Raw genomic sequence first — 89502 nt, 5'->3', positions numbered from 1 at the left:
TTTGCTTTGCGCGACGGATTCGGGCGAGCAATTTATACTTCCGCGATCCATGACCTGCGCTTGCTTCAAAAGTACACTTGTTGATGTGATTCTCTCTCCGGTTCAATTATTGTCTTCTGCAGCCTGCGCACCTGCAGGTGGTAGTAAAGTGATTTTGATCGCTCAGCAGGTTGTCATCCGGTTTTCCGACTGCTGAAATTTTAAGCAACAAAGCTTTTGAATCGCCTTACAAGACATGTTTTACGCAACAGTTAAATACTATTTTTTGATAGAATAGTCGGCTTCGCTGATGTAGCTCAGTTGGTAGAGCAACTGATTCGTAATCAGTAGGTCGGAGGTTCGATTCCTCTCATCAGCACCAGTATCAGGGCGGTTCACAGTAATGTGAGCCGCTTTTTTTTATCCCTCACTAACGTTATCCATCGCTGCACTCTTGATTCCGACCCACCGAAAACGAGCGCAAATCGCCCAGGTTCTTACCTCCCTTTAGGAGTGCCAGATCGAGTTGCGATGGTAGCTTTCTTCCCGCCTTCCTCGTACAAACTGCAACTCCACAAATTTCTTGGTGTGTATTTTCAATTCCGAGAGATATCTGCCGACAACGACTTTGTCTTCTTGATTAAATTGATCTGCAGTTAAGAATCGGTGATGAGGACATGGGAAGAAAAAATACGCTGATGCAAGATAGTTTGTGTGGTGGTGTAACTATACAAACGATCACCAATGTAGCCGGTGCGAGCAGTGTCATTGTTTGCCTTGAGCGGAAGCGGGAATCATGATCCCGCACTTGTACCTGTGTTGGGGCGCGCTGGATCTGTTCTATGTGGTTCGTTACGTCTGGCTGAACGTCGAAGGAGGTCGCGTGCCACTTTACAACGACATCGTGGCATACGCGCATATTGTGGAACCTGGAATTGCAGCGTCCATACTTTTCGGGTGTTCGCTTGTACTTACTGTATCAATCGCGATTTCTGCTTATTTGTTCCTGATAGGTAGCAGTTACGCAAAACCGGTGGCTTACGCACAAGTACCGCTGAGACTGATTCTGGGGGTGCCGTCGTTGTCATTCCTTCCCTGGCTTCTGCAGCTGACCGGAGCGCCTGCTCTGCTGCTGAATCTCGGTCTACTTCTCCTCTCGGAGCTTTTGAAGGTCACCACTCTATACCGTAGCCGTGCTTAGCCTGAGAAACTAACAGACGGCGATATTTAAGACTAAAACCAGTTTTTCGATAATACTGGTCGATAATCGTGTCCATCTATGCCATCCGTAGCCTCTGTGTAAATGGCCAAGTTGTACAAACGCATGGGTGTTGCGCACCGCTATTCATCTTTGCCTTGACCGCTGCTTGCGTTTGTAACCGGAGCCGGTGCAAGCCATGCGAATATCCCGGCCAAACAGCCTGCCTATATTCAAAATTTCCCCCGAAACCTCATCCAAAAATATGCAATATGCTTTGGAACTGCTACGGCAAATCAAAAATAAGCCAATATATTCAAAGCCTTATATAAATCTCATGTTTCCGTTATATTGTATTTAACGAAATCTTTATATTTCCATTGACAGTGGGTATCCGCTGGCCTATGTTGAAGCTAAGTAGTCGCCCTTAAAGGGGAGTAGCTTTACTGCAGAAGCCGTCATTACGGGATTTCCCCGGCCTGCAGGCAACGGCAACGTTGTAGCGAGACCTTTACCGATAGCAGGTAAAGGTTTTTTTTCGCGCAAATCTTTTCTGCATGCCGGCGGGCGAAGTAAGTCGGTCGCTTGCGAGGAGGAGACATGGATATGTTCTCGGCGGAATTCTTCTCGGCCTTGCTCGCGATCATCATCATCGATTTGGTACTGGCTGGTGATAACGCGATAGTGATCGCCCTGGTTGCGCGCAAGCTGCCGCAACATTTGCAACGCATCACCATCATCGGCGGTACGGTAGGTGCGGTTACAGTGCGTATCGCCATGACGGTCGCGATAGTCTGGTTGCTGAATGTGCCTGGTCTGTTGCTGATAGGTGGCGTGTTACTGGTCTGGATAGCCTACAAATTGCTGGCGCCGGTCCAGGCGGAAAAGAAACATGGTGAGTTGTCGGGTTCGCGCGTTGGTTTGTGGGCTGCGATCCGCACCATCATCGTGGCAGATGCTGTGATGGGTATGGATAACGTATTGGGCGTGGCCGGTGCAGCACACGGTGACTTCCTGCTGGTGGTGCTGGGCTTGCTGATCAGTGTGCCGATTATGGTGTTGGGCAGTACGCTGATTTTGAAATGGGTCGAGCGCTATCCGGTCATTATTTATATAGGCGCTGGTGTGCTGGCGTGGACAGCGGCAACGATGATTTCGAACGAGGCGGTCGTGCAAGCGTACTTGCTGGAGAACAGAGTAGTGGAATGGCTGCTGTATGGCCTGATTGTAGGCGGGGTCGTACTGAGTGGTTTGCTGAGGAATGCGCCTATTAAACCGACACGCGGGGAGGCAACACCAAGACATCCATAAGAACACAGTTCACAACAACCGTTAACGTTTATACATTGCGAGGAAAGTATCATGCTAAACATTCTCATACCCGTAGATGGTTCGCGGAATGCACTGCGTGCAGTGGAATACGTTATTCAATATCGTGCCATGCATGACGAATTGATCAACGTGAAACTGGCGAATGTCCAACCGCGTCTGTCGAGATACATCACACGTTTTGTGCCTTCGGGTAACGTGCGTTTGCTGCAAGAAGAACGTGCTGAGCAAGCATTGCAAGGTGCTGTTGATCTGCTGAATAAAGCGGGGGTCGAGCACTCGGTTCATATACGCAAAGGTGATGCCGCTGAAGGTATAGTCGCTTGCGCGCAAGAAACCGCAGCGCAAAAAATCGTGATGGGCACAACACGCAAGAATGCCTTGTCGCGCTTCTTCGAAGGTTCGGTAGTCAACAAAGTGATGGCGATGACTGAACTGCCTGTGGAAGTGATTGCAAAAGAAAACGGCAGCAAGCTGGAACGCTTCGGCATACCGGTCGGTGTCGGCCTGGCATTTTTATGGTTGGCCATCGAATGAGGGACGCATTCCCGAATTCAATCAATCTCAAGTTGTACCCAAGCCGGCGATGAAGCCGGCTTTTTTTATGCGCGCATATATCCGCATTAGCTTATTCAATTTTTACAGGCATTGATGCCGTCAGCATTTGGTGGCGTTGGCATCTATCTTTCTCGCTCCCCGCAAAGCAAGGCGCAGCAACGTTCCTGCACCTTCCATCGAATTTCATAAGCCATCTCGCTCCTCCTCTATCTATACGCATTTAATGTTGCGTCAATTTCAGAAAGTGGAATTTAGATATGAGGGAAAGCGGATATAGAAGTGAAATTTTGTTGGTATTGAATCGGAAAACACGATGCTATTCTGGCCTCGCTGGGGATACGGCAGTCTCTGCTTTTATCAGAACAAGCAGGCGATCACGGAGTAAAAACGCTATGCCACAGCATACCAGTCCAGGCCATGAACGCAGTTTGTGGCACAAGCCGGTATATGGGTGACACGTGATGCGTGCACATATCCTCAAACATTCATCGTAGAAATTTCAGTAATGAAAACAGCGCGTTGAACGAACAGATGTTCGCAGCGTATGGAGAAATAAAATGGATTTCGCCTTAGACAGACAGCAGCAGTACTCGAACAAATCTATTGCCAGCATAGGTGTGACGATCTTATTGCACTTGCTCATCGGTTATGCATTGGTGACCGGCCTCGCACGCGATGTCATCAACGTCATCAGCAAGCCGATAGAAACCCGCATTATCGAAGAAGTCAAATTGCCGCCACCGCCGCCGCAAGTCAAAACACCCCCGCCACCAAAATTCGTAAAACCACCTCCGGCATATGTGCCGCCGCCTGAAGTCCAGGTGAATGTACAGCCGCAGCCTAATGTGATTGCAACCGTTAGCAGCGCACCGCCTGAGCCATATGTACCTCCTGCACCGACCCCTGCAGTAGCAAAAGTCGGTCTGGCTTGCCCGGACTCAACCCGTATCCGTCAATCGCTGGAATACCCGCGTCAGGCATTGCAAAACAATATCTCCGGCAATGTGCTGGTGCAGTTTGTAGTTGGTACCAATGGCCAGTCGCGTGATTTCAGTCTGATCCGTTCCGCCCATCCTCTGTTGAATCGCGCCGCACTGGATGCCGCACAACGTTTCAACTGCGTTGGTCAGGGACGTGAAGTAGTGGTGCAAGTGCCTTTCGAATTCAAAGTTGAATAACGGCGGCCAGGAGTAACCGAATATTGGTAGCAGAGCGAGCCATCTATCCTCAATTGCTATCAAGCTTTATCTTCAGCTTTGTGCTGTGCATTTTTTAATTGGAGAAATCATGTTTAGCCGTAATCGTTTATCCGCAGTTGCCGTCTTCCTGGCAATTTTCTTTAGTGCTCCTGCTTACTCCGCTGGCAATACAGCAGCACCTGCTGTCGCCGCGACGCCGGCAATAGTTGCCGCCCAAGCTGCATCCGGCAGTGCTGCAGCACAGGCTGCAGAGCATGGCAAGGAAGTGAATCCTTATGGTATTTCTGCACTGTGGAATGGCAGTGATTTCGTCGCCAAAGGTACCTTGCTGATCCTGTTGTTGTTCTCTATCGGCAGCTGGTACATCATCGTCGCCAAGCTGCTGGCACAACGTAAGTTGCACAAACAGGCGCGTGATACTGAACGCACCTTCTGGGATGCCGGTACCGTACGTCAGGGCCTGGATACTTTGGAAAGCGGCACGCCTTTTCATTTCATCGGCACGCTGGCACTGAAGGCAACAGAACATCACAGCGGTTTGCTGGCGCATGTGGATTTCAATACCTGGGTAGTGCAGTCCCTGCATAGCTCGGTCGATACTGTGAAGAACCGATTGCAGGATGGTCTGGCATTTCTGGCGACGGTCGGCTCTACTGCGCCATTCGTCGGTCTGTTTGGCACGGTATGGGGTATTTACCATGCGTTGACAGCGATCGGTCTGTCCGGTCAGGCATCGATTGACAAGGTAGCTGGTCCGGTTGGCGAAGCGCTCATCATGACCGCGATCGGTCTGGCAGTTGCTGTGCCTGCAGTACTAGGCTACAACTTGCTGGTGCGTCGTAACAAAGCCGCGCTGGAAAAAGTACAGGATTTCAGTTCCACCTTGCACGCTGTATTGCTCAGCTCCGCGCCAACCAAAGCGAGCTAAATCATGGCGCTTACCTTTGGCAATGGCGGGGAAGAAGATAGCGTGGTGTCAGAGATCAACACCACGCCGCTGGTCGACGTGATGCTGGTGCTGCTGATTATCTTCCTGATCACGATCCCGGTCGTCACCAATACGATAGCGGTGAATCTGCCGCACGAAGAAAACCATGTGCGCGAAACCAAGCCGGAAAACATCAATCTTTCGGTTGATAAAAACGGCAAGATTTACTGGGATCAGGAATCGATAGCGGGTGCCGAAGCATTAACTACACGCCTCAAAACGGTAGCGGTGCAACAGCCGCAACCAGAGATCCAGATCCGCGGTGATGGTGATGCGAAGTACGAAGCGATCGGTCGCGTGATCTTTGCCTGCCAGCGTGCCGGCATCGTCAAGATCGGTTTCATTACCGAACCTGCACCACGTGGCGCATAAACTCAAGTAAAGGATAAATTATGGGCATGAGCGTAGGTTCCGGCAGCGGCTCTGGCGAGCCGGAAGTAATGTCGGAAATGAATACCACGCCGCTGATCGATGTGATGCTGGTTTTACTCATCATGCTGATCATCACGATACCGATCCAGCTGCATAATGTAGAACTCAATTTGCCGGCGGGTAATCCACCGCCACAAACGGTGATCCCGGAAGTGGTGCAGGTCGATATCAATGCGGCCGGAGTGGTAAGCTGGAACGGCGAGACCATCGCGGACCGCGAAGTGCTGGATAGCAAGTTGTCCGGTGCTGCAGCGCAGGACGTGCAACCTGAGTTGCACCTGCGTGCAGATCGCAATGCGCCATACAAGGCGGTGGCAGCGGTACTGGCATCGGCACAGCGATTGGGCGCGAACAAACTGGGTCTGGTTGGCAACGAACAGTTTGCCCAATAGACTCTGGAACTATCCTGGGAAGAAAGCACGATAACAATGGCTGAAGTACTGAGTTTCAACAAGCTGGGCGGCAAGGCAGATATTTATGCGGAGTTGTTGCCGCAGATAGAAGCATTGCTGGTAGCGGAGTCAGACCTGATTGCCAATCAGGCCAACATCGCAGCCGTCCTGCATCAGGCATTCGGCTTTCACTGGGTGGGCTTTTATCGTGTGCAAAAAGACGAGGTGGTGCTTGGACCTTTTCAGGGTCCGCTCGCCTGCACCCGCATCGCCAAAGGCAAGGGTGTGTGCGGTAGCGCCTGGCAGCAGTCGGCAACCATCGTGGTGCCGGATGTAGATCAGTTCCCTGGCCATATCGCATGCAGTTCCTTGTCCCGTTCCGAAATCGTTGTTCCTTACTTCGACCGTAACGGAGAGGTCGCGGGCGTACTGGATGTTGATAGTGAATATCCGGATGCGTTCTCCGCTATCGACCAGTTGTGGCTGGAGAAAATCGCCGCCTTACTCACCTAGCATTCATCCATAAACAGGGCGCGTAGCTTTTATTCGCGCCCACACCATACCTCGCATTCCGCAGTGCATACCGGAGCGCATACATGCGCATCCGGCTACGCCTTGCGCGCATGCTTTTAATTCAGAAAGATTTTTATTCATGGGACTGAAAGACTATCGTAACTTCGGACGCACCGGCGTCAAGATATCACCACTGACCTTGGGCTGCATGATGTTCGGCAACAAGACCGAGTTGGACGACACCGTGCGTATTATTGATCGCGCCATAGATGCCGGTATCAATATCATCGATACCGCCAATGTCTATGCGCGTGGCCGCAGTGAAGAGTTCACAGGCGAAGCACTCAAGCGCAATGGCAAACGCAAGGACATCTTCCTCGCATCCAAAGTCCATCTGCCCATGCATGACACGGATGGCAATCTGCGCGGCAGCTCGCGTCGCCACATCATCCAGCAAGTGGAAGACAGCCTGCGTCGCCTGCAAACAGATTATCTCGATCTCTATCAAATACACAGACCGGAACCGACCACCGCGATAGATGAAACACTGCGTGCACTGGACGACCTGGTGAAGTCGGGCAAGGTACGCTATATCGGTTCGACGACATTCGCCGGCTGGCAGGTGGTGGAAGCACTATGGGCCAGCAAGGAGCTGGGTCTGAATCGCTTCGTGTCGGAGCAGCCGCCGTACAACCTGCTGGATAGACGCATAGAACGCGAACTACTGCCTGTGGCAGAAACCTTTGGACTGGCGGTGATTCCATGGAGCCCGATCGGTGGCGGCCTGTTGTCAGGCAAGTATCGCAAGGGCCAGCCTTTGCCGCTGGACTCGCGTTACACCAATCCGAATCCTATGCAAGCGCGTCGTTTTGTCGACCGGGTGTTTGATGTGATTGAACCCTTGTCCGAGCTGGCGGCAGAAAAAGGTTTGCCCTTGTCGCAGCTGGCACTGGCCTGGGTTGCGCAGCAGCGCGGTGTCACCAGCGCAATTACCGGACCACGCACGCTGGAGCAACTGGAAGATGCATTGACGGCGATAGAAGTAACACTGACGCCAGAAGACCTGCAACGTATCGATGCCATCATTCCGCCGGGTACGCATGTAGGTCCGTTCTATGAAGCCAATTTTGGCGCAAGTGCTTATCGCTGGTAACGCATAATCAATGCGGCGCATGCAGCCAGCCTGTATGCACCGCTTGATACTCCATTCGTCCTATCCACTTATACAGCTAAGCATTGCACCAGACGAGTTTGAACTCCGAATCCAGGCGGAATATTGAAATGAAATTTGCTTGGTTCTTTAGCGCGCAATGAATTGATATTGTTCTCTGGTCGGACTGCTTAAACCTCGCTATCACCAGCGATCCCGCTGCCTGATCGACGACAGAGTAACCATCCCAGAAGCCCTTTGCCGGTTTGCCGTGTGTATCACGGTGCGCCGCTGCTATGGGTTTTCGCGCGCTAACAATTGTTGTACCCATCAGAGAATCCGGAATCAAGTATGAGCAAGAAGATACGCCTGAATGCTTTCAATATGAATTGTGTAGGCCATATACATCATGGCCTGTGGAAGCACCCACGCGATAACTCCAGCGACTACACCAAGCCGGAGTACTGGACGGAGCTGGCCAAACTGCTGGAGCGTGGACTATTTGATGGTGTCTTCCTGGCTGATATCGTCGGTGTCTACGACGTGCTGGGTGACGGCATAGAAGCGACCGCACGTGAAGCGGTGCAGTTGCCGGTTAACGATCCGCTGTATGTCGTACCGCTGATGGCGCAGGCGACCAAACACCTGGGCTTTGGCGTGACTTGCAATCTTACGTATGAGCAGCCGTATCTGTTCGCGCGCCGTCTCGCTACGCTGGATCATCTCAGTAATGGTCGTGTCGGCTGGAATATTGTTACCGGTTACCTCGATAGCGCGGCACGGGCGATGGGCCTGAAGCAGCAGATAGACCATGATGACCGCTACGAGCGTGGTGATGACTTCATGGAAGTGTTCTACAAGTTGTTGGAAGGCAGCTGGGAAGATGATGCCGTCGTACGCGACAAAGTCGGCGGCGTGTATGCCGATCCGAAGAAGATACATCGCATCCATCATGACGGCCCTTACTACAAGGTCGATGGCGTCTATAACCTGACCGAGCCTTCACTGCAGCGCACACCAGTGCTATACCAGGCGGGTGCTTCACAGCGTGGCAATGAGTTTGCCGCCAGGCATGCGGAGTGCGTCTTCACCGGTGCGCCGAGTCGTGAGCTGCTGGCCAAAGGGATAGCGAATATACGTCGCCTGGCAGTGGACGCTGGTCGGCAGCCGAATGACATCCTGGTTTTCTCCGGTCTCACCGTCGTGGTTGATAGCAATGAAAAAGCCGCGCGTGAAAAGTACGAAGACTACAAACAATACGCCAGTGCGGAAGGTTCGCTCGCACATATGGCCAGCGGCCAGAGCATAGACCTCGAAAAATTCGAGCTGGATGAAGAGATCACGCCAGAGAAACTGGAGGCGCTGTATCCCGGACGTCTGAAGCGGGTAGGCAGCGCGCGTGGTCGCAACTTTCTGGAAGGAACCACCCGCCGCAAGCTGCTGCAAAGTCGCGGCTTCGGTGCGCAGAACTCGGCGATAGTCGGTACGCCTTCGCAAGTTGCAGACGAGATTGCCAAATACGTGGAAGAAACCGATGTTGACGGCTTCAACCTGACACGTACCGTCGCGCCGGAAACCTATCGCGACTTCATCGACCTGGTTATACCTGAATTGCAGAACCGTGGTCTGTACAAGGAAGCATATGAAGAAGGCAGCCTGCGTCAAAAGCTGTTTGGCCGTGGTGCCAAGCTGCCGGATAGCCATATCGCCGCACAGTATCGGACATGGAAATAACAAGAAGATAAGCACAGGCGATTGAGCGCCATTCTTAGCACCACAAGGAGTATCGTATGAGTACATCAAACACATTGCAGTACACCGACCACGGTGTAGTCCAGCTGATACGCAGCGATGAAGAAGCGCTGGCGACAGCGCAGGTACTCGCTGATGAATTCGCGCAGGAAGCATCGCTGCGCGATCGTGAACGTCGCCTGCCGTTTGCCGAGCTGAAGAAAATCACGCAAAGCGGACTGTGGGCCATTACGGTACCGAAGGAGTACGGCGGTGCCGGTGTGTCCTACGTCACGCTGGCGCAGATCTTCGCCATCTTTTCGAAGGCCGATGGCTCTATCGGGCAGATTCCGCAGAATCACTACTTCGTGATTGAGTTGATACGTGAGCACGGTACCGACGAACAAAAGAAATTTTTCTTTGAGCGCATACTGGCCGGGGATCACTTCGGTAATGCGCTGGTAGAGCTGAACGTGAAGAAGCCGGAAGACCGCAAAGTCAGCCTGTTTGCAGATGGTGACGAACACTACCGCGCCACCGTGCGTAAATACTATGCAACCGGCTCGCTGTATGCAGACTGGATACCGACCGCGCTGAATAGTGAAGACAAGGAAGAGCATCACCTCGCCTTTTTCTCGCGTCACGCAGACGGTTTGACGATTATTGATGACTGGGCCGGGCTCGGACAACGTACCACCGCCAGCGGCAGTGTGATCCTGGACAATGCACGCATAGCGAAGAATCTGGTCGTATCGCACCGTGAGAAGAAAGAACACGTATCGCCGGTCGGACCTGCCGGGCAGATCATGCATGCAGCCATCGATACCGGTATAGCACGCGCTGCATTCGAAGCAACGATCGCATTTATCCGCGGGCGTAATCCGAAGAAAGCGGATGCAGCACCGGATACAGCATGGGAAGAAGATCAATTAACCATACGTGAGATTGGTGACTTGTCAGTCGCACTGCATGGCGCAGAAGCCTTGCTCGAACGTGCTGGCAGGATTATCGATCATGCGTATGTGACCGGTTTGCAGACGGACTGGACCAAGGCATCTATCGCGGTATCCGAGGTGCGTGCCGCCAGCACCCATGCAGCATTGCTGATTACTAATAAACTGTTTGAATTCTCCGGTACGCAAGCGACCGCCAGCAAGCACAACCTGGATCGCTACTGGCGCGACGCACGTACGCATACCTTGCACGATCCGGTGCGCTGGCGTTTATATGATGTAGGCAACTATTATCTGAACGACAAAGTGCCGCTGCGTCGACGCTTTAACCAGATAGAGAAAAAGGCCGAAGAGAAAGCGGCAGATGCCGTTGCTGATGCGAATGCGGCGGCGGCAAAGAATGACGCACTGGCCAGTGCCTGATGGTTGAGCAAGACATCAGGCACTGGTTCTTACCAACCTGATGGAAAACAAATAAAGAGGTGTGAGATGCAATACGAAAATTTAGGGAAAAGCGGTCTGAAAGTATCGCGCCTGTGTCTGGGCACCATGATGTTTGGTGGTGCCAGCGATGAACCAACCTCGCATCAGATTATTCAGCATGCGCATGAGCACGGTATCAATTTCATCGATACGGCAGACATCTACACTGGCGGTGAGTCGGAGCGCGTGGTTGGTCGGGGGATCGCTGCGCAACGCGATAAGTGGGTGCTGGCAACCAAGGTCGGCAATGGTTCCGATAAATGGCCGAATGAAAAAGGCTTGTCGCGCCGCCGCATCATCCAGGCGGTAGAGCAAAGTTTGCAGCGCCTGGGTACCGATTACATCGATATCTACTACCTGCACAGACCCGATCCGGCCACGCCTTTGCATGAAACAGTACGCGCACTCGGTGATCTGATCGCACAGGGCAAGATCCGCTACTTCGGCCTGTCCAACTTCAGTGCGTGGCAACTGGCTGAAGTCGTGCATCTGACGAAGGAGCTGGGCGTAACGCCGCCTATCGTCTCGCAACCGTATTACAACGCTGCGAATCGCATGCCGGAAGTAGAGCATCTGCCCGCCTGCAATTTCCACGGCCTGGGCGTGGTGTCATACAGCCCGCTGGCACGTGGCGTACTGACCGGTAAATATCTGCCTGGCAATGAACCGGATCAAAACAGCCGGGTCGGGCGTGGCGACAAACGTGCGCTGCAAACCGAGTGGCGTCCGGAATCCATCGCACTGGCGCAAGCGCTGCAAGAGCATGCGCAAGCACATGGCACGACTAACGTTGAACTGGCGCTAGCCTGGGTACTTAATAATCGTCTGGTGACGTCTGTCATCGGTGGTCCGCGTACCTTTGAGCAGTGGCAAGCCTACCTGGATGCCTTGAACTATCGCTACACGGCGGAAGACGAAGCCTTGTTTGATCGCCTGGTGCCACCTGGTCATCCGAGCACACCCGGCTACACCGACCCTGAGTATCCGGTCATTGGTCGTGTCCCCCGCAATGCACTTTGATCTTTCCTGAAACGGAAGTATCAGCAGAATTCGCGGCAGGATTGCATAGCAGTAGCACCAGGCAGTTAATTTTTTGAATCACACTATTTTGTGGATAGCCGTTCTATGAGTATTTCCTCCGCCCCTTCTGCTGACGACAGTGACGCCGTCGCCCAGCCCGCAAACATTGCAACAAACAAGGCAAAGAAACCGCGACCTAAAGTCCTGCCACATCACTCGGAAGAGATCGATGTACAGGCCATGCCGCAAGTACTGGGCCGCTTGACCAGGTTGGCGATCCGTTATCCGTGGCATTGCACCTTCGCCATCCTGGCGGCGCTGGGTGCCGCCGTTTTCAACTTGCTGATGCCGCTGTTGCTTGGGCATGCGGTGGATCAGGCTGGTCACTTGTTGGTAAATGCCCAGCTGGGCGCAGATGTCGTGCGCAAGGCCTTGCTGGTTACCGGTGGCCTGATCGTACTGGTCTGTGCCGTGCGCGGCATACTCACCGGACTGCAAGGTTATCTGGGCGAGACATTGGCGCAAAAAGTCGGCTACGACCTGCGCATGGCTTTCTATGAAAAGCTGCAACGACTTAGCTTCAGCTATCACGACAAGATACATACTGGTGACCTGATCGCACGCGGCATGCTGGATCTGGAAGGCGTGCGCGCTTTCCTGGAGTTCGGCGTGCTGCGAGTGATTACCCTGGCATTGCTGTTGGGGGTCGGCTCATGGCGCTTGCTGAGCATAGATGTCACGCTGGGTTTGCTGGCCTTGAGCTTTGTACCGTTCGTCGCGTGGAATGCGGCACGTACCGGCTTGCGTTTGCGTGTGAGCTGGCAACGACTGCAAAAGATGATGTCCGAGATGACGCTGAACATGGAAGAGAATTTGCAAGGCGTGCGCGTCGTACGCGCTTTCACTTCGCGCCTGCACGAGATGGCCAAGTTCGACAAAATCTCTGACGTCGCACTGCGTTTGTCGAATCAACGCATCACCGAACGCATGGGCAATATGAGTGCGATGGTACTGGCGTACTACACATCTATGGCATTGGTGCTGTGGGTAGGTGGTCAGCGTGTCGCCAGCGGTGCATTGACGGTCGGCTCACTGACAGAGTTCCTGACCTTCATCACCATCCTGCAACAACCATTGCGCCAGATCGGCATGATCGTCAATGCCAGTGCCCGTGCGACTGGTTCCGGTGCGCGTCTGTTTGAAGTGCTGGATACCGATCCGGAAATCAAGGACGCGCCGCACGCACATGAGTTGCAACTCGATCAAGGTTTGCTGCGCTTCGACTCGGTCAGCTTTGCATACGGACATGGGCCGAATGACAGGGCGATACTGCACGACATCAGCTTCGAAGTGAAGAAAGGCGAAGTGCTGGGCATAGTCGGTGCGCCGGGCAGCGGCAAGTCCACGCTGGCGCATTTGATCCCGCGTTTCTATGAAGTGAGCTCGGGCAGCATCACCATCGATGGCCAGGACTTGCGCGCGCTCAAGCTTGCTTCACTGCGCAGTGCAGTCAGCCTGGTGCAACAGGAAAACTTCCTCTTCGATACTTCGGTGCATAACAACGTCGCTTACTCCGAACCACAAGCAGGTGAAGAGCGCGTGATTGCCGCGGCATCGGTAGCGCAGATACATGAGCATGTAGAGCAACTGCCCAAGGGTTACACCACGCGTGTCGGTGAACGCGGTGTGGCTTTGTCCGGCGGGCAGCGTCAACGCATGACCATCGCGCGCGGCTTGCTGGATCAACCCGCCATCCTGGTACTGGATGATTCGACCGCAGCGATAGACCCGGCAACCGAGCAACGCGTACGTGCTGCCTTGCAATCGTCGCTGAAGAATACGGCCACCATCATTATTGCGCACAGACTGAGTTCGCTTAAACATGCCGATCAGATCATCGTGCTGGATGAAAGCCGCATCGTGGAACGTGGCACACATGCTGAGCTGGCTGTTGCAGGCGGACGCTATGCCGAACTGTGGAATCTGCAGAATCGTGGTGTGCAGAATGAGGCAGATACAACAACGAATACGGCGACCGTTGGCGTAAGTAAAAACAATAGCAATGTGGAGTTTGCATCATGAGTACAACGCAGGCCAAGAAAGCCATAGATCTAAATGCAGAAGTACGCGGTGAAGATATCTTTGCACGCTACGACAGTCGTGTCGTCAGCAGGCTGTGGGCTTATATACGCCCGCATCGCTGGGCACTGGTGGCGGTAGTTGTTACCGTTGCCTTGTTCACCATCGTGCAGGTATTGATCCCGGTGACGGTGCGTTACGCGGTGGACAGTGCAGTCGGGAATGCGCAATTTGCATTCAATACCATCCTGGCGGTATTCGTCTCGCTGATTATCCTGAACGCGGTATCCAACTTTTTTCAGGAATGGGTGGCGGCGCGCCTGGCGCAAAGAGTGATCTTTGATTTGCGCCGTGCGATGTTCAATCACCTGCAACATGTATCCCTGTCCATCCTTGACCGGACCCAGGTAGGGCGATTGATGTCGCGCCTGCAGGGTGATGTCAACTCCTTGCAGGAATTCATGGAGACATCGGTATCCGCAGTCGGTGATTTCTTCCTGCTGATAGGTATAGTCGCCGTCTTGCTGCTGATGGACGTCAAACTTGGTTTGCTGACCTTGTGCGTGCTACCTATGATGTTCCTGGTACGGAAGATATGGTTGCCCTGGGCGCGCAAGGCATTCACGCGCGCACGTGAAGCATCGTCTAGTGTGAACGCTGCGCTGGCAGAAAATATTAACGGTATACGAACCGTACAGGAGAATCGTCGTGAGATCGTCAACTTCGAGCGCTACGATGTGCGTGCGATAGAAAATTTGCAGGCGCAAATCGGTTCGTCGCGCGCATCGCAAGTCATGATGCCAACGGTAGATACATTGACTGGTCTGGCGATGGCGATCGTGGTGGTGGTTGGTGGTTCATCCGTCGTATCGGGACAACTGGATGTTGGCGTCATGGTTGCCTTCATCTTCTGTGTACAACGCTTCTTTGATCCTATCCGTACGTTGACGATGCAGTACACGGTGATGCAACGTGCGATGGCATCCGGCCACCGTATCTTTGAAGTGCTGGATGTTGAAGTCACGCTAAGCGACAAAAAGGATGCGCAGGTCCTGCCGGATGTGCCGCCAGCGATCGAGTTCAATCATGTGACTTTCGGCTATCGCCCGAATCAACCGGTGCTGCATGATCTTAATCTGCATATCCAGCCCTACCAGACAGTGGCGCTGGTCGGGCCTACCGGTTCCGGCAAGACCAGTATCGCGGCCCTGATACACCGCTTCTATGATGTGTGGGACGGCGAAGTCAAAGTCGGTGGACAGGATGTACGTGACCTGACGCTGGATTCGCTGGGGCAGTGCGTCGGCATGGTGTTGCAGGAACCCTTCCTCTTCAGCGGCACAATCGCTGACAACATGCGTTACGGCTTGCAGTGGGCGACGCGTGCACAAGTGATAGAAGCGGCAAAAGCCGTACGTGCACATGATTTCATCATGCGTTTGCCAGATGGCTACGACACCATGCTGGGGCAGCGCGGTCGCAATCTCTCTATCGGCCAACGTCAGCTGCTCAGCTTTGCCCGCGCCTTGCTGGCGAAACCTAAGATCCTGATCCTGGATGAAGCGACCGCGAACATCGACAGCTTCACCGAACTGGAAATCCAGCGCGCTCTGAATGTACTGCGCAAGGGACGCACCACCATCATCATTGCCCACCGCCTGGCGACGATACGTGATGCAGATGTGATCGTGGTCCTGCAGAAAGGTCGCATCGTCGAAAAAGGTTCGCACGATGAATTGCTGTTGAACAAAGGCTTGTATGCGAAGCTACATGCCAGCAGCAATGAGTCGTTTGATGATTTTGCTGAAGCTGAAGGCGAGCGGGTGCCGAATAGTTGATGTGGAATGAGCAAAGATGCGCTGGTTTAATTCCAGCGCATTTTCACTCTTACCTGCCATCCTATCCACAGCCCGCCGAACAGGAAGAACGCAAAGATCCAGCCTGATGTAGCGCCGGCCATGATGCCGGACAACAAGGTGCCGACCGTGCAACCCAGCGCAACCATGGAACCCCAACCCATCAGGATGCCACCGGCAAATGCTCGGCCGATTTCGGGTAGCTTGGGCCGACGCGGTTTAAAGTCACCGGCAGAGATGGCCGCAGCCAGTGATCCCAGAATCAGGCTGATGACGAATACACCGTTTTGCGACCATAGGGTTTCCTTGATGACGGTCGCACAACCGGAGAAGGTATCAATACCTTCCAGGCGTGCAGGCAACCATGACAGGCTGTTCGCTGCAGTGCGTGCAATGCTGCCGAGCTCAGCCGTCACGCCCAGGGGCCCGATGCGGAAGTAAGAAAGGACTGCGACGAATGCGATCAGCAAACCGCCCACATAAGCAGGCCAGCGTCGCTCCCATCGGTTGCCCGTACTTGCTTCCTGCGCTTTGTGTCCGCGCCAGAGCCAGATCGCGAGTGCGGTCAATACAGAGAGTTGTAATACGACAGATCCGGCGTAACCGAAATGATGTGGCAGCCAGACCACAGGTGCTTCCTGTATGCCGGACAGATACAATTTGTTCCAGCTGAGGAAGCCCAGGACAAAACCAAACAGTGTGCCGAGCAACGCAAAGGGCGAAACCGTCGAGCCTTCGCCCAGGCGATACAAATGTGCGCTGATGCATGAACCCGAGAGTGCCATGCCGATGCCGAAGCTGAGTGCGCCTGCAGCCAGTACCCAGCTCACCGGGCCGATATGTGCCTGCGGTGGCAAGCGACCGAGGGTGGGGATGGGCATGAATGCGCCGAAGACGAGGTGGTAACCGAGTATGCCGACGACCAGTGCCACGATGATGCCGAGCAGGCCGCGTGCATCGCGTCGTTCTATGAAATCACGACTGACGCAAAAGAAACAGAAGCGCGAACGCTGTAGAAAAATGCCAAATGCAAGACCTAACAAGGCAGACAGTGCCAGTTCACGGCCACCCGCAGCGATGCTGCCGAGAGTATGTGAGAACCAGACTGCTGCCGTCAGGATAATGACAGAAGGCAAAAGCCGCCGTAGCGGCGGCAATGCCAGATCAGCCAATTATTTTCCGCCCCATACTGTGCCAGCCAGGTTGGTAACCGGTACGCCGACTGCGTTACCGTATTCAGTCCAGGAACCGTCGTAGTTGCGGACGTCGTAGCCCAGCAGTTTTTTCAGTGCGAACCAGGTATGGCTGGAACGTTCGCCGATACGGCAGTAGGTGATGACTGGTTTGCTGCCATCGATGCCGGCTGCAGCATAGATTTTCTTCAGTTCATCGACCGATTTGAAAGTGCCGTCAGCAGCAACTGCCTGACCCCAAGGTACATTGGCGGCGCCAGGGATGTGACCGGCACGAATAGCCAGTTCCTGTACGCCGGCAGGTGCGAACACTTTGCCACTGTATTCATCCGCCGAACGGATATCTACCAGCGCGACATTGCTTTTCTTTTCAGCGGCTGCAACCACGTCACTCAAACGTGCGCGCAGTGCAGGATTGGCCGCGCTGATTTTGATATTGCCGGCAGCAGGGATTTTGCTCACAGCAACCAATGGACGGTTTTCTGTTTCCCATTTTTTACGGCCGCCATCCAGCAGCTTGACGTCCTTGACGCCGTAGATGTCGAATACCCATGCGCCCCATGCCGCGAACCAGTTGTTGGTGTCACCGTAGAGGACAATGGTGCTGTCGCTGTTGACGCCTGCATTGCGCAGCAGTTTTTCAAAGTTTTGCTGGCTGGCGATGTCGCGACGTACCGTATCAACCAGGTCGGTATGCCATGAAAAATTCACCGCGCCAGGAATGTGTGCGCGCTCGAATACGCCCGGGTTGACGCTGACTTCAATCAGACGCAATTTAGGGTTGTTGATGTTTTTTTCCAGCCAGTCGGTGCTGACCAGGAAGTCGCTTGGTGCCGCATGCGCGCTACCAAGCAACAGGCTGCCTGCGATCAGCAGGGACTTGATGATTTTCATTTTGATTCTCCTCGGTTTGTTAAGAAAGCGTTACGTACTCACATTACCGAAGAGATTGCTGACGAACAACGAAGCTTTTTCAATATCGATATTCAGAAAATGCATGTGAAGAAACAGGTGTTAAATCTGGTTCGTTGGAAGTTTGATGGGGGTTTTCTTCGTGGAGAAGTGGGTTGCCGGGAGTGGCCCGGCGGCCACTCACTTATCTTGCTTCGCCAAGAAAAGTAAGCAAAAGAAGGCGACCACGGCGCCGCTGCCCCTGCGGGGGGCCTGTTTGTGCAAGACAAAAATGGGAAGTGGACGAAACTCGCTGCCCTTGCAGGGCGCATATCCGCTTGCAAGCGGATACCGTTACGCAGGCGCGGACAGTGTTCCGCGAATTCCCTGCTACACCTCAAACAACGTCCACTTCTTTTTCCATTTTCTGTCCCGCACAAACGGCATCTTCACAGTGGATAACATCCACCGCCTTTAAGGGCGAACGTAGTCGCGCTTTAAGCGCTTTTCAGGTCTTCCAGTCGAAGATTAGGAGCAAACGTTTCGAGGAAGCGATAAGCAAACGAGGGCAGGAACGTACCGTTGCGTACCGCAACCAAGGTGGTGCAGGAACCAAACAATGTGCCTTCTGTTTCCAGTACAGTCAGGCCGCTTTTCTCTATCCCATCGAGCGCCATTTCGGCCACGATGCCGACACCGAGACCGCGTTCGACGTAGGTCTTGATGACATCGGCATCCATCGCTGTCAGGCGGAAGTCCGGTACCAGCCCGGCCTGGCTGAATGCCGCGTCCACGCACTTGCGTCCGGTGAACTGCGGGTTGTAGGTGATGAGCGGATATTCGGCAATGTCTTGCAGCGTCACTGGCGCTTTCTTCACCAGCGGATGATCCTGCGGCACGATGACCTGATGATTCCAGGAGAAGCATGGGTAAGCCAGGATGTCCGGCGACTGGTCGAGTACTTCGCTGGCGATGCCGATGTCGGCTTCACCATTGCTGATCATGGCGGCAACCTGGTTGGGCGTACCCTGATGCAGTTCCAGTTTGACCTTAGGGAATTCGTTGTTGAATTGCTCGACTACGCGCGGCAGCGTGTAGCGGGCCTGGGTATGGGTGGCGGCGATGATGAGCTGGCCAGTATCCACGCCTGAATACTGGCTGGCATAGCGACGCAGGTTTTCTGTTTCCAGCAGGATGCGCTTGACGATTTCCACTGCACCGTCACCGGCACGGGTAACCGATGTGAGTCGCTTGCCGGAGCGTACGAAGAGGTCTATACCCAGTTCATCTTCCAGATCCTTGATCTGTTTGCTCACACCTGATTGCGATGTATACAGGACGGCAGCAACCTCAGTGAGATTGAGATTGTTGCGTATCGCTTCGCGTACGAATCGTAATTGCTGAAAATTCATGGACTCTTTCCCTTTTAATACTGATGGCTGTCCCTGCCCGGACTGAGTCTGGTGCAAGGATGCGCTTTTTATTTTGTGCTGCTGTTATCGATAATCTATTTGCGGCTGACAAGTAAGGCATGCCTGAATTTTTAGCATAACGAGCTGTGCCTGATATATGAACCAATTAAAAATGATTTGAATATTTTTTCCTGCGTTAAGGATATGCAGTATTCGCATGTGCCTGGCTAATGCACGGGTGTCATGCTCGCGGTAGGTGCTGCTATGGATTGCTGTCAGCTTGTGCTAATCATAGAAATAGCAGGCTGCGTGTGGCAACGAATTTGTCCGTATATGGATATCTGAAGTTTGATATGCCTGTATCGCATTTGTAAGCACGAAATGCTTCGTTGGCCAGGTGAAAATTGCCGCTTAAGATGCAGACGCATCCTCCTCCAATACCTCTCAAGATTGGACTTAACCCGCGCCGCAAGGTTAGCGGGTTTCTTTTTGTCCGCCGTCAGTAAACGTGCTTGCAGATGTGTTCCGGATATCAAACGATATATCCAAACTTCTGCTAAAGATCGAATTTTTTATTGTTTGTGACGACGCATTGAAGGCGGTAACTTCTCAAAAAAATTAATCGTCTGTGCAGTTCGTATATCGCCAGACAGAGTATCGATAAGGAATGGAAATGGCATCGCCACCGCGTCAAATGAGCATAGGTATGAACATCCTCGGGCTGGGGGGGCACGGGGCTGCCTGGCGTTTGGCCGAAGTGCCCAGCAGTTCCCTGCTCGGTGTTGAGTACTTTCAAAACATTGCACGTATCTCGGAACGCGGCACGCTGGACGCGATCTTTCTGGCAGATGGCCCGGCACTGAACGGTAACGTTGCCAACAATCCGGTCGGAGGCCTCGAACCTACCGTGCTGCTGACGGCCGTTGCTCTGGCGACAAAGTACATAGGCGTGATTGCTACCGCTTCGACGACATATAACGATCCCTACAATCTGGCGCGTCGTATTGCATCGCTTGATCACATCAGCGGCGGTCGTGCAGCGTGGAATGTCGTGACTACTGCAGGTGACATTGCAGCGCAGAATTTCGGACTCACTGGCGCACCTTTGCATCATGACCGCTATGGTCGTGCAGCGGAGTTTCTCGATATCGCCATCAAGTTATGGGATAGCTGGGAAGACGATGCCGTCATCAATGACTGGAAGAACGGTGTATTCGCTGATGCGAAGAAGGTACACACGATAGATCACGCAGGCGAGCACTTCTCGGTACGCGGTCCGCTGAATGTAAGGCGTACGCCGCAAGGGCGTCCGGTACTGGTGCAAGCCGGTTCCTCGGAGGGCGGAAAGTCCGTCGGCTCACGTTATGCCGATGCGATCTTCACGACTCAAACTACATTGGAAGATGGGCAAGCCTTTTATGCAGAGATGCGTAATCGCGCACGTGCATGGGGCCGCGATCCGGATTCATTGAAGATCATGCCCGGCTTGTCTACCGTGATTGGCAGCACTGAAGCAGAAGCACATGCACGTTGCGATGAGCTCGATAGCTATCAGGGGGAGCTCGGTCTGGCTGGTCAAATCGCGGCACGTATCGGCATTGCTGTCTCTGATCTCGATCTTGATGCGCCGTTGCCGTGGGATCGCATCATTGATGTGCGCGCAACACAACGGGATGCGAATACCCGTGCACTGGGTGGTGGTTCACATGGTTTCTTCGAAGCGCAAATCAATCTGGCCCGACGCGAAAACCTGACCGTACGCCAATTATCCAAACGCATACGCAGCGGCCATCGCCTCGCGGTTGGTACGCCGGAACAAATCGCTGACACGCTGGAAGAATGGTTCAAATCCGGTGCGGCAGATGGCTTCAACATCATGCCGGATATGTTTCCTTCCGGCGCTGAAATTTTTGTCGATGAAGTAGTACCCCTCTTGCGTCGACGCGGCATCTTCCGTACCGAATACACCGGTACTACCTTGCGCCACCACCTCGGCCTGTCGCGCCCGAAAAGCCAGTACGAAGAGGAAGAAGACTGTGAGCGCTTGCTCGCCGTCTGACCTTTTTGTCGCATGCAAGTGCATGCAAGCCCCCCTGATTACTTACCGCAATTTAATACAGCCATCGAGGTTTACCTGCAATGACTACTGGATCAACCGTTCAACTGGAAGCGCCTGATTTCGGCGCTACGCTGGCGCCATCGGTCGCGCACAGCTCCCGATTCCCACTGCGCCTGGGTGACTGGCGCAAGTTGCGTCCGGGTCTGGTGCTGGCTGCATTGTTTGTATTGTTTCTGGTGGTGGCGGCACTGCATCCGGCGTTGCTGACATCGAATGATCCGCTGGCCGCTTCTGCACGCGAAGCCTTCCGTGCTCCGAGCGCTGTGCACTGGCTGGGTACCGATGAAAACGGACGTGATGTCTGGACGCGCCTGATCTATGGCGTGCAACCTTCATTGCTTATGGGTTTGGCTGCGACGGCAATTGGCTTGAGCATCGGTATCGCGGTCGGGCTGTTTGCCGGCCTGGGTCATCGCATCGTCGATAATTTTCTGATGCGTCTGATTGATGTATTGCTGGCTTTCCCGGATTTGTTGCTGGCGCTGGTCATTATCACTTTCTGGGGCCAGGGCCTGGTCAATGCTGTGATCGCGGTTGGTGTCGCGAGCGTGCCGCGTTATGCCCGTATGGTGCGTGCCCAGACGCATATCGTACGTAATGCGCAGTATGTGGAAGCGGCTGTGACGCTGGGTTTGCGTCGCTCCACCGTGATCATCCGTCACGTATTGCCGAATGCAATCAAACCCATCCTGATCCTGGCAACCATAGGCATAGGCGGCAAGATTGCTGCCGGTGCTGCATTGAGCTTCCTCGGTTTCGGTGCGCCGCCGCCTTCGCCTGAGTGGGGCTCCATGCTGTCAGTCGGCCGTAATTTTCTGTCGAACGCGTGGTGGCTGGTAGCCGCGCCCGGCGTTGCTGTCACCCTGACGGTGGTTTCGATCACTGCACTGGGCCGTGAATTATTGCTGCGCAGCGAAGGCAAGCGCGCATGACCAGCCAGCTGGAAAACGGGCGCCGGCCTTTGGTTGAAGTTGAGAACCTGCATGTCCATTTTGGTCATGGCGGTCCCGCTATCATCAAAGGTATTTCATTTGCCTTGCACCGTGGCGAATGCCTGGCCCTGGTCGGTGAATCCGGCTCCGGCAAAAGCGTTACTTCGCGTACGCTGGTCGGCCTGACCGGACATCGCAGCACCTTGCAGGCAGATCGCCTGAGTTTTGACGGTGATGATTTACGCAAGTTTAACGAACGTACCTGGCGCGATATACGTGGCCGTCGTATCGGCTTCGTGATGCAGGATGCACTGGGTTCTTTGGATCCGTTACGTACGGTTGGCGCTGAAGTGGCTGAACCACTCAAGCTGCACGGCAAATGGACCAAACAGGAGCGTGATGAAAAAGTAATCGCCTTGTTGCGCTCTGTTGGCATCCCTGAACCTGAAACCCGTTTGCTGCAATATCCGCATCAACTCTCTGGCGGCTTGCGCCAGCGCGCACTGATTGCTTCTGCGATTGCGTGCAATCCTGAACTCCTGATTGCGGATGAGCCAACCACGGCACTGGATGCCGCGGTGCAGGCGCAGGTACTGGATTTGCTCGAATCCTTGCGTACCCCTGACAAGGCCATGCTGGTGGTAAGCCATGATTTTGCTGTCGTGTCGCGCCTGGCTGACCGGGTTGCCGTGATGTGGCATGGCGAGATTGTCGAGCAGGGGCCGCTGGATGCAATTCTGCATGATCCGCAACATCCATATACAAAATCCCTGTTGTCGGCCGTGTCATCAGTACAGAAGCGTGGCCCGGTGCGCCAAAAAATTGCGGTGACCGATGATGGCCATCTCGCTGCTTTGCCGACCGAGCTGCCGCCGGGTGTGATCAATACCAATCCGATTGCGGTAGAGGTGAACAACCTGACCAAGGTTTTCTTCGCGCCGGATGGATCACGTCGCGTGGCGGTATCGGAAGTGTCGTTTGCATTACGCAAGGGCGAAACCGTTGGCATTGTTGGTGAATCCGGGTCCGGCAAGACGACGCTGACGCGCATGGTGCTGGGACTCGAAACACCGAACGTCGGCAACGTCCGTTTGCGTGATCAGGTCTGGAGTGAACTCAGCGATGCGCAGCAACGCGCAGAGCGCAAACGCATACAGGTCGTATTCCAGGATCCGCTCAGTTCATTCGATCCGCGCTATACGGTGGAGCGGGTGCTATTCGAGGCACTGGGCGTCGCTGGTTATACCAACGCCACGGAAAAGCGTGCACGCGCGATTGAATTGTTGCATCTGGTGCGACTGGATCAGAGCTTCCTGCAACGCCGTCCTATCGAATTATCCGGCGGTCAACGCCAGCGCATAGCCATCGCGCGTGCACTGGCACCGGAACCGGAAGTGCTGATTTGCGATGAACCGGTCTCTGCACTCGACGTATCGGTGCAGGCACAAATTCTTGATCTGCTGATCGACCTGAAAGATCGCCTCGGCCTGTCCTGTCTTTTTATCTCACATGACCTCGGCGTCATCTACCGCGTCAGCGACCGGATTCTGGTGATGAAGGACGGCATCGTGGTCGAGTCAGGTGGGGTCCGTGAGGTATTTGAAAATCCGCAGCACGTATATACGCAAGCGTTGCTGAGTGCCATTCCGCAGCTGGGAAAAAGAAAGCGCGTAGTTGAGTCAACTGATATCGGGAGTAGGGAAAGTGAAAAAGAAGGTGAGCTGGATGCAGCGTAATGCACTGCAAATGAACGCGACAACGACTACCCGTGCAGCCTTGCTGCGCACGCTCGGCGTCGGTGCTGCATTATGCCTGTCCGGTGGCATCGCTGGCGCGCAGGAAGCTGCACCGCAGGTAGAGGAAACCGTAGTCATCAAAGCCAAAGCATTGAAGGATGCAGAGAAGGCGAAAGAACGACTGAAGAATGTTGCCGGCACCGCAAGTGTGGTGAACAACGCCGATGTGGAGCGTGGTCGTGCACAGAATGCCGAAGATGTGCTGGCGTATCAGCCGGGCGTGTTTGCAGCGGCGACCAGTGGCACAGGTGCGAATAAGATTTCGATACGCGGCTCCGGCCTGAACGCTTTTTATCAGGGCTACTCGCTAGGTATTAAGTATCTGTTTGATGGTTTGCCGATCACCGGACCGGGCGGGACGCAGGAAGATTTTCTGACGCTGTCCGGCGTTGATTACACCGAGATTCTGAATGGCTCCAATGCATTCGCATACTCGGCCTTGTCATTGGGTGGTGCGATTAATTTTGTCACCCATACCGGACGTAGTTCGCCAGGTAATGTGGTGAGTGTGGAAGCCGGCAGTTTTGGTTATCGCAAATATCAGGCCAGCACCGGTGGTGTATCGGCTTCTGGTGATACCGATTATTTCCTGCAATATGCGCACAATCAGCGCGACGGCTTCCAGCGTAATAGCCCGAATACCGGCGAAGATTACATTTTTAATCTGGGACATAAATTCAGTGATCGTCTGGAGACGCGTCTGATAATCCGTCACCGTGGCGAAGAATTAAGAAACGGCAGCACACTGACCCTGGCACAACTGAGGGCTGATCCACGCAACAGCACTTCCATTGCGTCGGCTCGACGCAAGGGTGGTACCACTTTTGTCACCAGCAAGACCACACTCACGCTGGATGACAAGTCAAAGTTTGAACTCGGCTTTGCTTACAACGACTACCCGCTGGATAACGGCTGGATATATTCCGATCAGCCTGGCATCTGGCGTTCCAAGGACTTCACCACGTCGCTGAGATATTTACGTACCGGCGATACCTTGTTTGGAAAACTGAGCGATACCACCGTCAGTTTTAGTGACACCCGTCTGCTGGATGGCGACGTGACGGGCTACAACCAGGTGAATGGTGTACACACCAGCGAGCGGCAGTACACCAAGTACAGTGGTTCGCGCGACACCGTATTGTCTGTCAGTAATGCGCTGCATTTAAGCGATCAGTTCACGCTATCCAGCGGACTCTCGCTGATTGAGGTCGGACGTAATGTGCGTATTGAACGTTCGACTTTGCCTGCCAGCGCGTTGCCATTTCCGCGTGCCGTGGATTACACCGATCGCTCCCTGGCGCCGCGCCTGGGCTTCCTGTTTCAGGCTACGCCGACCGTGCAATTGTTCGGTAACGTATCGCGCTCAATTGATCCGCCGGTTACCTGGCAGATGGCAAGTACCGGTGTTTCTTACGTAAGACCACTGCGACCACAAAAGGCGAATACGGCAGAAATCGGTTTGCGTGCCGCTAACGAAAAACACGAAGGAAGCGTAACCCTCTACCGTTCTTATGTCAGTGATGAGTTGCTGACTTCGATAGCCAGTCCGGCAGTGGGCGCTACCCCGGCATTGATTGCCAATACCAATGCCAGCAAAACTATTCACCAGGGTATAGAGGCAGCACTCACGTCGAAACTGTGGCGTAACAATAATGGGGATCGCCTGAGCTATCGTCAGGCTTATACCTTCAATGATTTTTACTATCGCAACGATCAGCGCTACGGCACAAATGAATTACCTAGTTTGCCGCGCCATGTATATCAAGGCGAGTTGCTGTTCCAGCAAGCCGGCGGCTTCTACTCAGGTGTGAACGCCCGTGCCATGTCCGGTTACTACGTCGATTACGCGAATACCCTCAAAGCGCCATCTGCAGTGATCTGGGGCGCCAAGTTTGGCTATGAAGAGCCAGGGAAAAAATGGAAAGCGTATCTCGACTTCCGCAATCTCGGCGATAAACATTACGCTGCTGCCGCCAATACAACAGACAACGCCAGAGGACTTGATTCAGCCAACTTCTATCCAGGCGATGGCTTCTCGATATACAGCGGAGTGACAGTCCGATTCTAAGTTCTGCAATAAAAAATATTTGATGAATGGTGTGGTTCCCCGGGCTGTGCTTCATACAAGCGAGGCGGGTCGGATTGCCATACCCGGTTTTAACAACGGGTAGTAAATCTGATTATTGGGAGTAAAGAAAGTGAACAGGAAAGTGAAGCAGTCACCGCAGCGAGGGCGCATAGCCCGGCCAGCTACACATCGTGCCTTGCGCGCATTGAGCGCGAGCGCTGTGTTGTGCATGGCGAGTGGTGCCATCTATGCGCAGGATGCCGCGCCGCAAGTGGAAGATACCGTGGTCGTCAAAGGCAAGGCTTTGTCTGGTGAAGACAAGGCCAAACTGAAACTGAAAGAAGTGTCGGGTGCGACCAACTTTATCAATAGCGACGATGCAGAACGCCGCAGCGTACGTACAGCGCAAGACATTCTGGCCTATCAGCCTGGCGTCTTTGCGCAGGCCGCTTCGGGTGGTGGTGACGGCATCAAGATCTCGATCCGCGGTTCCGCAATCAACCGCGGCGGTGGCAACTCTTTCCGTACCGGTACTTACTTCCTGTTCGATGGATTGCCCGTCAGCGGCCCTGGCGGCACACCGTATGAATTATTTGAACCACTCGGCCTGGAGTACACCGAAGTACTGCGCGGCGCGAATGCTTTTGACTATGGCGCCAACACACTGGGTGGTGCCATCAACTACGTCACCAAAACCGGACGTACGGCAGATCCGTTTGCCGTGCATGTCGAAGGCGGCAGCTTCGGTTATCACAAGGTACAAATCAGCGGCGGCAAAGTCATCGGGCCACTGGATTACTACTTCAGCATTACCGAAGCTTCACGTGACGGCTTTCAGGCGCAGTCGCGCAGCAGCAGCAACGGTATTGCGGCGAACATCGGCTATCAAATCAATCCTGATGTGCAGACACGTTTCTATCTGCGCTATCGCGAAACCAAGAATCAATCGCCGGGTAACCTGACGCGTGCGCAGATCGACGCCGATCCGCGCCAGGCCAATGCGCTGGCGATCGCACAGAATGCCTTGCGTGACCAGCCTGGTTCGACCTGGCTGGCGAACAAGACCACGATCAGGCTGGATGGCAGCTCACAACTGGATCTGGGATTGGTGTACCACAACTATCCTATCGATTCGCGCCCGAGCAATGCGGTAGCAACCAACGCGACTTTGCAGGATTGGGGTTTTGAAGACGTATCCGCAAGTGCGCAGTACTCGCGCAGCGATACCTGGGGCGGCAAGGTCAGCAATACCAAAATCGGTTTCGTCGTGACCAAGCATCTGGATGCGTATCGTGATTCGTATGTACACCGTTCATCACCGGGTTATCCGGCTGGTTCACTGGTGCACAAGGTTGAGTATGGCGGCTCTGATCTGGTGATCCATGCCAGCAACGATCTGGAGCTGGCGTCGTCGCTGTGGCTGACGACGGGCTTGTCCGCAATCAATACCAAGCGCGACACCATCGTGACCTATCCGGTCACCAACCAGCCGTATAGCACCTCACGCTGGGATTTCGCCCCGCGCGTCGGCTTACGTTACAACTTCACACCCGATCTGCAAGTCTTCGGCAATATCGGCCGTTCGGTTGAACCGCCTAATTCATGGGCATTCCTGACCACGCCGCCGTCGTTCGGGACCTTGTACGGTGCAACCGGGCCACTCGCGAGCTTCGCAGTGCGCGGCTATGACCTGAGAAATCAAAAGGCCACGACCGCCGAAGTCGGAACACGCGGCACGCTCAACGGCGGACAGTGGAGCGTCGCACTCTATCGTTCCGAGTTGAAGAATGAATTGCAAACGGTAGAGACCTTCCCGGGTTCCGGCGTCACGCTCGAATCGAACGCCAGCCCGACGGTACATCAAGGGCTGGAAGCAGGAGCTGATTTGCCGCTGTGGGAAGCGAGTGGCCAGAAGTTGTCACTGCGCCAGGCTTACACCTATAGCGATTTCCATTACAAGAACGATGCCCGCTTTGGCAGCAATCAGTTGCCTGGCATACCACCGCATTACTACCAGGCTGAACTGTTGTATGTACATCCAAGCGGCTTCTATGCAGGCGTGAATGCGCAAGTGGCATCCAAAACAAAAGTTGATTACGCCAACACCTTCGCTGTGAAGGGTTACACCGTGTTTGACGCATCGGCCGGTTACGTCCATCCGACGAACGGCTGGAAAGTATTCCTTGATCTGCGCAATCTTGGTGACAAGCGTTATGCAGCCAGCGTCAGCCCGACCGTCAATGCCAAAGGTGTCGATACGGCGAGTTCTGTTCCGGGTGATGGCTTTGGCGCTGTTGCCGGTATTTCCTACGCATTCAAGTAATAGGCAGTTAGTTCATTCCATAAAAAACATACGCCGGCATGTCCTTTACAGATTGTGTCGGCACTTGGTCCTGACTTTTGTCAGGCATTAATTAAGGGGTTATTTTGAAACACGCACTTCCTCCATCTCGGATTACTTCGCGCCTGGTGGCTTCCGTCTTCCCACGCGCACAACGTTCCAAACTATTGCAGGCGACCGTCCTGTTCTGGTTCGCCAGCGGCCTGGTATATGCGCAAGAAGCGACGACACAAGTTGAAGACACTGTCGTCATCAAAGGTAAGGCGCTGTCCACGACCGAAAAAGCCAAAGTGAAGCTGGAGAACGTAACCGGCAATGTCAGCGTGGTGAAAAACGCGGATGTGGAAAAAGGCCGTTCCTCGACACTGGAAGACGTACTGGCCTTCGAGCCTGGCGTGTTCGCGCAAGCCACCGGCGGTAACGACGCGGTCAAGATTTCGATACGTGGCTCCGGTATTGCTACTGCTGCGGGCGTATTCCGTGAAGGTACGGCATTCCTGTTTGACGGCCTGGCACTGACCGGGTCCGGCGGTACGCCATACGAATTGCTCGAAATGTCGGGCATCGATTACACCGAAGTGCTGCGCGGTGCGAATGCATTCCAGTATGGCGCTTTGGCTTTGGGTGGCGCGCTGAATCTGGCGACGCATACCGGACGCACTTCGCCTGGCGTGTATGGACGATTTGAAGCGGGTAGTTTCGGCTGGCGCAAGCAACAGTTGAGCGTGGGTGGCGTAACTGAATCAGGCGATACCGATTACTACGTCAGCGTGACTAACTCCGAGCGTCGTGGTTATCAAAAATGGACCAACGTCGAAGCCAAGGGCATCGTCGGTAACTTTGGCTTCCGCCTGACACCTCAACTGGAAACACGTCTTTACCTGCGCTATCGCGAAGAGTATCACCAGACGCCTGCACTGCTCACGCTGGCCCAGCTGAGAGCGGATAGTAGCCAGACTACAGCGGCTACCGTGAATGGTCGTCAGGACGGCACCAAGCCTGGTTCGACTTACATCGGCAGTAAGACGACTTACACCATAGATGACGTATCCAAAATTGAATTCGGTCTGGCGTATCACGACTATCCGCAGATCCTGAACATCAATAGCACCGCCACACCTAACTTCTGGACCTGGCGCGATATCAATGCTTCATTGCGCTATCTGCGTAGTGAACAATTGTTTGGCTTGCAAAGTGATACCACCGTCAGCTTCACCCGCACCCAGGCCATTAACTCTGGCGTAAAAACATACAACGGTACCACTCGCGCATTGAAGAAGGATGCAACGTATAACGGCTCGTCCGACACGGTACTGGCAGTCGGCAACGAGTTGCAACTGAATCCGCGTACCTGGTTGTCATCGGGTTTGTCGCTGGTGAATATACGTCGTGATGTGCGTACGCTGTACGGTGATATCCCGGTCAATAACGCGGCGACTACCTACAACCATCAGGACCTGGCTCCGCGCCTTGGCTTGCGCTATGAACTGGCACCGAAAGTGGTGGCCTTCGCCAACGTCAGCCGTTCCATCGATCCGCCTGTGACCTGGGGCTTCACCGGTTCCGGTACCACTGCGACGCAGATAGGCGTGAAGAAGCTGACCGAGCAAAAAGCGAATACCGTGGAGATCGGTGTGCGCGGCAGCAATGACACCTTCACCGGTAGCGTCGCGCTGTATCGCTCCGAAGTCCGTAATGAACTGCTGACCGCGCAAATTCCTGGCGGTGGCCCGACAGATCAGGAGAAACGTAACGCCACGCCGACCGTACACCAGGGCCTGGAAGCAGGTCTGGATGCGCGTGTGTGGAAAGGCAAGGGCGGCGACAACGTCGTCTTGCGCCAGGCCTATACCTATAACGATTTCCACTACAAAAAAGATCCGGTCTACGGTGCGAACGAATTGCCTGGCCTGCCTAAGCATGTCTACACGGCAGAGCTGCAATACCAGCATCCGAGCGGTTTCTACGTCGGTGTAAACGCGCGTTACTCATCGAAAACCTGGCTGGACTATGCGAACTCGCTGGCCGCGCCTAGCTACACCATCTTTGGTGCCAAGGTCGGATATGAACAGCCTGGCGGCAAGTGGAGCCTGTTCCTCGATTTGCGCAACCTGACCGACAAAGCGTATGCGTCGGCGATCAGCCCGCAATACAACCTGCGCGGCGTGGATAACACCGGTGCTGTGTATGTAGGTGACGGCTTCGGTGCCTTCGCAGGTGCGTCTTACCGTTTTTAATTGATATTTGAATGTAATAAATGAAGGGCTGGTGAATATGATACGGATTGCCAAAGGCAATGAAACAGGATCTTTGCTGTATGCGCTTTTACGTATCAGCTTGTTGGCAGGCGCTTGCATTTTGAGCGCCTGCTCATCAGGTGATAGTGAAAAAACTGCGGGTCAGGGAGCAGCTGATGCGACCGGCAGTGCGATAGTGCGTGACGGTCAGCTGAGTTATGCAGCGTCTGACTATTACCAGCAGAGTGCAGGAAAACCGGGCGGCACCTTGCGTGCGACGGTGGCCCTGGATACCTCAACCTTCGACGTCCATGCCATCTCGCACGGCAACGTGCAGTGGCTGGGACGCATCCTGTATGACGGCCTGGTGTACCAGGACGAGCAAGGGAATATCTCGCCGTGGCTGGCCAAGTCATGGGACATTTCGCCGGATGGCAAGACCTATACCTTCCATTTGCGCGATGACGTAACCTTTAGCGACGGCGTACGCTTCAATGCGGAAGCAGTGCTGGTGAACCTCGAGCATATGCGTGACCCGGCGACCAAGTCGCCGTTGGCTGCGGCATATATTCGTCCTTATCAGCGTGGTCGCATCGTGGATGAGTATACGTTTGAAGCAACACTGAGCGAACCATATTCACCTTTCCTCGATGTGCTGGCGCAATCCTGGCTGAGTATGATTTCGCCGAAACAGATTAAGGAAAATCCAAAGTCGATTGCTGAGCATCCTATCGGTTCGGGCCCGTTCGTACTGGAAAGCTATGTGCGCGCGCAAGGTGCAAACTTCGTCAAGCGCGCCGATTACAACTGGGCACCGCCTGTGGTCAGGCATCAGGGGCCGGCCTATCTGGATCGCATAGAACTGACTTTCGTGCCGGAAGCGATGATCCGCTACTCGTCGTTGCAAAGCGGGCAATCCGATTTCACGCTGGATGCGCCGGCGCAGAATGCCAAGGCGATACGTGCTGATCCGAATTTGCGTTTTCATAGCCGGGTGCGTAAAGGTAATCCATTCCGCAGCCTGACATTGAATGTGGAGAAAGCGCCATTCAATGATGTGCAGATACGCAAGGCGTTGGCACTGGCCATCGACCGTGAAGGCGTCGCCTGGATTACCGGCTTTGGTGAATATGCACCCAAGGGCGACTTCCTGGCAGCGAATTCACGTTACTACGATCCGTCGTTCAAGGATGCGCTGGCTTATAACGTCGCAGAGTCGAATCGCCTGTTCGACCAGGCGGGCTGGACCGCGCGGGATGACAAAGGTTACCGCGTCAAGGACGGCAAGCGCCTGTCAGCTACCTTGCTGATCACCGAAAATCCGGCCTTTCCGAACAGTGTGGCCGTTGCGATCCAGGCTGATGCACGCAAGGTAGGTTTCGAGCTGAATATCGATGTGGTGCCGATCGCAGTTGCAACGGACAAGCGTTATGCCGGTGATTACCAGGCGCTTGGCGGTGGCTACTGGCATACGAATACGCCGGATGGTTTGTACATCCTGTATCACAGCAATTCGATTGCCAGCGAGAAACTGATCGGACAAAACAGTTCACGCCTGCGTGATCCCGAACTGGACGACGCACTGGAACGTGCACGTAAATCCAATGATCCGCTTGAGTTGAAAGCGCTGTATAGCCAGGCGCAACGACGTCTGACTGAACTGGTTCCTGCCGTTCCTTCATATGAAAGCATTCATATGATCGCCTATCGCAGCAATGTGAAAGGCGTGATCTTTGATACCTCGCACAACACGCCATTGTTCATTGGTGTCTGGCTCGACAAGGAGGGATCATGATCTCGCTCAAACGCATACTGTGGCGTTTGCTGGCCGGTCTCGGCGTGTTGTGGGGGGCGGCAACACTGACCTTTGTGGCGATCAATCTCACCGCCGGCGATACCGCGCTGGCGATAGTCGGCGGGCCGGATGCGATGCCAACGGCTGAAGTGCTGGCGCAAGTGCGGCGTGAGTACGGGCTGGATGATCCGCTGCTGACGCAGTACGGCAATTACATAGGTCGTCTCGCCAAGGGCGACCTCGGTGAATCTTATCGCTTGCGCATACCGGTGCTGAAAGCGGTGACGCAGCAACTGGGCGCGACTGTGCAACTGGCCTTGTGCGCCGGTGTGCTGTCCATCGTGTTGTCGGTACTCATTGCTTTGCTGACGGCAAGACGCGCGCCGTGGATACGGTCTGTTGTCTCCGGTGCGGAACTGACGATTACATCTGCGCCTTCGTTTGTGATCGGCATACTCTTATTGCTGCTGTTCTCTTTTTACTTCCACTGGTTCCCGCCTTCCGGTTCGCAAGGCTGGCGTTCGCTGGTGTTACCGACGATTGCACTGGCCTTGCCGGTAGTCGGCGTATTGACGCAAGTCTTGCGGCAAGAACTGGAAGATGTGCTGGAACAACCCTTCATCCTGACGGCGCGTGCACGCGGCATGTCGGATGCCGGTGTGCGTTTGCGTCATGCGCTACGCCATGCACTGGTACCGCTGGTCACCTTGTCTGGCTTTGTTTTTGCCAGTCTGCTGGGCGGCGCGGTGGTGGTTGAGCTGCTGTTCGCACGACAAGGCGTCGGACGTCTGATGCTGGACGCTGCAAACAGCAAGGATGTTCCTATCGTACTGGGCATCACCCTGTTGGCTGCTCTCATCTATGTGATCGTCAACATCGTGGTCGACATTCTCTACAGTCTGATCGATCCGCGCGTACGCGCAACTTAAGAAAAACAGACATTTGATTGCCGTGTGCAAACACCGCCCCACCATTTTTAATAGAAGCAAATATCATGACTAATACTGCTACCGCCACCATTCATCATCTGGAAACCAAAGTTGCCGCCAGCCCGACCTACGAAGAACTGGCGGAACGCTTCCGGCCTGTGTTCGCACGTATCGCGGAAGATGCCGTGCGACGTGAACAGGAACGTGAACTGCCGTATGAGGCAGTGCGCTGGTTGCGTGAAGCCGGCTTTGGCCGCGTCCGCATCCCGCTCAAATACGGTGGCTTCGGTGCGACGATTTCGCAATTCTTCCGCTTGCTGGTGGAGCTGGCAGAAGCCGATTCCAACGTCTCGCATTTATTGCGCGGTCACTTTGCTTTCCTCGAAAGTCGTATCAATCACACCGATGAATCGGTGCGTGAATTCTGGTTCCCTAAAATCGTCGAAGGCGCACTCATCGGTTATGCGATGGCCGAGCTGACTGAAGTGACAGGTACCAGCGCCACCATCAAGCAGGAAGATGGCAAGTGGTTCCTCAACGGCAAGAAGTACTACAGCACCGGGACTATCTATGCCGACTGGATCGTTGCATCAGTGGTCGATGGTGAGGAACGTGTCAGCGTATCGTTGCCAGCAACGTCGCCGGGCGTGACACGCATCGATGACTGGGATGGTTTCGGTCAGCGCATGACAGGTAGCGGTACGACCATCTTTGAACAAGTCGAGATTCTGCCTGAGCATATCAACCGTCGCTTAAGCGGCAAGGATAGCTATGCACAGTCGTATCAAAAGGCTTTCCTGCAATTGATTTTGCTGGCGTCGATTGCCGGAGTCGGCCGGGCGGTCAAACGGGATGCCATCGCTTTCGTGCAGCGCAAGACGCGTGCGTTCGGCGTGCCGGGGGCATCCAGTCCGCGTGAAGATCCATTGGTGCAACGTGTGGTTGGGCGTCTGGCCAGTTTGTCGTTTGCAGCGGATACGATCGTCGAAGGTATCGCGCGTACGCTGGATGAAGTGCATCTGGCGCGCCTCGCTGATACCGCCGATGAAGCGCTGTATGTTGATACTGAAATCAAGGCTTTCCAGGCGCAGCAAATTGTCATCGATCTGGTATTGCAAGCCAGCACTTTGCTGTTTGAAGTCGGCGGTGCATCGGCCACCAGTGAAACACGTCGCCTCGACCGTCACTGGCGCAATGCGCGTACTGCGGCTTCGCATAATCCGGCGATCTTCCGTGAACGTGCGATTGGTGACTACTACCTGAACGGTACGGTGCCCGACGCTGCATGGATAGCGGCAGAAAAAGAACAGCAAGAGGCACGGGAAAAAGCGGAAGCGGCCGGGGTAAAGCAGTGATACGCAAGGCGACAGTAGCGGACGCGGAGGCGATAGCGACTATCCATGTGCGCACATGGCAAACCGCGTATGCCGAAATTTTCCCTGCCGAGTTTCTCGCCAACCTGTCGCTGGAGAGGCGCATCGCTGCATGGCGTGAGCAACTGGAAAATAATCCCGGCCTGACTTTTATCGCGGAAGAGAGCGGACTGGTGACGGGCTGGGTTTCGGGTGGCCTCAGCATAGATGCGGATGCTGCCGGTGTATCCGAAGTGCAGGCGATTTATGTTCTGCCCGAGTATTGGGATAAAGGCGTGGGTGCGGAGCTGATGCAAACGATAGAGCAGGCTTTGCCACCGTCACACACGACCACGCTGTGGGTCTTGCGCGATAACCAGCGCGCGCTGCGCTTTTATGAAAAGCTCGGCTATACGGCGGATGGCGTGGAGGAAGAACTGGAACGCGGCGGCGTCAAGCGCTGGAAGATACGTTTGCGTAAAAGGCTGGCAGTCGCTGCTTAAGACCCGGCCTTTAGCTTTCCCACGCCTGCGCACGTTCTACTGCGCGATGCCAGGTGTGTCGACGATGTTCCCGTTCATCAGCAGACATGCCGGGTTCAAAGCGCTTATCCATCTTCCATTGCACGCTGATTTCTTCCTGTGAGTCCCAGTATCCGACAGCCAGCCCGGCCAGGTAGGCTGCCCCCAGCGCGGTAGTTTCGGTCACAACAGGGCGCACGACCGGGACATTCAAAATGTCGGCCTGGAATTGCATCAGTAAATCATTGCGCGACGCACCGCCATCGACACGCAATTCCTGCAAGGCCAGTTGCGCATCCTTTTGCATTGCATCCAGCAAGTCACCATTTTGGTAAGCGATGCTCTCCAGTGCCGCGCGCGCGATGTGCGCTTTGTTGCTGCCGCGTGTCATGCCGAGTATGGTGCCGCGTGCATAGGAATCCCAGTACGGGGCACCGAGTCCGCTGAACGCCGGAACGAAGACCACGCCGCCGTTATCCGGCACGCTGGTGGCCAGGGCCTCGACATCGGCCGAGCGCTGGATGATGCCGAGTTCGTCGCGCAGCCATTGCACGATAGCGCCACCCATGAAGACACTGCCTTCCAGCATGTAGTTAGTGTGTCGCGCGTTTTTCTCTCCCAGTGTCCAGCCTATGGTGGTGAGCAAATGATTCTGTGAACGGATTGCTTGCGTACCTGTATTGAGCAACATGAAGCAACCGGTGCCGTAAGTGTTCTTCGCCATCCCTGCTTGGTGACAGGCCTGACCGAAGGTTGCGGCCTGCTGATCGCCTGCGATACCGGCTATGGCGATGGGCGCACCGAACAATTCGGCATGCGTATGACCGACCACGCCGCTACTGGCGACGACTTCGGGCAGCAGAGAGGCAGGGATGCCGAGTATGGTCAGTAATTCTTCATCCCATGTTTGCGTATGGATGTTGAACAGCAGCGTGCGCGAGGCATTGCTGCTGTCAGTCAGGTGGGCACCGGATAATTTGAAAATCAGCCAGCTATCTATCGTGCCGAAAGCCAGTTCGCCGCGTTCTGCCTTCGCGCGCGCACCGGGAATATGATCGAGCAGCCATTTCACTTTAGTGCCGGAGAAGTAAGAGTCCAGCACCAGTCCGGTTTTTTGCAGAAATAAATCCGCTTTTCCTTCAGCACGTAACTGATCGCAATAGGCAGCAGTACGTCTGTCCTGCCAGACAATGGCATTCGCAATCGGTACACCGGTTTTACGATCCCAGATCACTGTGGTCTCGCGCTGATTGGTGATGCCGAGCGCAGCAATGTCGGTCGCTTTGAGCTTGTGCTCTTGCATCACCTGCTGGGCAACCGCCAGCTGGCTGCTCCAGATGACTTGCGCGTCATGTTCGACCCAACCTGGTTCCGGAAAAATTTGCGCATACTCTTGCTGCGCCAGACCATGTATGTGGCCTTCGTGATTGAACAGAATGGCACGTGAGCTGGTGGTGCCCTGATCGATTGCGAGTATGAATTGGCTCATCGTTAGCGGGTGTAATGCCGGTTAGGCAAGGTAGACATGTTCGGGCAGGCCAGCGACATCTACGCGCACACTGAGCAGGTTGCCGGATAAGGGATGTTGTTCCAGTTCTGCTGCCGGACGGTTCTTGCTGACGCTGGTGATGTAGAGCGTGCGCAAGTCATCACCGCCGAATGCCATCATGGTCGGGCAGCGCACCGGCAGTGCGATTTCAGACAGGATGTCGCCCTGCGGTGACAGGCGCAGCAGGCGTCCGCCTTCATACATCGCGCACCAGTAATTACCTTCACTATCTACCGCTGCGCCGTCAGGACGACCGCCATAGTTATTTTGCTTGTCGGTGGAGAATTGATGCAGCACGCGACTGGCGCCCAATGCAGCACTGCGTACATCGTAATCGCAGGCAAAGATGCGGTGCGTGGTGGTGTCGGCGTGATACAGGGTTTTGTTATCGGGACTGAAGGCGACGCCGTTGGAGACGGTGGCGCGCTTGCCGCTGTCGCTGATTGCGTCACGCTCTATGCAATACAGTGCGGCATGCGCATGATCGCGTGGTTCATAAATCGAGCCGACCCACAGGCGTCCGGCTGCATCGCAGCGGCCATCGTTGAAACGGGTGGTACGCTGATCATATGGCGCGTCGGCGACAGGCGTCATTTCGCCGTTGCGGGTGTTGAGCACGATCAGGCCGGAGCGCAGCGCGACCAGCAAGCCGCCTGCGGCACGGATCGCGATACAGCCCGGTTCGGACGGCATGTCCCAGTGCTGGTGCGCGCCAGTTGCCGGGATGTGGCGATGCACGGCGCGACCGTCTATATCTATCCAGTACAAGGCGGCTTCTGCAGCATGCCATAACGGACATTCCCCCAATTGCATACGGATGGGCAGGACAGGCTGGATATTGTAGGTGGACATGGCAGTTGCTTTTTAGGTGGTGTATGCGCCATTATGCAGTGAAAATCTTGTGCATAAAGGAGTTTGAATTGAAGCAATCTGCATCGAAACCGGTCATCGCTTTCCTCGGCATCGGCCTGATGGGAAAACCGATGGCGACCCGCCTGCTGCAGGCAGGGTATCAACTGACTGCATGGAACCGTACCCGCAGCAAGGCCGATGAGCTGGCGCCGGTGGGGGCCAAAGTGGCGGAGCAGGTGGCGGATGCAGTCATGGGGGCGGATATCATCATCACCATGCTGGAAGCCGGCCCTATCGTCGCGCAAGTTGTGGATGCGGCTATCCCGGGCCTGAAGCGCGGTGCGCTGGTGGTGGATATGAGCTCGACGCGTCAGTCCGAAGCACAGGAAGTGCATGCCAGACTGGCGGCGCAAGGCGTACGTTTTATTGATGCGCCGGTTTCAGGCGGTGTAGTCGGGGCGGAAGCCGGCTCGCTCGCCATCATGGCAGGCGGTAGTGCGGATGATTTCGCCGAGGCGCAAGCGGTGTTGACCGTGATGGGACGTCCGACCCTGGTCGGGCCTGCCGGTTGTGGCCAGATCGCTAAGCTGTGCAATCAATTGATCGTCGGCGGTACGCTGAATATCGTGGCCGAAGCCTTGTTGCTGGCGCAAGCGGGCGGCGCTGATCCGACCGCGGTACGCGCGGCCATTCGTGGCGGCTTCGCTGAAAGTCGCATTCTTGAGGTGCATGGCCAGCGTATGCTGGACCGCAACTTCATGCCAGGTGGTCAGGTCAAGAGTCAGTTCAAGGATCTGGAAAACGTGTTGATCGCGGCGAACAATGCCGGTTTGCGTTTGCCGGTGGCGGAACTGGTGACACAAAATTATCAGCAGGTACTGAAAGACGCACCACAGGCGGATCAGTCTGCCGTGTTGCTGGCACTGGAACAGGAAAATCCGGGCTTGCGTCTGGGGCAGCAGGCAGATCAGTTGCCAGGCTGAGCCGGCACCAGTTTTTCTGCATAAGTATTTTTGAACATGCCAGGGTTTGTCCGGTCTATGCAATATCGGGCAAACCTGCCGCTGTTGATGTTGTCAGCTCGTTTTTAACCTCGCGCTTTTAACCAAGCTCACTCATGCCTAAACAACGTATAGACTGGCGCGCCGTCTGGCAACTCATCAAGCCATACTGGGTTTCGGAAGAAAAATGGAAGGCGCGCGGTTTACTGTTCGTCATCGTGGCGCTGGCATTGGCGGCGGTGTATCTCGAAGTGCTGTTCAATACCTGGAACCGCGAGTTTTACAACGCGCTGGAAACCAAGAACTACCAAGTCTTTACCGAACAGTTATGGCGTTTTAGTTATCTCGCCTTTATCTTCATCGCAGTCGCGATTTATCGTATTTACCTGACACAGTCATTGCAGATGCGCTGGCGCATGTGGATGACGCGGCAATACATGGCGCGCTGGCTGCAGCATCAGTCCTATTACAGGATAGAGCAGACCGGCACCGCAGATAACCCGGATCAGCGTATCGCCGAAGATTTGAATTTGTTGACTGCCGCCACACTGTCGCTGAGTCTGGGTTTGCTCTCCAGTGTGGTGACGCTGGTTTCTTTCATCGGCATCCTGTGGTCGGTCAGCGGCCCGATCTCCTTCATGCTGGCGTCACAGGAAATCACGATCCCCGGTTATATGGTGTGGTTTGCGATTGCTTACGCTGGCGTCGGCTCGCTGGTAGTGGGCTGGGTCGGCTGGCCGCTGGTTTCCAAGAATTATTTCCGCCAGCGCTTCGAGGCGGATTTCCGTTTCGGCCTGATACGGGTACGCGAAAATGCTGAAGCAGTGGCCCTGTACCGTGGCGAAACTGAAGAAGCGGTACAACTGAATGGCCGCTTCCAGCGCATACGTGATAACTGGTGGGGCATCATGCGCACCACCAAGAGTCTGAACCTGGTGTCCACTTTCTATTCGCAGTTTGCGAATATCTTCCCTTTCCTGATGGCGGCGCCGCGTTACTTTTCGGGGGCGATTACGCTGGGCGGCCTGATGCAAATCAGCTCCGCTTTCGGCCAGGTACAGGGGGCACTGTCATGGTTTATCTCGGCGTTCAGTGATCTCGCCGAATGGAAGGCGAGCGTCAATCGTCTGGCTGGCTTCCATGCGGCAGTCGATGCTGCGCATGAAGAAAGGGAAGGTGTGCTGGTCACCGCGAATAATGTCGGTGCGATCCTGATAGACCGTTTGATATTGAATGTGCCGAACGGTCCGGTACTGACTAAAGAGCAGACTGCCGATATCCAGGCCGGACAACGCATCCTGGTGGCAGGTCCTTCCGGTTGCGGCAAATCGACGCTGATCCGCGCGATCGCCGGCGTCTGGCCGTATGGCGCCGGTAGCATAGAAGTACCGCAGCAGTGGAAGCTCCTGTTCCTGCCGCAGAAAAGTTATTTGCCGATAGGAACGCTGCGGGCAGCGGTTGCTTATCCCGCCAGTGAAAATAGTTATACCGATCTGGCGATCCGGCATTACTTCGACTTGTGCAAATTGTCACACATGAAAAAGTTTCTTGATCACAGTGACAACTGGAGTCAACGCCTGTCACCCGGTGAGCAACAGCGTCTCGCCTTTGTGCGCGCCTTGCTGACGCGGCCTGATGCCTTGTTCCTGGATGAGGCCAGCAGTGCACTGGATACGGAAACAGAAGAACTTGTTTATCAATTGATATTGCAAGAATTGCCAAACGCCGTCATTGTCAGTGTCGCGCATCGCGAAAGTGTCGCGAAATATCATAAAATGCGCTGGCAGTTTGTCGCAGACGGCACCGCGCCTGTTGAGGTGGATGCTGATGATGATAGTGCGCGCAGCATCTATACGATACAACACATGAAACCCGGCAAAGCTTAAGCGGTCGGGATTTTCCAGAGCGGCTTACACGTACTTGCCATGCATCGCAAGGTGCATGGTCTTGACCATATGCATATGAAATTACTTGCCACACTTGTTTTGCTGTCCCTGCTCACTGCATGTGCGCAATTGCCGAAGAGCGATGATGCAGATGCTTTTGCTGCGGGAAAAATATTGCCGTTCTCGGCGAATTTCGGCAGCGGCTTGCCTGCGCATTGGGAGCCGATGATTATCAATCGCACCAAGAAGCTGACTGAATACAATCTGGTGGAAGATGAGGGCAAGACCGTGTTGCACGCGCGTGCGGTTGCCGCAGCTTCCGGCCTGATGCAAAAGGTGGAGATCGACCCTTTGCCGGTATCGCATTTGAGCTGGCGCTGGCGCATTAGCGGTCTGGTGCAGACGGCGAATAATTTTGATCGCGGCCTGGAAGATTCACCGGCACGCATCATCCTCGGTTTCGACGGCGACAAGGACAGTCTGCCCTTCGCTGACCAGATCATGTTTGAAACCGCGCGCCTGATGACCGGCAGGGATGTGCCGTATGCGACCCTGATGTATATCTGGGGACGCAAGGCAGCGGTCGATACCATCATTACCAATACCCGCAGCAATCGCGTGAAGATGGTGGTTGCCGAAACCGGTGCATCCGGTGTCGGTGACTGGCATAGCTTCTCGCGCAACATTGTTGCCGATTATGAAAAAGCATTTGGTGAAAAACCAGGCAAGCTGATCGCAGTCGGTGTGCTGACCGATACCGACAACACGGGAGAGACCGTAGAAGCGTGGTACGGCGACATCAAACTGACGACCGATGAAAAACGCGATGCAAATTCTGTTGTAGAATAAGCGCGGGCCTGACAGGAGGCCCGCTCTCGCAAAAGCCGATGCACCTGTCGTTTGTCATTGTCCGTTTCGGATAAATCACAAGTTAACACTGACGTTAAACCTTGATGTCGTAGCGAGAAACGACAATATGAAAGGAACGTTATGTGGTCTACATCCCTTGCCGTCGGCGTCACTGCTGCCGATGGCTTCAATAATAATCTCAGTAACAGTGATTTCCTGCGCAGGTATGCGCGTCGTTTGTTGCGTCATGCACGAGCGGATGAACCTGTTAAAACCCTGCCGGTACTGCGTCGCATTATTGCGATGCAAGTCATGCCGGAATTACGTGTGACTGATTTGTACGCCGTCCGCACATCCATCCAGCTGAAACACGTATTACATATGCTGGCGCGGGAGCTGGAGTTCTCTGCATGGGAAGTGTGCAAGCACAGCATAGACCGCTTGCCTGCAGCAGTGCTGGACAGGTATCGGCTGGAGCTGGGTATGTTTGGCGATTATCGGAAGAACTGGTTTCCGGATATTGTCACGGCGCGTGCCTGGCAGCAGCAGAACGGCGGTTATCTGGTTAGCTATGGCCGGCAGGTTGTGGCTTTGCTGGCCTAGTTGATTGAATGTGGTCGCGCAATCTGATGTTGCGCGACCAATTCATGACCTTAGTTCTTGAGGAAGTTTTCCGCCAGACGTACCCAGTAGGTCGCGCCTATCGGCAGCAAATCATCATTGAAGTCATAGCTGGGGTTGTGCAGATTGCATGGCCCCAGTCCGTGTCCGGCTGAGCGGTGATCGCCTTCGCCATTGCCGATGAAGACGTAGCAGCCGGGTTTGCCCTGCAGCATGAACGCAAAATCTTCGGCGCCCATAGTGGGCTCTACCTGTGCATCCACATGCTCGGCACCGACGATGCCTTGCAATACCTCGACCGCAAAAGCAGTTTCTTTCGCATGATTAATCAGCGGCGGATAGTTGCGCTTGAAGTGGAAGCTGACCCTGGCATCGAATGCTTCCGCCGTATGCTCGGCGATTGCACGCATGCGGCTTTCTATCAAATCCAGTACTTTCAGATCAAAGGTGCGTACCGTACCAACCAGCGTCGCGTCATCCGGGATGACATTGGTGGTGCTGCCGGCATGGATCTGCGTGATCGATAGTGCTGCGGCGTCGATAGGGCTCTTGTTGCGCGTGATGATGGTTTGCCAGCTTTGCGCGATCTGCACCGCCACCATGATCGGATCTATGCCTTTGTGCGGCTGGGCTGCATGCGCGCCTTTGCCGGTGACCACGACTTCGAATTCATTGCTGGATGCCATCATCGGGCCAGGGGTCACGCCGAAGTGGCCGACCGGAATGCCCGGCCAGTTATGCATGCCGAACACGGCTTCCATCGGGAATTTTTCGAACAGACCTTCATCCATCATGCGTTTGGCACCACCGCCGCCTTCTTCCGCAGGCTGGAAGATCAGGTAAATCGTGCCGTCGAAGTTTTTATTTTGAGACAAATAATGTGCAGCCCCCAGCAGCATGGCGGTATGGCCATCGTGACCGCAGGCGTGCATCTTGCCCTTGTTTTTTGATGCGTGCGCGAAAGTGTTGAGTTCCAGTATCGGCAGTGCATCCATATCGGCACGCAAGCCAATCGCGCGTTGGCTGTTGCCGTTTTTCAGGATGCCGACCACGCCGGTGACGCCGAGGCCACGGACGACGGGTATGCCCCATTCGGTCAGCTTCTTCGCGACCAGTTCGGCGGTATCGTGTTCTTCAAAGCAAAGCTCGGGATGAGCATGGATTTCACGACGTATCGCTTGGATTTCGTTGTGAAACTGAATGATGGGGTCGATCAACTTCATGGCGTCTCCACTTTCCTGCGCGCTAGTGCTGCAGTGGTTTTATCTTGCAACAAGGATAGATTTCCTGCCGCAAGAGAGCCCTATCTTACGCCAACTAGCGTGCCGGCGTAATGGGGCAGCAGGCGTAATAGAATAGATGCAGCAAAAAAATCCGGCGCAGCTGGCTGCATATGCGATTTTGTAAGAACGAATAGGAAAAATGAATATATCCCGCACATCGCTTGCTGCTCCCCGGTCACGCTGGCGCGCGGGCCTGCTGCTGTGTGCATTGCTGCTGGGCGGATGTGCACAGCTGAACTACTACGCGCAGGCGACACACGGCCAATCATCTTTGATGGCAGCGGCGCAGCCGATAGATGATTTATTGCTGGATCCTGAGCTGGCCCCGAAGCTGCGGCAACGTCTGATACTGGCGAATCAAATCCGCCAGTTCGCAGTCGATGAGCTGGCCTTGCCAGATAACGGCACCTATCAAAAGTATGCCGACCTGAAGCGGCCTTACGCTTTGTGGAATGTGGTGGCGACGCCTGAGTTATCGATGCAGCCTTTGCAATGGTGCTTTCCTATCGCTGGCTGCGTCAGCTATCGCGGTTACTACAGTGAAGCCGATGCACAGGCTTTTGCCGCTGAATTGCGAGCTTCCGGTCATGACGTGCAGGTGATGGGTGTGCCAGCCTATTCGACGCTGGGCTGGTACAAGGATCCGGTGCTGTCTAGCTTTATCAACTATCCGGACGCCGAGGTGGCGCGCCTGATGATTCATGAACTGGCACACCAGGTGGTGTATGTGCAGGGCGATACGCAATTCAATGAATCGTTTGCGACGGCGGTAGAGGAGGTGGGTGTGGATCGCTGGCTTGCACGCCATGGTGATGAAAAGGCGCGGCAGGCCTATCTGACGACACAGGCGCGCAAGCAGCAATTCCTCGCGCTCCTGATTCAGTATCGGCAAAAGCTGGTCGAGAACTATGCGTCGGATCGCACGGACGCAGCCAAGCGCAAGACCAAGCAGGAGATATTTGCTGCATTGCGGGACGATTATCAACAACTGAAAGCAAGCTGGCATGGTTATGCCGCCTATGATCGCTGGTTTGCGCAGGGCCTGACGAACGCGCATCTGGTATCGGTCGCGACCTATAACGGCCAGGTACCGGCTTTCCGCGCCTTGCTGCAAGAGCAGCAGGATTTCACTGGCTTTTACCATGCCGTGATTGCCCTGGCGCAGCAGGACAAGATACAGCGTGACCAGCGCCTGGCCAGCCTGGCTGCGGCTTTGCCGCAGGTGTCGCATAAAGAGGCAGGCGCACGCTGATAGCGGCCTGGTCTGATCCGTCATCAAAATGCTTGCACATCCTCGTTCTGCCCGATAGCATCAAGCTATCTGGGCAGCATAGTGAGCAGTGGCCTTAAATGGGTTCATGTGCAACACCTAAAGCAGCATGCAAGCAAAATCAGCGGGCAATCACTCTAACCACAAAAAAGAATAGAGGTGGAGATGGACAAGTTTTGGCTCAAGTCATATCCAGAAGGCATACCGGCAGAAATCGATCCTGCACGTTACAGTTCCCTGGTTGAATTACTGGATGAATCATTCCAGAAATATGCGGATCGCCATGCTTGCGTGTGCATGGATAAATTCCTTACCTATCGTGAGGTGGATCATCTTTCCGCCGAAGTCGGTGCCTGGCTGCAAAGCCTGGGTTTGCAAAAAGGTGCGCGCATCGCACTGATGATGCCCAACGTGTTGCAATATCCGATCGCCATCGCCGCAGTCTTGCGCGCCGGTTACGTGATCGTCAATGTGAATCCTTTATATAAGCCGCGTGAACTTGAGCATCAGCTGACCGACTCCGGTGCGGAAGCCATCATCATTCTGGAAAACTTTGCAGCTACGCTCGAGAAGGTAATTGCCAGCACGCAGGTCAAGCATGTGATCGTCGCGACCATGGGCGATTTGTTTGGCGGGCTGAAAGGTGGCATCGTCAATTTCGTGGTGCGCCATGTGAAGAAAATGGTGCCGGCCTACTCGCTGCCGCAAGCGGTGCAGTTCAAGGAAGTGTTGCGCCAGGCTGCAGGCATGACCCTGCAGCGCCCGACGCTGACACATCAGGACCTCGCTTTCCTGCAATACACCGGAGGCACCACAGGAACAGCCAAAGGTGCGATGCTCACGCATCGCAATATCATCGCTAATGTATTGCAGAACGAAGCGTGGATTTCACCGGTGCTGGGTACCTTGCCCAAGGATAAACAGCTGATTTTTGTCTGCGCCTTGCCGCTGTATCACATCTTCGCGCTGACGACTTGCGGCATGCTGGGGACGCACCTGGGCGTGATGAATCTGCTGATCCCGAATCCGCGTGACATTCCCGGCTTCATCAAGGAGTTGATGAAGTATAAGGTGCACTTCTTGCCAGCCGTGAACACCCTGTACAACGGCTTGCTGAACAATCCGGATTTCGCCAAGGTCGATTTCTCGGAGCTAAAGTTGTGTAATGGCGGCGGCATGGCAGTGCAACAAGTCGTTAACGACAAATGGAAAAAGGTAACCGGTTGCGCGATTTGCGAAGGTTATGGCTTGTCCGAAACCTCGCCGACAGCGACCGCCAATCCGCCTACTACCAATGAGTTCACCGGCACCATCGGTTTGCCGGTTTCGTCGACCGAGCTGAAGATCATAGACAGTAACGAAAACGAAGTGCCGCATGGCAGCGCCGGCGAGATTGCGATACGCGGTCCGCAAGTGATGGCCGGTTACTGGAACAATCCGAATGAGACTGCCCAGTCGATGACGGCGGATGGCTTCTTCAAGACTGGTGATATCGGCATCATGGATGAGCGCGGCTTCACCAAGATCGTTGATCGCAAGAAAGACATGATCCTGGTCTCGGGCTTCAATGTCTATCCGAGCGAGATCGAAGGCGTGGTGGCCGCACATCCAGGCGTACTGGAGTGTGCCTGCATAGGCGTGCCGGATGAGCATACCGGCGAGGCGGTCAAACTCTTCGTCGTGCGGCGTGATCCGGCACTGACTGAAGCCGAGCTGATGGCGTATTGCAAGGAACAATTCACCGGTTACAAAAAACCGAAGTCTATCGAGTTCCGTACTGAATTGCCGAAGTCCAACGTCGGCAAGATTCTGCGTCGTGAATTACGCGACGAGATAAAAACGAGTTGATTAAAAAATATGCGCCATGTCCGCGCTGACGGACATGGCGTATGATGTTTTTTTGGCTACTTGCGCTACTTGCTTATGATAGTGCCAGCTTGCATCAATTTTATTTATGCGGCGGGATCGCTGGTGGCAGATGACGCGGCTTGCGATCATCGTTAGTCGCAACATAGGTCAGCGTCGCTTCCGTTACTTTCACGATTTCCACTTCCAGGCGATTGCGTTCCGCATAGCATTCCACATTCACGGTAATCGACGTGTTGCCGACCTTGACGATCTCGGCATAGATAGACAGCAGGTCGCCGACGAATACCGGGTGCTTGAATAAAAATGAGTTCACCGCAATGGTGACGACGCGGCCATTGGCGCGGCGTGTGGCACAGACTGCTCCTGCCAGATCGACCTGCGACATGATCCAGCCGCCGAATACGTCGCCGTGCATATTGGCGTCGTTCGGCATGGGGACTACCCGCATCTGTGGAATTTTGCCTGCGGGCAGGTCTGTGTGGTGTTCGCTTGCCATGTTGTCTCCTGTGAATGATCTCTATCGTTAAGTTCTGTAGCTAAGTCCTGTCGTTATTTTTATTAGCGGCTACAATCCGGAACCCGAAGCATAAACTATCTGAGCAAACCTTACCTATGCGCCGCCATTCCGTCCCATCCGAGCCTGTTTCATCTGTCAGCAATCGCAGTGACTGGAGCACACTGAAGACCCTGATTCCGTATTTGTGGACTTACAAATGGCGGGTCGGACTGGCGCTCGCATTCCTGATCGGTGCAAAGATGGCCAACGTCGGCGTGCCGCTGGTATTGAAGCGCCTGATCGATAGCCTGACGATTACACCGGGCTCGACGCAAGCGATGCTGGTATTGCCGCTTGGTATATTGCTGGCGTATGGCGCGTTACGCTTGTCGACGACTTTGTTTACCGAGTTGCGTGAATATACTTTTGCTAAAGTGACGCAACGCGCAGTGCGCACCATCGCGCTGAAAGTATTTCGTCATCTGCATGCGCTGTCGTTGCGCTTCCACCTGAATCGCCAGACCGGCGGCATGACGCGTGATATAGAACGCGGCACCAAGGGTATCTCTTCGCTGATCTCTTATACGCTGTTCAGTATCTTGCCGACGCTGATAGAAATCTTGCTGGTGCTTGGCTATCTGGTGCTGCATTACGATATCTGGTTCACCGTTATCACCGGTGTGGCGCTGGTCAGCTATATCGCATTTACGGTCATTGTCACTGAGTGGCGAACTCACTTCCGTCGCACCATGAATGAGCTGGATTCCAAGGCGAATACCAAGGCCATCGATTCACTGATTAATTACGAGACGGTTAAGTATTTCGGTAATGAAGATTACGAAGCGCAACGTTACGATGAAGGCCTGAAGCGTTACGAAACCGCGGCCGTCAAATCGCAGACTTCGCTGTCGCTGCTGAACACAGGGCAGTCCAGCATCATCGCCATCGCGGTTACGCTCATCCTGTGGCGTGCGACGCAAGGCGTGATCGCAGGCACCATGACGCTGGGTGATCTGGTGCTGGTGAATGCCTTCATGATCCAGCTGTACATCCCGTTGAATTTCCTTGGCGTGATTTATCGTGAGATCAAGCAAAGCCTGGCCGATATGGAACGCCTGTTTTCCTTGCTGGACCAAAACAAGGAAATCGCGGATAAACCGGGTACCCAGGCATTGCTAACCCAGGGGGCGGAAGTATGTTTCTCGCATGTTGATTTCAGCTATGAAGAAAAGCGCCAGATCCTGTTCGATGTGGACTTTACAATCGCCGCGGGTACTACCACTGCGGTGGTCGGGCATAGCGGTTCCGGCAAGTCCACGCTGTCGCGTTTGCTGTTCCGCTTTTATGACGTGAACCAGGGCGCGATCCTGATAGACGGGCAGGATGTGCGCGATGTGACGCAGGCTTCATTGCGTCAGGCGATAGGTATAGTGCCGCAGGATACCGTGCTGTTTAACGACACTATCGCCTACAACATTGCCTATGGCAAACCGGGTGCGAGCCATGACGATATCGTGGCTGCTGCGCGTTCCGCTTATATCCATGAGTTTATTGAATCGTTGCCGGATGGTTACAACACGATGGTCGGTGAACGTGGCCTGAAATTGTCCGGTGGTGAAAAGCAACGGGTGGCGATTGCCCGTACCTTGCTCAAGCATCCGGCCATCCTGATCTTTGATGAAGCGACCTCGGCGCTGGATTCCAAGTCTGAGCAGGCGATCCAGGCACAGCTGAAGGAAATCGCGCAAAACCGTACTACACTAATCATCGCGCATCGCTTGTCAACGATTGCTGACGCCGCGCAGATACTGGTGCTGGATCGTGGCCGTATCATCGAACGCGGCACGCATATGCAGTTGTTGGCGGCAGACGGTGCGTACGCTCAGATGTGGATGCGCCAGCAGGCCAGGCCGGATGACGCTTTGGCTTCGCCGCAGGATGGGGCGGAAGGTGAGCCGGGCGAGGGCCCTGACAAGGGCGGAGCGGCCAAGCTGCCCTTTGACCTGTACTGAGATTCTGCGGCCAGGACGGAACTCCGTGGGAGAGCCGCGCTCTATAAGAAAGATTCAGTTCAGATCATTACTCATGCAGGCGATAAGAGATTAGAATAAATTGCCTGCATAATCCTGTAACTTGCTTGTAGCTTGCCTGCATTAGCCTTGTATGCATCCGCAAGTTTCGCTGTCCTGCTTGTGTCCTGTTTCTGATGCTTGTCGCCATGACGTATGGCACTGCTTGGTAAATATAGGAGCGCCCGCATGTCCAGTCCGCACGAAGTACCGTCGTATCTGACACCGCCCGGCATAGGTGCGTGGGGTGTTTATCTGGAGCAAATCGACCGCGTCACGCCCTACCTCGGCACACTGGCGCGCTGGGTCGAAACCATGAAGCGCCCCAAGCGCATCCTCATCGTCGATGTACCTATCGAGCGTGACGACGGCACGGTTGCCCACTTTGAAGGTTATCGCGTACAGCACAATACCTCGCGCGGACCCGGCAAGGGCGGTGTGCGTTTTCACCAGGATGTGAGCCTGGCTGAAGTCATGGCGCTGTCGGCCTGGATGACGATCAAGAATGCAGCTGTCAACGTGCCGTATGGCGGTGCCAAGGGCGGCATACGCGTCAACCCGAAAACACTCTCCAAAGCCGAGCTGGAACGCATGACGCGACGCTATACCAGTGAAATCAATATCATCATCGGCCCCAACAAAGACATCCCCGCCCCCGACGTCAACACCAATGAACAAATCATGGCGTGGATGATGGATACCTATTCGATGAATCAGGGTAGCACTGCATCCGGCGTCGTGACCGGCAAGCCGGTCTCGCTGGGCGGCAGCCTGGGGCGACATGACGCGACCGGCCGCGGTGTGTTTGTTGTCGGCTGTGAAGCGGCGGTCAAGCGTGGACTGGAGATCAAGGGCGCACGGATAGCGGTGCAGGGTTTTGGTAACGTCGGTGGTGTGGCGGCCCGCTTGTTTGCCGACGCCGGCGCGAAGGTGGTGGCGGTGCAGGATCATGCGGCCACCGTGGTGCGCAGCAGTGGCCTGAATATCCCTGCCTTGCAGGCGTATGTAGCGCAAAATGGCAGCGTGGCCGGATTCCCCGAAGCGGAACAATTGGATAATGCTGCCAGTTTCTGGAGCCTGGATTGCGACATTCTGGTGCCTGCTGCACTGGAACAGCAAATCGACCGCGACAATGCAGCGCAAATCCGCGCCAGCATCGTATTGGAAGGTGCGAATGGTCCGACCACACCGGAAGCGGATGATATCCTGCATGACAAAGGTATATTGCTGGTGCCGGATGTGATTGCGAATGCCGGCGGCGTGACGGTCAGTTATTTTGAATGGGTGCAGGATTTTTCCAGCTTCTTCTGGACTGAAGATGAAATCAATTCGCGTCTGACACGCATCATGCGGGAAGCCTTTGCTGCAGTCTGGGCGCTGGCGGAAGAGAAGAAGGTTACTTTGCGTACGGCTGCCTTCATCGTCGGGTGTACGCGTGTATTACAGGCGCGTGAGATGCGCGGCTTGTATCCTTAAAGCCGTAGCTGCATAGTCTGGAAATCTGCCGTATGAATTAGCAGGCGTTGACAACGAAATGAGCTGGCCTGAAATTTGCCAGATACTTTTTAAAACTGATGATATGCCTCAAGGAGACATCATGAATCTGAAGAAATTACTTGTAGTGGCCGCAGGTGCGGGCTTGATGGCCAGTTCTTTTGTGACCGTACAGGCGCAGGACCTCGGCGGCACGCTGAAGAAGATCAAGGATACGAATACCATCACTATCGGCTATCGCGAATCGTCGATTCCGTTTTCATTTCTTGATGACAAGCAACAACCAGTAGGTTATGCGATCGACCTGTGCATGAAGATCGTCGATACCGTCAAAGCCGACCTGAAGTTGCCTAACCTGAAGGTGGCGCTGCAGCCGGTGACTTCCAGTAATCGTATCCCTTTATTGCGTAACGGCACCATTGATCTCGAATGCGGCTCCACCACCAATTCCAAGGTTCGGCAGGAACAGGTGTCTTTCGGTCCCAGCTACTTCGTGATCAATGTGACCGCAGCGGTCAAGAAAACTTCGAATATCAATACCCTGGCCGACCTCAACGGCAAGACTATCTCCACCACTTCCGGCACGACTTCGGTGCCGCTGCTGAAGGGTTACAAGAAAACAGAAAATATCCAGGTCAAGGAAATCTACGGCAAGGATCACGCCGAAGCCTTCCTGCTGATGGCGGATGACAGAGCCGTCGCTTTCGTCATGGATAACATCCTGCTGGCAGGGCAGATCGCCAACTCCAAGCGTCCGTCGGATTACAAAATCCTGCCGGAGTCTCTGAGCCAGGAGCCGTACAGCATGATGCTGCGCAAGGACGATCCGCAGTTCAAGGCGCTGGTGGATAAATCGATAGGTGCAGTCATGAAGTCCGGCGAGATCAATAAGATTTACGCCAAATGGTTCACCACGCCGATTCCGCCTAAAGGCTTGAACATCAACTTCCCGATGACGCCACCTATCGAGGAAGCCTTCAAGAATCCGAACGACAAGGGCGTGTAAGCACTGCACCAAGCATGCGACAAAAAGTAATCAGCGAGTGAAGCATACAGCCAAGGGAGTGGCAGCATGGATCTAGGAATTTTTCTGGAGCAGGTGCCTGATGGCGACGGCACATGGATAGAAAGCTTGCTGTCAGGGTTGAGCTGGACCCTGGCCGTGGCTTTGTTCGCATGGATATTCGCCTTTGTGGTTGGTTCGATAGTGGGCGTCGCACGTACCAGCGAGAAGCGCTGGCTGGTACGTCTGGGTGGTGCCTACGTCGAACTGTTCCGCAACATTCCTTTGCTGGTGCAATTCTTCGTCTGGTACTTCGTGATACCGGGCATCGTACCGGCGGTGAAGGCGTGGGTGATTACGCTCGATCCGACCGAGCATCAATTCGTGACGGCGGTCGTGTGTCTCGGCTTCTTCACTTCATCGCGGATCGCCGAGCAAGTGCGCTCCGGTATTCAGGCCTTGCCGCGTGGCCAGCGCAATGCAGGTTATGCGCTGGGTTTGACCACCTCGCAGACATATCGCTATGTGCTGCTGCCCATGGCTTATCGGATCATCATTCCGCCGCTGACTTCCGAGTTGATGAACCTGATCAAGAATACTGCGGTCGCGTATTCGATCGGCCTGGTTGAACTCTTCTTCCGTACGCGGGAGATGGGTGAGATGACCTTCCGTTACTTCGAAGCCTTCGCTGCTGCCACCCTGATCTACGTGGTCATTGCGATGACGGCCAATCGTCTGATGGCTTTGATCGAACGTCGCCTTGCCGTTCCTGGCTACATCGCAGGAGGCAAACATGGGTGATCTTGATTTTGAAATCATTGCGCGCACATGGCCGTATTTGCTGTCGGGCCTGCAATACACGCTGCAACTGACGGTGGTCGCGGCATTGGGCGGCGTCGCCTTCGGCACATTGCTGGCGATGGCACGCCTGTCCAGCAATAAGACCTTGGCCCTGATCGCTGCGGCGTATGTGAACCTGATGCGTTCGATTCCATTGCTGCTGGTAATTTTTTGGTTTTACTTCCTGATGCCTATCGTCCTGCAACAGATCACAGGTGCGGAACGGCCGGTGCAGCTGGGTGCGGATCGCTCGGCCTACATCACCTTCATCATGTTTGAAGCGGCTTACTTTTGCGAAATCATGCGCGCTGGCATACAAAGCATTTCCAAAGGGCAGGTGAATGCAGGTTACGCACTGGGACTGACGTATAAGCAATCGATGCAATTGGTGATCCTGCCGCAAGCTTTCCGCAACATGCTGCCGATCTTGCTGACGCAAACCATCGTGCTGTTCCAGGACGTGTCGCTGGTATCACTGCTGAATGTGACTGACTTTGTCGGTGCTGCGGTCAAGGTTGCGCAGCGGGACAGTCGTGTAGTTGAGATGTACCTGTTTGTCGCCGTCGTATATTTCGTGCTCAGCTTTGCACTATCGACGCTGGTCAAGCAGCTGCAAAAACGGTTTGCCATCATTCGATAAGGACAAAAACATGATAGCTATGGACAACGTGAGCAAGTGGTACGGGAATTTCCAGGTGTTGACCGATTGTACGACCCAGGTTGCCAAAGGCGATGTGGTGGTGGTGTGCGGTCCGTCCGGTTCCGGCAAGTCCACACTGATCAAAACCGTCAACGGCCTGGAACCGTTCCAGCAGGGCAGCATTACGGTGGATGGCATTTCGGTTGGCGATCCTAAAACCAATCTGTCCGGCCTGCGTTCGCGCATAGGCATGGTGTTTCAGAATTTTGAGTTATTTCCGCATTTGTCCATCAGCGAAAACCTGACGCTGGCACAGGTCAAGGTATTGAAGCGCAGCTTGCCAGATGCGACTGAGCGCGGCCTGAAGTACCTTGATCGCGTCGGCCTGATTGCGCACAAGGATAAATTCCCGGGGCAGCTATCCGGCGGTCAGCAACAGCGGGTGGCGATTGCACGTGCGCTGTCGATGGACCCGATAGCCATGCTGTTCGATGAACCGACTTCGGCGCTGGATCCGGAAATGATTAACGAGGTGCTGGACGTGATGGTGGGCCTGGCACAGGAAGGCATGACCATGATGGTGGTGACACATGAAATGGGCTTCGCCAAGAAAGTGGCGAACCGCGTGATCTTCATGGACAAGGGCCTGATAGTTGAAGATTGCACAAAAGATGAGTTTTTTGGCACGACCCGCTCGGATCGGGCGCGTGATTTCCTGGCCAAAATCATTCACTGATATCGTATTTTTGCCATATCAGCCGTCCCGCCATATGGTCGGGGCGGCTTTTTTTCGGGGCGAACGGGTAAAATAGCGGCAGTCCCAAGAAAGAGCCGCCATGACCACACAAACCGCTACAAATCGCCCTTCCAGCATCACCATCACCCGTCCAGACGACTGGCATCTGCATTTGCGCGATGGCGCAACGATCGCTTCGGTCCTGCCCGACACCGCGCGCCAGTTCGCCCGCGCCATCGTCATGCCTAACCTGAAGCCGCCGGTCACCACAACAGCGCAGGCCATCGCCTATCGTGACCGTATCCTGGCGGCCTTGCCTGCCGGCATGCAATTCGAGCCGTTGATGGTGCTGTACCTGACCGACAATACGCCGCCGGAAGAAATCCAGCGCGCGAAGGAAAGCGGCGTCGTGCATGCGGTGAAACTGTACCCGGCGGGTGCCACCACCAATTCGGATGCTGGCGTCAGCGACCTGGCCAAGTGCTATAAAACCCTGGAAATGATGCAGAAGGTCGGCATGCCTTTCCTGGTGCATGGCGAAGTGACGGATCCTGCCATCGATATCTTTGATCGTGAAGCCGTATTCATTGATCGCGTGATGAAACCTTTGCGTCGTGATATGCCGGAACTGAAAGTAGTGTTTGAGCACATCACTACCAAGGATGCGGCGCAGTATGTAGCGGAAGCGGATGCTCACGTCGGTGCGACGATTACCGCACATCACTTGCTGTACAACCGCAATGAATTGTTCAAGGGCGGTATCCGCCCGCACTACTACTGCCTGCCGGTATTGAAGCGTGAATTGCATCGCCAGGCTTTGGTGGCGGCAGCGATTTCCGGCAGCAAGAAGTTCTTCCTCGGTACCGACTCGGCACCACACGCCAAGGGTTTGAAAGAACATGCTTGCGGCTGCGCCGGTTGCTATACCGCCTTGCATGCGATGGAACTGTATACACAGGCTTTTGACCAGGCTGATGCACTGGATAAGCTGGAGCAATTCGCCAGCTTCAACGGCCCTGACTTCTACAACTTGCCGCGCAATACCGGCACCATCACCCTGCAACGCGAAGAATGGCAAATCCCGGCCGAGGTCCCGCTGGGTAATACGACATTGGTACCTTTGAATGGTGGCGAAACCATAGGCTGGAAATTTGTCTGAACATCTCTGCTTAAGTATGTTTGCAGATGATGGCGCGCTGATGCAGCCATGAGCGCCTCCTTCCTGTCTGGCATAGACTGGTCGCGCCCATGGTTGTCCTGTGTACGTGCCGTCGGTGAAGAGTTGGCGCGTGCAGACAACTGGCAACAGGAGTTGAATCGGCGTGCGACGGAACTGGGCCTGCGGAATCATCGCGATTTACCAATACGCTTTGTACCGCAGGCCGAATTACCAGCCGATACCGCGTATGAAGCACACATCAGCCAGACTGGCCATGTCCCGACCCGGGATAACTTGCATGATTTTTTTAATGCACTGGTCTGGCTTACTTTCCCGCAAATCAAAGTACAGCTGAATTTATTGCAGGCGCGTGAGATTGAGCGTTCCGCGTCAGTGAATGCAATCGCACCGCGCGGCAAGGTACGTGATGCCGCGACTATCTTTGATGAAAATGCCGTGTTGCTGGTCAGCGCCAATGATGGTTTGATGCATGCCTTGCGTGAGCATGCATGGGAAGAAGTATTCGTGACACGTCGTGATGAATTCGAGCGCGATAGCCGCGTGTATTTATTCGGTCATGCCTTGATGGAAAAACTGGTGCAGCCGTACAAGGCGATTACTGGTCATACCTGGATAGTGGCGCATGCATGTCCACCGGCTGACCTGGCTCTGACCGAACAATGTGCATGGGTGGATCAGATCGTGGCGCAGCAATTGGCCCAGGGTTTGACGACTGCAAACTTTTCACCTCTGCAGATGTTGGGCGTGCCCGGGTGGTGGCCGGATCAGGATGGCGATTTTTATCGCGATACGACGGTGTTCCGACCTAAGCGCAAAAATTAAAAAAGGCAGTACAGCGTGATGCCGTACTGCCTTTTTTCTTTAACGCTTGTGTCTGAATTATCAGTCAGTGGTTTTATTCGCCAGCGCCGGTTCCAGTGCTGCAGTTTTATTCTTATCGACACGGTGCCACCAGCCGCCGCCCAGTGCCTGGAACAGTGCTGCGGTATCACCCAGGCGCACCGCTCGTGCCTGCGCAACGTTCAATGACGCCTGACGATATCCTTGCTCCGCATTGATCAGGACGACGCGATCAATGTAGCCACGCGCATGCTGTTTTTGCGTCAGGGTCAGCGTGGTCTTGGCGGTTTCTGCCAGTGCCGCACTTGCCTTCAGCGCTTCCGCATCTGCATGGATCGCATGCAGGGTGTCAGCCACGTTCTGGAAGGCGGTGATGACGGTTTCCTTGTACTGCGCCGCCGCTTGCTTGTATGACTCTTCTGCCGCGCGTTGACGATGGCGCAGGACGCCGCCATCGAGCAAAGGCATGGAGATATTCGCAGCGAGTTCAAAGAAACGACCTGAGTTCCAGAACATCTGGCTGAACTTGCTGGCTGCGCCACCCCATGTGCCATCTATCGAGAATTGCGGCAAGCGATTCGCCAGCGCGACGCCGATTTGCGCACTTGCTGCATGCAATTGCTCTTCCGCTGCACGTACGTCCGGACGCTGATCGATGACTTGTGACGGCAGGCTCAAAGGCAAGTCTTCCGGCAACTGCAGTGAAGCGAGGTCGAAGGATTCAGGCAAGTCGCTATCCTGCATGCCGCCAGCCAGTGCACGTAACAGGTTGCGGGTTTGCTCAAATTGCTTTTGCAAAGGCGGTAGTTGCTCTTTCGCTTGCAACAAGGTGGTTTGTTGCAGGCTCAGGTCGAGGCGTGATGCATAACCAGCCTTGAACTGACGTTCGACGATTTCTACCGATTTTTCATTCGAAGCGATGATGGTTTGCAGGATGCCGATTTGTTCGCGCAGCAAGGCTTCCTGTATCGCGGCTGCAGTGACATTCGAAGCGAGCGTGATATAGGCCGCTTCGAGTTGCAGCTTTTGATATTTGGCTTGAGCCTCCAGTGTTTCCACTTGTCGACGATTTGCACCGAACACGTCCGGCGTAAAGCCTACCGTCAGCTGTGTGGTGTGGAAGTTATAGATCACCGGTGCATTGAACGGTGCTTTGCCGCCTTGTGCCGCCGATGGATTGGCGACGGTACTGATATCCCTGCCATTGCCTTGTACGCCCGGTGAATTGCCGCCGAGGTTGCCGGCGATCTTGGTACGGGAAGGTGAGTATCCGGCACTCAGGCTGGGGAAGAAGAAGCCTTGTTGCGCGTAGACGTTTTCCTGCGCCACACGCAATGCAGCTTGTGCTGACTCTATGCTTGGATTGGCGGCAAAGGCTTTTTCGATCAGCGCGTTCAATTGCGGTGAGCGGAATAGCTTCCACCAGTCTGCCTGGATATCTTGCGCTACGACAAAGCGCTGAGCATTGCCGCCACTGACTGGCGCAGTGGTGGTGCTCTCTGGCAGTGGTTTAGGCGAGAACGCTTGCGATGGCGTCAGCTCCGGCCGTTTATAGTCGGGGCCGACGGCGCAACCACTCAGCAGCAATACTGCGCTTGCTGTGGTTGCGCTGGTGATGGAGTAGAAAGCCTTATTCATTTTTTTCATGGTTACTCCTAGCTCGCGGTGGCGCTTGGGCCGGCGGGCAATTCGTCTTTGCTGTCTTCGTTTTCAGTGAAGTTGGCAAAACGACGGATGGCGACAGGCAGGATCAACAAGGTGAAGATTGTGCCTGTAATGACGCCGCCGACGATGACGCATGCAAACGGACGTTGTGTTTCGCTACCGATACCGCGTGACAGAGCCGCTGGCAGCAAGCCGAGGCCAGCCATTAAAGCTGTCATCAGGATAGGGCGCAGACGTACTACCGCACCCTGTACGATGGCTTCGGTTACCGCCGCACCTTCACGTACGCGCAACAAGACTTCTTCCACCATGATCACGCCGTTCTGTACCGAGATACCAGCGACGGCGATGAAGCCGACCGCGGCGGATACCGACAAGTGCAAGCCGGACAAGCCCAGCGCCGCCAGGCCGCCGATCAGCGTGAATGGCACCATGCCGATAACCAGACTGGCCAGACGTACTGAACGGAAGGCCCAGAACAGTAGCGAGAAGATCAGGAAGATGGTCAGCGGGATGATGACCATCAGGCGTTTCGCCGCGCGTTGCGAATTTTCGAACTGACCGCCCCAGCTCAGGTCGTAACCCGGCGGCAGGCTGACTTGTTCGGCCACTGCGCGTTGCGCTTCTTCAACGAAGCTACCCTGGTCGCGGCCCAGCAGATTCATCTTCACAATCACGCTACGCGAACCGGATTCACGCAGGATGCGCGATGCGCCCTGACGCACTTCGATGGTTGCGACCTCACTGAGGGAGATGGTGCCCGGGCCATTGCCGACCTGGGTGCCTGGTACTGCGAGTTGCAGGTTGCCGATGGCGTCGATGCTGTTGCGATTTTTTTCGCTGATGCGGACGACGACATCAAAGCGTTTGTCCTCTTTGTACAAATTGGTGACCGACACGCCGGACATGGCTTGCGTGACCAGCGTATTCACGTCATTGATGGTGATGCCGTAGCGCGCCAGCTTGGTACGATCCGGCGTGACGACAACTTCAGCCTGGCCGCCGATGCGGGTTGCTTCAACGTCAGTTGCACCGCGTATGCCTTGCACAACGCTGACGACCTGTGACGCTTTGTCTTCCAGAATGTCGAGGTTGTTGCCACTGATTTTGGCAACGATTTCACCGCGGAAACCAGACAGCGATTCTTCCACGTTGTCCTGGATGACTTGCGAGAAGTTGGTGGTAATGCCGGGAATAGCCGCAAGGTTTTCCGACATATGGGCAACCAGCTCTTCCTTGCTGCCATAACGCCATTCCTTGCGTGGTTTCAGGTCAACCAGACTTTCCAGGTTGTTCGGCCCTTTCGGATCGGAGCCGTCATCGGGACGACCAGCCTGCGTGATGATGCGCCCGACTTCAGGATAGCTTTGCAATTTGGCGCGCACCAGGCGTTCGATATCCTTGGTCGTTTCCAGCGAGGCCGAAGTTGGTAGCGTGATGGTTAGCCAGATATTGCCTTCATCCAGTTTGGGCATGAATTCACTGCCTAATCGGGGCGCAAGCAGGAAGGCGATAACCACCGGAATGGCAGAAATCCACAAGGTCTTGCCCGCATTTTTCATCGTGAAGTCGAGCATACGGTGATAACGTACTTGCAGCCATTCCAGCCAGGGTTTGTGCTTTTCTGCCAGTGTCCGTTTTTGCAGGACGTAGGACAGCAGCGTAGGCAAGAGCGTAAAGGTCAGCAGGACCGCGCCTATCAGTGCAAAGGTCAGCGTCAGCGCTACCGGCGTGAAGATTTTTCCTTCTACGCGCTGGAAGGTAAAGATAGGTACGAAAGCCAGGATGATGATCGCTTTGGCAAACAGCACCGGATGCGACATGTCCTTCATGGTTTTGTACAAAACCTGCAGACGATGCGAACGTGCATCATGCGGATTGGCATCGTGTACCGTTTTGACTGCCAGGCGCACCATCAATGCTTCGACGATGACGACCGCGCTATCGATGATGATACCGAAGTCGACTGCACCCAGTGAGATCAGATTGGCCGATACGCCGCGTGCATTCATCAGGATAAATGCGAACAGCAGTGAGAGTGGAATCACGGTGGCCACGATCAGCGCCGCGACCCAGCTCGACAGAAATACCACCAGGACGGCGATGACCAGCAGCGCGCCTATGATCAGGTTTTCTGCAACCGTGCTGACGGTATGACGTACCAGTTCGGTACGGTCATAAATCGGGATGATCTTGGCACCGGCTGGCAAGCGAGGTTGCAGTTGCTCGATCCGTTCTTTCAGCTCTGCATTGATCTTGGACGGGTTGCCGCCTTTGGTCATTGAAACGATGCCTTCGACGATGCTGTCCTTGTCGCCGGTTGCAACGATGCCGAAACGAGGGCGCTCGCCGGAGCGTACGGTGGCAACATCACCGACCGTAATGGCGCGACCCTGACGAGCGGTGATGACGACTTTGCGGATGTCTTCGCTGTTGGCAAACAGACCGGCCGAGCGCACCACCAGCGAGGCGTCACCTTGTCGCAACAAGCCACCGCCAGCGCTGCTATTGCCGTTGTTGACGGCCTGGCTAAGCTGATCCAGCGTGATTTGATATTTGCGCAAGGCCAGTGGGTCGACTTCGATCTGGTATTCCTTGATCGCGCCGCCAAAGCTGACCACATCGGCGACGCCGGGTGTCATGCGCAGCACCGGACGTATGGTCCAGTCTTGCAGCGTACGGATTTCGGTATCGGTCAGGCCTGGTGCTTCTATTGTGTAGCGATAGACTTCACCGACTGCAGTTGAGAGTGGGGCAAGTTGTGGTTGCACGCCGGTCGGCAAGTCGACGGTTGAAAGCTTTTCGGTCACCTGCTGGCGCGCAAAGTAGTTATCGGTATCTTCGGCAAAAGTGAGGGTAACGATGGACAAGCCGGTCATGGTGACCGAGCGCACATTGGTCAGGCGCGGGATGCCGGCCATCTCGCGTTCGATCGGCAGGGTGACCGAGCGCTCCATGTCTTCCGGCGCCTGGCCAGGCAATTGCGAGATGACGCGTACTTGTACGTCCTGTACATCAGGGAAGGCTTCAATCGGCAGATTGGATAATGCGTAGCCGCCGAAACCGATTAATGCACCTATGAGGACAAATACAAAAATCCGCTGCGTCATCGCGAAGACGATGAGACGATCAATCATGGTTATCGCTCACATTCAATTCAGCGTCGAGTAAGAGGGCGCCCTTGATGACGATGCTTTCCGAACCTTTCAGACCTTCACCGACATAGCTGATGTCGCTGCCGCGTGTGAGTAGCTTGACCTTGCGTTGCTGGAACTCACCGGGTGCATTTTGTACATAGACGTAGCTGTAAATGCCGCGTGTGATGATGGCGCTGTTCGGAACGGCGACACCGGTGCCGCTTTCCTGTTGCACGGAAGCACGGACGTACATCTCCGGCAGCAGTTTGCCGTCTGGATTATTCAGGCGTGCCCGGACGGTGACACGACGCGAGTTCGGATCAACGGACTGGCCAAGTTGCACAATTTTCGCTGCGAAACGTTCGTTCGGATAGGCTTCGCTTTCGATGGATACCGTGCTGCCGAGTTTGATTTGCGACAATAATTTTTCCGGCACGTCTATCATCAGCCACAGGCGCTTCGGATCAGTGACGACGAACAACGGGGAAGACATGCCCGGGCTGACTTCCAGCGCCGGGGTTGCGGTACGTTCGGTGACCACGCCATTCATAGGGCTGACCAGGCTGATGCGTTGGCCGCGAACGACCAGGCCATTCGGGTTGAGATTTTTCAGACGCAGCTCTGCGCGTCCGGTTTCCGCCTGGGCTTGAACGTAGTCTGCCAGTGCGTTTTCGACATCCTTGGCGGCAATGGCTTCGCCCTCACCCAAATCTTTCGCTCGTTCGTAGACGCGGCGTTTGTGATCGAGATCGGCCTTGGCTTTGTTGATATCTGCATATGCAGTGCCGACATCAGGCGAATCGATTTCTGCCAATACCTGGCCGGCTTTTACAACGGTGCCCGGTTCTGCCTTGAGGGCAACGATGCGACCGGAGATGGCGACGCCTATGCGTGCCGTGACATCTTCGTCATAGACCAGGTGTGCGCTCAACTGATCGCCCAGCGGCACAGGGGAGGCAGGGATGACTTGCGCTTCTATCATGGACAGCTGCGGCGCACCGTGCGGATAACGTAAGGAGTCGATGGAATTTTTTACCGCAGATACGGCTGCGCGTGCTTCCTGTGCTTCCTGTGTCGATGCGGCCTTATCGCCGCAGCCAGCCATCAGCAAGCTTGTCCCCATTGCTGCTGCTATCGTTATTTTTTTAAATCCTTGCATGTTTCCTCATCCTTAGCTTCGGGTGTACATGGCATTTTGCTATTTCTGCAGCGGACAGAAAGACGCAGCCTATGCGATACCAATCTTACGAGGACTAGGGGTGAAAGCCGAGGATGTAGGCATTACCATTCGGTAACGTGTTGGCGGGTGGATACATAGTGACCCGCTGCGGCAACCGCTTTTCAGACCGGGTTGGGTGCCAGTGTCATGCGGACGATCAGTCCAGGATAGGCATTTGAGAATTCGAGGTTGCCGCCGTGCAGGCGGGCGATCGCCATCACGCTGGCCAGGCCGAGGCCATAGCCGGGGCGGCTGCGGTCCAGGCGATAAAAGTGGGTACCTATGCGAGACAATTCTGTTGCCGGGATGCCTGCACCGTTATCGCGCACGATGATGGCGGCACCATGCGCATCCTGGGTGGTGCGGACTTCGACGGCGGCATTTTCACCAGCATATTTCAACGCATTGTCGACCAGGTTGGCAATTGCGCTGGCCAGTAGTTCACGGTCGCCATTGGTGACCGGTTCGGCATCGAAAACCGAGGTCAGGCGTACGGATTTTTCTTCCGCAACCGGTTCATACAGTTCCAGCACGTCGGCGACGACGTCATTGAGCGAAATCGAGCTGAAGCTCTGGCGCCGGGTACCGGACTCGACTTCGGCCAGATTCAGCAGTTTGTTGAACATCACGCTGAGTTCTTCCATTTCCTGCAATGCGAACTGTAGCGCCTCATCGCGGGCCTGAGCGCCTTCCCGTTCGCTTTTGCGCAAACGCAGCAAGATGCGTGTCATCGGCGTGCGCAGATTATGCGCGATGGTATTGGAGATGTGGCGTACGCCGTCCATCAGGCGCTGTTGCTGATCCAGCATGCTGTTGATGTCGCGACTCAGCCGGGAGAACTCATCTTCTTGCTGCAGGAGCGGGATGCGCTGGCTGAGGTCGCCGGCTTCGATATGGGTCACGATTTGCTGGATGCCGCTAAGACGCTGCCTGAGCTCACGCCGGAACAGCAAAGCGCCGCCTATCGACATGAACAGACCGATCAGACCGGCGATCAGGCTGGCGCGATCAAATAGTCTTTCGATCTCGAGCTGATGGTTGATGTCGCTGCCTACCACCAGCTTGCTGCCGTCCGGTAATTGCTGGATGTACATGCGTCCGATGGCTTCACGACCGCTGCGCATAACGCGCGTCTCTACCATGCCTTCCCGATTCTTGGCTTTGTGCGGAATGGATGGGATGTTGCCTATGACTTTTTCACCGTAAGGATTGACCAGCAAATAGATCTCGGTATCCGAGTAGACACCGTCGCGCAGGATGTCCTTGATTTGCTGCGCAACGGAAGACTCGCCGTTTTCGATGAAGTCGTTCAGCAGGCGTTGTGAGTTTGAGGCGATGTGGCGGTCGATCTGGCTTTTCAACACATTGACCGTCTGAGTATAGAAGACTGCCAGCAAGACCAGCATGGACAGCACCAGCAGGGCGCTGTAATTGAAGGCCATGCGAAAGGCGACGGAACTCCATAGTTTGAAACCAGGTAGTGTCATGGTGCTGGTTTAGCCACGGTTTTGGCGTGTTCGTGATCGTCGGCCGCGTCTACTTGCGGATTGGGTGTGAGGATATAACCCAGATTGCGTCGCGTATGGATCAGCGGTACAGCGTAACCTTTGTCTATCTTGTTGCGTAAGCGGCTGATATGGGCGTCGATGACATTGGTTTGCGGATCGAATTGATAATTCCACACCGATTCCAGCAACATGGTGCGGGTCAGTACCTGGCCCTTGTGCGTCATCATGTAGACCAGAAGACGGAATTCTCGCGGCTGCAAACTGAGCGGACGTCCGCCGCGTTCGACGCTGCGGGTGAGCAAATTGACCTTCAGATCCTCTACGCACAACTCGCGGATGACCTCATTCGGCTGGGTCCAGCGCAGCAGGGCCTCGACGCGAGCCGCCAGTTCCGGGAAGGCAAAGGGTTTGGTCAGGTAGTCATTACAACCGGCTTGCAAGCCACGGACGCGTTCATCGATCGCGGACAGGGCGCTGAGTATCAGGACCGGGGTGCGCTTACCCATTTCGCGGATCGCGGCAAGGATGGACAGGCCGTCTACCCCTTGCGGCAACATGCGATCCAGAATGATGACATCCCATTCATCGCTTACAGCCAGTTCCATGCCATCGATGCCATCCGCACAGACGGTCGCATCGTAGCCTATCTCTTTCAGCCCTTTGGCTATATAGAGCGCATTGTGCGTATCGTCTTCTATGATCAGGCAGCGGTGCATCTGGGCTCCGGGTTTGCTACGGGATGTACTGGGTATATACAGACTGGATTCTACGATGGATCAGTTGAGATATTGTAGATATCAAAAGCGCTATGGGTATTAAGTTATCGGCATTGCAGAAAATACAGGCAATAAAAAAAAAGGCACCCGAAGGTGCCTTTTTCTTTCGTACAGTTCAAACCAAGCAGGCTAGGCCTGCCAGGAATTAGAACTTGTGACGGATACCGACGTTGAAAATCGAAGGATCGCTACCGTTAGCTGCGGATGTACCGAGTTTAACGCCGCTGTCATTCGAAGTTTTCGAGTAACCGGTGTACAGATTTGTACGTTTCGACAGATCGTACGAGTACGAAATAGCGAATTTTTTGGTGTCAGCATTGTTGACGCCAGCTGTTTTGGTGTCGTTGACTGCGTACGATGCGAAAATTGTACCTGGACCAACTGGTGCGCTTACGCCCAGCAGGTAGTTACGGTATTTTTGATCGGTTGCGCCAGCGGTAGCCAGATCAACTTTGGTGTCAGCAAATGCGCCGTGCAATTTCAGGATACCGAAATCGTAGGTTGCGCCCAGCAAGTGCAGTTTGCCTTTGCTGATTGGTTGCAGTGTAGGAACGCCAGCAGTTGCACCTGTGGTTGCGCCTGTGCCGGTCGAGTCGATGTTATGGTAACCGTATTGAACGTTCAATGGACCGTTAGCGTAGCCCAGACCCAGGCCGAAGCTGCTGTTTGCGCTTGTCGAACCAGCGTTTTCGCCGAACGAGTAAGCAGCGCTACCTTTGAAGCCAGCGTACGAATTCGATTGGTATTTAACCGAGTTCGAGATACGGCCGAAATCGCCATTCAGGTTGCCGTTGAAGAAGATGTTGCTGATTGCGCCAACTGTGCCGCCGTCACCGAACGGATCGATTTGGTCGTATGCATCTTTGATTACCGAAGTTTGGCGACCCAACAGAACGGTACCAAATGCTTGGCTTTGCAGACCAACAGTTGCGAAACGGTTAAAACCGCCTGCGTTGCTACCGTTAGTTGCAGCGATGAAGCCTGCGCCGGTATCAGCAGCGATAGTTGCTTCCAATTGGAACAAAGCTTTCAGGCCGTTGCCCAGATCTTCTGTACCTTTGAAACCAACACGGCTAGCCGATTGACCGCCGGAGTTGATGCCGTTTGTACGGCCATTTTGATTCGCGCCGCTATCGGAGGTGCTGAATCCCAAGTCAACGATACCGTAGACGGTAACGGACGATTGTGCCGATGCAGCACCTGCAAATGCGCCCAATACGGCCAGAGCCAGAAGCGATTTTTTCATTTAAATGTTCCTCAAATGTTGTTTTAAAAATGCATCACTTGACTGGCAAGTGGTACATGAAGTCCTGCGGAGCTGCCTGTCTTGCCCAATCCTTATTGCAAGACGACGATTGATTGAAACAAAATACGCTGGGAGTGACAACCAAAATATCAAAAGCGCACTGGGGAAATGGCTGAAATGACGTTTTTTCGCAACAAAGCGGTGCGTTTCAATTCCAAAATGAGGCGTGTGTGATTTGTTGTGAAGCACACCATTGTTGTCTTATAAATATCAATCCGGTTTGATGGCGATCTGGAATCATGGTCGGGCCCGATTTTCCATGTTTGCGCGTTTTCAGGTCGTCATTCTTAAAACATGTGGTTGATGCCGATGGAGGTGCCGGTTTGTCGGGTTTGGGCTCCCGGCGTCAACGAGACAAAGCCGCTGAGGATCGCCCGGTCCACGCCCAGATAAAGATTGGTGTGGGTCGATAAGGCATACGTCGCCCCGACGATCAAAAGGTTGCGCCTGGCGGTTTCCGCAGAGCCGGTCGCCAGGGTAGTGCGGTAATAGCCGGCGGTGACGCTGATGGCAGGTGTGAAGTCGTAGCTGCCGCCTATCCAGCTATTCTTTGCCTGATTATTAACTCCTTTAACGGCGGAGTCGGCTTCCGTATTGATATGTCCGCCTGCTATGCGCCAGCCATCGGCCTGGTAGGCACCGCCGAAGGTGATTTGATCCTGGTCACGGTAATCCACTGCACTGCCGGTCGCGACATTGGGTTTTTGTTTGGTGTACGCGACGCCGAAGACGAATGGGCCGGGGCGGTAAGTCAATCCGATTGCCTTTGCGCTGCCGCTGCTATTAGAACCCGCAACTTCGCCCGCTGAATATTCGGCGAGAACCGTCAGGCCGCCAAACTTGCCTATATATTGCACGTCGTTGCTGAAGCGGGTGCCGCCTATGGTGCCGTAAGGGAAGCCGGTGAAGTTGCCGTCCGCGTTACCGGCGGAGGCGCCGGCCAAAGGGATGATCTGCACATAGCGATACTGGAACGGATCATAGGGGAAAATGGTTTTGCAGGAAACCGAGGGCATGCGTCCAAAGTCGATGGAGCCGAAAGCGCCAGCCACGCCTACCGATGAAATACGGTTGAACATGCGCCCCGCGTTATTATCCAGCGCGCCGGTGCCGGTATTAAAACCGGTTTCCAGGTGGAAGTGGGCGTTCAGGCCGCCGCCCAGGTCTTCGGTTCCTTTGATGCCTATGCGATTGTTGTAATACTCGCCATTCGACCCCACCTTCAATGTATCGCCACCATTTCTGGTGGTATTGGTAACATTGCGTATGCCCGCGTCTATCGTGCCGTAGATATTGATGGTCGATTGATAATTGGTGCCGGCAAACGGTTTTCTTGCAATTTGTTCGTTGTTGGTCTCATCATTTGCCTCCTTGAAGGTGCCATATATAGTCATGGCAGGCTGAGCGTATGCGGTACTGACCACGGCGCAGCTCAGGGCAAGCGCAAAATGCAAGGTGTTCATCAAGGGTGTCTGTGTCGGGTTATGAAGCAAAGCCATCTTATTCATCGGCAGCTTGTGCGCTAAGCTGAATGGCGATGAGCATCTTTTTTAGTTCTGTCTGGCAAGGCTAAGCTAAGTAGCGGGCAAGTCTTTTTGACGCGCGTTAACTTTTTGCAAAAGACACATTTCATGTCGCATGGAGTGTAGTTGTGGTGCAACATTTGTTTTGTATAGGTTGAAGATATATATGCAGTTTCCTGATCGTTTGATTCAGCATTTCGATAGCGCCTTGCGCGTGATGGCCGGTATTTCTGTTGCAGGGCGGGCGAATCCAGCAGCCAGAGTGGCCGATGGTGAGCTGGATAGTGCGCAGCGTCGGCATAGCGCCGGACTGATGCGGGTGAATCATGTGGGCGAAGTCTGTGCGCAAGCCTTATATCAGGCGCAGGCGCAATTCGCACGTAGTCCTGCCATCAGGGAGCAGTTGCTGCTTGCGGGGCGCGAGGAAGAAGATCATCTGGCGTGGACTGCCGAGCGTTTGCGCGAACTGGGCTCACGTCCCAGTTTGTTGAATCCGCTGTGGTATGCCGGTGCTTTTGCGTTGGGCACTGTCGCGGCGACGCTGGGTGATGCGCGTAGTCTGGGCTTTGTGGTCGAAACCGAGCGGCAGGTCGAAGCGCATTTGAATGAGCATCTGAGCAGCCTGCCGCCGCAAGACGCCAAATCACTGGCCATCGTGCAGCAAATGAGTGCGGATGAGGCTGAACATGGCTCGGCAGCGCAAGCACTGGGCGCGCAAGCGGTGCCGCCCTTTGCGCAAATGGGCATGCAGGCGATGGCGAAAGTCATGACGACGACTGCCTATTATTTATAGGGGCCTATTTATATAGTTAGTTGTCGCGGGTTTTCAGCATGACAAGCAAGAAAGGGATAGCTGTAACGCTATCCCTTTCTTTTTGCCCAAACGGTTAGTGTTAAAGCTATTAAGCGGCGACAGCTGGTGCTGCGTCGTCGACTATCTCGAACGAGTGGGTAATTTCAGCAGTCTTTTCCATCATGATGGATGCCGAGCAATACTTGTCATGCGACAGCTTGATCGCGCGTTCGACCACATTGGATTTCAGGTTGCGGCCAGTAACGGTAAAGTGGAAGTGGACCTTGGTAAAAACTTTCGGGTCGGTTTCAGCGCGCTCAGATTTGAGCGATACTTCGCAGCCGCGCACATCCTGGCCGCTTTTGCGCAGGATGACGACGACGTCATAGGCGGTGCAGCCGCCGGTGCCGAGCAGCACCACTTCCATCGGGCGTGGCGCCAGGTTGCGGCCACCGCCTTCGGGTGCGCCATCCATGGCGACGACGTGGCCGGAGCCGGTTTCAGCTAAAAAGGTCATGCCGGACAAGCCGGTCCAGCGTACTGTGCATTCCATGGTGTTCTCGTAAAGTTGCAGGTTGATTTTGCGTCATTGTAACTGCTGACGGAGAAATTGATGCAGCCTGTGCAAGCGCGGGAATTGCCGGATGAACACAGATTCCATGACTTTTCGGCATCAATTCGCCCGGATCGCAACGTTTTAACGGCAAATATCGCCAAAATAGCTGCTTAAATTTGACGCTAAGTCCTTGAAAAGTCTATAATCTGCGGTTCTTTCGTTTGCTCAGGAAGAGATAACAAGGCCGAGTACGCGGGCAGTTGCTCAGAAGTTCTAGCCGCGTAACCACCATTTGAGCGATTTAATTATATTTAGGAAGTCATCATGAAAACCTTCTCCGCTAAAGGACACGAAGTCCAGCGCGATTGGTTCGTGATTGACGCGACGGACAAAGTCCTCGGACGTGTTGCCAGCGAAGTGGCACTCCGACTGCGCGGCAAACACAAACCGGAATTTACTCCTCACGTCGACACCGGCGATTTCATCGTCGTGATCAACGCAGGCAAACTGCGCGTGACCGGTACCAAAGCAACAGAAAAAACATACTATCGCCACTCGGGTTACCCAGGCGGTATCTATGAAACCAACTTCCTGAAAATGCAACAGCGTTTTCCGGGTCGCGCGCTTGAGAAAGCGGTCAAAGGCATGTTGCCTAAAGGCCCACTCGGCTACGCGATGATCAAGAAGCTCAAAGTGTACGCTGAGGCAACTCATCCGCACGCTGCGCAGCAACCTAAAGCACTTGAACTCTAAGGAATAGACATGATCGGTAACTACAATTACGGAACCGGCCGTCGCAAGAGTGCAGTGGCTCGCGTCTTCATCAAATCCGGCTCCGGCCAGATCGTCGTCAACGGCAAGCCAGCGAATGAATATTTTTCGCGCGAAACCGGTCTGATGGTGATACGCCAGCCTCTGGAACTGACCAACAATGTTGAAACATTCGACATCATGGTTAACGTCAACGGTGGCGGTGAATCCGGCCAAGCGGGCGCTGTGCGTCACGGCATCACCCGTGCCCTGATCGACTACGATGCAACATTGAAATCGGAACTGTCCAAAGCAGGCTTCGTTACTCGTGATGCACGTGAAGTTGAACGTAAAAAGGTCGGCCTGCGCAAAGCACGTCGCGCCAAACAGTTCTCCAAGCGTTAATCTGCGTTTTCAGAGCATCGAAAAGCCGCCTGGTTTACGCCTGGCGGCTTTTTTTATCCTGGTTTGCGATTGGAAGCGATGGTGGGCGAGCGTATGCAGCTCATCGCCTGTTAAAATAAAACGAAGTAAATTTTGCTAGGAAGAAACATGATCAAGGTTGGCATCGTCGGCGGCACCGGTTATACAGGCGTGGAATTGTTGCGCTTGTTGGCAACACACCCGGAAGTCAAACTCACCGCGATTACATCGCGCAAGGAAGATGGTTTGCCGGTGGCCGATATGTTTCCGTCATTGCGCGGACGTGTGGATCTGGCGTTTTCGGCGCCGGAAAAAGCCAGGCTGACCGAATGTGATGTTGTCTTCTTCGCTACGCCGCACGGTGTGGCCATGGCACAAGCGCCGGAATTGCTGGCGGCTGGCGTCAAGGTCATCGACCTCGCTGCCGACTTTCGCTTGCAGGACATCGCTTCCTTTGAGAAGTGGTACAAGATCCCGCATACCTGCCCAGAGTTGCTGAAAGAAGCCGCGTATGGCCTGGTTGAATTGAATCGCGAGGCTATCCGCAAGGCGCGCATCGTTGGCAATCCAGGCTGCTATCCGACCACCATGCAACTGGGTCTCGCGCCTTTGTTGCAAGCCGGCGTGATTGACGCCTCGCACCTGATCGCGGATTGCAAGTCGGGCGTATCCGGTGCCGGTCGTAAAGCTGAAGTCGCGACGTTGTTCTCTGAAGCGGGCGATAACTTCAAGGCCTACGGCGTGTCTGGCCATCGCCATTCGCCTGAGACCCTGGAACGTTTGCGTTTGCTGACCAAGGATAAAGTCGGCTTGCTGTTTACCCCGCATCTGGTGCCGATGATCCGTGGCATGCATTCGACCCTGTATGCGCGCCTGACCAAAGACATCGACAACGCCGCCTTGCAAGCCTTGTTCGAAAACGCATATGGCAACGAACCCTTCATCGATGTCATGCCTTTTGGCTCGCATCCTGAAACACGTTCGACCCGTGCGTCGAATATGTTGCGCATAGCCTTGCATCGTCCGGACGATGGCGACACGCTCGTCATCCTGGTCGTACAGGACAATCTGGTCAAGGGCGCTTCCGGTCAGGCAGTGCAATGTATGAACCTCATGTTCGGCCTGGATGAAACGGCCGGTTTGATGCACATCCCTGTCTTGCCGTAATGATGCGCATCTGATTCATGAGTAAGCCTAAACCGGTTTTTAAGTCGCTGCAGCGCAAGCTATGGATGCGTCGCTGGTCGATTTCAGCGCCGCGCATGACCATCAAGAATCACCTGCCGTGGCCTTTGCGGGCGGTATTCATCGCAATCGTGGTGGGTTTGGGCGGTGCGATGGCGATGTGGGCGTATGACCTGGGGCGCAGTTTTACCGGTTTCAAGCCGGGCGCGACTACAGAGCAGTTGGCAGACGTGCAAGAACAACTGAAGCAAATCAGCGCCGAGCGGGACAAGTTTGAAACGACAGTCAATGCGGCAGAAAGCCAACTTAATATAGAGCGTTCGCTGCAGTCCCAATTGTCGCGTCAGATCAAAACGCTGGAATCAGAAAATACCAAGCTGAAAGAAGATTTAGCTTTCTTTGAAAGTCTGTTGCCTACCGATACCGGTGCGCAAGGAATTACGATACGACGCCTGAAGGCGGAAATGCTTGAGCCGACGCAACTGCGTTATCGTTTGTTATTAATGCAAGGCGGCAAAGTGGGGCATGATTTCGGCGGCAATTACCAGCTGATAGTGACATTCGTGCAGGACGGCAAAAGTGCTATGATGACCTTTCCAAAGCCGGATGAAGCAGATAAATTCAAGCTTTCCTTCAGGCATTATCAGCGTTTAGAAGGCGTCCTCACGATACCTGCAGGTGCAGTGCCCAAATCGGTTCAGATCAAGGTTCTTGAAAAAGGCACTTTGCGCGCGCAACAGTCTTCAAATTTGTAAAGGAGCGTCATCATGTTTAGCCGTAAAGCAAAAAGTACGATAGATAGCCTGATAGGCGCTTCCACCATCATTACCGGCAACGTTCATTTCAAGGGCGGTTTGCGTATCGATGGTTGTGTCAAAGGTGATGTGATTGCCCAGGCGGATGAAATCAGCATGCTGGTCATCTCTGAGCATGCACGGGTCGAAGGTGAAGTGCGGGTTGCACATTTACTTGTTAACGGGGAAATTATCGGTCCGGTATTTTCATCGGAATTGCTTGAATTGCAGCCGAAAGCCCGCATAACTGGTGACGTAAACTACAAAGCGCTGGAAATGCACGGCGGTGCAGTAGTCTCCGGCAAGCTGACCCATGAGGTCGATGAACCGATTTTGAAGTTGGCTGTACCTATACTGGCCGCGAACAATACGTAAAACGCGGCTTAGGTCTATAATGAAGTACCGTTTTCCAGCAGGAGCCTGAAATGAATGCAGTTGCCGAAATGCCATCCCCTATCGTTTTCAGCGACAGCGCTGCGCTGAAAGTTGCAGAGTTGATCGAAGAAGAAGGTAATCCAGATCTGAAATTGCGCGTATTTGTGCAGGGTGGCGGTTGCTCCGGCTTCCAGTACGGCTTCACGTTTGACGAAATCGTCAATGAAGACGACACCACCATGACCAAGAACGGCGTGCAGTTGTTAATCGACTCGATGAGCTACCAGTATCTGGTCGGCGCAGAAATCGATTACAAGGACGATCTTGAAGGCGCGCAATTCGTGATCAAGAATCCGAATGCAACAACAACTTGTGGTTGCGGTTCTTCGTTCTCGGCTTAATCGCGTAACGACGCAGCTTCGTTTCAAATAAAAAGCGCAGAAGATTCTGCGCTTTTTTTACGTCCGTAAACTTTGCATGCTCAGGCCGGGTACAGCGCACCCAAGATCCGTAAGCCGCGCGCGCCAGTCACCGATGGCAGGTTGCCCGGTTCACGTGCTGTGAAACGTTGCGCCAGCCACGCAAAGGCCAGTGCTTCCACCTGATTCGGTGCGACACCCAGCGCCACCGTCGACTCGACCCTGATCGTCGCCTGATGCAACTTCAATGCATAGTGCAATAGCGTCAGCAGGTAATGGTTGTAAGCGCCGCCGCCGCATACATACACCGCCTGGGTGTGCGGTGCATACAGTTTGATTGCATCAGCCAGCGTGGTTGCAGTGAATACCGCCAGCGTGGTTTGTACATCGGCACTCGCCAGGCCGGGGAAGTCGGCCAGTTTTTGCGCCAGCCACGCCGGATGGAATAAATCACGCCCTGTACTTTTCGGTGGTGCAGCAGCGAAGAAGGCTTCATCACGCAGTGCCGCCAACAATTCGGCATGCACATTACCAGTCTTGGCCCATGCACCATCTGCATCGTAAGGCTGGCCATTGTGCTGTGCTATCCATGCATCCATCAATACATTGCCGGGGCCGGTATCGAAACCGATCACCGGTGCGTCTTTATCCTTCGGCAGAACGCTGATATTGGCAATGCCGCCTATGTTTACCAGCACGCGGTTTTCAGTTGTTGATCCGAATAGCGCCTGATGGAAGGCCGGTACCAGGGGCGCGCCTTGTCCGCCCGCGGCGATGTCGCGGCTGCGCAGATCGGCGATGACATCGATGCCGGTGAGTTCGGCCAGCAAGGCAGGGTTGTTGATCTGTCGTGTATAGCCCGCTTCCGGTCGGTGCCGTATGGTTTGACCATGTACACCGATGGCTGTCACGCGATCCGCATTGAGCTGCGCCTGTTGCAACAAGTCGTGCACGCATTCTGCGTAGTAAGCGACCAGCTTGTTTGCTGTGATGGCTTCACGATGAATTTCATCCGGGCCTGCGCTTTGCAGCGCCATCAGCTCGGCACGCAACGCATCGGGGAAGGGTACGTAAGCTGCAGCCAGGGTCTGGCGCACGGCGCCATCGGCAGAGAATTCGGCGAGGATGCCATCGACACCGTCCAGGCTGGTGCCGGACATCAGGCCAATGAAAAGGGAGGAATCAGTAGGCATAAAAAAACCGTTCATCAGGGTAGTTCACTCTACACCGGACGAACGGTTTTGTGGAGCCGGATCAGGCAGATCCGGCTCAGAAGAGCTGCTTATTTTGCTGCGAGGCGCACGTTGCTATTTTCCGGCGACAGCAAGGCAAAGCGATGTGTCATGTCGGTTGCGACGGTGCGGAATTTTTGCATTTGCGCAGCGGTCAACGGCTGTGCATTCGGGATGTCGACCGACATCGGGTCGCGGGCTTCATTGTTGACGCGGAATTCATAGTGCAAGTGAGGGCCGGTCGACCAGCCCGTCATGCCGACATAGCCGATAACCTGGCCCTGGCTGACTTTGCTGCCTTTGCGGATGTTGGTAGCGAAGCGGCTCATGTGCGCGTAAGCAGTGGAATACTTGGACCAGTGCTTAATGATGACGACATTGCCGTAACCGCGTTGCGTACCGGCAAAGTCGATCACGCCGTCGCCGGAAGCACGGATAGGGGTGCCGATTGCAGCTGCAAAGTCGACGCCTTTATGTGCTTTCCACAAACCGGAGATCGGATGCTTACGCACCGAGAAGCCGGACGAGATACGCGAGAATTCGAGTGGCGATTTGAGGAAGGCTTTTTTCAGCGACTTGCCGTCGAAACCGTAGTAACCGCCGCTCGAAGCAACGCTAGGATCATCGAACCAGACTGATTGATAAGTTGCCGGGCCATTCATGAATTCGCCTGCCAGTACACGACCTGCATAGACGTATTCGCCGTTTTGCCAGAATGTTTCGTACACTACATTGAAGCGGTCACCGCGACGCAGGTCGGAGCCGAAGTCGATGTTGGTGGAAAACATATCGACGATTTGCGAAGCGACGTTGTCTGGAATTTGTGCGGCGTCAGTTGCGGCAAACAATGAGGATTTGATTTCGCCGGAGCGCATTTCTATGCGTTTTTCCAGGGCGATGGCTTTTTCAGTCGCCTTGAAACCCTTGCCTTCGCGGCGGATTTCAATGTTCTTCAGATTGCCGGCGCCAGTGCCGACGGTGCTGCTGAGCCAGTTCAGTTCGCCGTCTTCAGTGGTTTGCACCTGTACCCGTTTGCCGGCTTTCAGTTGCATCACATTGCGTGCGATGGCATCGGACTTGATGAAGTTGCTGGCATCGGCATCATCCACACCCAGGCGGTTAAGCAGTGTGGCAAGGGTGTCACCCGAGCGTACGCGCTCTTCGCTGATGTAGTTTTGCTGGAGGGTGTCGAGTGCAGCGATCTGGTCGGCCAGATGCGGCAGCTGCAATTCCTGCGTAATGGACTTGATCGGCAAATCATCGGCATCAGGGGCCATAGGAGCCACGCCTGCTGCACCAAACGCGCACACTGCCAGCAGCAATGCGGAGGCGGAAACGATGCGGGTTTTGCGGGATGATCCGAGTAGTAGCTTTTTACTGGCTGAGCTTGCGCTAAGTAATTTATTTAATGTGAACATGCAATAAGTTAAAATCTGCCGCTTGTTCGGTTTCTCTTTCTTGTGTTTTTATAAGTTGATGAACGGCAAGGTTAGAGTAGCTGGATTTAAATTAAAAAAGCATTGTACCGATTTCTGTTTTTCTTACCCCCTTTTTTACAATTTACTTTTACGATATGGACGTTTCTTCTAGCAGCAAAGCGGATCAATTGCCTCTCTCAGACAAGGTGCAAGAGGCCCTGGCGGTCGCTAAGCGCGGCGTTGAAGAATTGTTAATCGAATCAGAGTTCGCGCAGAAGCTCGCGCGGTCTGAACAAACTGGCAAGCCTTTGCGCATCAAACTCGGTCTGGACCCGACTGCACCAGATTTGCACCTGGGTCACACCGTTGTATTGAACAAGATGCGTCAGTTGCAAGATCTGGGCCATCAGGTCATCTTCCTGATCGGTGATTTCACCTCCATGATCGGCGACCCATCCGGCCGCAACATCACGCGTCCGCCGTTGACAAAAGAGCAAATCGAAGAAAACGCGAAGACTTACTTCTCGCAAGCCAGCCTGGTGCTGGATCCGGAACGTACCGAGATCCGCTACAACTCGGAATGGTGCGATCCGCTGGGCGCACGCGGCATGATCGAGTTGTCGGCCAAGTACACAGTGGCACGTATCCTCGAGCGCGAAGATTTCACCAAGCGCTTCAAGGCGAATACGCCTATCTCGCTGCATGAATTCCTCTATCCGCTGATGCAGGGCTACGACTCGGTTGCCCTGAAGTCCGACCTGGAGCTGGGCGGTACTGATCAAAAATTCAACTTGCTGGTAGGTCGCGAGTTGCAAAAAAGCTATGGCCAGGAGCAGCAATGCATATTGACCATGCCTTTGCTCGAAGGTTTGGACGGCGTTGAAAAAATGTCGAAATCCAAAGGGAATTACATCGGCATTACCGAACCGGGCAACACCATGTTCGCCAAGCTGATGAGCATTTCCGATGTGATGATGTGGCGTTACTACGAATTGTTGTCTTTCCGTTCACTCGCCGAAATCGCTCAATTCAAGCAAGACATCGAAGGCGGTCGCAATCCGCGCGATGTCAAAGTCTTGCTGGCGCAGGAAATCGTTGCACGCTTCCATTCCGTACAAGCGGCGGAAGATGCGCTGACAGACTTCGTCAATCGCTCCAAAGGCGGTATCCCGGACGACATCCCTGAAGTTGCGCTGACAGGCGCACCGTTGGGCATAGGTCAATTGCTCAAGCAGGCGAACTTGTGCGCGTCGACTTCGGAAGCCTTGCGCATGGTAGAGCAGGGCGGCGTACGGATAGACGGTACCGTCATCAGCGATAAAGCATTGAAAGTGGAAGCGGGCACCGTGGTCGTACAAGTCGGCAAGCGCAAGTTTGCCCGCGTAACACTGGCTTAAGCAGGGCTGCATGATTGCACTCTTGCAGCGCGTCGCGCATGCCAGCGTCGTGGTCGATGGCGCGACGGTAGGCGCTATAGATGCCGGGCTGATGGTATTGCTGTGTGCGGAGCGCGGCGATACCGAGAAGGAAGCCGATGCCTTGCTCGGCAAATTGCTGTCGTATCGCGTGTTTTCGGATGCAGCCGGCAAGATGAATCTGAGTGTGGTCGATACCGCCGGTGGCGTATTGCTGGTGCCGCAGTTCACGCTGGCGGCAGATACCCGCTCCGGTACGCGTCCTTCATTCACGCCAGCGGCAGCGCCGGATCTTGCGCGTGCCCTGTTTGATTATTTTGTAGTGCAGGCACGCGCACGCCATGCGAATATCGCCACAGGGCAATTCGGTGCAGATATGAAAGTTTCACTCACCAATGACGGACCGGTGACGTTTTGGTTGCAGGTCAAGCCGGCAGTTTGAAATATCCGTGCGGCATGATTTGCTTGCTGCCGCTACAATGCTAGAACTCATTTCACAAATATCCGTGAGATGCGTTCTTACCAAAAGCGGTGCTGGCAAGGCGCGCGACGCGTCGCATAGCGGGGCTATACGCAAGGAGCGCACCGCGGCCAGCGCCGCTTTTGGTAAGAACGCGTAGGGAACGGGCTATTTGGGCGTATTGCTGCGTTGCGCCACTTGCCAAGGGGGCCACCCTTGGCGGCGCGACACGCCTTGCACTACCTCCCAAATAGCCAGGTTCGCACTCACGGATATTTGTGAAATGAGTTCTAAATTAAACAGTCGAGTGCACGATGAAACTATGGAGTGATTCTTTCAAGGATGGCGCGGCAATCCCGGGCGAGTTCGCTTTTTGCGTGATCGACCCGGCGACGCATGTCACTTTATCCAGCAATAAAAATCCCCACCTGGCCTGGAGCGGCGTGCCGGCAGCGACCAAATCGCTGGTACTGGTCGTGCACGATCCGGATGTCCCTTCACGTGGTGACGATGTAAATCAGGAAGGCAAGACCGTGCCTGCTGATTTGCCGCGTGTCGACTTCTTCCACTGGACCCTGATCGATATCCCGGCAGAGACACAGCAAATTGCTGCAGCATCATTTGCCAGCGGCGTGACACCACGCGGCAAATCCGGCCCGGCAATCGACCATACACCGATCAAGGGTGCGCGTCACGGTATCAACGATTACACCGGCTGGTTTGCGTCGGATGCCGATATGGCAGGCGCATACTTTGGCTATGACGGCCCGTGCCCGCCGTGGAACGATGCGATTGTGCATCGCTATGTATTTACTCTGTATGCGCTGGATATTGCCAGTGTGCCGCTGGATGGTGAGTTCACCGGCCAGCAAGTGCGCACTGCGATAGCCGGGCATGTGCTGGATCAGGCGAGTGTCAGTGGTAGCTACACCTTGAATCCGGCGCTGGTCTAGTAACGAGGATGATGTGACAGAAATATTATTGATACGCCATGGTGAAACCGAGTGGAATGTCGGCAAGCGTTTGCAGGGACATACCGACGTTGCGCTGAACAACGAAGGCAGGCGGCAGGCCGCAGCACTTGGACGTTTCTTGCTGGACGAGCCATTGGATGCGATTTACTCGAGCGACTTGTTACGTGCCTACGATACGGCGCAGGCAGTCGCGATTCCGCGTGGTATGCAAGTGCAGTCCGAGCAGGGTTTGCGTGAGCGCTGCTTTGGTGCTTTCGAAGGCTTGAACCACCCGGAAATCAAGGAAAAATTCCCGGAAGATTACGCCGCCTGGCAGCGTCGCGATATCGATGCGCGCTATCCGGACGGTGAGCGCCGTGCGGAAACCTTGCGTGAATTTGCAGCACGGGCGGTGGACTGCATCGCCCGCCTTGCAAGCCAGCCGGGTAACCGCAAGATCGCGGTCTTCACGCATGGCGGCGTGCTGGATTCGGTGTACCGCCGTGTGAAAAGCATGGGCTATGAGCATCCGCGTGACTTTGACGTCCTGAACGCCAGCATCAACCGTGTGAGCTTTGATGGTCAGAATTTCCAGATCCTGCAATGGGCGGATGTCTCGCATCTGGCGCATGCATCACTGGATGAGAACGACAATCCAAAGTAACGCCAGATTAAGTACGCGAAATAAAGCAGCAAAATAGGCAAACTGGCAATAAGTTGCCTGCAAATACAACGTTTGTCGCATTGCTGCAGAAGTCACCGGCGGATGCGGCTAAAATAGCGGTTTTCCTCCGCATGCTGCTGTCGTGAACATCGGTCCCTATTCCCTTCCGAACAATGTCTTTGTCGCCCCTATGGCCGGGGTGACGGACCGGCCATTCCGCCAATTGTGCAAACAATTGGGCGCGGGCTACGCCGTGTCGGAGATGGCGGCATCGAATCCGCGTTTGTGGGCCAGCGATAAATCCACGCGTCGTACCAACCACGATGGTGAGGTCGAGCCGAAGGCGGTGCAGATCGCCGGTGCCGATCCGGTCTTGCTGGCTGAGTGCGCCAAATTCAATGTGGATAAAGGCGCGCAAATCATCGATATCAACATGGGTTGCCCGGTCAAGAAGGTGTGTAATAGCTGGTGCGGTTCGGCCCTGTTGCAACACGAAAGTCTGGTCGCGGAAATCCTGGAAGCCGTGGTCGCATCGGTCAACGTACCGGTCACGCTGAAATTTCGCACCGGCTGGGACCGGGCGCACAAGAATGCGTTGAATATCGCGCGCATCGCCGAACAAAGCGGCATCGCCATGCTGACCCTGCACGGACGTACCCGTGCCGATGGTTACAGCGGCGACGCTGAGTACGAGATGATTACCGCAGTCAAGGCATCGGTTTCCATACCCGTTGTGGCGAATGGCGACATCACGACGCCGGAGAAAGCGCGCTATGTGCTGGATGTGACGGGCGCGGACGCCATCATGATCGGTCGTGCGGCACAGGGTCGGCCATGGATTTTCCGTGAAATCGAGCATTACCTGCGGACCGGGACTTATTTGCCGCCGCCTATGATTGCCGAAGTGCAAGCACTGATGGATGAACATTTGCGTGCGCATTATGCTTTTTATGGTGAATACCTCGGGGTACGTACGGCGCGCAAGCATATAGGCTGGTACGTACGGGAACTGGTAGGCGGCGAAGCATTTCGTCAACAAATGAACAAGCTGGAAGACTGCGAGCAGCAATTGGCTGCCGTAAATACATTCTTTGAAATGCAGTTGGCCCACGGCGAACGGTTACAATATCGTCCGACCGCAGAAAAGTTGGCCGCCTGATACGGGGTTGGTGTCTTGCCATGTAAGTGGCAGAATGCGAGCCCGACAAATTATAAAAACGCGCAATCAACTAAGCACAATGAGCAAAGATAATATCCAAGAAGTCGTCAAGAAAAGCCTCGAGAAGTATTTCAAGGACCTCGGCGAGCAAATGCCATCGAATGTCTATGAGATGGTGGTCTTCACCGTAGAAAAACCCATCCTCGAAGCAGTGATGGAGCGTGCTGAAGGCAACCAGTCGCACGCGGCGGACATGCTGGGCATTAACCGCAATACCCTGCGCAAGAAATTGCAGCAGCACGATTTATTGTAATTCCCAACCTTCTTCCCGCACTCGCGGCGGGAAGTGAATAAGCTAAGGGCAGTGGCGTCGCGGCCTGTTTCAAATCTGCTTACGACGCGCCTTTATCTAGAACTCATTTCACCAATATCCGTGAGATGCGTTCTTACCAAAAGCGGTGCTGGCAAGGCGTGCGACGCGTCGCATAGTAGCCTATGCGCAAGGAGCACAACGCGGCCAGCGCCGCTTTTGGTAAGAACCCGAAGGGAACGAGCTATTTGGGCGTATTGCTGCGTTGCGCCGCTTGCCAAGGGGACCACCCTTGGCAGCGCGACACGCCTTGCACTACCTCCCAAATAGCCGCGTTCGCACTCGCGGATATTTATGAAATGAGTTCTACTTTACTTCCACTATTTTCATCATGATCAAACAAGCTCTCATCTCGGTCTCCGACAAAACTGGCGTTCTGGAATTTGCCCGCGCCCTGTCAGGCATGGGTGTCAACATCCTGTCGACCGGAGGCACCGCAAAACTGCTGGCTGAGAATGGCATCAGCGTGACCGAAGTGGCCGACTACACCGGCTTCCCTGAGATGCTGGATGGCCGCGTCAAAACCCTGCACCCGAAAGTACACGGCGGCATCCTGGCGCGTCGCGATTTTCCTGAGCATGTCAGCGCACTGGAGAAGCACGCGATCCCGACTATCGACATGGTGGTCGTCAACCTCTATCCATTCCAGCAAACCGTGGCACGTGCAGAGTGCTCGCTGGAAGATGCCATCGAAAACATCGACATCGGCGGTCCTGCGATGTTGCGTTCGTCGGCCAAGAATCACAAAGACGTCATCGTCATTTGCGATCCGACTGACTACAGCCAGGTCTTGAGCGAACTGGGTGCGAATAATGGCGAAGTCACCTACGAAACCAAATTCACATTGGCGAAAAAAGTATTCGCGCACACCGCGCAATACGACGGCGCGATCACCAATTACTTCACCTCACTGGGTGCAGATAAACAGCACGCCACACGCAGTGCTTATCCGTCTACCCTGAACCTGCATTTCGAAAAAGTGCAGGAAATGCGTTACGGTGAAAATCCGCATCAATCCGCCGCCTTCTATCGCGAAAGTAATCCGCAAGTCGGCGCGTTGGCTAATTACACGCAATTGCAAGGCAAGGAACTGTCGTACAACAACATCGCCGATGCAGATGCAGCATGGGAATGCGTGAAGACTTTCGACGAGTCCGCATGCGTCATCATCAAGCACGCGAATCCTTGCGGTGTGGCAGTCGGCATCAGCCCGCTGGAAGCGTATAGCAAGGCTTTGCAAACCGATCCGACCTCGGCTTTCGGCGGTATCATCGCCTTCAACCGCGAGCTGGATGGCAACGCGGCAGAAGCAGTCGCCAAACAATTCGTTGAAGTTCTGATCGCACCATCGTTCAGTGAAAAAGCCAAACAAATTTTCGCCGGCAAACAAAACGTACGCCTGCTGGAAATCCCGCTCGGCAATGCAGTCAATGCACATGACTTCAAACGCGTAGGCGGTGGCTTGCTGGTGCAATCGCCGGATGCGAAGAATGTTTTGCTGTCCGAATTGAAAGTCGTCAGCAAGAAGCAACCGACACCACAACAATTGCAAGACCTGATGTTTGCATGGCGCGTCGCCAAGTTCGTGAAATCGAATGCAATCGTGTTCTGTGCAAACGGCATGACCATGGGCGTAGGCGCAGGTCAAATGAGTCGCATCGACTCCGCACGTATTGCCTCGATCAAGGCGCAGAACGCAGGCTTGTCGCTGGCTGGTACCGCAGTCGCGTCGGACGCGTTCTTCCCGTTCCGTGATGGTCTCGACGTAGTGGTTGCTGCCGGTGCGACTTCGGTCATCCATCCGGGTGGTTCGATGCGCGATCAGGAAGTAATCGATGCAGCGGATGAACAAGGCGTCGTGATGCTGATGACAGGCACACGCCACTTCCGTCACTAATCAGCAAAGTCATGCGACACTAGTCGCGTGACTTGCTTATAGCTACTTCCTACTCCATGAAAATTCTCGGCATCGACCCTGGCTTGCGTACCACCGGCTTTGGCGTGATCGAGAAGCATGGCAACAAGCTCAGCTACATCGCATCGGGCACCATCAAAACGCCCGATGCCGATTTACCGCAGCGCCTCAAAACCATACTCTCCAGTGTCTCCGAAGTCATCGCGACGTATCGCCCCGATTGTGCGGCGATAGAGAAAGTATTCGTCAACGTGAATCCGCAATCGACACTCTTACTCGGGCAGGCACGTGGCGCCGCAATTTGCGCACTGGTGCATGCCGATTTGCTGGTGGCGGAATACACCGCGCTGCAAGTCAAGCAGGCGGTCGTCGGGCAGGGCAAAGCGCAAAAAGCACAGGTGCAGGATATGGTGCAACGCTTGCTGAAATTATCGGGTATGCCCGGCACTGATGCCGCCGATGCATTGGGTGTGGCGATCTGCCATGCGCATAGCGGTGAAACCCTGAGTGTGCTCGGTGCGCTGGCACCGGAGCTGGCACGCAAAGGTTTGCGTGTGCGCGGCGGCCGCCTGGTCGGTTAGTATTAGAACTCATTTCACAAGGTCACAGCGCGATGATAGGTCGTCTTTCCGGAGTATTGCTCGAAAAAAATCCACCGCAATTGCTGGTCGATTGCAACGGCGTCGGTTATGAAGTCAATGTGCCGATGAGCACCTTCTACAACCTGCCCGGCCTGGGTGAAAAAGTTGTGCTGCTGACCCATCTGACCGTGCGTGAAGATGCGCATATCCTGTTTGGTTTTGGTACGAACGAAGAACGTAACGTCTTCAAGCAATTGGTAAAAATCACCGGCATAGGTGCGCGTACGGCGCTCTCCATTTTGTCCGGCATGTCGGTCGCTGACCTGGCGCAATCGATCACCTTGCAGGAAGCCGGACGCCTGACCAAGATCCCCGGCATCGGCAAGAAAACCGCCGAGCGTCTCTTGCTGGAACTGAAGGGCAAGCTGGGTGCCGACCTCGGTGGAGCAGGTGCGGTTGCGACCGATGCGACTTCCGACATTCTGAATGCATTGCTGGCTTTGGGTTATTCCGACAAGGAAGCGATGCTGGCACTCAAACAAGTGCCCGCCGGTACCGGTGTCTCTGACGGTATCAAGCTCGCGCTCAAGTCCTTGTCCAAGGCTTAAGGCCTGTCCTATTAACTTTCGCCGCCGCCACGCTACAATGCGACCATGAGCATACAAACCGACGATTTCAGCGAACAACGCATCATAGCCGCGACCCCAGCCTCTGCTAACGAGGAGGCGATAGAGCGCGCGCTGCGTCCCAAGCAACTGGACGAATATGTAGGCCAGGAAAAAATCCGTGGCCAGCTGGAAATCTTCATCACCGCAGCGCGGCAACGGCATGAAGCACTGGATCACACTTTGCTGTTCGGTCCGCCGGGTTTGGGTAAGACGACCCTCGCGCACATCATCGCGCGCGAAATGGGCGTCAACCTGCGCCAGACTTCCGGTCCGGTGCTGGAACGTGCAGGTGACCTGGCAGCATTGCTGACTAACCTCGAAGCCAACGACGTACTCTTCATCGATGAAATCCACAGGTTGTCGCCGGTGGTCGAAGAAATCCTGTATCCGGCGCTGGAGGATTACCAGATCGATATCATGATCGGCGAAGGTCCTGCTGCGCGCTCGGTGCGCCTGGATTTACAGCCGTTCACACTGGTCGGCGCAACCACGCGTGCCGGCATGTTGACGAATCCTTTGCGTGATCGCTTCGGCATCGTGGCACGTCTCGAGTTTTATACGCCGCTGGAATTGGCGCGTATCGTGACCCGCAGTTCTTCCTTGCTGAATGCGCCTATCGATGACGATGGCGCATTGGAAATTGCCAAGCGCAGCCGTGGTACGCCGCGTATCGCGAACCGCTTGTTGCGTCGCGTGCGTGATTACGCTGAAGTCAAAGGCAATGGCAAAATCACCAAAGCCATGGCCGATGCCGCACTGGTTATGCTGGATGTCGATCCGGTCGGCTTCGACCTGATGGATAGAAAGCTGCTGGAAGCGGTACTGTTCAAATTCAATGGCGGGCCGGTCGGCCTCGATAACCTCGCCGCAGCCATCGGTGAAGAGCGCGACACCATAGAAGACGTGCTCGAACCCTATCTGATCCAGCAAGGCTTCCTGCAACGCACGCCACGCGGACGCATCGCCACGCCTGCCGCCTATACCCATTTCGGTGTGACTGCGCCGCAGACCGGGCCGACTGGCGACTTGTGGGCAGGGCAGTAAGCGCAGCATGCAAATCTGGGTTGATGCCGATGCCTGTCCCAATGTGATCAAGGAAGTCTTGTTTCGCGTGGCGGACAGACTCGAAGTACAAGTCACACTGGTAGCCAACAAATTACTGCGTACACCGCCATCTCGTTTTATCAAGGCGCTGCAGGTGCCTGCCGGTTTTGATGTGGCAGACAATGAAATCGTGCGTCTGGTACAGCCCGGCGACCTGGTGATTACCGCCGATATCCCGCTGGCGGCCGACGTGCTGGAAAAAGGCGGGCATCCGCTGAATCCGCGCGGCGAGTTTTATACCAAAGACAACATCCAGCAGCATTTGACGATGCGCAGTTTTATGGATGACTTGCGCAGCAGCGGCGTCGATACCGGCGGTCCGGCCGCCTTCAGCCAGGGCGATACGCGCAATTTTGCCAATCAGCTGGATCGTTACCTGGCACGCCAGCGCAGTCAAGGCTGACGGTCGCGTTGACAGCAGTCACTGTTGCACTGTGTCATTAGTCAAATGATATCTCTGCATTAAAAAATTTCATCTGATACGGTCGTCCTGGGACAAATTGCTCCTTTGCAGGGCGTAGTCCTTGTGTGAGAATGTTGCATCGCAAATAAGGCTTTATTTCCTTTATTTAACTTCTCTGCGCGAGCTAGCCATGTTGATGTCTACCCAAGCCAATCGATACGCGCACCAATTGCTGACTGCGCGAGCGGATGCGCAACAAATTCCCTGCCTGACCAAAGACGACAATCTGAGCATTGCCGATGGCTATGATGTGGCCAAGTGCATCGTCGATATACGTACTGCACAAGGCGAGACGCCGATAGGGCGCAAGATCGGTTTTACCAATCGCCGTATCTGGCCGAACTACGGTGAGCGCGAACCGATCAGCGCGCCGATCTGGGCGCATATGTATGACGATACCGTGCGCTATTCGGAAGATAACCATGGCTTGCAGGACCTGACAGGTGCAGTGCAACCACGCATAGAACCGGAGATCGTATTCAAGCTGGCCAAGGCACCGCCTAAGGATGCGACGCTGGAAGATATCGCCGAGTGCATAGAGTGGATGGCGCACGGCTTTGAGCTGGTGGTGTGTCCGTTTGCGGACTGGAAGTTTGAAGCTGCCGATGCGGTTGCGGCTTTTGGATTCCACGGCGCACTGATCCTGGGCGAACCGCACGTGTTGTCGTCGGCTACGCGTTCGCATCTGGCCGATATCCTGACTGCCGCCAGCGTTTCGCTGTCGTATAGCGAAGGTGAAGAGTTCAGACTGCATAGCGCAGGCTTTGGCAGCAATGTGCTGGACAGCCCGGTGCACGCCTTGCTGAACCTGCACCAGACCCTGCAGACGCAGCCGCAGTTCGCACCATTGGCGGCTGGTGAAATCATTGCGACCGGTACTTTGACCGATGCTTATCCGGTCAAGCCGGGGCAAACATGGTCGACTGCATTTTCCGGCGTTGCCTTGCCTGGACTGACTTTATCGTTCGTCTGATTCTGCAGAAATCACATGAAAAAGCGGCTGACGTATTGCTACGTCAGCCGCTTTTTTGTTGCCGCCCATTACCGCCCCGTCAGCAGGGCGGCATCAGCTTGCACACTTACAGTTTGGCAAATTGCTCGCGCAGTTTATTCAGTGTGGCCGAGAAGTTGGCGACGCGTTCCTTCTCCTGTGCCACCACTTGTGCCGGGGCACGCGCGACGAAGCTTTCATTGCCGAGCTTGCTGTTGGCTTTGGTGATTTCACCATCCAGACGCGCGATTTCCTTGCTCAGGCGTTCGCGTTCTGCTGCCACATCGATTTCTACTTTCAGCATCAGCTTAGCGGTGCCGACGATGGAAACAGGTGCCGGCGATTCCGGCAACTGGTTCGCAACATTTACTTCCGACAGCTTGGCCAGTGCTTGCAGATACGGTGCAAACGATTGCAGGCGTTCAGCCTGAGTTGTGTCGCCTGCTTCCAGGATCAGCGGCACGCGCAATGCCGGTGACAATTGCATTTCACCACGCAGGTTACGGCAGGCATCGGTCATCGACTTCAGTTCTGCCATCCAGTTTTCTGCCTGCTCATCAATCTTGCCAGCCTGTGCTTCAGGGTAGGCTTGCAGCATGATGGAATCGCCAGCCGGATTTGCTTTGTAACCGGTCAGCGGTGCCACGGTTTGCCACAATGCTTCGGTGATGAACGGTATCACCGGATGTGCCAGGCGCAGTATGGTTTCCAGTACGCGCAACAGGGTGCGACGGGTCGCGCGCTGCTGTGCTTCCGTACCGGTCTGGATCTGTACCTTGGCCACTTCGAGGTACCAGTCGCAATACTCATCCCAGATGAATTGATACAGCGACGCTGCGATATTGTCGAAACGATAGTCGGCAAAGCCTTTGGCGATGTCGGCTTCGGTGCGCTGCAGTTTGGAAACGATCCAGCGATCTGCTTGCGAGAAGTCGGTGTAACCACCCGGATCACAATCACCGGCTGCGCATGGCGCATCACGGAAACCGCAATCGTGGCCTTCGCAATTCATCAGCACGAAGCGCGTTGCATTCCACAGCTTGTTGCAGAAGTTACGATAGCCTTCGCAGCGGCTCAGGTCGAAGTTGATGTTGCGACCCAGCGACGCATAGCTCGCCATCGTGAAGCGCAGTGCATCGGTACCGTAAGCCGAGATACCGGCCGGGAATTCCTTGCGCGTTGCTTTCTCGATGCTGGTCGCCTGCTTCGGATTCATCAGGCCGACGGTGCGCTTGCCTACCAGATCATCGACGTTGATGCCGTCGATCAGGTCGATAGGATCCAGCGTATTGCCTTTCGACTTGGACATTTTTTGTCCGCTGCTGTCGCGTATCAGGCCGTGCACGTATACCGTTTTGAACGGGACTTTGCCGGTGAAGTGCGTGGTCATCATGACCATGCGCGCAACCCAGAAGAAAATAATATCGAAGCCGGTTACCAGTACTGACGATGGCAGGAAGGTTTTGAAATCCGGCGTTTCTTCCGGCCAGCCCAGTGTCGAGAACGGTACCAGTGCCGACGAGAACCAGGTGTCGAGTACGTCTTCGTCGCGTGTCAGCAGGCCGTTGTAGCCAGCTGCAGCAGCCTTGGCTTTTGCTTCTTCTTCATTGCGTGCGACATAGACTTTACCTTCGCTGTCATACCAGGCCGGGATTTGATGGCCCCACCACAGTTGACGCGAGATACACCAGTCCTGGATGTTGTTCAGCCACTGGTTGTAGGTATTGGTCCAGTTCTCCGGCAGCATCTGGATTTCACCATTCGCGACTTTTTCCAGTGCGACTTCGGTAATCGATTTGCCCGGGAAGTAAGTGCCTTCCGGTGCTGGTTTGCTCATGGCGACGAACCACTGATCGGTCAGCATAGGCTCGATCACGGTGTTGGTGCGGTCGCCGCGTGGCACCATCAATTTGTGCGGTTTGACCAGTTCCAGCAAACCTTGTGCATCGAGGTCGGCGACGATTTGTTTGCGCGCGGCAAAGCGATCCAGGCCCTGATACGCAGCAGGTGCGTTTTCATTGATCTTGGCATCCAGTGTCAGGATGCTGATCTTGTCGAGGTTGTGACGCTGGCCGACGGCGTAATCGTTGAAGTCATGCGCAGGCGTGATCTTCACGCAACCGGTACCGAATTCCTTGTCGACGTAATCGTCGGCGATCAGCGGGATGTCGCGATCGCACAGCGGCAGCTTCAGCAGCTTGCCGACCAGGTGCTGGTAACGGGTGTCGGTCGGATCGACTGCAACGGCAACGTCGCCCAGCATGGTTTCCGGACGGGTGGTGGCGACCACGATGAAGTTGCGCTCTTCCCATCCGGTGGCATTACCCTCTTCATCAAATGCGATCGGGAATTTGTAGCTCGAACCATCCGCCAGTGGATAGCGGATATTCCACATTTGGCCGTCTTCTTCTTCCGATACCACTTCGAGGTCGGACACGGCAGTGCCGAGTACCGGGTCCCAGTTGACCAGGCGTTTGCCGCGGTAAATCAGGCCTTGTTCGACCAGACGCACGAATACTTCGGTTACGGTTTTGGAGCGTGGCTCATCCATCGTGAAGTATTCACGGCTCCAGTCAGGCGATGCGCCGAGGCGGCGGATCTGGCCGGTGATGGTGGAGCCGGATTTTTCTTTCCATTCCCAGACTTTTTCGACGAATTTTTCGCGGCCGAGGTCATGGCGCGTAATCTTTTGCGCGTCGAGCTGGCGTTCCACCACGATCTGGGTCGCAATACCGGCATGATCGGTACCCGGGATCCAGGCGGTGTTGTAGCCGCGCATACGATGGTAGCGCGTCAGGCCATCCATGATGGTTTGATTGAATGCATGGCCCAGATGCAGGGTGCCGGTCACGTTCGGCGGCGGCAACTGGATGCTGAAAGCGGGTTTGTCTGCGTCGGTGGTGGCGGTGTAGTAACCGCGGTTCTCCCATTCGGTGCGCCAGAACGCTTCAATGTCGGCGGGATCGAAAGACTTGGCTAATTCCATGATTGAGTATGAATTGAATCGAATCAAGCATTATAAGTGACGATGAGGGGGTGTATTGCCTCTGATAGCTCAAATGCAGGTAGAATTCTGGTCTTCTTTGCTGGTCTGAGCCTGTACGCCTTGCCTAAAGTGGAGTTTTAACTGGATGACAAGACGGGCGCCGTCGCCTGTACGACTGACCGCAACGTCCGTAAACAATTGCCGCACAGCTGCGGTAGCCCGGATGCAAAGCCGTAAGCCCTTAAATAAATGACAAGGCAGCCAACGGCACGCAGCCACCATGGAAAATAGTGAAGTGAGCGAGTGAAGTGATGCTGGAGATCGAATTGAACGGCGCTGCGCGCCAGGTAAAGGATGGCCAGAATGTGGCCGACCTGATAGAAGAATTATCACTGTCCGGCAAAGCCGTGGCGGTAGCCATTAACCGTGAAATCGTCCCGCGCGGTACATGGGCACAGCGCCAGTTACAGGCGGCTGACCGTATCGATATCGTGCGCGCCATAGGCGGCGGCTGATCTCAGCCCGTGTCGGCAGCCTGGTCTGCCGCGCATGTTAGCTATTGTTTACTTTAATTCCCACGCAGTTTGCCCCATCCTGCACCCACGTACCCGGAAGCCCATCATGACCAGCGCCCATTTCCCTGACGACCAATTGACGATCGCAGGCACCACGTACCGTTCCCGCCTGTTGGTAGGCAGCGGTAAATACAAAGACCTCGAACAGACCCGTGTTGCCAGCGAAGCCAGCGGCGCACAAATCGTCACCGTCGC

At 54.8% G+C, this 89502-nt stretch carries 76 protein-coding genes, 1 tRNA gene and 1 pseudogene; 60 read left to right on the top strand and 18 right to left on the bottom strand.

Annotated features, from left to right (window positions below; all coding sequences use genetic code 11):
• The 15 genes from DBR37_RS17300 to DBR37_RS11945 form a co-directional block, all read left to right on the top strand.
• A partial coding sequence (locus DBR37_RS17300) for a hypothetical protein (protein WP_233588360.1) occupies positions 1-196 on the top strand: 196 nt, incomplete at its 5' end.
• Between the two features lie 89 nt (positions 197-285).
• Positions 286-361, top strand: a tRNA-Thr gene (locus tag DBR37_RS12010).
• Between the two features lie 1416 nt (positions 362-1777).
• Positions 1778-2488, top strand: coding sequence for a TerC family protein (locus DBR37_RS12005; RefSeq protein WP_124574724.1), 711 nt, complete (start codon positions 1778-1780; stop codon positions 2486-2488).
• A 51-nt stretch (positions 2489-2539) separates the two neighbouring features.
• On the top strand, positions 2540-3043 hold the full coding sequence (locus DBR37_RS12000) for a universal stress protein (RefSeq protein ID WP_124574723.1): 504 nt from the start codon (positions 2540-2542) through the stop codon (positions 3041-3043).
• Positions 3044-3621: 578 nt separating this feature from the next.
• Positions 3622-4242: an energy transducer TonB gene (locus DBR37_RS11995; RefSeq protein WP_124574722.1), complete on the top strand. Its 621-nt coding sequence runs from the start codon at positions 3622-3624 to the stop codon at positions 4240-4242.
• A 109-nt stretch (positions 4243-4351) separates the two neighbouring features.
• Positions 4352-5191 carry a MotA/TolQ/ExbB proton channel family protein gene (locus DBR37_RS11990; RefSeq protein WP_124574721.1) on the top strand — a complete coding sequence of 280 codons (840 nt, stop codon included), beginning with the start codon at positions 4352-4354 and terminating at the stop codon, positions 5189-5191.
• 3 nt (positions 5192-5194) lie between these two features.
• Positions 5195-5623: a biopolymer transporter ExbD gene (locus tag DBR37_RS11985; protein WP_124574720.1), complete on the top strand. Its 429-nt coding sequence runs from the start codon at positions 5195-5197 to the stop codon at positions 5621-5623.
• A gap of 20 nt (positions 5624-5643) precedes the next feature.
• Positions 5644-6075, top strand: a complete 432-nt coding sequence (locus DBR37_RS11980) for a biopolymer transporter ExbD (protein ID WP_124574719.1) — start codon at positions 5644-5646, stop codon at positions 6073-6075.
• A 36-nt stretch (positions 6076-6111) separates the two neighbouring features.
• Positions 6112-6588: a GAF domain-containing protein gene (locus tag DBR37_RS11975; protein ID WP_124574718.1), complete on the top strand. Its 477-nt coding sequence runs from the start codon at positions 6112-6114 to the stop codon at positions 6586-6588.
• A 139-nt stretch (positions 6589-6727) separates the two neighbouring features.
• A complete protein-coding gene (locus tag DBR37_RS11970) occupies positions 6728-7741 on the top strand; it encodes an aldo/keto reductase (protein ID WP_124574717.1) in 1014 nt (337 codons plus the stop codon).
• 348 nt (positions 7742-8089) lie between these two features.
• A complete protein-coding gene (locus DBR37_RS11965) occupies positions 8090-9472 on the top strand; it encodes an LLM class flavin-dependent oxidoreductase (RefSeq protein ID WP_199739107.1) in 1383 nt (460 codons plus the stop codon).
• A 56-nt stretch (positions 9473-9528) separates the two neighbouring features.
• Positions 9529-10845 carry an SfnB family sulfur acquisition oxidoreductase gene (locus tag DBR37_RS11960; RefSeq protein ID WP_124574716.1) on the top strand — a complete coding sequence of 439 codons (1317 nt, stop codon included), beginning with the start codon at positions 9529-9531 and terminating at the stop codon, positions 10843-10845.
• Between the two features lie 66 nt (positions 10846-10911).
• Entirely contained in the window at positions 10912-11925 is a 1014-nt protein-coding gene (locus DBR37_RS11955; protein ID WP_124574715.1) for an aldo/keto reductase, read from the top strand.
• 105 nt (positions 11926-12030) lie between these two features.
• Positions 12031-14007: an ABC transporter ATP-binding protein gene (locus DBR37_RS11950; RefSeq protein WP_124574714.1), complete on the top strand. Its 1977-nt coding sequence runs from the start codon at positions 12031-12033 to the stop codon at positions 14005-14007.
• Positions 14004-15842 carry an ABC transporter ATP-binding protein gene (locus DBR37_RS11945; protein ID WP_124574713.1) on the top strand — a complete coding sequence of 613 codons (1839 nt, stop codon included), beginning with the start codon at positions 14004-14006 and terminating at the stop codon, positions 15840-15842. The genes DBR37_RS11950 and DBR37_RS11945 overlap by 4 nt, the downstream gene beginning before the upstream one ends.
• Positions 15843-15868: 26 nt before the next feature.
• Here the strand turns inward: DBR37_RS11945 and DBR37_RS11940 are convergent, their stop codons facing one another.
• The 3 genes from DBR37_RS11940 to DBR37_RS11930 all read right to left on the bottom strand — a co-directional run bounded on the left by DBR37_RS11940 (position 15869) and on the right by DBR37_RS11930 (position 19356).
• Complete coding sequence (locus tag DBR37_RS11940) at positions 15869-17032, bottom strand: YeeE/YedE family protein (protein WP_124574712.1); 1164 nt, start codon at positions 17030-17032, stop codon at positions 15869-15871.
• Positions 17033-17947, bottom strand: coding sequence for a sulfurtransferase (locus tag DBR37_RS11935; RefSeq protein WP_124574711.1), 915 nt, complete (start codon positions 17945-17947; stop codon positions 17033-17035). It lies immediately after the preceding gene.
• A gap of 494 nt (positions 17948-18441) precedes the next feature.
• Positions 18442-19356: a CysB family HTH-type transcriptional regulator gene (locus tag DBR37_RS11930; protein WP_124574710.1), complete on the bottom strand. Its 915-nt coding sequence runs from the start codon at positions 19354-19356 to the stop codon at positions 18442-18444.
• 673 nt (positions 19357-20029) lie between these two features.
• On the opposite strand from DBR37_RS11930, the gene DBR37_RS11925 reads away from it, so the two are divergent.
• The 10 genes from DBR37_RS11925 (at position 20030) to DBR37_RS11880 (ending at position 35428) form a co-directional block, all read left to right on the top strand.
• On the top strand, positions 20030-21415 hold the full coding sequence (locus DBR37_RS11925; protein ID WP_124574709.1) for an LLM class flavin-dependent oxidoreductase: 1386 nt from the start codon (positions 20030-20032) through the stop codon (positions 21413-21415).
• Positions 21416-21495: 80 nt separating this feature from the next.
• Complete coding sequence (locus tag DBR37_RS11920; RefSeq protein ID WP_124574708.1) at positions 21496-22407, top strand: ABC transporter permease; 912 nt, start codon at positions 21496-21498, stop codon at positions 22405-22407.
• Positions 22404-24143 (top strand): ABC transporter ATP-binding protein, encoded by a 1740-nt coding sequence (locus DBR37_RS11915; protein ID WP_124574707.1) that lies wholly within the window; start codon positions 22404-22406, stop codon positions 24141-24143. The genes DBR37_RS11920 and DBR37_RS11915 overlap by 4 nt, the downstream gene beginning before the upstream one ends.
• Positions 24112-26271, top strand: a complete 2160-nt coding sequence (locus DBR37_RS11910; RefSeq protein WP_233588359.1) for a TonB-dependent receptor domain-containing protein — start codon at positions 24112-24114, stop codon at positions 26269-26271. The genes DBR37_RS11915 and DBR37_RS11910 overlap by 32 nt, the downstream gene beginning before the upstream one ends.
• Before the next feature lie 130 nt (positions 26272-26401).
• Positions 26402-28594: a TonB-dependent receptor gene (locus DBR37_RS11905; protein ID WP_199739106.1), complete on the top strand. Its 2193-nt coding sequence runs from the start codon at positions 26402-26404 to the stop codon at positions 28592-28594.
• Positions 28595-28698: 104 nt separating this feature from the next.
• Positions 28699-30849: a TonB-dependent receptor gene (locus tag DBR37_RS11900; RefSeq protein WP_124574706.1), complete on the top strand. Its 2151-nt coding sequence runs from the start codon at positions 28699-28701 to the stop codon at positions 30847-30849.
• 37 nt (positions 30850-30886) lie between these two features.
• On the top strand, positions 30887-32644 hold the full coding sequence (locus DBR37_RS11895) for an ABC transporter substrate-binding protein (RefSeq protein WP_124574728.1): 1758 nt from the start codon (positions 30887-30889) through the stop codon (positions 32642-32644).
• Positions 32641-33573, top strand: a complete 933-nt coding sequence (locus tag DBR37_RS11890; protein WP_124574705.1) for an ABC transporter permease — start codon at positions 32641-32643, stop codon at positions 33571-33573. The genes DBR37_RS11895 and DBR37_RS11890 overlap by 4 nt, the downstream gene beginning before the upstream one ends.
• Positions 33574-33638: 65 nt before the next feature.
• A complete protein-coding gene (locus DBR37_RS11885) occupies positions 33639-34928 on the top strand; it encodes an acyl-CoA dehydrogenase family protein (RefSeq protein WP_124574704.1) in 1290 nt (429 codons plus the stop codon).
• Positions 34925-35428, top strand: a complete 504-nt coding sequence (locus DBR37_RS11880) for a GNAT family N-acetyltransferase (protein ID WP_158610248.1) — start codon at positions 34925-34927, stop codon at positions 35426-35428. The genes DBR37_RS11885 and DBR37_RS11880 overlap by 4 nt, the downstream gene beginning before the upstream one ends.
• 10 nt (positions 35429-35438) lie before the next feature.
• On the opposite strand, the gene glpK is transcribed toward DBR37_RS11880, so the two are convergent.
• Both glpK and DBR37_RS11870 read right to left on the bottom strand, forming a co-directional pair.
• A complete protein-coding gene (glpK, locus tag DBR37_RS11875) occupies positions 35439-36935 on the bottom strand; it encodes a glycerol kinase GlpK (RefSeq protein ID WP_124574702.1) in 1497 nt (498 codons plus the stop codon).
• A 21-nt stretch (positions 36936-36956) separates the two neighbouring features.
• Positions 36957-37847: an SMP-30/gluconolactonase/LRE family protein gene (locus DBR37_RS11870; protein WP_124574701.1), complete on the bottom strand. Its 891-nt coding sequence runs from the start codon at positions 37845-37847 to the stop codon at positions 36957-36959.
• 68 nt (positions 37848-37915) lie between these two features.
• On the opposite strand from DBR37_RS11870, the gene DBR37_RS11865 reads away from it, so the two are divergent.
• The 4 genes from DBR37_RS11865 to DBR37_RS11850 all read left to right on the top strand — a co-directional run bounded on the left by DBR37_RS11865 (position 37916) and on the right by DBR37_RS11850 (position 42186).
• A complete protein-coding gene (locus DBR37_RS11865) occupies positions 37916-38830 on the top strand; it encodes an NAD(P)-dependent oxidoreductase (protein WP_124574700.1) in 915 nt (304 codons plus the stop codon).
• A 134-nt stretch (positions 38831-38964) separates the two neighbouring features.
• Complete coding sequence (locus DBR37_RS11860) at positions 38965-40734, top strand: ABC transporter ATP-binding protein/permease (RefSeq protein ID WP_124574699.1); 1770 nt, start codon at positions 38965-38967, stop codon at positions 40732-40734.
• 75 nt (positions 40735-40809) lie between these two features.
• Positions 40810-41583, top strand: coding sequence for a DUF3047 domain-containing protein (locus DBR37_RS11855; RefSeq protein ID WP_124574698.1), 774 nt, complete (start codon positions 40810-40812; stop codon positions 41581-41583).
• Positions 41584-41724: 141 nt separating this feature from the next.
• Positions 41725-42186 (top strand): hypothetical protein, encoded by a 462-nt coding sequence (locus DBR37_RS11850; RefSeq protein ID WP_124574697.1) that lies wholly within the window; start codon positions 41725-41727, stop codon positions 42184-42186.
• Positions 42187-42236: 50 nt separating this feature from the next.
• On the opposite strand, the gene DBR37_RS11845 is transcribed toward DBR37_RS11850, so the two are convergent.
• Entirely contained in the window at positions 42237-43427 is a 1191-nt protein-coding gene (locus DBR37_RS11845) for a M20 aminoacylase family protein (protein WP_124574696.1), read from the bottom strand.
• A 199-nt stretch (positions 43428-43626) separates the two neighbouring features.
• Here DBR37_RS11845 and DBR37_RS11840 point away from each other — a divergent pair, with 199 nt between their 5' ends.
• A complete protein-coding gene (locus DBR37_RS11840) occupies positions 43627-44739 on the top strand; it encodes an aminopeptidase (protein WP_124574695.1) in 1113 nt (370 codons plus the stop codon).
• 183 nt (positions 44740-44922) lie between these two features.
• Positions 44923-46605 carry a long-chain-fatty-acid--CoA ligase gene (locus tag DBR37_RS11835; RefSeq protein ID WP_124574694.1) on the top strand — a complete coding sequence of 561 codons (1683 nt, stop codon included), beginning with the start codon at positions 44923-44925 and terminating at the stop codon, positions 46603-46605.
• Positions 46606-46705: 100 nt separating this feature from the next.
• Here the strand turns inward: DBR37_RS11835 and DBR37_RS11830 are convergent, their stop codons facing one another.
• Positions 46706-47122, bottom strand: a complete 417-nt coding sequence (locus DBR37_RS11830; protein ID WP_124574693.1) for an acyl-CoA thioesterase — start codon at positions 47120-47122, stop codon at positions 46706-46708.
• Positions 47123-47238: 116 nt separating this feature from the next.
• Between DBR37_RS11830 and DBR37_RS11825 the strand changes: the two genes are divergently transcribed.
• The 8 genes from DBR37_RS11825 (at position 47239) to DBR37_RS11790 (ending at position 55906) form a co-directional block, all read left to right on the top strand.
• A complete protein-coding gene (locus DBR37_RS11825; RefSeq protein WP_124574692.1) occupies positions 47239-49134 on the top strand; it encodes an ABC transporter ATP-binding protein/permease in 1896 nt (631 codons plus the stop codon).
• Positions 49135-49380: 246 nt separating this feature from the next.
• Positions 49381-50667: a Glu/Leu/Phe/Val dehydrogenase gene (locus DBR37_RS11820; protein ID WP_124574691.1), complete on the top strand. Its 1287-nt coding sequence runs from the start codon at positions 49381-49383 to the stop codon at positions 50665-50667.
• Positions 50668-50788: 121 nt separating this feature from the next.
• Positions 50789-51691: a transporter substrate-binding domain-containing protein gene (locus DBR37_RS11815; RefSeq protein ID WP_370454252.1), complete on the top strand. Its 903-nt coding sequence runs from the start codon at positions 50789-50791 to the stop codon at positions 51689-51691.
• Between the two features lie 66 nt (positions 51692-51757).
• Positions 51758-52489, top strand: a complete 732-nt coding sequence (locus DBR37_RS11810; protein ID WP_124574690.1) for an amino acid ABC transporter permease — start codon at positions 51758-51760, stop codon at positions 52487-52489.
• A complete protein-coding gene (locus DBR37_RS11805) occupies positions 52482-53168 on the top strand; it encodes an amino acid ABC transporter permease (protein ID WP_124574689.1) in 687 nt (228 codons plus the stop codon). The genes DBR37_RS11810 and DBR37_RS11805 overlap by 8 nt, the downstream gene beginning before the upstream one ends.
• Before the next feature lie 10 nt (positions 53169-53178).
• The gene (locus DBR37_RS11800; protein WP_124574688.1) at positions 53179-53904 is read left to right on the top strand and encodes an amino acid ABC transporter ATP-binding protein; all 726 of its coding nucleotides are present in this window, start codon (positions 53179-53181) and stop codon (positions 53902-53904) included.
• A 100-nt stretch (positions 53905-54004) separates the two neighbouring features.
• Positions 54005-55063 (top strand): dihydroorotase, encoded by a 1059-nt coding sequence (gene pyrC, locus DBR37_RS11795; RefSeq protein ID WP_124574687.1) that lies wholly within the window; start codon positions 54005-54007, stop codon positions 55061-55063.
• A 48-nt stretch (positions 55064-55111) separates the two neighbouring features.
• Positions 55112-55906 (top strand): DUF3025 domain-containing protein, encoded by a 795-nt coding sequence (locus DBR37_RS11790; protein ID WP_124574686.1) that lies wholly within the window; start codon positions 55112-55114, stop codon positions 55904-55906.
• Between the two features lie 60 nt (positions 55907-55966).
• On the opposite strand, the gene DBR37_RS11785 is transcribed toward DBR37_RS11790, so the two are convergent.
• From DBR37_RS11785 to DBR37_RS11755, 7 genes are all read right to left on the bottom strand, one after another.
• Positions 55967-57571, bottom strand: a complete 1605-nt coding sequence (locus tag DBR37_RS11785) for an efflux transporter outer membrane subunit (protein ID WP_124574685.1) — start codon at positions 57569-57571, stop codon at positions 55967-55969.
• A gap of 8 nt (positions 57572-57579) precedes the next feature.
• Positions 57580-60726 carry an efflux RND transporter permease subunit gene (locus DBR37_RS11780; protein WP_124574684.1) on the bottom strand — a complete coding sequence of 1049 codons (3147 nt, stop codon included), beginning with the start codon at positions 60724-60726 and terminating at the stop codon, positions 57580-57582.
• The gene (locus DBR37_RS11775; protein WP_124574683.1) at positions 60719-61885 is read right to left on the bottom strand and encodes an efflux RND transporter periplasmic adaptor subunit; all 1167 of its coding nucleotides are present in this window, start codon (positions 61883-61885) and stop codon (positions 60719-60721) included. Before DBR37_RS11775 ends, DBR37_RS11780 begins: the two co-directional genes overlap by 8 nt.
• 182 nt (positions 61886-62067) lie before the next feature.
• Positions 62068-63432: a HAMP domain-containing sensor histidine kinase gene (locus tag DBR37_RS11770; RefSeq protein WP_233588358.1), complete on the bottom strand. Its 1365-nt coding sequence runs from the start codon at positions 63430-63432 to the stop codon at positions 62068-62070.
• Positions 63429-64169 carry a response regulator transcription factor gene (locus tag DBR37_RS11765; RefSeq protein WP_124574682.1) on the bottom strand — a complete coding sequence of 247 codons (741 nt, stop codon included), beginning with the start codon at positions 64167-64169 and terminating at the stop codon, positions 63429-63431. The genes DBR37_RS11770 and DBR37_RS11765 overlap by 4 nt, the downstream gene beginning before the upstream one ends.
• Positions 64170-64374: 205 nt before the next feature.
• Positions 64375-65475 (bottom strand): porin, encoded by a 1101-nt coding sequence (locus DBR37_RS11760; protein ID WP_124574681.1) that lies wholly within the window; start codon positions 65473-65475, stop codon positions 64375-64377.
• A gap of 347 nt (positions 65476-65822) precedes the next feature.
• Complete coding sequence (locus DBR37_RS11755) at positions 65823-67034, bottom strand: porin (protein WP_233588357.1); 1212 nt, start codon at positions 67032-67034, stop codon at positions 65823-65825.
• 190 nt (positions 67035-67224) lie between these two features.
• Between DBR37_RS11755 and coq7 the strand changes: the two genes are divergently transcribed.
• On the top strand, positions 67225-67851 hold the full coding sequence (coq7, locus tag DBR37_RS11750; RefSeq protein WP_124574680.1) for a 2-polyprenyl-3-methyl-6-methoxy-1,4-benzoquinone monooxygenase: 627 nt from the start codon (positions 67225-67227) through the stop codon (positions 67849-67851).
• Between the two features lie 109 nt (positions 67852-67960).
• On the opposite strand, the gene DBR37_RS11745 is transcribed toward coq7, so the two are convergent.
• On the bottom strand, positions 67961-68404 hold the full coding sequence (locus DBR37_RS11745) for an OsmC family protein (protein ID WP_124574679.1): 444 nt from the start codon (positions 68402-68404) through the stop codon (positions 67961-67963).
• 327 nt (positions 68405-68731) lie between these two features.
• On the opposite strand from DBR37_RS11745, the gene rplM reads away from it, so the two are divergent.
• The 6 genes from rplM to erpA all read left to right on the top strand — a co-directional run bounded on the left by rplM (position 68732) and on the right by erpA (position 72335).
• Positions 68732-69160, top strand: coding sequence for a 50S ribosomal protein L13 (gene rplM, locus DBR37_RS11740; RefSeq protein WP_012078159.1), 429 nt, complete (start codon positions 68732-68734; stop codon positions 69158-69160).
• 9 nt (positions 69161-69169) lie between these two features.
• Positions 69170-69562 (top strand): 30S ribosomal protein S9, encoded by a 393-nt coding sequence (gene rpsI, locus DBR37_RS11735; RefSeq protein ID WP_012078160.1) that lies wholly within the window; start codon positions 69170-69172, stop codon positions 69560-69562.
• Positions 69563-69709: 147 nt separating this feature from the next.
• Positions 69710-70747, top strand: a complete 1038-nt coding sequence (argC, locus tag DBR37_RS11730; protein WP_124574678.1) for an N-acetyl-gamma-glutamyl-phosphate reductase — start codon at positions 69710-69712, stop codon at positions 70745-70747.
• Between the two features lie 17 nt (positions 70748-70764).
• Positions 70765-71520 (top strand): DUF6776 family protein, encoded by a 756-nt coding sequence (locus DBR37_RS11725; protein WP_124574677.1) that lies wholly within the window; start codon positions 70765-70767, stop codon positions 71518-71520.
• Positions 71521-71532: 12 nt separating this feature from the next.
• Positions 71533-71934, top strand: coding sequence for a polymer-forming cytoskeletal protein (locus DBR37_RS11720; RefSeq protein WP_124574676.1), 402 nt, complete (start codon positions 71533-71535; stop codon positions 71932-71934).
• A 50-nt stretch (positions 71935-71984) separates the two neighbouring features.
• Positions 71985-72335 (top strand): iron-sulfur cluster insertion protein ErpA, encoded by a 351-nt coding sequence (gene erpA, locus DBR37_RS11715; protein ID WP_124574675.1) that lies wholly within the window; start codon positions 71985-71987, stop codon positions 72333-72335.
• An 80-nt stretch (positions 72336-72415) separates the two neighbouring features.
• Here the strand turns inward: erpA and DBR37_RS11710 are convergent, their stop codons facing one another.
• Positions 72416-73546 (bottom strand): anhydro-N-acetylmuramic acid kinase, encoded by a 1131-nt coding sequence (locus tag DBR37_RS11710; RefSeq protein ID WP_124574674.1) that lies wholly within the window; start codon positions 73544-73546, stop codon positions 72416-72418.
• Between the two features lie 89 nt (positions 73547-73635).
• Positions 73636-75003 (bottom strand): peptidoglycan DD-metalloendopeptidase family protein, encoded by a 1368-nt coding sequence (locus tag DBR37_RS11705; RefSeq protein WP_124574673.1) that lies wholly within the window; start codon positions 75001-75003, stop codon positions 73636-73638.
• A 155-nt stretch (positions 75004-75158) separates the two neighbouring features.
• Between DBR37_RS11705 and tyrS the strand changes: the two genes are divergently transcribed.
• From tyrS to DBR37_RS11645, 12 genes are all read left to right on the top strand, one after another.
• Positions 75159-76400, top strand: coding sequence for a tyrosine--tRNA ligase (gene tyrS, locus DBR37_RS11700; protein WP_124574672.1), 1242 nt, complete (start codon positions 75159-75161; stop codon positions 76398-76400).
• A 10-nt stretch (positions 76401-76410) separates the two neighbouring features.
• Positions 76411-76860: a D-aminoacyl-tRNA deacylase gene (gene dtd / locus DBR37_RS11695; RefSeq protein ID WP_124574671.1), complete on the top strand. Its 450-nt coding sequence runs from the start codon at positions 76411-76413 to the stop codon at positions 76858-76860.
• A gap of 332 nt (positions 76861-77192) precedes the next feature.
• Positions 77193-77831: a YbhB/YbcL family Raf kinase inhibitor-like protein gene (locus DBR37_RS11690; protein ID WP_124574670.1), complete on the top strand. Its 639-nt coding sequence runs from the start codon at positions 77193-77195 to the stop codon at positions 77829-77831.
• 13 nt (positions 77832-77844) lie between these two features.
• The gene (locus DBR37_RS11685; protein ID WP_124574669.1) at positions 77845-78495 is read left to right on the top strand and encodes a histidine phosphatase family protein; all 651 of its coding nucleotides are present in this window, start codon (positions 77845-77847) and stop codon (positions 78493-78495) included.
• A gap of 142 nt (positions 78496-78637) precedes the next feature.
• Positions 78638-79654 (top strand): tRNA dihydrouridine synthase DusB, encoded by a 1017-nt coding sequence (gene dusB / locus DBR37_RS11680; RefSeq protein WP_124574668.1) that lies wholly within the window; start codon positions 78638-78640, stop codon positions 79652-79654.
• A gap of 79 nt (positions 79655-79733) precedes the next feature.
• Entirely contained in the window at positions 79734-79967 is a 234-nt protein-coding gene (locus DBR37_RS11675) for a Fis family transcriptional regulator (protein ID WP_041296317.1), read from the top strand.
• A 388-nt stretch (positions 79968-80355) separates the two neighbouring features.
• Positions 80356-81921: a bifunctional phosphoribosylaminoimidazolecarboxamide formyltransferase/IMP cyclohydrolase gene (gene purH / locus DBR37_RS11670; RefSeq protein WP_124574667.1), complete on the top strand. Its 1566-nt coding sequence runs from the start codon at positions 80356-80358 to the stop codon at positions 81919-81921.
• 56 nt (positions 81922-81977) lie between these two features.
• Positions 81978-82520, top strand: coding sequence for a crossover junction endodeoxyribonuclease RuvC (gene ruvC / locus DBR37_RS11665; RefSeq protein ID WP_124574666.1), 543 nt, complete (start codon positions 81978-81980; stop codon positions 82518-82520).
• A gap of 32 nt (positions 82521-82552) precedes the next feature.
• Positions 82553-83128 carry a Holliday junction branch migration protein RuvA gene (ruvA, locus tag DBR37_RS11660; RefSeq protein ID WP_124574665.1) on the top strand — a complete coding sequence of 192 codons (576 nt, stop codon included), beginning with the start codon at positions 82553-82555 and terminating at the stop codon, positions 83126-83128.
• Positions 83129-83173: 45 nt separating this feature from the next.
• On the top strand, positions 83174-84232 hold the full coding sequence (gene ruvB / locus DBR37_RS11655; RefSeq protein WP_124574664.1) for a Holliday junction branch migration DNA helicase RuvB: 1059 nt from the start codon (positions 83174-83176) through the stop codon (positions 84230-84232).
• A gap of 7 nt (positions 84233-84239) precedes the next feature.
• Positions 84240-84695 (top strand): YaiI/YqxD family protein, encoded by a 456-nt coding sequence (locus DBR37_RS11650; protein ID WP_124574663.1) that lies wholly within the window; start codon positions 84240-84242, stop codon positions 84693-84695.
• A 190-nt stretch (positions 84696-84885) separates the two neighbouring features.
• Positions 84886-85728 (top strand): 2-keto-4-pentenoate hydratase, encoded by an 843-nt coding sequence (locus DBR37_RS11645; RefSeq protein WP_124574662.1) that lies wholly within the window; start codon positions 84886-84888, stop codon positions 85726-85728.
• Between the two features lie 106 nt (positions 85729-85834).
• Here DBR37_RS11645 and DBR37_RS11640 read toward each other — a convergent pair whose 3' ends face one another.
• On the bottom strand, positions 85835-88732 hold the full coding sequence (locus DBR37_RS11640; RefSeq protein WP_124574661.1) for a valine--tRNA ligase: 2898 nt from the start codon (positions 88730-88732) through the stop codon (positions 85835-85837).
• 311 nt (positions 88733-89043) lie between these two features.
• Between DBR37_RS11640 and thiS the strand changes: the two genes are divergently transcribed.
• Positions 89044-89247, top strand: a complete 204-nt coding sequence (gene thiS, locus DBR37_RS11635) for a sulfur carrier protein ThiS (protein ID WP_124574660.1) — start codon at positions 89044-89046, stop codon at positions 89245-89247.
• Between the two features lie 106 nt (positions 89248-89353).
• Positions 89354-89502 (top strand): annotated as a pseudogene (locus DBR37_RS11630) (thiazole synthase); the annotation flags it as partial.

It is taken from the genome of Herminiimonas sp. KBW02 (assembly GCF_003852535.1).
Classification (GTDB): Bacteria; Pseudomonadota; Gammaproteobacteria; order Burkholderiales; family Burkholderiaceae_D; genus Oxalicibacterium.
This window is presented reverse-complemented; position numbering and strand designations above follow the sequence as displayed.

Bases quoted from the DNA above. Each gene is read 5' to 3' on its own strand.
- DBR37_RS12005 (WP_124574724.1), top strand. From the start codon at position 1,778: ATGGATATGTTCTCGGCGGAATTCTTCTCGGCCTTGCTCGCGATCATC.
- DBR37_RS12000 (WP_124574723.1), top strand. From the start codon at position 2,540: ATGCTAAACATTCTCATACCCGTAGATGGTTCGCGGAATGCACTGCGT.
- DBR37_RS11995 (WP_124574722.1), top strand. From the start codon at position 3,622: ATGGATTTCGCCTTAGACAGACAGCAGCAGTACTCGAACAAATCTATT.
- DBR37_RS11990 (WP_124574721.1), top strand. From the start codon at position 4,352: ATGTTTAGCCGTAATCGTTTATCCGCAGTTGCCGTCTTCCTGGCAATT.
- DBR37_RS11985 (WP_124574720.1), top strand. From the start codon at position 5,195: ATGGCGCTTACCTTTGGCAATGGCGGGGAAGAAGATAGCGTGGTGTCA.
- DBR37_RS11980 (WP_124574719.1), top strand. From the start codon at position 5,644: ATGGGCATGAGCGTAGGTTCCGGCAGCGGCTCTGGCGAGCCGGAAGTA.
- DBR37_RS11975 (WP_124574718.1), top strand. From the start codon at position 6,112: ATGGCTGAAGTACTGAGTTTCAACAAGCTGGGCGGCAAGGCAGATATT.
- DBR37_RS11970 (WP_124574717.1), top strand. From the start codon at position 6,728: ATGGGACTGAAAGACTATCGTAACTTCGGACGCACCGGCGTCAAGATA.
- DBR37_RS11965 (WP_199739107.1), top strand. From the start codon at position 8,090: ATGAGCAAGAAGATACGCCTGAATGCTTTCAATATGAATTGTGTAGGC.
- DBR37_RS11960 (WP_124574716.1), top strand. From the start codon at position 9,529: ATGAGTACATCAAACACATTGCAGTACACCGACCACGGTGTAGTCCAG.
- DBR37_RS11955 (WP_124574715.1), top strand. From the start codon at position 10,912: ATGCAATACGAAAATTTAGGGAAAAGCGGTCTGAAAGTATCGCGCCTG.
- DBR37_RS11950 (WP_124574714.1), top strand. From the start codon at position 12,031: ATGAGTATTTCCTCCGCCCCTTCTGCTGACGACAGTGACGCCGTCGCC.
- DBR37_RS11945 (WP_124574713.1), top strand. From the start codon at position 14,004: ATGAGTACAACGCAGGCCAAGAAAGCCATAGATCTAAATGCAGAAGTA.
- DBR37_RS11935 (WP_124574711.1), bottom strand. From the start codon at position 17,947: ATGAAAATCATCAAGTCCCTGCTGATCGCAGGCAGCCTGTTGCTTGGT.
- DBR37_RS11930 (WP_124574710.1), bottom strand. From the start codon at position 19,356: ATGAATTTTCAGCAATTACGATTCGTACGCGAAGCGATACGCAACAAT.
- DBR37_RS11925 (WP_124574709.1), top strand. From the start codon at position 20,030: ATGGCATCGCCACCGCGTCAAATGAGCATAGGTATGAACATCCTCGGG.
- DBR37_RS11920 (WP_124574708.1), top strand. From the start codon at position 21,496: ATGACTACTGGATCAACCGTTCAACTGGAAGCGCCTGATTTCGGCGCT.
- DBR37_RS11915 (WP_124574707.1), top strand. From the start codon at position 22,404: ATGACCAGCCAGCTGGAAAACGGGCGCCGGCCTTTGGTTGAAGTTGAG.
- DBR37_RS11895 (WP_124574728.1), top strand. From the start codon at position 30,887: ATGATACGGATTGCCAAAGGCAATGAAACAGGATCTTTGCTGTATGCG.
- DBR37_RS11890 (WP_124574705.1), top strand. From the start codon at position 32,641: ATGATCTCGCTCAAACGCATACTGTGGCGTTTGCTGGCCGGTCTCGGC.
- DBR37_RS11885 (WP_124574704.1), top strand. From the start codon at position 33,639: ATGACTAATACTGCTACCGCCACCATTCATCATCTGGAAACCAAAGTT.
- glpK (WP_124574702.1), bottom strand. From the start codon at position 36,935: ATGAGCCAATTCATACTCGCAATCGATCAGGGCACCACCAGCTCACGT.
- DBR37_RS11870 (WP_124574701.1), bottom strand. From the start codon at position 37,847: ATGTCCACCTACAATATCCAGCCTGTCCTGCCCATCCGTATGCAATTG.
- DBR37_RS11860 (WP_124574699.1), top strand. From the start codon at position 38,965: ATGCCTAAACAACGTATAGACTGGCGCGCCGTCTGGCAACTCATCAAG.
- DBR37_RS11855 (WP_124574698.1), top strand. From the start codon at position 40,810: ATGAAATTACTTGCCACACTTGTTTTGCTGTCCCTGCTCACTGCATGT.
- DBR37_RS11850 (WP_124574697.1), top strand. From the start codon at position 41,725: ATGTGGTCTACATCCCTTGCCGTCGGCGTCACTGCTGCCGATGGCTTC.
- DBR37_RS11845 (WP_124574696.1), bottom strand. From the start codon at position 43,427: ATGAAGTTGATCGACCCCATCATTCAGTTTCACAACGAAATCCAAGCG.
- DBR37_RS11840 (WP_124574695.1), top strand. From the start codon at position 43,627: ATGAATATATCCCGCACATCGCTTGCTGCTCCCCGGTCACGCTGGCGC.
- DBR37_RS11835 (WP_124574694.1), top strand. From the start codon at position 44,923: ATGGACAAGTTTTGGCTCAAGTCATATCCAGAAGGCATACCGGCAGAA.
- DBR37_RS11830 (WP_124574693.1), bottom strand. From the start codon at position 47,122: ATGGCAAGCGAACACCACACAGACCTGCCCGCAGGCAAAATTCCACAG.
- DBR37_RS11825 (WP_124574692.1), top strand. From the start codon at position 47,239: ATGCGCCGCCATTCCGTCCCATCCGAGCCTGTTTCATCTGTCAGCAAT.
- DBR37_RS11820 (WP_124574691.1), top strand. From the start codon at position 49,381: ATGTCCAGTCCGCACGAAGTACCGTCGTATCTGACACCGCCCGGCATA.
- DBR37_RS11815 (WP_370454252.1), top strand. From the start codon at position 50,789: ATGAATCTGAAGAAATTACTTGTAGTGGCCGCAGGTGCGGGCTTGATG.
- DBR37_RS11810 (WP_124574690.1), top strand. From the start codon at position 51,758: ATGGATCTAGGAATTTTTCTGGAGCAGGTGCCTGATGGCGACGGCACA.
- DBR37_RS11805 (WP_124574689.1), top strand. From the start codon at position 52,482: ATGGGTGATCTTGATTTTGAAATCATTGCGCGCACATGGCCGTATTTG.
- DBR37_RS11800 (WP_124574688.1), top strand. From the start codon at position 53,179: ATGATAGCTATGGACAACGTGAGCAAGTGGTACGGGAATTTCCAGGTG.
- pyrC (WP_124574687.1), top strand. From the start codon at position 54,005: ATGACCACACAAACCGCTACAAATCGCCCTTCCAGCATCACCATCACC.
- DBR37_RS11790 (WP_124574686.1), top strand. From the start codon at position 55,112: ATGAGCGCCTCCTTCCTGTCTGGCATAGACTGGTCGCGCCCATGGTTG.
- DBR37_RS11785 (WP_124574685.1), bottom strand. From the start codon at position 57,571: ATGAAAAAAATGAATAAGGCTTTCTACTCCATCACCAGCGCAACCACA.
- DBR37_RS11780 (WP_124574684.1), bottom strand. From the start codon at position 60,726: ATGATTGATCGTCTCATCGTCTTCGCGATGACGCAGCGGATTTTTGTA.
- DBR37_RS11775 (WP_124574683.1), bottom strand. From the start codon at position 61,885: ATGCAAGGATTTAAAAAAATAACGATAGCAGCAGCAATGGGGACAAGC.
- DBR37_RS11770 (WP_233588358.1), bottom strand. From the start codon at position 63,432: ATGACACTACCTGGTTTCAAACTATGGAGTTCCGTCGCCTTTCGCATG.
- DBR37_RS11765 (WP_124574682.1), bottom strand. From the start codon at position 64,169: ATGCACCGCTGCCTGATCATAGAAGACGATACGCACAATGCGCTCTAT.
- DBR37_RS11760 (WP_124574681.1), bottom strand. From the start codon at position 65,475: ATGAAAAAATCGCTTCTGGCTCTGGCCGTATTGGGCGCATTTGCAGGT.
- DBR37_RS11755 (WP_233588357.1), bottom strand. From the start codon at position 67,034: ATGGCTTTGCTTCATAACCCGACACAGACACCCTTGATGAACACCTTG.
- coq7 (WP_124574680.1), top strand. From the start codon at position 67,225: ATGCAGTTTCCTGATCGTTTGATTCAGCATTTCGATAGCGCCTTGCGC.
- DBR37_RS11745 (WP_124574679.1), bottom strand. From the start codon at position 68,404: ATGGAATGCACAGTACGCTGGACCGGCTTGTCCGGCATGACCTTTTTA.
- rplM (WP_012078159.1), top strand. From the start codon at position 68,732: ATGAAAACCTTCTCCGCTAAAGGACACGAAGTCCAGCGCGATTGGTTC.
- rpsI (WP_012078160.1), top strand. From the start codon at position 69,170: ATGATCGGTAACTACAATTACGGAACCGGCCGTCGCAAGAGTGCAGTG.
- argC (WP_124574678.1), top strand. From the start codon at position 69,710: ATGATCAAGGTTGGCATCGTCGGCGGCACCGGTTATACAGGCGTGGAA.
- DBR37_RS11725 (WP_124574677.1), top strand. From the start codon at position 70,765: ATGAGTAAGCCTAAACCGGTTTTTAAGTCGCTGCAGCGCAAGCTATGG.
- DBR37_RS11720 (WP_124574676.1), top strand. From the start codon at position 71,533: ATGTTTAGCCGTAAAGCAAAAAGTACGATAGATAGCCTGATAGGCGCT.
- erpA (WP_124574675.1), top strand. From the start codon at position 71,985: ATGAATGCAGTTGCCGAAATGCCATCCCCTATCGTTTTCAGCGACAGC.
- DBR37_RS11710 (WP_124574674.1), bottom strand. From the start codon at position 73,546: ATGCCTACTGATTCCTCCCTTTTCATTGGCCTGATGTCCGGCACCAGC.
- DBR37_RS11705 (WP_124574673.1), bottom strand. From the start codon at position 75,003: ATGTTCACATTAAATAAATTACTTAGCGCAAGCTCAGCCAGTAAAAAG.
- tyrS (WP_124574672.1), top strand. From the start codon at position 75,159: ATGGACGTTTCTTCTAGCAGCAAAGCGGATCAATTGCCTCTCTCAGAC.
- dtd (WP_124574671.1), top strand. From the start codon at position 76,411: ATGATTGCACTCTTGCAGCGCGTCGCGCATGCCAGCGTCGTGGTCGAT.
- DBR37_RS11690 (WP_124574670.1), top strand. From the start codon at position 77,193: ATGAAACTATGGAGTGATTCTTTCAAGGATGGCGCGGCAATCCCGGGC.
- DBR37_RS11675 (WP_041296317.1), top strand. From the start codon at position 79,734: ATGAGCAAAGATAATATCCAAGAAGTCGTCAAGAAAAGCCTCGAGAAG.
- purH (WP_124574667.1), top strand. From the start codon at position 80,356: ATGATCAAACAAGCTCTCATCTCGGTCTCCGACAAAACTGGCGTTCTG.
- ruvC (WP_124574666.1), top strand. From the start codon at position 81,978: ATGAAAATTCTCGGCATCGACCCTGGCTTGCGTACCACCGGCTTTGGC.
- ruvA (WP_124574665.1), top strand. From the start codon at position 82,553: ATGATAGGTCGTCTTTCCGGAGTATTGCTCGAAAAAAATCCACCGCAA.
- ruvB (WP_124574664.1), top strand. From the start codon at position 83,174: ATGAGCATACAAACCGACGATTTCAGCGAACAACGCATCATAGCCGCG.
- DBR37_RS11650 (WP_124574663.1), top strand. From the start codon at position 84,240: ATGCAAATCTGGGTTGATGCCGATGCCTGTCCCAATGTGATCAAGGAA.
- DBR37_RS11645 (WP_124574662.1), top strand. From the start codon at position 84,886: ATGTTGATGTCTACCCAAGCCAATCGATACGCGCACCAATTGCTGACT.
- DBR37_RS11640 (WP_124574661.1), bottom strand. From the start codon at position 88,732: ATGGAATTAGCCAAGTCTTTCGATCCCGCCGACATTGAAGCGTTCTGG.
- thiS (WP_124574660.1), top strand. From the start codon at position 89,044: ATGCTGGAGATCGAATTGAACGGCGCTGCGCGCCAGGTAAAGGATGGC.